A 113550-nucleotide genomic window follows, 5' to 3' on the forward strand; every position below is an offset into this window, starting at 1 on the left:
CGCACGGCCGTCCTGGGCAGGACCGAGGAATCCGCGCCCGCGTCGAAACGGTCGCCGACCCGCACCGCGTACAGACCTGTCACGCCGGTCGCGGTGCGCAGGTTCCGCAGGAGGTTCTCGGTCGGCTGGTCCGCGGGCAGGACCGCCACGAACAGGGCCTTGTCCGCGTCCTCGATCTGCTCGGCGAGCGCGGCCGCGTCCCCGGAGGACAGCTGCGCGGACGCCGCCGGGTCGACGTACACCGGACTCTCGCGGAGCGCCTCGGCGATCCTGGAGACGCTCGTGGCGGCGGAGGCGGGCGCGGGAACCGCCCACAGTACGGTCAGGGCCGCGAGCACAAGTGCCGCGAGCAGCCCTGGGAGGCTTCGGGTCCGCAGGACGGACGTCATACTTCGAAGCTACCCGAAGCCTCCCAAAAGAGCCTCAGCCGGTCGCCCGGTAGGCCTGTGTCAGTTGTGCCACCGCCGCCGCGTACCGCCCGGTGAGCAGCAGGTGGTCCGCTTCGGCGAAGGGCTTCGCCGACGCGGCCGTGATCTTCCTCTGCTGGACGATCAGCCGCGCCTTGGTCACGATCGCGCGGCCCGTCTCCTCGGACCCCGCCTTCTCGGCCACCGCCGCCGCGACGCCGAGCGCCTTCAGTGTCGTCGCGCCGCCCTCCGGCACCTTGGTCAGCGTGGTGAGGCCCCAGCCGTAGGGGAACTGCGGGTCGTACGCCGTGTCGCCGACGTTGATCGGCAGCTGCTCCTGCGACTTCGGCCAGGTGACGGGGAGTTGCCCGGTGAAGGCGCGCTTGCCGTAGATGACGTCAGCGACGCCGTCGCCCTCCGTCCCGGGCAGCCAGGAGGCCACCAGCGCGTCGATCTCGCCCAGCCGGTCGCCGATGAGCTGGGGGCGGCCGGAGACGATCAGCACCGCGCACTTCATGGCCGCGCAGACCTTGTCGACGGCCGCCCGGTCGGCGGGGCTCAGCTCCAGGTCATGACCGTTGCCGACGTCTCCGACGCCCTCGGCGTACGGGGTCTCGCCGACGACGACCACCCCGATGTCGTGGCCGGTCGTGGGGGCGGAGGCGTCCTTGGAGTACGTCAGCCGCGCGGAGTTCTTCCGCATGGCCTCCAGGATCGTCGTACCGGGGGTGATGTCGCCGGACGCGCCCTGCCAGGTGACGGTCCAGCCGCCGCTCTGGTTGCCGATGTCGTCGGCGTTGGAGCCGGCGACGTACACCTTCTCGGACCCCTTCAGCGGCAGCACGCCGTCGGCGTTCTTCAGCAGCACCTGTGACTCGGCGGCCGCCCGGCGGGCGACGGCCCGGTGCTCGGCGGAACCGATCTTCGAGGCGCCGCTGGTGTCGGCGTACGGCTTCTCGAAGAGACCGAGGCGGAACTTCTGCGTGAGGATGCGGGAGACCGCGTCGTCGATGCGCTGCCCGCTGACGCGCCCGGCCCGTGCCTCCTCCATGAGCGTGGTGCGGAACTCCCTGAAGGCGTACGGGACCATGACCATGTCGACGCCGGCGTTGACCGACGTACGGACGTCGGACGCGCGGTCGCCGGGGATCTGGTCGATGCCGTCCCAGTCGCTGATCACGAAGCCGTCGAAGTCCATACGGCCCTTGAGCACGCCGTTGATCATGTCGGCGCGGGCGTGCATCTTGACCGGTCCCTGGCCGTCGCCGAGGACGTCGAGCGAGGAGTACGAGGGCATCACGGTGCCGACCCCGCGGTCGACGGCGGTCTCGTAGGGCGCCAGGTGGACGGCTTCCAGCTGCTGCCGGGTGACCTTGGTGACGCCCTGGTCGATGGTGTAGGTGCCGGTGGTGGAGGAGCCGTACGCGGTGCCGCCGTCGCCGACGAAGTGCTTGGCGGTGGCGAGGACCTTGTCGTTGTCCTTCAAGTCCTTGCCGTTCCGGGCGCCTTGGAGGCCCTGGATGACCGTCTCCAGGGAGTCGACGAGGGCCGGGTCCTCGCCGAAGGACTCGTAGGAGCGGCCCCAGCGTTCGTCGCGGGTGACGCAGAGGCAGGGGGCGAAGTCCCAGGGGACGCCGGTGGCGCGGACCTCGGCGGCGGTGACCGCGCCGGTCCGCTGGGCGAGTTGGGGGTTCCGGGAAGCGCCGAGGCCGATGTTGTGGGGCATGACGGTGGCGCCGACCAGGTTGTTGTGGCCGTGGACGGCGTCGACGCCGTAGACGAGGGGGATCTGGAAGCGGGTCGCCTGGGCCCGGAGTTGGAAGCCGTCGATCATCTTCGCCCAGGCCTCGGGGGTGTTGGGCGTCGGCGTGGAGCCGCCGCCGGACAGGAGCGAGCCGAGGTCGTACGTGGCGACGTCCGCCCCGGTCCCCACGGCTCCGCGCTCGGCCTGGGCCATCTGGCCGGCCTTCTCCGCGAGCGACATACGGGAGAGGAGGTCGGCGACACGCCGCTTCACCGGCAACTCGGCGTCCAGATACGGCAGTCCGTGCGCGTCGACGACGATCTGCGGGGTCTCGGCCGGGGGCTTGGCGCCGGTGACGGTGAGGGCGAGGGGGACGGTCTCCGCGGGCTCAGCCTTCTTGTCCTTCAGCGTCGGTACCCGCACGGTCCGTGTGGCGCCGGAGACGGTGCCTGCCGGGAAGGTGATGGTCCCGCTGACCGGGGTGTAGTCCTTGCCGGGGTCGGCGGTGCCGGTCGCGGCCGTCTCGTAGGCGACGGTGACGGGTTCGTCGATCGGGGCGGAGCCCGTGGTGGCGACGGAGATCTTCACGGTCGCCGTGCCGCCCTCGTCCGTCGGGTGGACGGCGGAGTCGGTGAGGACGGAGGCGCGCAGTGACTGGTCGGCCTTGCCGTACAACTCGACGCCGTCCATGGCGAACCGGCCCTGGATGCCGACGGGGAGGGTGACGGCGTAGCCCCATGTCCCGGTGAGGCCGAGGATGTGGTCGATGCCGCCGACGGGCTGGTAGTCCGTGCGGTAGGCGAAGTCGGTGAAGGGGATCTCGATCTGCTTCCAGCCGCTGAAGTCGTCGGTGAAGGACGTCGTCCACAGCTCGGAGGCCTCGCCGTCGGCGCCGCCGTCCTTGAGCTCGAAGGCGACCTTCTTGCCGTTGTCGCGGCCTTCCCACCAGAAGCGGATGCCCTTGTGGGCGGACCAGTCGTGGGCGGGCTCGGCGAAGGCGAAGTCATGGGTGAAGCCGCCGTAGCCGCTGATGTCGTAGGCGCCGGACAGGACGCGGTCGCCCTCGGGGGCGTCGGCGCGTTCTTCGAGCGCGAGCGCGGGCGGGTCGTCGTTGTCGCTGCCCCAGGTGAAGATGCCCCCGGCGGGCGGGTTCGCGAAGGGCACCTCGCCCTCGAAGCGGTCCACGGGGACCGAGGCGGGATCGTCGGCGGCCTGTGGCTGTGCCTGTGCGGACACCATCGGCAGCAGGGTTGTCAGCAGGGCGGCTGAGGCGAGCAGGGCGGTTCTTCGCATGGAGCTTCCCCTTGGCTCTCGTTAGTCCACTCATGGCTTACCTCACGCCGTGAGTTAACTGGTGGCACCCAGGCCCGTCAAGGCATCACGTCAGCCATTCAGCCCCAACTGGCGGGCTGGTGAGGCACGTTGTGGGACCGCAATGGGAACGGTGCACAACAGTGGTCGCCCGGCTTCCCGTCCCGTGATGTGGTGAAGGCGACGAAGGGTGGGGGCATGGGGCGTGCGGGGGTGGCGGCGCTGGTCGGGGCCGTGGGCGGGGCCTTGCTGCTGAGTGGGTGCGGGGCCTCGCTGCTGCCGCTGGTCGCGGTACGGCTGGACGCCTCGGGGGCACCCCAGGCCTTGCTGCGGCCGTGCGGCGACGACCTGATCCAAGGTCTCCGGCTGACCGGGGCCCCGACCGAGGGGGACTCCGACGAGAACCTCTCCGGCTGGGAGACGTCCGGCAAACGCGCGGGCGAGGACATCGGGTTCCCGCTGTTCGAGCCGCCGGCCGCGTGGCACGCCCGGGTGGCCGGGCAGCAACGGCTGGTGCCGGCGTACACCTACCGACTCGCCTTCGGGAAGGCCGAGTTCAACTACGAGTACACGGGCACCGGCACGTTCCGCGCGGCAGACCTCGCCGCTCTGCGGCCCGGTCAGGTCTGGGCCGATGGCCGGGCCATGAGCCTCGGCGAGTTCGAGGAGCTCGCCGAGGACTCGTGTTGAGCGGCGGTTACTCGGCGGGCTCCACGCCGGCGCGCAGCAGGCCGTAGGTGTAAGCGTCCTCCAGGGCCTGCCAGGACGCCGCGATCACGTTCTCCGCGACTCCCACGGTCGACCACTCCCCCGCCCCGTCGGACGTGGAGATGAGCACGCGGGTCGTGGACTGGGTGCCGTGAACGCCTTCCAGGATGCGGACCTTGTAGTCGACGAGGTCGAGCTTGGCGAGCTGGGGGTAGATCTTCTCCAGGGCGACCCGGAGCGCGCGGTCCAGGGCGTTGACGGGGCCGTTGCCCTCCGCCGTGGCGACGATGCGCTCGCCCTTGGCGAAGAGCTTCACCGTGGCCTCGTTCGCGTGGCTGCCGTCGGGGCGGTCCTCGACGATCGCGCGCCAGGACTCGACCTGGAAGTACTTCAGGGGCTTGCCCTCGACCTCGGCGCGCAGCAGCAGCTCGAACGACGCGTCCGCCGCCTCGTACGTGTAGCCCTTGAGCTCGCGTTCCTTCACGCGCTCCACCACCCGGCCGACCACCTCGCGGTCGCCGCCGAGGTCCACGCCCAGTTCCTTGCCCTTGAGCTCGACCGAGGCGCGGCCCGCCATGTCGGAGACCAGCATGCGCATCGTGTTGCCGACCTGCTCGGGGTCGATGTGCTGGTAGAGGTCCGGGTCGACCTTGATGGCCGAGGCGTGCAGGCCGGCCTTGTGGGCGAAGGCCGAGACGCCCACGTAGGGCTGGTGCGTCGAGGGGGTGAGGTTCACGACCTCGGCGATCGCGTGCGAGATCCTCGTCATCTCGCGCAGCTTGCCCTCTGGCAGCACCTTCTTGCCGTACTTCAGCTCCAGGGCCGCGACCACCGGGAACAGGTTGGCGTTGCCGACGCGCTCGCCGTAGCCGTTGGCCGTGCACTGGACGTGGGTGGCGCCCGCGTCCACCGCGGCCAGGGTGTTGGCGACCGCGCAGCCCGTGTCGTCCTGGGCGTGGATGCCGAGCCGGGCGCCGGTGTCGGCGAGGACCGTGGAGACGACCGCCTGGACCTGGGCGGGGAGCATGCCTCCGTTGGTGTCACAGAGGATGACCACCGAGGCGCCCGCCTCCGAGGCCGCCCGTACGACCGCCTTGGCGTACTCCGGGTTCGCGCGGTAGCCGTCGAAGAAGTGCTCGCAGTCGACGAAGACCCGGCGGCCCTGTGCCGTCAGATACGACACCGTGTCGCGGACCATCTCCAGGTTCTCGTCCAGCGTGGTGCGCAGGGCGAGTTCGACATGGCGGTCGTGGGACTTGGCGACCAGGGTGATCACCGGGGCGCCGGACGCCAGCAGCGCGTTGACCTGCGGGTCCTCCGCCGCCTTGGCGCCGGCCCTGCGCGTCGCGCCGAAGGCGACCAGCTGGGCGTGCTTGAACTCGATCTCCTGCTGGGCGCGGGCGAAGAACTCGGTGTCCCGCGGGTTGGCGCCGGGCCAGCCGCCCTCGATGAAGCCCACGCCGAAGTCGTCCAGGTGCCGCGCGATGGCCAGCTTGTCCGCGACGGTGAGGTTGATGCCCTCCCGCTGGGCGCCGTCGCGCAGGGTGGTGTCGAAGACGTGGAACTGATCGTCGAGCTCGCTGGTTGCGGTCATGGTCTCAAGGCTCCTGAGGATTGGATCTCGGTCTGTACCGGAATGACCGGCTCCACCGTCCCCACATGGTCCCTCGCGCTCTCGCCTCTGGTTACGGGTGGGCCAGAAAAGCGAAAAACCTCTCGCGGGTGCGAGAGGTCTGCGCGCGGGTCGAGGACGACGGTGTCCGCCCGTACCTGGTCGTACGTGGCGGTCACTGCGGACCGGCGCGCCTGCTGCCAATAATCATGGCGAACGAGAGCACGGGGGCAGTCTGGCACAAGACTCCCCCGCGCTCACCGTCCGTCTCAGGATGCGAACCGGGTGCTGGTCACCGCAGGTGGCGGACGAAGCCGTCGGTGACCCCGTTGGTGTCGTCCGGCACCAGTTGCGCGGAACCGGAGGCGAGGCCGACCGCCCTGCCGCCGCGGGTGACGGAGTAGAGGGTGACGTTCTCGTCCTCCACGGTGCCTCCGGTGACCGACTCGGTGACGAGGCGGATCGATCCGGTGCGCAGGTCGCGCAGGTAGATGTTGCCGACGCCGAAGTAGCCCGTCTCCCGGTTCCGCAGGGTCGCCTCGTAGGCCACGTACCGGCCGTCGGGACTGATCTCGGGGCTCTGGGTGCCGAAGGCCGTCTCGGCGTTGTGGGAGATCCTTCGGATCTCGCCGCCGACCAGGTCACGCACGAACACGTCCGTGGTGTCGTTGGTGTCGCCCGGGACCAGGTCCGGGGCGCCGGAGCTGAAGGCGACGAACCGGCCGTTCGCGGTGAGCGAGCCGTCGAGGGCCTGGCTGGTCGGGGTGCCGTCGGGTGTGACGTTCAGCTGCTGCCGGGTGCCCTCGCGGATGTCGTACGCCCACAGGGCCGAGCCCGGCCCCCGGTACTGGAACTGGTTGTAGACCAGGCGGCTGCCGTCCTCGCTGACGTCGTAGAGAACGGACGTCCAGTCCGGACGGGCTCGGTCGCTGACGCGTTTGACGGTTCCGGTGGTGCGGTCGAGGAGGTAGAGCATCCGGTAGCCGTTGGGGTCGTCGGCCTCCATCCGGTTGGGACGGGCGGTGAAGGCGATGTAGCGGGCGTCGGCCGACATGGCGGCGCCGCCCGCGTCGACGGAGCGTCCGTCGACCCCGAAGCTGAGCCGTTCGGTGGTACCGGTGCGGCGGTCGTGCAGATAGACGTCGTCGACCCATTCCTCGGCGGGCGGCGGCGTGTCCCAGTGGTCCAGGTTGCGGGCCTGGGAGGTGAACAGCACGTACCGGCCGTCACGGCTGATGTCGGACACGGAGGACTCCCCGTCGGCCTGGGCTCCGCCGGTACTGACGTTGACCCGCTCGACCGTGCCCTTGCGCAGGTCGCGCACGAAGACGTCGGTGAGGCCGTTGGTGTCGCCGGGCACCAGGTTGGTGGCCTGGGACGAGAAGACGGCGAAGCGTCCGTCGCCGCTGAACTCGGGGCCGTAGGAGTTGCTGTCGCCCTGCTCGCCCGTGGCCGACTCGGTGATCCGGTCGGTGTGGGGTGCGGGGGCGGCGGTTGCGGTGGTGACGGACAGTGCGATGAGGCCGGACAGGAGTCCGGCGGCGACTGCGAGACGTGTGCGGGTGTACAAGATCTGTTCCCCCCTGTTGCGTGCGAAGTGCGGTCAGTGCAGGCGGCGTACGAAGACGTCGCGGTTGTCGTTCGTGTCTCCGGGCACCAGGTCGGTGGCCCAGGAGTCGAAGGCCACGACCCGGCCGTTCCGGCTCACCGCGGTGGCCGGCCAGCCCTGGTAGTCGCTCTCGCCGCCGTCCTGGGCGACGGTCACCCGCTGGGTGACGCCGGTGCGCAGGTCGCGGGAGAAGAGCGGGCCGTGGGCGGTGTCGCCCGCCACGAGGTTCGTCGCGCCGGAGACGAAGGCGACCCGCCGGCCGTCCTCACTGATCATCGGCTCGTACGACCTGGCGTCCAGCTGTTCCCCGGTCGCGCTGACGGAGACCCGTTCGACGGTGCCCTTCTTCATGTCCCGGACGAAGATGTCCTCCATGCCGTTGGTGTCCCCGGGCACGAGGTCGGGAGCGGCGGAGTAGAACACCGCGTACCGGCCGTTGCCGCTGAACGTGGGACGGCTGGTGCGCTGGTCCGCGCGGTCGAAGCGCTCCTTGAGCCCGGTTCGCCGGTCCCAGGTGTAGGCAGCCCCGTGGCGGCCGGGCCTCGCCTGGTTCATGGCGTACGCGACGCGGCTGCCGTCGGCGCTCATGCTGGGGGCGCCCATGATCCAGGAGTGCCCGTCGTCGGTGGGCGGCGGTTCGGTGACGCTGACGAGGCGGGTCGTGCCCTCTTCGCGGTCGCGCACGTAGACGCCCACCCCCATGCGCGTGCTCGTGTCGCCGTGGTCGGTGAGCGAGGAGACGAACGCGATGTACCGCCCGTCCCGGCTGATCACGGGATCGGTGCCGTGGGCCGGTTTCTCGTCGTCGGTGAGACTGACGACCTCGGTCCGGTCCTTCACCCGGTCCCAGAGGAAGACACCCGAGAACCAGTTGCCCTCCTCGGGCGACCCCGTGCCGCCCTGGAAGACGACGTACCGCCCGTCGGCACTGATGTGGGCGCCGTAGGCGAGCGTGTACTCGCCCCCGTCGTCGCGCACGCTGACCCGCTGGACGGTGCCCTTGCGCAGGTCGCGCAGGAACACGTCGGTGGACTGGTTGGTGTCCCCCGGCACCAGGTCGTCGGCGTCCGACTCGAAGACGACGAACCGGCCGTCACCGCTGATCGACGGCGTCCGCGAGTCCCCGGCCACCTGCTCACCGCCGGCGCCCTCACTGACCCGCCGCGTCTCCCCTCGCTCCGGCGCGGCACCGGCCGCCACCGTCACCGTCGACAGCGCGATCGCCCCCGCGAGCAGCGCTACAGACGTCCCCCGTAGGACATGTGACATCGTTTCCCCCGTTGACACTGCTTCCCCCGGCCCTGTGCCGAGGGCTCTCTACGAGGCAAGCGCATCACACGACACACGGCAATCCCCCGAATTGAGTACAACCCGGGCGCCGCCTCACGCGTCCGCGAGAAGGTTCTCGTCCAGGAACTCCCGTACGTGGCCGAGAATCTGCGCTCGGTCCGTGCCTCGCAGACCGATCGCCACGTGGATGGAGAATCCGTCGAGCAGCGCCCGCAGCCGGGCGGCCACGCGGTCCGGGTCGACCGCGCGGAACTCGCCCCTCGACACTCCTTCCGCCAGCAGTGCCACCAGGTCGCGGTGCCAGGCGCCCTCGATGGCGGCCTGCCGGTCGCGGGCGTCGGCGGGGGCGTTCTGCGAGCGGTTCCAGACCTCCAGCCAGAGCGTCCAGTGGGGGTCGCGATGGCCGTCGGGGACATACAGGTCGACGTACGCATCGAGCCGTTCACGCGCGGTGGCCGTACGGGTGAGGAGGCGGCCGCGCTCGGCGCCCAGCCGGCCCTCGCTCCACTCCAGGGTCTGGAGCAGCAGCTCGTCCTTGGAGTGGAAGTAGTACAGGAGGTGGCCGCTGCTCATCCCGACCTCGCGGCCGAGGGCCGCCATGGTGAGCTTCTCCAGGCCGAGTTCGGCGATCATCTCCATGGCGGCGACGAGGACGTCCTCGCGGGGCGGGGCGGGGGTGCGACGGCGGGCGGGGGTCATACGACGGACTCCACGCGGACGGCGTCCGGCAGGAAGTGCGTCTCGTACGGGCCGTAGCACTCGGAGTACCGCGTCGCCACGGCCGTGCCGCACTCCGCGCAGACCTCGTTCGGCCCCTCGCGGCCGGGACGGCCGCAGCACCCGACCTCCTCGACGGCGGGGTTGGCGGACAAGCGCCCACGGGTGTCCTCGGGGTGGACCACCCATGTGTCGCGCGGCCCGGCGGACATCAGGCATCCCGGTCCGTCGGGGTCTCCTATGCACACGTCCCCCGGGTGGGCCGATCCGCACCACTCGGGGTCGGGATGCGGCACGTACGGCGCCCCGCACGGCTCCGGGTCCACCGCGTACGCCCCGCGCGGGAGGGTCGGCGGGGCGTGCCGGGAGCCGTCGGGGTTCTTGAGTCCGTCGTACTCCGGGCGGGGCGGCACTTCCGGCAGGAGCCGCAGCGGCTCGGTCAGGCGGCTTCCGCAGGCGGCACAGGTCAGCACGTTCACCCGTACGTTCTACCTGACCGTCGTCCTCGGCTGCTGCTGGGTGATGCAGTGGATGCCGCCCCCGCCCGCGAAGACGGTCCGCGCGTCCACCGGTGTCACCGTCCGTTCGGGGAAGAGCCGGCGGAAGATGCCGGCCGCGAGTTCGTCGTTCGGGTCGTCGAAGGCGCAGAGCACGACGCCGCCGTTGCAGAGGTAGTGGTTGATGTACGAGTAGTCGACCCACTCCCCGTCCTGGTCCTTGAGGACGGTGGGGGCGGGGATCTCGACGACCTCCAGGCGGCGGCCCCTCGCGTCCGTCTGTCCGCGCAGGATCTCGACGTACTCCCGCGAGCGGGCGTGGTCGGGGTGGTCCGGGTTCCGCTGGCTGTGGACGACCACGGTGCCGGGCCCGGCGAAGGCCGCGACGATGTCGACGTGCCCCTGGGTGCCGTACGTGCCGTAGTCGCCGGCGAGGCCGTGCGGGAGCCAGATCGCCTTGCTGGTGCCGAGTCGGTCGTGGATCTCCGCCTCGACCCGTTCGCGCGTCCAGCCGGGATTGCGCTCGGCGCCGAGCTGGACCGTCTCGGTGAGCAGGACCGTGCCCTCGCCGTCGACGTGGATCGCGCCGCCCTCGTTCACCAGTGCGCTGCTCCGGACCGGGACCCCGGCCAGGTCCGCGACGTGGCGGGCGATCTTGGAGTCGTGCTCCCAGCTCGCCCAGTCCTGTGCCCCCCAGCCGTTGAACACCCAGTCCACGGCGGCCAGTCGACGGCCGTCGCTCACGAACGTGGGCCCGATGTCACGCATCCACGCGTCGTCGAGCTCGCGCTCCACCAGGTCGATGTCCGGTCCGAGCAGCTCGCGCGCGGACTCCCCCTGGCCCGTGCCGTGCACCATCGTCACCGGCTCGAAGCGGCGCACGGCGCGGGCCACCGAGGCCCAGGCGGTCCGGGCCTCGGCGAGTTCCTCGTCGTCGGTGAAGGTCGCGTTGGGTCCGGGCCAGGCCATCCAGGTGCGCTCGTGCGGCTCCCACTCGGCGGGCATGCGGTAGGTCATGAGGTGCTCCAGGGGGCCTAAAGGAAGTACAGGCGGTTGAGGGAGACGGAGTCGGCCGGCTCGGAGCGCAGCGGCTCGCCGTCGAGGGTGACCAGGCCGGTGCGTTTGTCGACATCGACCGCTCCGGTACGGGAGTTGAGGCGCAGGTCGGCCGGTCCGATGCCGCGGGTGCCGCGGACGGCGACCCTGCGGCGGCGGGTCGGCATCGAGTCGTTGCCCTGGTCGAGCGCCGCCCGGGCGACGAAGGCGACGGAGAGATCGGCGGGGGTGGCGCCGTACGCGCCGAACTGCGGCCCCAGCACGAGGGGTTCGCAGGTGTCCGTCGCCGCGTTGGGGTCGCCCACCACGCCGTACGCCGGGAAGCCGGACTTCAGTACCAGCTGCGGTTTCGCGCCGAAGTACTCCGGGCGCCACAGCACGATGTCGGCCAGCTTGCCGACCTCGATGGAGCCGACCTCGTGCGAAAGTCCGTGCGCGATGGCCGGGTTGATCGTCAGCTTGGCCAGGTAGCGCAGGACGCGTTCGTTGTCGTGGTCCTCGTCGGGGGCTCCCGACTCGGCCTTCATCTTCCCTGCCATGGCGAACGTACGGCGGACCGTCTCGCCCGCTCGCCCCATGCCCTGCGCGTCCGAGGAGGTGATGCCGATCGCGCCCAGGTCGTGCAGGACGTCCTCGGCCCCCATGGTCCCGGCGCGGATGCGGTCGCGGGCCAGGGCGGCGTCGCCGGGCAGGTCGGTCTTCAGGCCGTGGACGGAGACGATCATGCCGTAGTGCTCGGCGACCGCGTCCCGGCCGAAGGGCAGGGTGGGGTTGGTGGAGGAGCCGATGACATTGGCGACGCCCGCCATCTTCAGCACGTTCGGGACGTGTCCGCCGCCGCAGCCCTCGATGTGGAAGGCGTGGATGGTGCGCCCCTCCAGGACGCGCAGGGTGTCCTCGACGGACAGGCACTCGTTCAACCCGTCGCTGTGCAGGGCGACTTGGACGTCGTGCTCCTCGGCGACCCGGAGCGCCGTGTCCAGAGCCCGGGTGTGGGCGCCCATGTCCTCGTGCACCTTGAAGCCGGACGCACCGCCTTCGGCGAGGGCCTCGATCAGGGGCGCGTCGTGCGAGGACGAACCCCGGCCCAGGAAACCGATGTTGACCGGCCAGGCGTCGAAGGCGTTGAACGTGTGCCGCAGCGCCCAGGGCGAGTTGACGCCGACGCCCCACACCGGCCCGAACTCCTGGCCGATGATCGTGGTCACGCCGGAGGCCAGCGAGGCCTCCATGATCCGGGGCGACAGCAGATGGACGTGGGTGTCGACGGCCCCGGCGGTGGCGATGAACCCCTCGCCGGACACGATGGACGTGCCGGTGCCGACCACGACGTCGATCCCGTCGAGGGTGTCGGGATTCCCGGCCCGGCCGATGGAGTGGACACGGCCTTCCCGGATGCCGATGGAGACCTTGCGGATCCCCTGCACGGCATCGATCACGACGACGTTGCTGATGACGACGTCACAGGTCTCCCGCACGGCCGCGGCCTTGAGGTGCAGTCCGTCGCGGGCGGTCTTGCCGAAGCCGGCGAGGAACTCGTCGCCGTAGCGCTGGGAGTCGGCCTCGACGCGGATCGTCAGCCCGGAGTCGCCGAGCCGGATGCGGTCGCCGGCGCGGGGGCCGTGGGTGGCGGCGTACTCGTGGGGGGTGAGGCGGCGGGCCTCGGCGGGGTGCCCTCCGGGGCGGCTCATCGGCCGGCCTCCTCGGCGGGCACGCCCAGGTAGCCGCAGGCGGCGGCGCGGCGCAGGGCCTCCTCGCGGGCGCCGGGTGCGTCCAGCGGTCCGTCGACGAGCCCGGCGAAGCCGATGGCGACGCGGGCACCGCCGATCGGCACCAGGCCGACCTCCAGCGACTCCCCCGGCCCGAACCGCACCGAGGAACCGGCGGGGACGGCGAGCCGCGTCCCGTAGGCCTCGGCGCGGTCGAAGTCGAGGCGCGGGTTGACCTCGAAGAAGTGGAAGTGGGAGGTGACGGAGACGGGGACGGTCGCGGTGTTGGTGACCGTCAGCCGTACGACGGCCTCCGGCTCGGCGTGCTCGGGTCCGGGCAGCAGCGCGCCGGGAGCCTCGGGGCCGAGCCCGCCGCCGATCGGGTCGCTCACCACGGCCAGCCGGGACCCGTCGTCGAAGACGGCCTCGACATGCACCTCGGTGACGACGTCCGCGACACCGGGCAGCACGTCGTCAGGACCGAGCACCGCGCGGGCCCGCTCGACGGCCTCGGCGAGCCGTGCCCCGTCGCGGGCGGCCTCGCACACGGTGTCCGCGATGAGCGCGGTGGCCTCCGGCACGTTGAGCCGCAGCCCTCGGGCGCGGCGGGCACGGGCCAGCTCGGCGGCTCCGAAGAGCAGCAGCCGGTCGCGTTCGGTGGGGGTCAGCCGCATGTCGTTCCCTTCTCTTAGAACTTCACTCTAATCAGAGACATCGACGAAGGGAACCCTGCGCTCTTCTCATGGCATGCATCACATTGAGTGTCGTTCTAATTGCGATCACGACATGCGCCCTGAAGAGGCGCGGGGAACTGCGCGACCAGCCACGACGGTGCCGCGGCCGACAGACGGCATACGAAAGGGCCGCCGCGGACACGGAGTCCACGGCGGCCCCGGTGGGGTCCGCGATTAGCCCAGCTTGTGCATCCAGCCGTGCTTGTCCTCGGCCGTGCCGCGCTGGATGTCCAGCAGGGCCTGCCGCAGCTTCAGCGTGACCTCGCCCGGCTCGCCGCCCGACTGCTGCCACTCGGCGTTCGCGCGCTTGACCGTGCCGACCGGGGTGATCACGGCGGCCGTGCCACAGGCGAAGACCTCGGTCAGGGTGCCGTTCTCGGCGTCGCGCTGCCACTGGTCGATGGAGACGCGGCCCTCCTCGGACTCGTAGCCGAGGTCGCGGGCGACCTCCAGCAGGGAGTCGCGGGTCACGCCTTCCAGGATCGAGCCCGTCAGCGTCGGCGTGATGATCTTGTCGCCGTACACGAAGTACAGGTTCATGCCGCCGAGTTCCTCGACCCACTTGTGCTCGACCGCGTCGAGGTAGCAGACCTGGTCGCAGCCCTTGGCGGCCGCCTCGGCCTGGGCGAGGAGGGAGGCCGCGTAGTTGCCGCCCGTCTTCGCGTCGCCCATGCCGCCGGGGACGGCGCGGACGCGGTCCTCGGAGAGCCAGATGGAGACCGGCTTGACGCCGCCGGGGAAGTAGGCGCCGGCCGGGGAGGCGATGACCAGGAAGAGGTACTCGTTGGCGGGCTTGACGCCCAGGCCGACCTCGGTGGCGATCATGAAGGGGCGGAGGTAGAGGGACTCCTCGCCGCCGTGCGCCGGGACCCAGGCCCGGTCCTGCTGGACGAGGGCGTCGCAGGCCTCGATGAACGTCTCGACCGGCAGCTCGGGCATGCCGAGGCGGTGTGCGGAACGCTGGAAGCGCTCGGCGTTCTTCTCGGGGCGGAAGGTGGCGACGGTCCCGTCGGGCTGGCGGTACGCCTTGAGGCCCTCGAAGATCTCCTGCGCGTAGTGCAGGACCATCGTCGCCGGGTCGAGCTGGAGCGGGGCGTACGGCACGAGCTGGCCGTCGTGCCAGCCGCGGCCCTCGGTCCACTTGATGACGACCATGTGGTCGGTGAAGTGGCGGCCGAAGCCGGGGTTCGCCAGGATCGCGGCGCGCTCGGCGTCGGAAAGTGGCGAGGCTGAGGGCTTGAGCTCGATCGTGGGCGTCGTCATGAGTGGTTGTCCTTCACCGGTTGTGTAGTGATGGGCCGCGCTCCACGCCCCTTTACTGTCAGTTGCCAGTGCTAGGACGTCCGAGCATTCCCTCATTCCGCGGCTCCGCGTTCGATTATCGCGCTGCGGAGGCCGGGGACGAAAACGGCGTGAATGCGACCCAGGGGATGATGGTGGCACCCGGCGGGGACATAAGGAAAGCCGCCGGGTGCAGATGCGACCCGGCGGCTTCGTGTGGTTCTGGAGCCTGGCGGGTCAGCCGGCTACTCGTACGGCGAGCGCGTCGCCGATCTCCGACGTGCTGCGCGCGGGCTTGCCGGTGCGCTCAGCGAGGTCGACGGAGACCGCCTCGTCGATCCGGGCGGCCTCGGCCTCGTAGCCGAGGTGACGCAGGAGCAGCGCGACGGACAGGACCGTGGCGGTGGGGTCGGCCTTGCCCTGGCCGGCGATGTCGGGGGCCGAGCCGTGGACGGGCTCGAACATCGACGGGAACTCGCCGCTGGGGTTGATGTTGCCGCTCGCCGCGACGCCGATGCCGCCGGAGACGGCCGCGGCGAGGTCGGTGATGATGTCGCCGAAGAGGTTGTCGGTGACGATCACGTCGAACCGGGCCGGGTCGGTGACCAGGTAGATCGTGGCCGCGTCGACGTGGATGTAGTCGGTGGTGACCTCGGGGAACTCCTCGGCCACCTGGTTGAAGACGTTCGTCCACAGGTGGCCCGCGAAGGAGAGCACGTTGTTCTTGTGGACCAGCGTGAGCTTCTTGCGGGGACGGGCCTGGGCACGGGCGAAGGCGTCGCGGACGACACGCTCGACACCGAAGGCCGTGTTCACGGAGACCTCGGTGGCGACCTCGTGCGGGGTGCCCTTGCGGATGGTGCCGCCGTTGCCGGTGTACGGGCCCTCGGTGCCCTCGCGGACCACGACGAAGTCGATGGCCGGCTCGCCCTTCAGCGGTGTCTCCACACCCGGCAGCAGCTTCGACGGCCGCAGGTTGACGTGGTGGTCGAAGAGGAAGCGGAGCTTGAGCAGGAAGCCGCGCTCCAGGACGCCGGAGGGGACGCTGGGGTCGCCGATGGCACCGAGGAGGATCGCGTCGTGCTGCTTCAGCGCGTCCACGTCGGCGTCGGTGAGGGTCTCACCGGTGGCGTGGTAGCGCTTGGCGCCGAAGTCGTACTCCTTGGTCTCCAGCTTCACATCCTGCGGAAGGACGGCGGAGAGGACCTTCAGACCTTCGGCCACGACCTCCTGGCCGATGCCGTCACCGGGAATCACTGCGAGATTGATGCTGCGAGACATGTCCGCACCCTACTCCGCGTCCCATGGGATGACACGACACGTCCGCCATACGGACAGCCGCGCACACCTGGGCGTCAGCCCTTCGACTGGCGTTCACCCGTACGTATGGCGGGTGTTGGGCTGCGCTGGGAACTTCACCGGCATGGACCTTCCCGACGTCGGCATCCCGCCGCAGCTCGCGCGCCGGATGAGCATGGCCGAGCAGTACGAGTATCTGCGCACGAAGCTGACCCGGCGCCGCACCCTGGTGACGGCCGGCGCGGTGGCGGGCGGCCTGCTGACCGGCGGCTGCGCGGGAGACTCGCCCTCGCCCTCTTCCCGTACGACCGCTTCCCCGTCCCCCTCCGCCAAGGTGCACGGCTCGGTCGTCGCCCCCTTCGGCCGTCACCTCGCCTTCGGGGCCGACCCGAAGACGCAGATGCGGATCTCCTGGCAGGTCCCGCTCGCGGTGCGGAAGCCGTTCGTCCGGATCGGCACACGCCCCGACGATCTGAGCCGCCGGATCGGGGCCGAGGTCCGCGATCTGCGCACCCCGGGCGTCCCGGGCGTCCGCGCGCCCCTCGACCAGTACTACCTGCACGCCGCCCTGGACGGCCTGCGCCCCGGCACCACCTACTACTACGGCGTCGGCCACGACGGACTCGACCCGGCCGCGGCCGCACACCGCTCCACCATCGCGTCCTTCCGCACAGCCCCGGCGAGCCCGGAGACGTTCGTCTTCACGGCCTTCGGCGACCAGGGAGTCAGCAAGGCGGCGGCCGCCAACGACCACATCCTGCTGCGTCAGAACCCCGCGTTCCATCTCCACGCGGGCGACATCTGCTACGCGAACGTCAACGGCCGGGGCGAGACCTCGGACGGCTACGACCCCGCGTACTGGGACCTGTTCCTCAAGCAGAACGAGGAGGTCACACGGTCGGTGCCGTGGATGGTGACGACCGGCAACCACGACATGGAGGCCTGGTACTCCCCCGACGGCTACGGCGGCCAGCTCGCCCGCTGGTCCCTACCGGACAGCGGCTTCGACCCGCGCGCGGCGCCGGGCGTGTACGCGTTCACGTACGGCAACGTCGGCTTCGTGGCGCTGGACGCCAACGACGTGTCGTACGAGATCCCCGCCAACCTCGGCTACACGGGCGGCAAGCAGACGGCGTGGCTGGACGAGAAGCTGGGCGAGCTGCGGGGATCCGTGGACTTCGTCGTCGTCTTCTTCCACCACTGCGCCTACTCGACCTCCTCGCACGCCTCCGACGGCGGGGTGCGCGAGGAGTGGCTGCCGCTGTTCGCGAAGCACCAGGTGGACCTGGTGATCAACGGGCACAACCACGTCTACGAGCGCACCGACGCCATCAAGGGCGACGCGGTCGGCAGGCGGGTGCCGATCGGCGCGTCGACCGACCCGACGCGGGACGGGACCGTGTACGTGACCGCGGGCGGTGGCGGCAAGGACCTGTACGGCTTCCCGGCGGGCGTGAAGGAGAGCTACGAGGGGCACGTGCGCGACCGCGAGTCCGTGGACACCTTCCGGTGGACGAAGTCACGGGCCGCCGACAAGGAGACCGTGGAGTGGTCGCGGGTGCGCTACCGGGGGTTCTCGTTCCTCCAGGTGGAGGCGGAGAGCGGTACGGCGCCGAGGCTCAAGGTGTCGGCGCTGGCACAGAACGGCGACCGGATCGACCATTTCGAGGTGCGGCGCGGGACGTGATCCCGCGCCGCATCCCGACGGGTGCGGCTCCCGGTACTGGGGGTGTGCGGCCTCAGTGGCCGGTCGAGCCGCCGTTGTCACGGCGGTCGAGGGCGCGCTGGAGGGCGGCCGCGGCGTTCTTGCGGTCGGACTCGTTCGTACGGACGGTGTGACGGACTCGACGGCGGGCGGTCGTCTCGGCCATGAGAAATCGACTCCTTCGAATTCATGGAGTACGGAAGGACGTTACGAGACGCCGGAAGAGGCGGGGAGCGGTGGCCACAGGGGTTGCCTGCATGGGGCCCGGCTCACGACCGCCATTCGCTTGATCGAGCGAGACGTTCGGCTTCTACAAAGCTAAGGGAGGAGGCTCGGTCTGTCTCCACAATTACTCGGACTTCCTACTATCTGAGACAGTGCAGTGGGTCACACGGCGCTGACCTGCGGTTTCGCATGGCTGCGCAGCTCGCGGACCAGGGCTCGCACGACGGCAGTGGTGGCGAGTTCGGGTGTGGTGACGTATCCGATCCGACGGGTGGGCCGGTCCGGTCCGAGATCGGTGATCTCCAGGCCGTGGGGTGCCCTGGTGAGGGAGAGCGCGGGCATGATCGCCATGCCGAGACCGCTGCCCACCATGGAGAGCACCGCCCCGTCGTCCTCGGCGCGGACGGTCGCGGTGGGGATCCAGTCCTGGGCCGCCCACCAGGTGCGGGTGTAGGAGGAGCAGTTCTCCCGCCAGTCGACGAGCGGCAGGGAGCGCGGGGCGGGGTGGCCGGCCGGATGGACGAGCGCGTACGGCTCCTCCAGCAGTACGTCCCCGACCAGGTGCGGCGGGATCGGGGAACTGGTGCCGAAGGTGGCGATACCGAGGTCGGCCCGCCCCTCGGCGACCTCTCCGGCCGTGCCGGGCCCGATCTCCCGTACGACGGTGACGGTCGGCTCGATCGCGGGGTGCCGTGCGGTGAGGCGTTCCAGGACGGGAGGCAGGAGGTGGAGGGCGGCGCTGCGGAAGGCGGCGATCCGCAGGGGCCCGGCGACGTCGTGGGGCTCCGCGGCCCGCGTCTCCCGGACGAGCAGGTCCAGCATCCGCAGGACACGACGGCCGTGGGCGACGGCCCGTGCGCCGGCCGCCGTGGGCCGGGCCCCGTACCGTCCGCGGTCGAACAGTACGACGCCCAGCTTGCGCTCGATGCCGCGCACCGCGTGCGAGACGGCGGACTGACTCGTGCCGAGCCGGACGGCGGCGGCCGAGAAGCCGCCCTCCTCGGCGACCGCGACGAGGGTACGGAGTTCCTGCGGCGCGAGATCGACGGTGCTGCTCATGGCGCGTCCCCCACCTGCTGCTATGAGCGAAAGCTCATGGATGTGTCCGTTCCATGAGCGCAACCCTCTGCTGCGGTTCGGCATTCCTCCGTACGGTCCCGTCCATGACCGACACAGCGATCACCGTGCACCAGACCGCCCGCCCGAAGGGCTTCCCCACCGCCGACGACTTCGCCTTCGTGGAGTCCTCCCTGCCCTCCCCCGCCCCCGGCACCGCGCTGGTGGAGAACCTCTACTGGTCGGTCGACCCCTACCACCGCGAAATGATGGACGGCGACTTCGAGTTGAACGCGCCACTGGAAGGCCGCGCGCTGGGCCGGGTCGTGGCCTCGCGGGACCCGGGGCTGCCCGAGGGCGAGATCGTCTTCCACCGGCAGGGCTGGCGCACCCACTCCCTGGTGACCCCGGGGGAGGTCAGACGCCTGCCGTTGCACCAAGGGGTCCCGCTGTCCGCGTACTTGAGCGTGCTGGGGGGCACGGGCCTGACGGCGTACGTCGGTCTCACCCGGATCGCGCGGCTGCGCGAGGGCGACGACGTGTTCGTCTCCGCGGCGGCGGGCGGGGTCGGAACGGCGACGGGCCGCTTCGCGCGGCTGCTGGGCGCGGGCCGGCTGGTGGGCAGCGCGGGCTCACCGGAGAAGGTCCGCCATCTGACCGAACAGGTCGGCTACGACACGGCGTTCGACTACCACCAGGGCCCGGTCCCGGACCTCCTGGCGAAATCCGCTCCCACCGGCATCGACGTCTTCGTCGACAACGTCGGCGGCGACCACCTGGGCGCGGCGATCGGCGCCCTGCGCGACCACGGCCGCGTGGTCCGCATCGGCACGGTGAGCCAGTACAACACCCCGGACGCGCCCCCGGTCGTCTTCAACCACGCCGACGTGGTGGAGAAGCGCCTGCGCATCGAGGGCTTCCTGGTCAGCGACTACCGCAACCTCCAGGACGAGCTGTACGACTTCGCCGTCCCGCACCTCCTCAGCGGCGCGCTCACGCTGGACGAGACGGTGGTGGAGGGCTTCGAACGGATCGTGGAGGCGTTCTTGTCGATGCTGAGGGGCGGGAACGTGGGGAAGATCTTGGTGTGCGCGAGGATGTGACCCGGCATGTGAGGGCGAGGCCCGTGCAGGTCAGGAGACCGGCGCTGAGGGACGCGCCGTCAGGGACACCGACCTCAAGTACACCGCCGGTGACCGCTCCAGCCGAAGGCCGGCTCCATCGACGTCCGCCAACGCCCGCTCCACCTCGCCCTGTTCATGCCCGAAGAGGTCGATGTCCTGCCAGACGACCGGGAAGGCCGGCGCGTCCGGCTGAGCGAGGTTGATCCAGTCGAGTCGCCGCCTTTCGTCCGCGGCCCCGCAGACCAGCAGCTCGACCCCTTCGTAAGCGGCCCCGAAGCTCCACCCCGCCCCGCAGACCCACGCCTCCCGTACATCGGCAAGCGTGGCCACCATCCACTGGGCCTCCCGCTCCCCCATCCCGAATCGCAGCACCCCTGCCCCTCGGGGCAGGACAAGCCCTTCCCCAGGGCGGAGTTCGAAGTGGAGCGGCATGGTGCCGAAGGGTAGTCGTCGCGTCACGAAGGTCGGCACCGCCCGTGCACGACATCAAAGCAGCGCCCAGATAACCCCTCAAACTCACTTGACCAGTTAGGCGCCTCGTGCTGAGCTTGCCTAACCATCAAATAGTCAGTCAGGGGTTAGAACATGATGACCGCCCACCGCACCACCACCGTCCGCGGCCTCGACGTCCACTACCGCGAGGCCGGGCCCGCCGACGCCCCCGTTCTCCTGCTGCTGCACGGCTTCCCGAGCAGCTCGCACATGTTCCGTGACCTCATCCCGCTTCTCGCCGACCGCTACCGCCTCATCGCCCCGGACCACATCGGGTTCGGGCGCTCGTCGGCTCCGGGAGCCTCCGACTTCGCGTACACGTTCGCCGAACTCGCCGAGATCACCGCCGAGTTCACCGAGCAGTTGGGGCTGACGGAGTACGCCCTCTACATCCAGGACTACGGCGCCCCGATCGGACTGCGGCTCGCCCTCGCGCATCCCGAGCGGGTGACGGCGATCGTCACGCAGAACGGCAACGCCTACGAGGAGGGGCTGGGGAAGGAGGCCTGGGCTCCCGTGCTCGCGCTCATCGCCGAGCGGACGCCGGAGACCGAGGCTCCGGTGCGGGAGATCTCCTCGCCGGACGGCATCAAGTGGCAGTACCTGCACGGGGTTCCGGAGGACCTGCAACACCTCGTCAGCCCGGACGCGTACGAGCACGACGCGGCCTTCATCGCCCGCCCCGGCCAGTCGGAGATCCAGCTCGACCTGATCTCCGACTACGGCTCCAACTTCGCCCTCTACCCCGCCTTCCACGACTACTTCCGCACCAGCCAGGTCCCGCTGCTGGCCGTCTGGGGCGCCCACGACGAGATCTTCGTTCCGGCCGGCGCCCTCGCCTACCAGCGCGACCTCCCGAAGGCCGAGATCCACCTCCTGCCCACGGGCCACTTCGCCCTGGAGACGCACGCACCCCAGATCGGCGCGCTGATACGGGACTTCTTCAGCCGGACCCGCTGAGCGCCGCCCCCACCGCCTCCCGGAAGCCGTCCGGATCCTCCACCCACGGCGAGTGCCCGGCACCGGGGAGCACCACCCGCCGCACCCGGGGCAGCGCCCGCTCCAGCGAGTCGACCGCCCAGCGCGGCCGGACGTCCCGCTCACCGTCGACGATCAGCACGGGCACGTCCAGCCCCTGGCAGGCGGCGTACAGCCCGGGGCTCCCCCAGGTCTGTTTCGTCTCCGCGCCCAGCGCCCTGTTGCACTCGAAGTTGATCTCGAACCAGGGGTCCGCCAGCCGACCGGCGTGCTCCAGCGCCCGCTCCCGGTCCTCGAAGTCGGCCGACCACTGCAGCACCGCCCGCTCACGGTCGCCGTCCGTCAACTCCTGCCACCGGGCGAACCGTTCGGGCACCTCACCCAGCCTCGCGCGGAAGTTCTCCTCGAAGGGCCCGCGCCAGGTGGACACCGGGTCGATGCCCGTGCCGCTCACGTACACGAGGCCCCCCACCCGCTCCGGGTGCGCCAGCGCATAGCTCAGCGCCAGCTGGGCGCCCCAGGAGTGGCCGAGCAGCACGGGCCGGTCGAGCGCGAAGTGCTGTCGTACGGCGTCCAGATCCGCCACGAACCGGTCGGTCGTCCACGGCCCCGCGGCCCGCTCGGAGCGCCCGCACCCGCGCTGGTCCCAGCGGACGACGGTCGCCCGGTCCTCCAGCATGGCGGCCACGTCCTCGAACATGTCCCACAGTCCGGGGCCGCCGTGACACAGCACCAGGGCCTCGCCGCCGTGCCCCTGCCGCGAGGCCCACAGCCGTACACCGTCGTCAGTCGTCACCGTCATGACCACGAGTCTGTGCCACGAGTCCACCCGCAGACGGCCAAGGGCCGGGCAACAGCCCGGCCCTTCAAGCTCTCCGACCTACCGTCAGCCCATGTGCGGGTACGCGTAGTCCGTCGGCGGGACCAGTGTCTCCTTGATGGCGCGGGTCAGGGTCCAGCGCATCAGGTTCTGCGGGGCGCCGGCCTTGTCGTTGGTGCCGGAGGCGCGGCCGCCGCCGAAGGGCTGCTGGCCGACGACGGCGCCGGTGGACTTGTCGTTGATGTAGAAGTTGCCGGCCGCGTAGCGCAGCTTGTCCATCGTGTACGCCGCCGCCGCGCGGTCGGCCGAGATGACCGAGCCGGTGAGCGCGTAGTCGGACACCGACTCCATCTGGGTCAGCATCTCGTCGTACTTGTCGTCCTCGTAGACGTGCACGGCGAGGAAGGGGCCGAAGTACTCGGTGGTGAAGACCTCGTTCGCCGGGTCCGAGCACTCGACGACGGTCGGGCGGACGAAGTAGCCGACCGAGTCGTCGTACGAACCGCCCGCGACGACCGTGCAGGCGGGGTCGGACTTCGCGCGGTCGATGGCGGCCTTGTTCTTGGCGAAGGCGCGCTCGTCGATGACGGCGCCGATGAAGTTGGAGAGATCGGTGACATCGCCCATGGTGAGGTAGTCGACCTCGGCCGCGAACTCCTCCTTGAAGCCGCTGTTCCAGATCGACGCCGGGATGTAGGCCCGGGAGGTCGCGCTGCACTTCTGGCCCTGGTACTCGAAGGCACCGCGGGTCAGTGCGGTCTTGAGGATCGCCCTGTCGGCGCTCGGGTGGGCGACGACGAAGTCCTTGCCGCCGGTCTCGCCGACCAGCCGCGGGTAGGTGCGGTACTTCTCGATGTTGGCGCCGACCGTCTTCCACAGGTGCTGGAAGGTCTTGGTGGAACCGGTGAAGTGGATGCCCGCGAGGTCGCGGTGGGCCAGGGCGACCTTGGAGACCTCGATGCCGTCGCCGGTGACGAGGTTGATGACGCCCTTGGGCAGCCCGGCCTCCTCCAGGAGCTGCATGAGCAGCACGGCGGCGTGGGTCTGCGTCGGGGACGGCTTCCAGACGACGACGTTGCCCATCAGCGCGGGCGCGGTCGGCAGATTGCCCGCGATCGCCGTGAAGTTGAAGGGCGTGATCGCGTAGACGAAGCCCTCAAGGGGGCGGTGGTCGAGGCGGTTCCAGACCCCCGGGGAGTTCGCCGGAGGCTGCTCAGCGAGCAGGTCGCGGGCGTACTTGACGTTGAAGCGCCAGAAGTCGACGAGCTCGCAGGGGGTGTCGATCTCGGCCTGCTGGGCGGTCTTCGACTGACCGAGCATGGTGGAGGCGGCGAGGGTCTCGCGCCAGGGGCCGGCGAGGAGTTCGGCGGCGCGCAGGATGATCGCGGCGCGGTCGTCGAAGGCCATCGCACGCCAGGCGGGCGCGGCGGCGAGGGCCGCGTCGATCGCGTCCTGCGCGTCCTGCTGGGTGGCGTTGCGGTACGTGCCCAGTACGGCCTTGTGGTTGTGCGGCTGCACGACCTGGAAGGCGTCGCCGCCGCCGAGCCGCTTCTCGCCGCCGATGGTCATCGGCAGGTCGATCGGGTTCTCGGCCAGCTCCTTCAGCTTGACCTCGAGACGGGCGCGCTCGGGCGAGCCGGGGGCGTAGCCGTGCACCGGCTCGTTGACGGGGGTGGGGACCTGGGTCACGGCGTCCATGGGTTACCTCTTCGAAGTGACTCTCGGGCTTCAGCACGGGGAGCCGAAGCTGTTGCGTATGGTGAGCAGCGGTCAGGGCTTGACCGTCACGGACTCGCTGCGGCGAGCTTGTGAGAAGCCCCTTCGGGGGCGGAGTCACGAGATCCGTAACTCATTCACGGCTCATCCCGGCACATCACCCCTTGCTGACCATCGACCGGACGAAGAAGCGCAGGTTGGCGGGCTTCTCCGCGAGGCGGCGCATGAAGTAGCCGTACCAGTCGGTGCCGTAGGCCGTGTAGACGCGCATGCGGTGGCCCTCGGCGGCGAGGCGCAGATGTTCGTCGCCGCGGATGCCGTACAGCATCTGGAACTCGTACTCGTCGGGCTTGCGGCCGGCCTGGTGGGCCAGTTCCTGTGCGATGGCGATCAGGCGCGGGTCGTGGGACCCGATCATCGGGTACCCCTCGCCCTCCATCAGGACCTTGAGGACGCGGACGTACGCCTTGTCGATCTCGTGCTTCTGCTGGTACGCGACCTCGGCGGGCTCCTTGTAGGCGCCCTTCACGAGCCGCACCCGGCTGCCGCTCGCGGCGAGGCGGCGGGCGTCGGCCTCGGTGCGGAAGAGGTAGGCCTGGATGACGCAGCCGGTCTGCGGGAAGTCCTTCCGCAACTCCTCGTGGATGGCGAACATCGAGTCGAGGGTGGTGTGGTCCTCGGCGTCCAGCGTCACGGTCGTACCGATGGCGGCGGCGGCCTCGACGACCGGTCGGACATTGGCGAGGGCCAGCTCGTGGCCGCCCGGCAGCGCCTGTCCGAACATCGACAGCTTCACGGACATCTCGGCGCGGGTGCCGAGGTCCAGCTCCTTGAGCCGGTCGACGAGCCGGAGGTACGCGTCCCGGGCGGCTTCGGCCTGCTCGGGGGTGGTGATGTCCTCGCCGACGACGTCCATCGTCAGCTCCAGGCCCCGGTCCGTGAGCTCTCTGATGATCGGCACGATCTCGTCGACCGTCTCGCCGGGGATGAAGCGGTCGACGACCTGCTTGGTCACCGGCGCCGCCGAGACCAGGCGTCGCATCCGGTCGCTGCGCGACGCGGCAAGAATCACGGGACCCAGCACGGGGCACCTCCACAAACCAGCAGATAGAACCACCGTGAAACCTAAGGATCCCTCCGATCGTCGGCCATCGACAGCTGTCACGCATCCGTGCCGCAGATCTCAGACAGATGTATGAAAGGGCGGGACTGTGCGGGAGAATGCCCGAGTGACAGCCGATGCCGCGTCGTCCAGCCGAGCCGGTGACTACCAGGAGCTGGTCGACGAGATCTCCGAGCTGCTCGGGGTGCCCGCGACCCTGGAGAGCCGCGACTTCGAGCTGATCGCCTTCGGGGCGTACGACAGTGAGGGCGACCTCGATCCGTCGGCGCTGGACCCGGTGCGCGCCCGCTCGATCCTGACCCGCCGCTCGACGGCCGCGGTCCGGACCTGGTTCGAGGGCTTCGGCATCACGCGCGCGACCGGGCCTGTCCGTATCCCGCCGACGCCCGAGGCGGGGGTGTACCGCGGACGGATCTGTCTGCCCGTGCGCCATCGGGGTGTCGTCCTGGGATACGTCTGGCTGCTGGAGTCCGACCCCGGGCCCACGGAGGCCCAGCTGACCGCCGCCATGGAGGTGACGGTGCGGATCGGCGCGCTGCTCGCGGACGAGGCGCAGCACGGGGCGGACCTCAGCCGGGAGCTGCGGGCGGTGCTGACCGCCGAGCGGGGCTGGCAGGCGGAGATGGCGGTGGCGGCGCTGCGTACGGCGCTAGGGCCGCGCGGCGACGGGCCGCACGCGGTGGTGTGTGTCGCGCCGTGGCCGTCCGCCGACCCGGAGGACGCGCCGTCCGCGCGGACGGTGCCGCACACGACGGCCCTGTGCACGGTTCCGTGGGGCGCGACCGGGCAGAGTCTCGCGGTCCTCGTCCGGCTGCGGTCGCCCGAGGTGCGGACGCCGGCGCTCGCGGCGGCGCAGCGCCTGCTGGGGGAAGGTGCCCGGGTGGCCGGCGTGGGTGAGCCCCGTACCGGTCTCGGCGACCTGGCGACGTCCTGGCAGGAGGCCTCGGCGGCGGCCCGCGCGGCCCTCGCTGAGCCTGCGCTCGGCCCGGTCGCGGAGTGGTCGCGGATCGGCCCGTACCGGCTGCTGACCTCGCTCCCGGCGGAGACGGCCCACGACCCCGCCGTACGGCCCCTGCTCTCCCCCGCCCACCGCGAACTCGCGCGCACCGCCGAGATCTACCTCGACCGCGCGGGCCAGGCGGGCCGCACGGCCGCCGAGCTGGGCATCCACCGTCAGACCCTGTACTACCGCCTGTCCCGGGTGGAACAGCTGACAGGCCTGGACCTGGACGACGGCGAGGACCGGCTGCTGCTGCACATGGCACTGAAGGGCGCGCGCCTCTAGAGCCCTTTCGACCGCCCCCCTGCCCGAATCCGGGCAGAAAGAGGGGGAAGCCGACGACTTCCCCCTCTACAGTGCCCGCATGATCACTGCCTCCGCACTGGGCTCCTTCGCACTGATCGTGGGCCTGCTGACCCTCACTCCGGGCATCGACACCGCCCTCATACTCCGTACCGCCGTCACGGGGCGCAGCACGCGCGCGTGGGGCGTGGTCCTCGGCATCCAGACCGGCACCCTCGTCTGGGGTGTGCTCGGCGCGCTCGGCGTCACCGCCGTCCTGACCGCGTCCCACCTCGCCTACACGGCCCTGCGCTGGGCGGGCGCCGCGTACCTGGTCTGGATGGGCGCCCGCATGGTGTGGGCGACGCTGCGGCGGCGGGGCGGGGACGCCGGGCCCGCGGAGGAGGCGGACAGCGGGGGCGGATTCTGGAGCGGCTGGCGCAAGGGCGCCCTGACGAACCTGCTCAACCCGAAGGTGGGCGCCTTCTACATGGCGGTCCTGCCGCAGTTCGTCCCGGAGGGCGGCGCGGCGGCACACCTGCTGGCCGGCGCCCTGCTGGCGGGCGTGCACATCGCACTCGGGGTGATCTGGTCGGGCGTCCTGATCCTCTTCGCCCGCACCCTGCGCGACACGCTCCGCCGCCCGTCCGCCCGCCGCGTCCTGGACCGTGTCACGGGCACGGTCATCGCCGCCTTCGGGGCACGCCTCGCTTTCGGGGAGTGACCCCGTGCCGCTGCTGCTGATCGATCTCGACAACACCCTGGTCGACCGAGACGCCGCGTTCCGCGAGGCCGCGTCGGGATTCCTGGCCGAGCACGCGCTGCCCGGGACCGAGCTCGACTGGCTGACGACCCTCGACGCCAGCGGCTACACACCCCGCGAGGACGTGGCCCGGGCCATGGTCGAGCGCTACGCCCTTCCCGAGGCCCCGGTCCGGCGGCTCCTGGACGACGGCGTCGCCGAACATGTCACCCTGACCGACGCCACCCGCCGCGCTCTCGTCGGGGCCCGCGCGCACGGTTGGACGTGCGTGATCGTCACCAACGGCCGTGTGGCCCAGCAGGAGAGGAAGATCCGCGGCACCGGCCTGGACCGGCTGGTCCACGCATGGGTGGTCTCCGAGGCGGTCGGCCACAAGAAGCCGGCGCCGGAGATCTTCCAGGCGGCGGCGGACGCGGCCGGAGCCCCGCTGCACGGCGCCTGGGTGATCGGCGACTCGCCGCACGCCGACATCCGGGGCGCGATCGGCATCGACGCGCGCAGTGTGTGGGTGTCGGGAGGCCGGTTGTGGGGCGAGGCGGGGTACCGGCCCACCCGTGTCGCACCGGACGCCGCCACCGCGATCCGAGTCGGCGTCCACGAGGGGCCGTGACTCAGCCGCCGTCGAGAAGATCCGCCACCGCCGCCACTCCCTCCGCGATCGCGCGTTCCGTCACATTGCCGAATCCCAGGACGAGCTGAGGCGGCTCCGCGGACTCCGACGTGCGGCACGCGCTCATGCCGTACAGGCCGACGCCGCGGGTGCGAGCCCTGCCGACGAGGGTGTGTTCGTGGGCCGTCGCGGGCAGATGGGCCACGGCGTGGAATCCCGCCGCCAGTCCGGACAGCCGTACCGCGGGGGCGTGCGCGGCCAGGGCGTCGACCAGGACGGTACGGCGGGTGGCGTAGGTCGTGCGCATGCGGCGCAGATGGCGGTCGTAGCGGCCGGACTCGATCAGGCGGGCGAGGGCGAGTTGGTCGAGGGTGGGTGAGCCACGGTCGGTGACGCGTTTGAGGTCGGTGACCGGGTCGAGCAGGGCCGGCGGGCACAGCAGCCAGCCCAGCCGCAGTGCGGGGGCCAGTGACTTGCTGACCGTGCCGACGGAGATCACCCGATCGGCCGCCAAACCCTGGAGCGCACCGACCGGTTCGCGGTCGTAGCGGAACTCGGCGTCGTAGTCGTCCTCGATGACGTACGCGTCCTGGCGCACGGCCCAGTCGATCAGGGCATGGCGGCGGTCGGGAGCCAGCACGACTCCCGTCGGCCACTGATGGGCCGGGGTGACGATCACGGCCCTGGTGCCGGTGGCCGCCAACTTCCGTACGTCCACACCCTCTTCGTCGACCGGGACCGGTACGGCCGTCAGCCCCGCCGTCTCGGCGGCCGCCCGCGCGGTGGCCGGGCCGCCCGGGTCCTCGTACGCCACGACCCGCACCCCCCGGCGGGCGAGGGCGCCCAGGGCGAGGCTCAGCCCCTGCGCGTAGCCCGAGCAGACCACGGTCCGGGCGGGGTCGCCGGCTGCGCCGCGCACCCGGCGCAGATATCCGGCGACGACCTCGCGCAGGGCCGAACTCCCGCGCGGATCGCCGTAGTCGAGGTCGGTGGTGGGCATGTGCCGGGCCGCTTCCCTGGTGGCCCACAGCCAGTCGGCGAGCGGGAAGGAGGTCAGGTCCGGCACTCCGTGGCGGAAGTCGGCGATCAGCCGGGGGCGGGGGCCGGGCGGGGGCGCCGGGGCCGGTTCCGTCGGCTGGGCGCAGGCCGCCACGCGGGTGGCCGAGCCGACGCGGGTCACGAGGTAGCCCTCGGCCTGGAGTTGGGCGTAGCAGTCCTGGACGAGGCCACGGGACAGACCGAGCTCGCGCGCGAGTTCCCGGGAGGACGGGAGGCGTTCGCCGGCCTGGAGCCGCCCGGTGCGGATGGCGTCCCGCAGCTGTCCCTCCACCTGCGCGGACAGCCGCTGCGTGCTGTCCCGGTCGACGGTCAGAAGCAGCTCTGGTGACAGACCGGCCCACTGCACTGGCATGGAATTGGAGCTTAGCGGAGGGCCGGTGCGAACCTACCGTCGACGGTATGACGACTTCGGCCAAGCACCCCGCGCGGACGACCGGTTCGCGTCCGCCCCTGCTCACCCGGCCCCTGCTGCTCCGCTTCGTGAGCCTGGTCGGGGCGACCGTCAGCTTCTTCCTGCTGCTGTCGGTCGTACCCGCCTACGCGGCCGGGTCGGGCGGCGGGGGTGCGGCGGGTCTCGCCACCGGTGCCCTGATGCTCTCCACGGTCCTCGGTGAACTGGTCACTCCCCGGCTGGTCGCACGTTTCGGATACCGGGTGGTCCTGATCGCCGGTCTGTTCCTGCTCGGCGCCCCTGCCCTGGCGCTGACCGCCTCCCGGGACATCGTGTGGATCGTGGCCGTGTGTCTGGTGCGCGGGCTGGGCTTCGCGCTCACCATCGTCGCGGGCGGCGCCCTGACCGCGACGCTGATCCCGGCCGAGCGCCGGGGCGAGGGGCTCGCCGTGGTGGGCGTGGTGTCCGGTGTGCCGTCGCTGGTCGCGCTGCCGCTCGGGCTGTGGCTGGCGGAGCACGCGGGATACGGGACCGTCGCGGCCGTCGGCGGCGGTGCCGCACTCGCCGCGATCGTCTCGGTGTTCGGCCTGCCGGACCGTGGCGCGAGCGCCGAGCGGCCGGTCGGTGTGGTCCGCGGGCTGCGCACGGGCGCCCTGCTGCGTCCCGTCCTCGTCTTCGGCGCCACCGCGACGGCCGCCGGAATCCTGGTCACCTTCCTGCCGTTGGCGGCCGGTTCGGCGTCCTCCTCAGTGATCGCGGCGGCCCTGTTCGCCCAGCCCGCGGCCGCGACCGTCACCCGCTGGCTGGCGGGCCGGCACGGGCGACCGGCACGGCAGCGCCGGTCTCGTCCTGCCCGGCCTGCTCCTGTCGGCGGCGGGCGTGCTGCTCACCGCCGCGACCGGCGCTCCGGTCGCCGTCGTCGCGGGATCGGCGCTGTTCGGGGCCGGCTTCGGCATCGCCCAGAACGCCACCCTGACCCTGATGTACGCCCGGGTGTCCGCCTCTTCGTACGGCACGGTCAGCGCACTGTGGAATCTCGCCTACGACGGTGGCATGGGCGTCGGTGCGGCGGGCTTCGGTGTCCTCGCGGGGGTGACCGGCTATCCGTGGGCGTTCGCGGCGACGGCCGCACTGATGCTGATCGCGCTGGTCCCGGCGCTGCGCGATCTCCGTCACACTGATTACTGAAAATGATTGTCATCGTGTTAGCGTCGGCGCACTCACCCTTGACCACCCCTTTACCCGGAGGGTTCCGTGCGCCTGCCCGCCCGTCACCTGTTCTCGGCCGCCGTGGCCTCCACCCTGCTCACCGGCTGTTTCTCCGGTTCCTCCGCCGAGGGTGAGGGCGACGGCGGCGGTCACGGTGACGGCAAGCGTGTCCGGGTCGCGATGATGCAGCCCCCGCGCTCGGCCCTCTCCCCGCTCTCCGACGACGCGTTCAAGCTGTCCCGCTGGTCGACGGCGGAGACCCTCGTGAAGCTCGACGCCGACGGGGACGCCGAGCCCGCGCTCGCCACCGAGTGGCAGCAGTCCGGCAGGACCTGGACGTTCGAGATACGCGACGGCGTCACCTTCCACGACGGCACGAAGCTCGACGCCGAGGCCGTCGTACGCTCGCTCACCACCGCCGCCACCGCCTCCCCCAAGCCCCGCATCCTGGACGGCGTCGAACTGACCGTGAAGGCGAAGGACCCGGACACCGTCACCGTCACCACCGCCGACGAGGACCCCCTGGTCCCGCAGCGGCTCAGCTCGCCCCAGCTGTCGATCCTCGCCGCGAAGGCCTACACCGGGAAGACGGTGAACCCCGTCGGCGCCGGCACCGGCCCCTTCGAGCTCACCGAGGTCGACGGCACCTCCTCCGCCGCCCTCGACCGATACGACGCCTACTGGGGCGGCAAGGCCAAGTCCCCCGGTATCGACGTGAAGTTCGTGCCCGACGGCACCGCCCGGGCCGCCGCCCTGCGCAGCGGTGAGGCCGACATCGTCGAGGCGGTCCCCGTCTCCCAGGCCGCGCTCCTCGACGAGGACCTGATCACCGAGGTCCCGATGCCGCGCACCAACACCCTCTACCTCAACACCGGGAAGGGCGTCTTCAAGGACGCCGCCCTGCGTGCCGCCGCCCGCGAGGCGATCGACGCCGAGTCGATCGTGAAGGGCGTGTACGAGGGACGGGCGGACGTCGCCGAGGGGCTGCTCGGGCCGGCGCTGCCGTGGGCCGCCGAACTGCGGTCGGACGTCCGGCGCACCGCCGCCGCCGAGCCGAACGGCCGGACCGTCACCATCGGCACCTTCACCGACCGCGCCGAACTCCCCGAGGTCGCCGCCAGCCTGCAACAGCAGCTCGAGAAGGCCGGGTTCAAAGTGAAGCTCGATGTCCGCGAGTACGCCAACATCGAGTCCGACGCCCTCGCCGGCGAGTTCGACGCCTTCATCCTCTCCCGCGCGACCGTCCTCGACTCCGGCGACCCGGCCGCCTACCTCTACAGCGACTTCGCCTCCGACGGCTCCTTCAACATCTCCCAGCTCGCCGACGCCCAGGTGGACGCCGCTCTGAAGAAGGCCGGCGGGACCGGGGCCGGTGAGGCCCGGCGCAAGGCCGTCATCGCGGCCGAGGCCGCCGTGCTCGGCACCGACGCGGCCGTCCCGATGCTGCACGAGCGCGTGATCCAGGGCGACGCCGCAGATGTCGTGGACGCCGCGCACGACCCGCGCGAGCGTGAGCTGGTCACGACCGACACGTACGTCAAGTGAGGCTCGCCTCAAGGCGGTTGCTCACCGCGGCCGGGGTGACCCGGGTCCTGAGCCTGTTCGGGATCGTGACCGCCGTCGGGCTGCTCCCCTGGCTCTCCGGCAGGGACCCGGCGCTCACCGTCCTGCGCGCCCGTTCCGCCGAGCAGGAGCCGACGAGGGAGGCTCTGGACGCCGTACGACAGGATCTCGGCCTCGACGCGGGTCCCCTTTCCCTGCTGGGGAGTTGGGCGTCCGATCTGCTGCACGGGGACCTCGGGACCTCGTGGGTGTCGGGTACCGACGTGCTGCCGTCCGTCGTGTCCGGGCTCCAGGTGTCGCTGGCGCTGATGGGCGCGGCCTTCGCCGTCGCGGTGCTGCTCGCGGGTGCGCTGGTCGCGCCCGTGCTGGTACGGGGGCGCAGGTCGGCCGGGGCCTTCGCGGCGATGCTGGCCGCCGTGCCCGAATTCCTGCTGGCCACCGTCGCGTTGCTGGTCTGCGGGGTGTGGCTGGGATGGCTGCCCACCTCCGGCTGGCAGGGTCCGGCGTACATGGTCCTGCCCGCCCTCGCCCTCGGCGTCCCCGCGGGCGGGCTGCTCGGACGGCTGGTCGCGGACGCGCTGCCCGCCGTGCTCGACGAACGGTGGGTGGAGCTGTGGCGCGGGGCCGGGGTCGGCGGGGCCCGGGTCTCCGCGGCCGCCCTCCGACGCGTACTGCCGCCGCTCGTCCCGCAGTTCGGGATGGCCGCCGTCGGGCTCACCGGGGGCGCGGTCGCCGTGGAGACGGTGTTCGCGGTGCCGGGGATCGGGCGCATGGCGCTGGGGGCCGCCAAGTCGCAGGACCTGCCGCTTCTCCAGGGTGCGGTGCTCGCCCTGCTGCTGCTCGGTCTGGCCGTGGGGGCGCTGTCCGCGCTCACCCGGCGCCGGCTGCTGGGTCCGGCCCTGCGGGACGCCTCGCTCACCCTGCCGCCGGCCCGGCCGGTCCGTACCCACCCGGCGATCCCGTCGGCCCTGTTCGCCGTCCTCGCCGTGGCGATCGGCTGGGGTCTGCTGCGCGACCCGTACGCGATCGACACGACGAACCGGCTGGCCTCTCCCACCGGGTCGCATCCGCTCGGCACCGACGGTCTCGGCCGTGACGTCCTGGCCCGGCTCGGGCACGGCGCCGCCTCCACCGTCGGCACGGCCGCCGCCGTCTGTCTGCTGAGCCTGCTGGTCGCGCTGGCGCTCGGTTTCCTGCCCGGTGTCGCGGCGGGCGCGGCGGACATCGCCAACGCCCTGCCCCCGGTGATCGTCGGCATCCTGGTCGCCGCGGCGGCCGGACCCGGCACGGGCGGTGCGGCCCTCGCGGTCGCCCTGATCTCATGGCCGCCGCTGGCCGCGCACGCGGCGGCGCTGGTGCAGGAGGTCCGGGCGTCCTCCTTCCTGATGGCCCAACGCGCCATCGGCGCACCGCCCTTGTGGATCCTGACCCGGCACGTCCTGCCGTCGGTGGCCGCGCCCGTCGCCCGGCACGCGCTGCTGCGGCTGCCCGGCATCGCGCTCGCCCTGGCCTCACTGGGCTTCCTGGGCCTGGGCGCCCAGCCGCCCGCCCCGGAGTGGGGCCTGCTGCTCGACGAGTCCCGCGCCTATGTCGAACGCGCCCCCTGGGCCGCCCTCGCCCCGGCGGTGGCGCTGGCCCTGCTGGCGGGGCTGGCGGTGTCGGGGGCGTCGTACGCGCAGGGCCGGAACGGCACGAAAGGCCGGCAAGCCGTGAAGGAGATCCCCGTTGGAGTCTGAGGCACTGCTGTCGGTGCGCGATCTGCGGATCGCCTTCGACGGCGTCGAGGTCGTGCGCGGACTGTCCTTCGACATCCGTCCGCGTGAAGTGCTGGCGGTCGTCGGCGAGTCGGGCGCGGGCAAGTCCCTGACCGCCCGGGCGCTGCTGGGCATGCTGCCGAAGGACGCGACGGCGACCGGGACCGTCCGGCCCGACCTCTCGGCCGAGCGCGGCAGCCGCATCGCCCTGGTCCCCCAGGACGCCCTGTCCGCCCTCTCCCCCGTGCACCCGGTGGGCGACCAACTCGCCGCCGCCGTACGGTCGGTGGCCCGCGTCTCCCGCAAGGAGGCCCGGGCGCGCGCGGTCGCGGCACTCGACCGGGTGGGCATCCCGGACGCCGCTCGGCGGGCACGGTCGTATCCGCACGAGTTCTCCGGCGGTATGCGCCAGCGTGCGGTCGTCGCGATGGCCACGATCAACGAACCCGACATCCTGGTCGCCGACGAACCCACCACCGCCCTCGACGAGGAACGCCGCGAGCAGGTGCTCCGGGTCCTCGCCGAGCAGCGGGAGGCGGTCGGCGCCGCTCTCGTCCTGGTCACGCACGACCTGGACGTCGTACGGCGGCACGCGGACCGCGCGCTGGTCATGTACGCCGGCCGGCTGACCGAACTCGGCCCGGCACAGGAGGTACTGGCCCGTCCCCGGGCCCCGTACACAGCGGGCCTGCTGGCGTCCCTCCCGCAGAACGCCCGGGGGCGCCGCCTGCCCGCCCTCCCCGGCACACCCCCGGCCCCGGGGGCGCTTTTGCCAGGCTGCGCCTTCGCCCCGCGCTGTCCGCTCGCCACCGACACCTGCCGCCGCGAGGAACCTGAACCGCGGCGTGTGGAGGGGCGGTTGGTCTCCTGCCACCACTGGGAGAAAGTGTGAGCACACCCCTTCTCGACGTCCGCGCCCTCGTCGTCCGCCACGGTGCCGTGACCGCGGTGGACCGTATCGGCTTCTCCCTGGAGGCCGGTGAGACCCTCGCCCTGAACGGCCCCTCCGGCTGCGGAAAGTCCTCCACCGCGCTGGCGGTGCTTCAGCTGCGCCGCCCGGAATCCGGCGAAGTGCGCTTCGAGGGCCGGGAGTTGACGACCCTGACGGAACGCGAACTCCGCCCCCTGCGCCCGCGTATGCAGCCCGTCTTCCAGGACCCCTACGGCTCCCTCAGCCCCCGCCACCGCATCCGGGACGCGGTGGCGGAACCGCTGAAGGTGCAGGGCCGCTGGAACGCCGCGTCCGGTCCTGCCCGGGTGGCCGGACTCCTCGACCGGGTCGGCCTCGACCCGTCGTACGGCGACCGGTATCCGCACGAACTCTCCGGCGGCCAGTGCCAACGCGCCGGGATCGCCCGGGCGTTGGCCTCCGAGCCGCGCCTGCTGGTACTGGACGAGCCGGTGTCGGCGCTGGACCCGTCGGTGCGGGCCGGGGTGCTGAACCTGCTGGCAGACCTCCAGGACGAGCTGGGGCTCGGCTATCTGTTCATCTGCCACGACCGGGCGGTCGTCCGGCATTTCGCGGACCGGGTGATCGAGATGCGGGACGGTCGGGTCAGCTCCGGCTGAAGCCCTCGGTCACGCGCCGCAGCCCCTCGGTGAGCTGGTCCGCGTCGGTCGCCGTGTCCGGGTTGAAGACCCACTGGACCATGAGGCCCTGGAGCAGGGTCTGGTAGAAGCGGCCCTCGGTGTCGACGGTCTCCTTGTCCTGCTCCTCCTCCGGGATGTCGTTGAACAGGGGCAGGAGGCCCGAGCGACCCTGCTCCTCCGCCTCGACGAGCATCTGGCGGATCTCCGCCAGCCGCTCTCCCTGGACGACTACCTCGAAGCTCAGCATCCAGATCGCCCGCGCCTCTCCCACGGCGCTGGTGATGCTCGTCCACACCTGCCGGAACCGCTCCAGCGACCCGGTCGGCGTCGCCGGCGCGCCCTCCCCCTCGCCGCCCGGCTCGAAGCGGTGCCCCGTGGCCTCGATCAGGGCGACGTACGCCTGCACCAGCAGCGCGTCCTTGGAGCCGTAGTGGTAGCCGATGGACGCCAGATTCGTCCCCGACTCCTTGACGATGTCCCGCGCCGTCGTGCGCAGGAAGCCCTTCACCAGCAGGCAGCGCTTGGCGCCTTCGAGCAGGTCCTCACGGTGTCCCATGCGCCCACTCTATCTAGACAGGCGATTTATACAAGCGTCATAGACAAGCGTTTAAGACGCCCGTATAGTCGCCGCCATGACGAACCCGACGAGCACGTCCGCCGGCCCCCTCGCCGGACGCCGTGAATGGACCGCCCTCACCGTCCTGATGCTTCCGCTGCTCCTGGTCTCGATGGACGTCTCCGTCCTCTACTTCGCGATCCCGTCGATCAGCGCGGACCTGGAGCCGAGCGGCACCCAGCAGTTGTGGATCTTCGACATCTACGCGTTCGTGCTGGCCGGCCTGCTGATGACGATGGGCTCGCTCGGCGACCGCATCGGCCACCGCAGGCTCCTGGTGATCGGCGCCGCCGCCTTCGGCGCCGCCTCGCTGGTGGCGGCGTACGCGAACAGCGCCGAGACCCTGATCGCGGCCCGCGCGGTCCTCGGCATCGGCGGCGCGACCCTGATGCCCTCGACGATGGCCCTGCTGCGCACGATGTTCACCGACCCCGGCCAGCGCGCGAAGGCGATCGGCCTGTGGTCCGGCGTGATGACGGCCGGGATCGCGCTCGGCTCGGTGATGAGCGGGGTACTGGTCGAGCACTTCTGGTGGGGCTCGGTCTTCCTGGTCAACCTGCCCGCGATGGCCCTGCTGCTGCTCCTCGGCCCACTGCTGCTCCCCGAGTCGAGGAACCCCTCCCCCGGCCGCTTCGACTGGCTGAGCGTCCCCCTGTCGATGGCCGCCGTGCTCCCCGTGATCTACGGCCTCAAGGAGATCCCCTCGGAGGGCTGGAACGTCCTCTACGTCCTCTCGATCACCGTCGGTCTGCTCTTCGCCGCCCTCTTCGTCCACCGCCAGCGCACCACGGCCTCAGCGATGATCGACCCGGCCCTGTTCCGCAACCGCGGCTTCGCGCCCTCCGTCGCCCTGAACCTCGTCTCGGCGTTCGGAATCCTGGGATCGGCCTACTTCACCACGCAGTACCTGCAGTCGGTGCTCGGCAAGAGCGCGCTGGAGTCGGCCCTGTGGGCGCTGCTGCCGTCGGTGCCGATCGGAGCCGCTGCGCCGATCGCGACCGCCCTGGTCCAGAAGGGCGTCAACCGCGCCTACGTCGTCACCGCGGGCTTCGCGATCTCCGCGTGCGGCTTCGCGCTGCTGGCACTGGCCGGTACGGACTCGATGTGGCTGGTGCTGGTCTCCTGCGCCGTCCTCGCGGTCGGCGGCGTCACCGTGATGTCCCAGATCATGGACCTCGCCATGGGCACCGCACCGGTCGAACGGGCCGGCACCGCGTCCTCCCTGATGGAGACCGGCGCGGAGTTCGGCGGCGCGCTGGGAATGGCGGTCCTCGGCTCCATCGGTACGGCCGTCTACCGCCACGACATCCCGTCCTCGGCGCCCGACGTGGCCCACGAGACGCTGGGCGGGGCGCTGGCGGTCGCCGATCAGGTGCCGGGGCTGGCGACCGTGGCCCGCGAGGCGTTCACCCACGGGATGCAGGGGGCGGCGATCGCGGGGGCGGTGCTGCTGGCGGGCGCGGCGGTGCTGGCGGCGGTGACGCTGCGGGGTGTCGAGGTGCGGGAGCCGGTGAAGGAGCCGGAGCCGGACAAGGTTCCCGCGTAGGACGGAAAAGGCCGGGCGGGCCGAGGAAACCCTCGGCCCGCCCGGCCTTTCGCGTGGTACGTCAGACCAGGTTCACCGCACGGGCCGACGTCGCGCCGATCTCCACCTCGAGCTCGGCCAGGACCGCCGGGGGCACCGTGTCGTCCACCGTCAGGACGGCGAGCGCCTCGCCGCCGGCCACCGAACGGGACACCTGCATACCGGCGATGTTGATGCCGGCCTCGCCGAAGACGCGGCCCACGGTGCCGACGACGCCCGGGCGGTCCTCGTACTTGAGGACGACCATGTGATCGGCGAGGGCCAGGTCGACGTCGTACTCGCCCACCGCGACGATCTTCTGGAGGTGCTTCGGACCGGCCAGCGTGCCGGAGACCGCGACCTCCTCGCCGTTGCTCAGCGTGCCGCGCACGGTGACGACGTTGCGGTGGTCGGCCGACTCCGAGCTGGTCGTCAGGCGCACCTCGACACCGCGCTCCTGCGCGAACAGCGGGGCGTTGACGTACGACACGGTCTCGTCGACGACGTCCTCGAAGACACCCTTGAGGGCGCTGAGCTCCAGCACCTTCACGTCGTGCTGGGTGATCTCGCCGTAGACCTCGACGTCGAGGCGGACCGCGACCTCACCGGCGAGCGCGGTGAAGATCCGGCCGAGGCGCTCGGCGAGCGGCAGACCCGGCTTGACGTCCTCGGCGATGACACCGCCCTGGACGTTGACCGCGTCCGGGACCAGCTCACCGGCGAGCGCGAGGCGCACGGAGCGGGCGACGGCGATGCCGGCCTTCTCCTGGGCCTCGTCGGTGGAGGCGCCGAGGTGCGGGGTGCAGACGACCTCGTCGAGCTCGAAGAGCGGGGAGTCCGTGCAGGGCTCCTTCGCGTACACGTCGAGGCCGGCGCCGGCGACGCGGCCCTCCTTCAGCGCCGAGAACAGCGCCGTCTCGTCGACGATCCCGCCGCGCGCGGCGTTGACGATGCGCACGCTCGGCTTGACCTTGTGCAGGGCCTCGTCGCCGATGAGACCGAGGGTCTCGGGGGTCTTCGGCAGGTGCACGGTGATGAAGTCGGAGACCTCGAGCAGCTCGTCGAGGGAGAGGACCTTCACGCCCATCTGCGCGGCCCGGGCGGGCTGCACGTAGGGGTCGTAGGCCACGACCTTCATGCCGAAGGCCGACATGCGCTGGGCGACGAGCGCGCCGATGCGGCCGAGGCCGACGACACCGAGGGTCTTCTCGGCCAGCTCGACGCCGGTGTACTTGCTGCGCTTCCACTCGCCGTTCTTCAGCGCGGTGTTGGCCTGCGGGATGTGGCGCGCGGTGGCCAGCAGCAGACCGCAGGCCAGCTCGGCGGCGGTGACGATGTTGGAGGTGGGGGCGTTGACGACCATCACGCCGGCCTTGGTGGCGGCGGAGACGTCGACATTGTCCAGGCCGACGCCGGCTCGTGCGACGACCTTCAGCTTCTTCGCGGCGGCGATCGCCTCGGCGTCCACCTTGGTGGCGGAGCGGATCAGGATCGCGTCCACGTCGGCGATGGCGGGCAGCAGCTCGGCCCGGTCGGCGCCGTTGCACTGCCGGATCTCGAAGTCCGGGCCAAGCGCGTCGACGGTCGCGGGCGACAGCTCTTCAGCGATGAGTACGACAGGTTTCGAGCTCACGTGAGTCCTCACAAGTCCAATGCGGACGGCCGTCCCGACGGCCGCATGCGGTGGAGGTGGCTAGCCGCGTGGAAGACGCACGACGCTGTGGGCCTGACGCGAATGTTGTGCGCCAGTGTAGTGGCGCGGCGGAGGTCGTCTTGCGCCTCTGCGGAAGGATCACCCGTCCGTGCTCCGACGGGTTGGACAACGGGGCCGGACAATGGCGTTCCGGCCCCGTCGGCCGAGGCTTACGCCTCCTCGTCGACCCAGCTCATCAGCTTGCGCAGCTGCTTGCCGGTGGTCTCCAGCAGGTGCTCGGAGTCCTGCTGCTTGTACTCGTTGTACTTCTTCAGACCGCCGTGGTACTCGGCCATCCACTCACGCGCGAAGGTGCCGTCCTGGATCTCGGCGAGGACCTTCTTCATCTCGGCCTTGGTGGCGTCCGTGATGATGCGGGGACCGGTGACGTAGTCGCCCCACTCGGCGGTCTCGGAGACGGACCAGCGCATCTTCTCCAGGCCGCCCTCGTACATGAGGTCGACGATCAGCTTCAGCTCGTGCAGGCATTCGAAGTACGCGATCTCGGGCTGGTAGCCCGCCTCGGTCAGCGTCTCGAAACCGGCCTTCACCAGCGCGGCCGTACCACCGCAGAGAACGGCCTGCTCACCGAAGAGGTCGGTCTCGGTCTCCTCGGTGAAGGTCGTCTTGATGACGCCCGCGCGGGTGCCGCCGATGCCCTTGGCGTACGACAGGGCCAGCGCGAAGGCGTTGCCCGTGGCGTCCTGCTCGACGGCCGCGATGCAGGGAACGCCGCGACCCTCCTCGTACTGGCGGCGGACGAGGTGGCCCGGGCCCTTCGGGGCGACCATGCAGACGTCGATGCCGGCCGGGGGCTTGATGAAGTCGAAGCGGATGTTCAGACCGTGGCCGAAGAACAGCGCGTCGCCGTCGTTGAGGTTGTCCTTGATGGACTCCTCGTAGACCTGGGCCTGGATCGGGTCCGGCACCAGGATCATGATGACGTCGGCCTCGGCGGCGGCCTCCGACGGCGTCACCACGCGCAGGCCCTGCTCCTCGGCCTTGGCCTTGGACTTCGAGCCCTCGTGCAGACCCACCCGGACGTCGACACCCGAGTCACGCAGCGACAGCGCGTGGGCGTGGCCCTGGCTGCCGTAACCGATGACCGCGACCTTGCGGCCCTGGATGATGGACAGGTCGGCGTCGGCGTCGTAGAACAGCTCGGCCACTTTGGGTTCTCTCCTTGAGTGCAGGTGTTGCGTCCCACCGTATGACGGCGGGGTGACGTGAAGTTTCGGGGTCTCGCCATACGGGCGGCCGACGACCGCGACCGCCCGTGTCAATCGTCAGGCAGATCGGTCGAGGGCGCGCAGTGAGCGGTCGGTGATCGAACGGGCGCCGCGGCCGATGGCGATCGTGCCGGACTGGACGAGCTCCTTGATGCCGAACGGCTCCAGCATCTTGAGCATGGCCTCCAGCTTGTCGCTGCCGCCGGTGGCCTCGATGGTGACGGCCTCCGGGGAGACGTCGACGGTCTTGGCGCGGAACAGCTGGACGATCTCGACGATCTGCGAGCGCGTCTCGTTGTCGGCGCGCACCTTCACCAGAACGAGTTCACGCTGAACGGCATTCGCCGGCTCGAGCTCGACGATCTTGAGCACCTCGACGAGCTTGTTGAGCTGCTTGGTGACCTGCTCGAGGGGCAGCGCCTCGACGCTCACCACGATCGTGATGCGGGAGATGTCGGCGTGCTCGGTGACGCCGACGGCGAGCGAGTCGATGTTGAAGCCGCGGCGGGAGAAGAGCGCGGCGATCCGGGCGAGGATGCCCGGCTTGTTCTCCACCAGGACGGAGAGCGTGTGCTTGGACATGATCTTTTACGTCTCTCTCGCTCAGTCGTCTTCGTTGTCGCCGAAGTCGGGGCGGACGTCCCGGGCGGCCAGGATCTCGTCGTTGGAGGTGCCGGCGGCGACCATCGGCCACACCATCGCGTCCTCGTGGACGATGAAGTCGACGACGACCGGGCGGTCGTTGATGGAGTTCGCCTCTTCGATGACCTTGTCGAGGTCGTCCGGGGACTCGCAGCGGATCGCGTAGCAGCCCATGGCCTCCGACAGCTTCACGAAGTCGGGGACGCGGGTGCCCCTGGCCTCCGGGTTGACGTCGTCGGGGCCGGAGTGCAGCACGGTGTTGGAGTACCGCTGGTTGTAGAAGAGGGTCTGCCACTGGCGGACCATCCCGAGGGCGCCGTTGTTGATGATGGCGACCTTGATCGGGATGTTGTTCAGGGCGCAGGTGGTGAGCTCCTGATTGGTCATCTGGAAGCAGCCGTCACCGTCGATCGCCCAGACCGCCTGGTCCGGGGCTCCGGCCTTGGCGCCCATCGCGGCCGGGACCGCGTAGCCCATCGTTCCGGCGCCGCCGGAGTTCAGCCAGGTCGCGGGCTTCTCGTACTGGATGTAGTGCGCGGCCCACATCTGGTGCTGGCCGACGCCCGCGGCGAAGATCGTGCCCTCCGGCGCGAGTTGGCCGATGCGCTCGATGACCTGCTGCGGGGACAGCGTGCCGTTGGTGGGCTGGTCGTAGCCGAGCGGGTAGGTGTCGCGCCAGCGGTTGAGGTCCTTCCACCAGGCGGTGTAGTCACCCTGGTGGCCCTCGCTGTGCTCCTTCTGGACGGCCTGGACCAGGTCGGCGATGACCTCGCGGGCATCCCCGACGATCGGCACGTCCGCGGCGCGGTTCTTGCCGATCTCGGCCGGGTCGATGTCGGCGTGGACGATCTTGGCGTACGGGGCGAAGCTGTCCAGCTTGCCCGTGACGCGGTCGTCGAAGCGGGCTCCGAGGGCGACGATCAGGTCGGCCTTCTGCAGCGCGGTGACGGCGGTGACCGCACCGTGCATGCCCGGCATTCCCACGTGCAGCGGGTGGCTGTCGGGGAATGCGCCGAGCGCCATCAGTGTGGTGGTGACGGGCGCTCCGGTGAGCTCGGCGAGAACCTTGAGCTCCGCGGTGGCGTGTGCCTTGATGACACCGCCGCCGACGTAGAGGACGGGCCGCCTGGCGTTGGTGATGAGCTTCGCGGCCTCGCGGATCTGCTTGGCGTGCGGCTTGGTGACGGGCCGGTAGCCGGGCAGGTCCATGGTGGGCGGCCAGGAGAAGGTGGTCCGCGCCTGGAGGGCGTCCTTGGCGATGTCGACCAGGACCGGGCCGGGGCGGCCGGTGGAGGCGATGTGGAACGCCTGCGCGATCACCCGCGGGATGTCCTCGGCCTTGGTGACGAGGAAGTTGTGCTTGGTGATCGGCATCGTGATGCCGACGATGTCCGCCTCCTGGAAGGCGTCCGTGCCGATCGCCTTGGACGCGACCTGCCCGGTGATCGCCACGAGCGGCACCGAGTCCATGTGTGCGTCCGCGATCGGGGTCACCAGGTTGGTGGCACCGGGTCCGGAGGTCGCCATGCAGACGCCGACCTTGCCGGTGGCCTGCGCGTAGCCGGTGGCCGCGTGGCCGGCGCCCTGCTCGTGGCGGACCAGGACGTGGCGCACCCGCCGGGAATCCATCAGCGGGTCGTACGCGGGCAGGATCGCACCGCCGGGAATGCCGAATACCGTCTCGGCGCCGACCTCCTCGAGAGAGCGGATGAGGGACTGCGCGCCCGTGACGTGCTCGGGGGCGGACTGCTGTCCTCCGGATCGGGGCCGCGGCTGCGGATGGGCCCCGGTGGCCTGCTCGGTCATCGTCATTCTCTTCTCGATGCTGAGGGTTTTTGCGAGGTTCGTACGGTGTGATGCTTTTTACGCCTGGTGTCTGTGCAACAAAAAACCCCTCGTGCCAAGAGGCAAGCGAGGGGAGCGCGCCGGGTGTGGTCGCTGGGAGTTCCGGGTCGATCCGGACGTCACCAGCTCAGCCGACGCGCTGTCCAAGTACGAGAATTCGGGTGCGCATGGCACAGACCCTCCCCCCGGCGCACACCCAGTGTCAAGCGGGTGGGACGGGAGTCTCATTATGTGAGCGAAGGGCACTTCCGCCTCCGAGAACAGCGGGCACACCACTTGTGTACACCCCCGCACCGCCTCCCGCGAACGCGGGCTCCGCCGGTCCGTGCGGAACCGGATAATGGCCGGAACCGAGCGCCCGGCGCAGCCGGTACTCGTCCAACGGACCGGAAAAAGCCATTCCCTGTCCGTGTGTGCACCCCATCGCGCGCAGCGCCACGACCTGCTCGGGCAGATCCACGCCGTCGGCCACGGACTGCAGCCCGAGATCCCCGGCGATCCTGAGCAACCCACTGGTGATCTTGTGCAGCCGCGCGGACTCCACGACCCCCTCGACCAGACTGCGGTCGAGTTTGAGCACGTCGACGGGGAGTCTGCGCAGTGCCGTGATCGCCGCGTACCCGCTCCCGAAGCCGTCCAGGGCGATCCGGACACCGAGCCTGCGCAGGGCGCCGAGACGGCGTTCCAGCTCGTCGAGGGAGACCCGGGGGTCGGTCTCGGACAGCTCGATCACCAGGGACCCGGACGGCAGCCCGTGCCGGGTCAGCAGAGCCTCGATCGAGCCGAGCGGCAGGGAGCGGTCCAGCAGTCGGCGGGCGTTCATCCGGACGGCCACCGGCATGGTCAGCCCGGTCGCGGCACGCTCGGCGGCCTGCTCGACGGCCTCCTCCAGCATCCAGCGGCCCAGTTCGGCGGTCTTGTCGCTGTCCTCGGCGACTCTGAGGAACTCGGCCGGCGTGAAGAGCACCCCCTGCGAGGAGCGCCAGCGCGCCTGGGCGGCGACCGAGGTGATCCGGCCGTCCTCCAGACAGACCACGGGCTGATGCAGCAGCGCGAACTCGCCGTCGTGCAGCGCGGCACGCAGGCGCGTGGCCAGCTCCGCCTTGCGTACGACGTCCTGCTGCATCTGGGGCGCGTACAGCTCGACGCGTCCCTTTCCGGCCGACTTGGCGCGATACATGGCCAGGTCGGCGTTGCGCAGGATCTCGCCCGCGCCGAGGCCCGGCTCGGAGAACGCGACGCCGATGGAGGCGGCGACGCGGACATCGTTGCCGTCGATGAGGTAGGGCTGCGAGAGCGTGATCCGCAGGCGATCGGCGAGGTCCAGGATGTGCCGCTCGCGAGCGCTGCGGTCACGGGTGCCGTCCCCGACGATCAGGGCCGCGAACTCGTCGCCGCCGAGCCTGGACGCGGTGTCGCCGTGCCGGACCGCGTCCTGGAGTCTGCGGGCGGCCTGGACGAGCAGCTCGTCCCCGGCCTGGTGCCCGATCGTGTCGTTGACGGCCTTGAAGCCGTCGAGGTCGATGAACAGGACGGCGGTGCCGCGGTCGGAGGCGCGGCGGCCGGAGAGCGCGTGCTGGACGCGCTTGGTGAACAGGGCGCGGTTGGGCAGGTCGGTGAGCGGGTCGTGCTCGGCGTTGTGCTGGAGCTGCGCCTGCAGGCGCACTCTTTCGGTCACGTCCCGGCTGTTGAAGATGAGGCCGCCGTGGTGACGGTTGACGGTGGACTCGACATTGAGCCAGCCTCCGTCGCCGGACCGGAAACGGCACTCGATGCGCGTGGTGGGTTCATCGCGAGGGTGGGCGGCGAGGAAGCGGCGCACCTCGTGCACCACGCAGCCCAGATCCTCCGGGTGAATGAGATTGGCCAGCTCGGTGCCCACGAGGTCCTCCGCGGGGCAGCCGTAGACACCGGCGGCGGCCGGGGAGACGTAGCGGAGGATCCCGTTGGGCGCGGCGATCATGATGACGTCGCTGGAGCCCTGCACCAGGGAGCGGAAGTGGTTCTCCTTCTGCGCCAGTTCCTGGGTGAGGGTGATGTTGTCGAGCAGCATGATGCCCTGGCGCACCACGAGGGCGAGCACGACGGTGCCGCCGGTGAGGAGCACCACGCGGTCGACGCTGTGGCCGTCGAGGACGTTGTAGAGGATGCCCAGCGTGCAGACGGCGGCGGCGAGATACGGCGTGAGCGCGGACAGGGAGCCGACGATGGGACCCGCGGCCGGATACCGGCTGTGCTCACCTCCCTGCGGGGGTGCGTGGTGGTGGACGCCGCCGCGCTGTCCCGGCAGATGCTCGTGGACCACGCGCGTGTGCCCCGCGCCGTCCTGCCCTTCGGTGCCCGGCTGCCCCTGGCGGGATGCGGCCCAGGGCGCGTAGGCCAGCAGCAGCGAGCCCGCGAACCAGCCCGCGTCCAGCAACTGGCCGGAGCGGTAGGCGTTCTGGACCAGCGGCGAGGTGAACAGGGCGTCGCACATGACGGTCAGGGCGAGTGCGCCGATGGCGGTGTTCACCGCCGTACGGTTCACCGCCGAGCGCCGGAAGTGCAGCGCGAGCGCCATGCTGACCAGGGCGATGTCCAACAGCGGGTAGGCGAGCGACAGCGCGGTCTGCGACACGCTCGACCCGTCGGACCGCGCCGCCTGGGCGAGGGCCAGGCTCCACGAGAGCGTGAGCAGCGAGCCGCCGATCAGCCAGGCGTCCAGGCCGAGGCAGACCCAACCGGCCTTCGTCACCGGCCGTTTGGCGAGGACCAGCAGGCCCACGATGGCGGGCGGCGCGAAGCACAGGAAGAACCCGTCGGCGTAGCTGGGGGTGGGCACGGGGCGTTGCAGAACGACCTCGTACCACCCCCAGACCAGGTTGCCCAGGGACGCCATGGCCGAGGAGACGGCGAACAGTATCCAGGCGAGTCGAAAGCGGACGCGCCGGTTACGGGCGCAGACGACGCAGGAGACGGCGGCGATGGCCGCCGCGGCGCTCAGCCCGAAGTCGCCCATGATCAGCGCGACTTCCTGGGAGCCCCAGCCGAGCGCGGAACCGACGGCGTATCCCGCGCACACCAGGGCCAGCAGGAGTTGATGGACCATGCTCGTCCGGCTACCGGAGGCCGGCGGCCGGGGCAGCCGCGCCCCCGGCGAAGGCTGTGCCCGCAGCGCTCCGTTGAGGGTGGTCGTGGGAGGCGGCGGCGAACTCACCGGACCCTCCTGGTCCGCGCCGCTCCCGGGTCCCGGGAGTCCGGGGTCGCTGGATGCGCATGCCTCCTGCGGCTGCTGTGCCTGCGCTGGTGATGGCTGTGACGGCAGGGGTGGCTGCCGTGGTGACCGCGTCTGCGCGCGGCCGTGCGCCAGGGTCGTCGTCGGCGGCTTCGCCGCGTCGGATCGTTCGTCCATAGGCCGTGCATCGCCCGTCGCCCCCCTCACAGTCTGCAATGTCCATCCCCAGCGCCGAACTGTCCGTGGCGCAGCCCCTGTCGGGACGATACACCAGTCTCGTCACTCAGGGACATAGTTCCTCTACGCTCCGTGACGACCAGCGGGGATGCGAGCACGGACCGCGTCCGGGGGGTTGCGGAGGGTACCGGAAACGGATTACGCGCTTGTTGCTCCGCGGCTCTCAGCGCTTGTGGGGCCCGTCGTAAGGATCACGTTGCGCAGCGGCTCCCGGTTCACGAAACGCCCCAACTGGTCCACCAGCAGCCGCTTGGCGCGCGGCAGGAAGGCGGATGTCGGTCCGCCCACGTGGGGACTGATGAGCACGCCGGGCGCCTGCCACAACGGGTGCCCCGCGGGCAGCGGTTCGGGGTCGACGACGTCCAGGGCCGCGGTGATCCGGCCGCTCTCCAGTTCGGCGAGCAGGGCCTTGGTGTCGACGACGCCACCGCGCGCGACGTTCACCAGGAGGGCGCCGTCCTTCATCCGGGCCAGGAACCCGGAGTTCACCAGACCTCGCGTGGTGTCGTTGAGCGGCGTGGAGAGGATGACGACGTCCGCCTCCGGCAGCAGGGCGGGCAGTTCCGCGAGTGGGTGCACCGGTCCGCGCTCCGTGGTGCGTGCGGAGCGCGCGACGCGCGCCACCCGCGCGACCTCGAACGGTACGAGCCGGTCCTCGATGGCGGAGCCGATGGAGCCGTAGCCGACGATGAGCACCGACTTGTCGGCGAGCGCCGGGTGGAAGTCGCCCTGCCAGTGCTCCTGTTGCTGGGCGCGGACGAAGCCGGGGATGCCGCGCAGCGAGGCCAGCGTGAGCGTCAGGGCGAGCTCGGCGGTGCTCGCCTCGTGCACACCGCGCGCGTTGCACAGCTCCACGCCGGGCACGATGTCGTCCAGTTGCGCCAGGACGTCGTCGACGCCCGCCGTGAGCGTCTGGACGAGCCGCAGGTTGCGCATCTCCTTCAGCGGGCGGACCTTCACGGGCTGCCGCTTCATGTACGGCACGACGTACACGGCGCAGTCGGCCGGGTCCCCGGGGAACTTCTGCCGCCCGTCCTCACCCCCGTCCCAGAAAAGGTAGTGGGGCCCTTCCGGGAGCCCTGCGATCTCTTCCGGCGGGATGGGGAGCCACACGTCAGCGGTCATGGTCCGAGGCTATGTCAGGTGCGTGGGGTGCAGAGGTTAGGTTGTGGGGTGCCGGAAGAGGGAGGGTCACGAGCAGGTGGAGCGCAGGACGATCGGGGCGGCGGCGCTCGCGGTGGGGGGTGTCGGACTCGGTTGCATGCCGATGAGCTGGGCCTACAGCGGGTCGCGGCAGCGGGGCGAGGAGTCGTTCAGGGCCGTGCACCGGGCGCTGGACCTGGGCTCGACGCTGCTGGACACGGCCGACATGTACGGCCCGTTCACCAATGAGCTGTTGGTGGGGCGGGTGTTGAAGGAGCGGCGCGGTGAGGCCTTCGTGTCGACGAAGGTGGGGCTGCTGGTCGGCGAGCAGCACATCGTGGCCAACGGCCGGCCCGGTTATGTGAAGCGGGCGTGCGACGCGTCGCTGCGGCGGCTGCAGACGGACGTGATCGACCTGTACCAGCTGCACCGCGCCGACCCCGAGGTCCCGGTCGAGGAGACCTGGGGTGCGATGGCGGAGCTGGTCCAGGCCGGGAAGGTACGGTCGCTGGGGCTGTGCGCGGTGGGCGCGCGCGGTGGCCGCCGGTCCGGGGCCCGTCTGCACGACGCGACGATCCGCCAGCTGCAGCGCGTCCAGCAGGTCTTCCCGGTGAGCGCGGTGGAGGCGGAGCTGTCGGTGTGGTCGCCGGAGGCCCTGGAGTCTCTGCTGCCGTGGTGCGAGACCCGCGGGGTCGGCTTCCTGGCGGCGATGCCGCTGGGCAACGGTTTCCTCACCGGCACGCTGACCCCGGGCGAGGGCTTCGAACCGGACGACGTCCGGGCCCGCCACCCCCGCTTCACGGCGGAGATGATGGCCGCCAACCAGCCGATCGTCGTCGGCCTGCGCCGCATCGCCGCCCGCCACGGCGACGCCGTCACACCGGCCCAGGTGGCCTTGGCGTGGGTGCTGTCCCGGGGCCGCCATGTGGTCCCGGTCCCGGGCGCCAAGCAGGAGCGCTGGGTGACGGAGAACGCGGCGGCGGCCGGGCTGCGGCTGTCCGCGCAGGACCTGGCGGAGGTGGCGGCATTGCCCAGGGCGCGGGGATCCTGGGACTGACGGGATCCGGCGGCGGAGCGGCCCGTCGCGGTTCGGGTCCCGGAGATCGGGAACCTGTGAGGCCCGAGCGGTGTAAGAACAGTAGAAGCCACCGCGTCGAAGGGACCGAGATCGTGCAACGACGAGCAGTGTCGGCCGTGTTGGCCGCAACCGCGCTCCTGGTGACGGCCGGATGTTCCTCCGACGACGGCGGTGGCGGGGCATCGGGCGGTGGTACGACACCGAGCAGCAGTACGACGTCGGAGGCCGCCCCCAGCCGGCAGGCCGCCGAGGAGACACCTCCCGCGAAGGGCTCGGTGAAGGTGCTCCGCACGGCCGCCACCGGGCTGGACACCCCTTGGGGCCTGGCCCCGCTGCCCGACGGCGACCTGCTGGTCTCCTCCCGGGACGAGGCGACGATCACCCGCGTCGACGGGGAGACCGGCAAGAAGACCGAGCTGGGCGAGGTGCCGGGGGTCTCCCCCGCCGGTGAGGGCGGGCTCATGGGCCTCGCGCTGTCACCGGACTACGCCTCGGACCACATGGTCTACGCCTACTTCACCTCGGCCTCGGACAACCGCGTCGTCCGCATGCTGTACGAGGAGGGGAAGCCGTCCGGCGAGCAGCTGGGCGCTCCGGACACCGTCTTCAGGGGCATCCCCAAGGGCTATATCCACAACGGCGGCCGGATCGCCTTCGGCCCGGACAAGATGCTGTACGCGGGCACGGGCGAGAGCGGCAACACCGGTCTGTCCCAGGACAAGAAGTCCCTGGGCGGCAAGATCCTGCGGCTGACGCCGGAGGGCGATCCGGCCCCGGGCAACCCGTTCCCCGACTCCCCCGTGTACTCGCTCGGCCACCGCAATGTGCAGGGCCTGGCCTGGGACACCAAGCAGCGTCTGTTCGCCTCGGAGTTCGGCCAGGACACCTGGGACGAGCTGAACGCGATCGAGCCGGGCGGCAACTACGGCTGGCCGGAGACGGAGGGCAAGTCCGACGAGGGCGACTTCCGCGACCCCATAGCCCAGTGGGCCACGGATGACGCCTCCCCCAGCGGTATCGCCTACGCCGAGGGCTCGATATGGATGGCGGGGCTGAAGGGCCAGCGCCTGTGGCGCATCCCGCTGAAGGGCACGGAGGCCTCGGCGGACCCGCAGGCGTTCCTGGAGGGTGAGTACGGCCGGCTGCGCACGGTGGTGTCGGCGGGCGGCGACAAGCTGTGGCTGGTCACCAGCAACACGGACGGGAGGGGCGACCCGAAGGAGGGGGACGACCGGATCTTGCAGGTACAGGTGAGCTGAGCCAGGCCGTCAGTCCTGGGCGGACTCGTCCTCGTCCGACGTCGGCCGCCGTACGACGACCTTGCCGGACGCGAGGTCTATCGGCCCGCGTCCGGGGTCGTTGTCTCCGATGTCCTCCCGTGTCAGTGCCAGCCGGTTCTCTTCGTCCTGGGTGTGTTTTCGACCGGGTGCGAACAGTTCCTCGAAGGCGTTGAACACGGGACCTCCCTGGGCCGACGTCCTTTACAGCGTAAGCCTGACGCCGTTCGTCCGAAGGGTGAGCCTGTGGCCCCGTTCCCGCGGGGCCTCATCCCGCCGTCCGGCCGGTGAGCGGCTCGGCCGGGAACAGCCCCAGCCGGTGTGCCACGGCCGCGGCCTCGCCCCTGCCCGAGACGCCGAGCTTGGCCAGGATGTTCGAGACATGGACGCTGGCCGTCTTCGGGGAGATGAACAGCTCCTCGGCTATCTGACGGTTGCTGCGGCCGGCGGAGACCAGGCGCAGCACGTCGCGTTCCCGGCCGGTGAGGCCGAGGGAATCGGCCGTCGGGGCCTGGGACCGCTTCGGGGCGCGGGCCATGGGGAGGCGGGCGCGCTGGGCGAGCTGGGTGACGGCGTCGGCCAGGGGACGGGCACCGAGGTGGCGGGCGACGGCGTGGGCGAGGCGCAGCAGCTCCGTGGCGCGGTCGCGTCCGTCCTCGCCGCCGGTGGCCAGGAGGGCCTCGGCGAGACGGTGGCGGACGCGCGCGAGGTCGTAGGGGCGGTCCAGGCGCTCGAAGGCGGCGGTCACCTCCGACCAGTCGTCGGGGTCGCTCGCGCCCTCGGCGCGCAGGAGCTCCGCGCGGACCCAGCGTTCGTGGGCCTGCCAGACGGGGACGTTGGTGGCCAGGGGCTTGGCGGCCGTGCGGATGCGTTCGAGGAGTTCGGCGCGGCCGGGGTCGGCGGCGGGCAGACCGAGGGCGTCGGCCTCCATGGCGGCTGCGGTCCGCAGGAGGGGCCAGGCGTAGCGCTGGGTGTCGGGCGGGAAGCCGGTGTCCATGGCGCGTTCGAGTTCGGCGCGGGCGTCCAGGAGGCGGCCCTCGCCGGCGGCGACGCCGATGGCGATGCGGGCGAGGGGGATCTCGTTCTGGGGCGGCCGGTCGTGGTTGCCGAAGTGACTTCGGGAGGCGGCCAGTTGGTGGCGGGACTCGGCCAGGTCTCCGCGGGCGAGGGCGAGTTCGGCGCGCAGGAGGGCGTGGAAGCCGCGGGGCTTGGCGCTCTGCCCGATGCGTCCGGCGTTGACGGAGGCTTCGGCGGCCTCGTCCCAGCGGCCCAGGCTGCAGAGGGATTCGGCGAGGTTGCCCCAGGCCCAGGCCTCGCTGTCCGGGAGGCCGAACCGCCGGGTGTAGGCGAGCCCTTCTTCCAGGATGGGCACGGCGTCGGCGGAGCGTCCGACGGCTTCGAGGGCGTCCGGCAGGTTCACATAGACGCGGGCCGCGACGGCGGAGAGGCCGTGCTCGACGGTCTCGCGCTTGACCTCCAGCATCTCGCCTAGTCCCGTCTCGATGTCACCGGCGTGGACCTTGAGGCTGCCGAGGGTGAGCCGGGCGTTCATCTCGATCTCGTGGACGCCGAGCATGCCTGCGTACTCCACGGCGCGTTCGGCGGCGGAGAAGGCGTCGGGGCCGGGGACGTGCACCATGGACCAGTTGGCGACGCTGGCGAGGACCTCGGCGTGCACCTCGGAGGGCGGCAGGCCGCGTACCAGCTCCTGGGCGGTGGCCAGTTCCTGCCAGCCGTCGCCCCGGGACAGCGCCGAGATCAGCCGGGAGCGCTGTACCCAGAACCAGGCGCTGCGCAGCGGGTCGCCCTCCTCCTCCAGGAGGTGCAGCGCCCGCTTGGTGATCTTCAGGGCGCGTTCCCGTTCCCCGCAGAGCCGGCCGGCCACGGCGGCCTCGGCCATCAGGTCGAGATAGCGCAGCGGGGTGGTGGCCGGGTCGCAGCCGCAGGCGGGGTAGACCTCGGCGTAGTCGACGGGTCGCAAGGCGGCCCGTACGTTCTCGGGGGCGGTGTCCCAGAGCTCCATCGCGCGTTCCAGGAGCCGCAGTTGTTCGGAGTAGGCGTGCCGGCGGCGGGCGGTGACGGAGGCGTCCAGGACGGCGGGCAGGGCCTTGGCCGCGTCGTGGGCGTGGTACCAGTAGCTGGCCAGGCGCATGACGCGGCCGTCGGCCGGCACGAGCGTCGGGTCGGCCTCCAGGGCCTCGGCGTAGCGGCGGTTGAGGCGGGAGCGCTCGCCGGGCAGCAGGTCGTCGCTGACGGCCTCGCGGACCAGGGAGTGGCGGAAGCGGTAGCCGTCGCCGTCGGGTGCGGCGCTGAGGATGTTGGCGTTCACGGCGGCCCGCAGTGCCTCGATGAGGTCGTCCTCGGCGAGCCCGGCGACGGCGGCGAGCAGCCGGTACTCGACGGTGGAGCCGCCCTCGGCGACGACCCGGGCGACCCGCTGGGTGCTCTCGGGCAGTCCCTCGACCCGGACCAGGAGCAGGTCGCGCAGTGAGTCGGTGAGGCCGGCACAGCAGCCCTCGTGGGCGGCGACGGCGAGTTCCTCGACGAAGAAGGCGTTGCCGTCGGAGCGTTCGAAGATGTCGTCGACGGTGGCCGGGTCGGGTTCGGAGGCGAGGATGCCGGCGATCTGGCGGCCGACCTCGGTGCGGTTGAAGCGGCCGAGTTCGAGGCGGCGGACGGTGCGCAGCCGGTCGAGTTCGGCGAGCAGGGGGCGCAGCGGGTGGCGGCGGTGGATGTCGTCGGCGCGGTAGGTGGCGAGGACGACGAGGCGGCCGGTGCGCAGGGTGCGGAAGAGGTAGGCGAGGAGGTGGCGGGTGGAGGCGTCGGCCCAGTGCAGGTCTTCGAGGGCGACGACGACCGTGCGGTCGGCGGCGACGCGCTCCAGCACGCGGGCGGTGAGTTCGAAGAGGCGGGCCATGCTCTGCTCGTCGTGGCGTCCCGAGGGGGCTTCGCCCAGTTCGGGCAGGAGCCGGGCGAGTTCCTCCTCCTGGCCCGCGGCCGCGGCGGCCATCTCGTCCGGCAGTTCGCGGCGCAGAGCGCGCAGGGCGGTGGAGAACGGGGCGAAGGGCAGCCCGTCGGCGCCGATCTCGACGCAGCCGCCGAGCGCGACGACCGTGCCCTGTCCGCCGGCCGCGGTGGCGAACTCCTCGACGAGCCGGGTCTTGCCGACTCCGGCCTCGCCGCCGATCAGCAACGCCTGTGGCTCGCCCGCGGCGGCACGGGCGAGCGCCTCGTTCAAGTGGGTCAGTTCATCGGCGCGACCGACGAACACGGGACTGACGGACCTGGTCTCCACGGGCCCGAGCATCGCACGGGGGTCCGACAGCGCGGCACCGGTTTTCGCGGGGAGCGTGCCCGCCGCCTCCCTCCTGGGGTCCGCCGGCGCCCCGGCGTTCAGGGGGGCGGCCGCCGCCTCGGTCGGCGGGCGGCCGTCCCCCTCCCCCGTGGTCACGCGGTGCGCAGGAAGCGGAGTCGGCGGGAGAGCCCGGTATGCACCTCGCCCTCGGTCTCGTGGCCGGCTGCCTCGCGGCGGGCGGCGCGGCGTCCGCGGACCGCCTCGCGGGCCAGCCGCTCCTGCTGGGCCTGACGGCGCAGGTCGGCGGAACGCAGCTGGGAGAGCTCGTACTCGTACATGGTGTCCCCTTGGGAGAGTCGGTTTCGTGCTTCGCTTTCTGCGATGCCTTTACCTTCGTCTCCAAGGCGGGTCCGCCACATCGGGAGAGTTCCGCATCTTCGGCCACGGTAGGGGCCTTAGACGTGCCTAAGGGGCCTCAGGCGCTGCGTAAGGTGCTTACGCTCGACCTAAGACCCCTTGGTGACCTGCGGTGATTCAGCTCGTGGACGGCAGTCCGAGCAGGACGTCGGTGTACTTGAGGACGGCCAGGAGCAGGCCGATGACACCGAGCGAGACACCCGCCCAGCCGACCGACTTGATCCACGGGGCCTGCGGCTTGCCGGGCGCCCCGAAGGCGGGCCGGGCCAGCACGAAGACGCCCACGATCAGCGCGGCGAGCGCGAAGAAGCCGGCCCACAGGGCGGAGGTCTGCCAGGCGTCGCCGTAGACCTCCTTGACCTGCGTGGCGACGGTCGCGGTCGACGCCGTCTCCAGCTGACCCACGAGGGTCTCGCGGGCGGCGGCGACCGTACCGATCCAGCCACCGGTGAGGGAGACGAGACCGAGCCCGGCGGACACGACGGCGGCCGCACCCTGGCCGACGCCGGACGGGCCCTCCTTCTCGTCCTCGCCGAGGCCCTCGAGGAGCTCGGCCTCGTCGCCGTCCTCGGCGTCGTCGACCTCGGTCACCTCGTCGGCGCCCACGGCGTCGCTCTTCGTGACGTCCACCTTCTCCTCGTCGGTCCTGGCCTCGGGGCCGGTGTCGGCCCCGGTCTCGTCAACAGTCTTGGTTCCCATACCTCGCACCGTACGGACGCAGTCTGAGAGGTTTCTTAATGATCGCTGTGAGCGGCACGCGCGCGTGCCTCACGCCACTCGGGCGCCAGCACCGACCAAACCTCGAGATCGTGCCGCACCCCGCCATAGAGGTGCGCCTGCCGGTGGACGCCGTCGCGGGTCATCCCCAGCCGCCGGGCGACATTGAGGCTGTTGGTGTTGCCGGCGGCAGCGATCCATTCGACGCGGTGGATGCCGCGCTCCTCGATCACCCAGTCGATGAGCACCCGCATCGCCCGGGTGATCAGCCCGCGCCCGGTGGCGGCGGGCTCCAGCCAGCAGCCGACCTCGGCGTTGCCCTGAGCGGCGTCGAAGTTGAGGGTGAGCACTCCGCCGACGAGTTTTCCGTCGAGCCAGATGCCGTGGTAGCCGCCGGTGTCGTCGGCGCGCATCCGGGCGTAGCGCTGGAGCGTCTCGCGCGCGGACTCCACGTCCACCACGTGGGAGCCGAAGGGGATGAACTCCCCGATGAACTCCCTGCCGCGGTCCAGGTTCGCCAGGAACTCCTCCGCGTGCCACGGCTCCAGCGGACGCAGTTCGGCGCCGTCACCCAGCGATATCGCGTACATCGATGTCCCGCTCCTTCTCCAGCTCCGCCACGACGCCGTCCAGCCTCGCATGGGCGGCCCGGCACTCGGGCGGCTCGATGCTGATGCGGGGCATCCGGCGGTCCAGCCAGCCCGGCAGCCACCAGTTGGCGCCGCCCAGCAGATGCATGAGGGCGGGGACGAGCAGGGTGCGCAGGACGAACGCGTCGAGGGCGACGGCGGCGGCGAGGGCGATGCCGAACATGGCGATCACGCGGTCGCCGCTGAGGACGAAGGCGAGGAAGACCGAGATCATGATGACCGCGGCGGAGTTGATCACCCGGCTGGTCTCGGCGAGGCCGACGCGGACGGCCCGCCGGTTGTCACCGGTCTCCAGCCACTCCTCGTACATCCGGCTGACCAGGAAGACCTGGTAGTCCATGGAGAGCCCGAAGAGGACGGACACCATGATCACCGGCAGGAAGGGCTCGATCGGTCCCGCCCGGCCGAGGCCCAGGAACTCGCTCCCCCAGCCCCACTGGAAGATCGCGACGACGATCCCGAAGGCGGCGGCGACCGCGGCGACGTTCATCGCGGCCGCCTTCAGCGGGATGCCGACGGACCTGAAGGCGAGCAGGAGCAGCAGACAGCCCAGGCCGATGACGACGCCGACGAACAGGGGCAGCTTGCCGACGATCACCTCGGCGAAGTCGTCGTACGACGCCGTCACGCCGCCGACCTGGATGTCGAGCGAGGTGCCGGTCTCGGCGCGCGGCAGCACCTCGGTGCGCAGCCGGTCGACGAGGTCGCTGGTCTTCTGGGACTGCGGGGACGACTCGGGGACGATCGTGAAGTACCCGGTGTCCCCGCCCGCGTCGTAGGTCACCGGCGTCGCCGAGGCGACGCCCTCGGTGGTGCGGATGGTGGCGTCGAGGTTGTCGAGGAGGAGCTTGTCCTCGGCGCCGTCGACGTGGGTCACCAGGGTCAGCGGGCCGTTGACGCCGGGGCCGAAGCCGGCGGCGAGCAGGTCGTAGGCCTGGCGGGTGGTGGACGCCTGCGGGTTGTTGCCCTGGTCGGAGGTGCCGAGGTGCAGTCCCAGCGTGGGCAGGGCCAGGACGGTCATGACGGCGAGGGCGACCGCGCCGAGCAGCTTGGGGTGGCGTTCGACGAACGCCGACCAGCGCGCGGCGAGCCCGGTCGGCAGCTCGGGCTGGGGCCCGTGCTGGTCCAGGTGGCGTCGCTCGCGGCGGCTCAGGGCGCGCATGCCGATGAAGGAGAGCAGGGCGGGCAGCAGGGTGACGGAGGCCGCGACGGTGAGGACGACGGTGAGCGAGGCGGCTATCGCGACGCCGTTGAGGAAGCTGAGCCGGAGGATCAGCATGCCCAGCAGGGCGATGCAAACCGTGGCACCCGCGAAGACGACGGCCCGTCCGGTGGTCGCGACGGCGTTGGTGATGGACTCGGCGACGCCCAGTCCGCGTTTCAGTCCGCGCCGGTGCCTGGTCACGATGAACAGGGCGTAGTCGATGCCGACGCCGAGCCCGATCAGCATGCCGAGCATGGGCGCGAAGTCGGCGACGGTCATGGCGTGCCCGAGCAGCACGATCCCGGCGTAGGCCGTGCCGACGCTGACCAGCGCGGTGGCGATGGGCAGCAGTGAGGCGGCGAGCGAGCCGAAGGCGAGGAACAGCACGAGCGCGGCGACGAGCACGCCGACGGCCTCGGCGAGATGTCCGCCCGAGGACTCGGTGAGGGCGATGGCGCTGCCGCCCAGTTCCACCTGGAGCCCGTCACTGCCTGCCTTCTCGGCGGCGTCGACGACGGCCTGCGCCTGGCCCGCGTCGATGTCCTCGGCCCGGTCCTCGAAGGTGACCGTGGCGTACGCGGTTCGACCGTTCTCACTGATCTGGGTGGCGCCCTGCTCGTCGTACGGACTGACGACGGCTGCCACTCCGGGCAGATCGGCGATCTCGTCGAGGGTCCGGGTCATGGTCTGTTCGACGGCGGAGGCACGGACCGTGCCGGACGTGGTGTGCCAGACGACGGTGTCGCTGTCCCCGCCGAGCTGCGGGAAGCCTTCCCGCAGCAGCTGGGTGGCGCGGCCCGACTCGGTGCCGGGGACCTCGTAGTCGTTCGAGTACGCCGAGCCGGTGGCCACGGCGGCCGCGGTCACCCCGCCGAAGGCGAGGAGCCACAGCAGAACGGCGACGAGGCGGCGCTGGACACACCAGCGTGCGAGGGCTGCCACGAAACGTGCTCCCGGGGGGATTTATGGATCTTTGACCGGGAACAGTCGTCGATGAGATGAACAGCCCGCAAAGAACGCATGAGCAATGCGGAGACCACTCTTGCAGCCAGAAATGATCGTTTACCGCATTCGTGCGTTTATTCACAGGAGTGGGAGGCAGATCACAGGACAGTAACGGCCGCTCTGTCACCTCAGTCGAACTGGTCGCCCAGCGCCATCACCATCACGCCGACGATCAGCAGCCACAGCGCCCTGCGGGTGCGTCCCCGGGAGCCCAGCACCGACGCGAGTGCGCAGACCGCGGCCCCGGTGGCGTAGGCCGCCGGGACGAGCGCCGGACCGGATCCCGTGAAGCGGAGCGCCGAGGCCGCCATGCCCGCGAGCGTCAGCACCGCCCCGGTGGCAAGAGCCGTCCAGCGGGCCCGCCGCGCGTCCTCGGCCGGGTCCGCGTACTCCTCCGGTATCTCGGAATCACCGCGTCCGTTCATGGCGGGCGAGCGTAGCGCGTCCCCCTGAGAAACCGGGTGCCGAACGGCCTCGCCCCCTGCTACGGTCCCGCCGTCCGCCGTCTCCGGCTTCCCGCCGCCGACCGAAGCAGGTTGATTTTTTGAAGGTCCGACCGAGCTCCTACGCATCTCTCTTCCCTACGAAGGACTCAAGGAGCCCGTTCACCGATGTCAGACATCACCCCGAGTGCCTCGAGTGAGGACCTCGTCCAGCGGCTGACCCAGAGCCGCTGTCCGCGCAGCAACGGCTACGACGTCCGCTGGGTCATCGAGAACCAGATGGGCCCGAACGCGCTGTGGCTGCTGGAGTGGCTGGCGCCCGCGCTGGGTCTCGACCGGCTGCGCCCCGGCGCCCGCGTCCTCGACCTGGGCTGCGGCCGCGCCATGACCTCCGTGTTCCTCGCCAAGGAGTACGACGTTCAGGTCACCGCCGCCGACCTGTGGGTCAAGGCCGACGAGAACGCCGTACGCGTCGCCGAGGCGGGTGTCGGCGACCGTGTGCTGCCGGTGTACGCCGAGGCGCACGACCTGCCGTTCGGCGAGGGCACGTTCGACGCGATCGTCTCCGTCGACGCGTATCAGTACTTCGGCACGAACGACCTGTATCTGCCCACGCTGGCGCGGCTGTTGAAGCCGGGCGGGCGGATCGGGATCGTCGTACCGGCACTTCGGGAGGAACTGGAGGGCGACGACCCTCCGGCGCATCTGAAGGAGTACTGGGAGAAGGACCCCGGGTTCTGGGCGTTCCACTCCCCCGCCTGGTGGCGGAGGCTGTGGACGCGCAGCGGGGCCGTGACGGTCGAGACTGCCGACTGGCTGGAGGACGGCTGGCGCGACTGGCTGCTGTGGAGCGAGGTGTGCGCCGAGGAGAGCTCCAGCGAGTTCATGGCGGACATGGCGCGCTGGTCGGTCGACCTGATGCACGCCGACGTCGAGCATGTGCTCGGTTTCGCGCGGGTCGTGGGACGCCGTAAGTGACAGCGGGGCCCCGGAGGTCATGCCTCCGGGGCCCTGCCCACGACTGCCTCAGCCCTCGCTGACGCCCAGCTTCTCCAGGATCAGTTCCTTGACGCGGGCCGCGTCGGCCTGACCGCGGGTCGCCTTCATGACCGCGCCGACCAGGGCGCCGGCGGCGGCGACCTTGCCGCCGCGGATCTTGTCGGCGATGCCCGGGTTGCCGGCGATGGCCTCCTCGACGGCGGTGGTCAGCGCACCCTCGTCGGAGACGACCTTCAGACCGCGCTTGTCGACGACCTCGTCCGGGGTGCCTTCGCCCGCGAGGACGCCTTCGATGACCTGGCGGGCCAGCTTGTCGTTGAGGTCACCCTTGGCGACGAGCTCGGTGACCCGGGCGACCTGCGCCGGGGTGATGGCCAGCTCGTCCAGCGACGTGCCCGACTCGTTGGCGCTGCGGGCGAGTTCGCCCATCCACCACTTGCGGGCGGAGGCCGCGTCGGCACCGGCGTCGATCGTGGCGACGATCGGGTCCAGCGCACCGGCGTTGAGGATCGCCTGCATGTCGAGCGCCGAGATGCCCCACTCCGCGACGAGGCGGTTGCGGCGGGCCAGCGGCAGCTCGGGCAGACCGGCGCGGATCTCCTCGACCCACTCGCGCGAGGGGGCCACCGGAACGAGGTCCGGCTCGGGGAAGTACCGGTAGTCCTCAGCCTCTTCCTTCACGCGGCCCGAGGTCGTCGACCCGGTGTCCTCGTGGAAGTGCCGGGTCTCCTGGATGATCGTCGCGCCGCTGTTGAGTACGGCGGCATGCCGCTGGATCTCGAAGCGGGCGGCTCGCTCCACGGAACGCAGCGAGTTGACGTTCTTGGTCTCGCTGCGGGTGCCGAACTTCTCGCGGCCGTGCGGGCGCAGCGACAGGTTCACGTCGCAGCGCATCTGACCCTGCTCCATACGGGCCTCGGAGACACCGAGCGCCTTGATGAGCTCGCGCAGCTCGGCGACGTACGCCTTCGCGACCTCGGGAGCACGCTCGCCGGCGCCCTCGATCGGCTTGGTGACGATCTCGATGAGGGGGATGCCGGCCCGGTTGTAGTCCAGCAGCGAGTGGGACGCGCCGTGGATGCGGCCGGTGGCACCGCCGACGTGCAGCGACTTGCCGGTGTCCTCCTCCATGTGGGCGCGCTCGATCTCCACACGGAAGGTCTCGCCGTCCTCCAGCTGGACGTCGAGGTAGCCGTTGAAGGCGATCGGCTCGTCGTACTGGGAGGTCTGGAAGTTCTTCGGCATGTCCGGATAGAAGTAGTTCTTCCGGGCGAAGCGGCACCACTCGGCGATCTCGCAGTTCAGCGCGAGGCCGATCCTGATCGCCGACTCGACTCCGGTCGCGTTGACGACCGGGAGCGCGCCGGGCAGGCCGAGGCAGACGGGGCAGGTCTGCGTGTTGGCGTCCTGACCGAGTTCGGTCGAACAGCCGCAGAACATCTTGGTCTTGGTGCCGAGTTCGACATGGACCTCGAGGCCCATGACGGGGTCGTACGACGCGAGTGCGTCCTCGTACGACTCCAGGTCGGTCGTGGTGGTCACGGTGAAACTTCCCTCTCAGCCCAGCAGGACGTCGTCGTCGCCCAGCCGCTTCAGCTCGCGGTAGAGGATGGCGAGGCCGGTGACGATGGCGACGGCGGACACGGTGGCGTCGATGAGGACCAGGGTGTCCTTGTCGGCGCGGGCCTTCTTGAGCCGCTTGGCGACGCCGATCGCGCCGAACGCGGTCCCGGCGATGGACAGGTACGTGCCGGACCTGGACTTCTTGAAGCCCTTGGCCTTGGTCAGTGCGCTCACAGCGACGGAGCCTCCTCGAGAAGCGGATGCCCCCACTTTTCCACGAAGGCGGCCTCGACGGCGGCGCCGACCTTGTAAAGACGGTCGTCCTTCAGCGCCGGGGCGATGATCTGCAGACCGACCGGGAGGTTGTCCTCCGGGGCGAGACCGCAGGGCAGCGACATGGCAGCGTTGCCCGCCAGGTTGGTCGGGATGGTGCACAGGTCCGCGAGGTACATCGCCATCGGGTCGTCGGCACGCTCGCCGATCGGGAAGGCGGTGGTGGGCGTCGTCGGCGAGACGATGACGTCGACCTGCTCGAAGGCCTTCTCGAAGTCACGCGTGATGAGCGTGCGGACCTTCTGGGCGCTGCCGTAGTACGCGTCGTAGTAGCCGGAGCTGAGCGCGTAGGTGCCGAGCATGATGCGCCGCTTCACCTCGGGGCCGAAGCCCGCCTCACGGGTGAGGGAGGTGACCTCCTCGGCCGAATGGGTGCCGTCGTCGCCGACCCGCAGGCCGTAGCGCAGGCCGTCGAAGCGGGCGAGGTTGGACGAACACTCGGACGGCGCGATCAGGTAGTACGCCGACAGCGCGCGGTCGAAGGACGGACAGTCCAGCTCGACGATCTCGGCGCCCAGGTCCTTCAGCAGCGCGACGGACTCGTCGAACCGCTGGATGACACCGGCCTGGTAGCCCTCGCCGCGGAACTGCTTGACGACGCCGACGCGCATGCCCTCGACGCTGCCGTTGCGGGCAGCCTCGACGACCGGCGGGACCGGGGCGTCGATGGAGGTGGAGTCGAGCGGGTCGTGCCCGGCGATGACCTCGTGCAGCAGCGCCGCGTCCAGGACCGTACGGGCGCAGGGCCCGCCCTGGTCGAGGGAGGACGAGAACGCGACCATGCCGTAGCGGGACACGGCCCCGTACGTCGGCTTCACGCCGACCGTGCCGGTGACGGAGGCCGGCTGGCGGATGGAGCCGCCGGTGTCGGTGCCGATGGCGAGGGGTGCCTGGAAGGAGGCGAGGGCGGCGGAGGAGCCGCCGCCGGAGCCGCCGGGGATCCTGGTGAGGTCCCAGGGGTTGCCGGTCGGGCCGTAGGCGCTGTTCTCGGTGGAGGACCCCATGGCGAACTCGTCCATGTTGGTCTTGCCGAGAATGACGACGTCCGCGGCCTTGAGCCGCTTGGTGACGGTGGCGTCGTACGGCGGGATCCAGCCCTCGAGGATCTTCGAACCGACGGTCGTCGGGATGCCCTCGGTGGTGAAGATGTCCTTCAGCGCGAGCGGGACGCCGGCCAGCGGGCCGAGCTTCTCGCCCTTGGCGCGCTTCTCGTCGACGGCACGGGCCTGGGCCAGCGCGCCCTCGCGGTCGACGTGCAGGAAGGCGTGCACCTTCTCGTCGACGGCCTCGATACGGGCCAGGTGGGCCTCGGTCACCTCGACCGCGGTGAGCTCGCCGGAGGCGATCTTCGCGGCGGTCTCGGCGGCGGTGAGCTTGATGATGTTGACGTTGTCCGTCATGGCGGTTAGTCCTCCCCCAGGATCTGCGGCACCTTGAAACGCTGCTGCTCCTGGGCCGGGGCGCCGGAGAGCGCCTGCTCGGGGGTGAGCGACGGACGGACCTCGTCCGCCCGCATGACGTTCGTCAGCGGGAGCGGGTGCGAGGTCGGCGGTACGTCTTGGTCGGCGACCTCGCTGACGCGTGCGACCGCGCCGATGATGTCGTCCAGCTGTCCCGCGAAGTGCTCGAGCTCTTCGGGCTTCAGCTCCAGACGCGCCAGCCGTGCGAGGTGGGCGACCTCCTCGCGCGTGATGCCAGGCATGCAGCGATCCTCTGGGTGGGAGTGTGTGGTTTGGGGCCAATCCTATGGGGCGGCGCCCTGTGCCCGTGAAACGGTTTCCTCGCCCCCGGCCGGCGTCGGTGAATTCAGCCCCTCCGGCGTCTGAGGAGCGAGGGTCCAGCGGGCGGCGCCCCCTGGGAGCCGGGTCGAAGGCGCGGCAGCCCCTGGGGATGGGAACGGGTAGGGGCGGTGGGGGCGAAAATCGCCTGGCTACTCGTCGGCGGCAGCCGCCGGCAGGGCCGCCCGCGGGCGCTGCCATCCGCGTGCACCCCGGGCCCGCAGCCAGGCAGTGGCCTCCTCGGCCGGCATCGCCGCCGCGACCAGCCACCCCTGGACGGCGTCGCAGCCCAGGTCCCGCAGCCGCTCCCAGGTCTCGTCGTCCTCGACGCCCTCGGCGACCACGAGGAGGCCCAGCGAGTGAGCCAGGTCCACCGTGCACCGCACGATCTCGGCGTCCTCGGTGTCGATCGCCAGCCGCGCCACGAAGGAGCGGTCGATCTTCAGCTCGCTGACCGGCAGCCGACGCAGATGCACCAGCGACGAATAGCCCGTGCCGAAGTCGTCCAGCGACATCTTCACGCCGTGCCCGGTCAGCCCCGCGAGGGTGTCGGCGGCGCGCTGCGGGTCCTCCAGGAGCACGTGTTCGGTGATCTCCAGCTGGAGCGAGCCCGCGGGGACGCCGTGCCGGGCCAGCCGGGCGGCGACGGAGCCGGCGAAGCCGGGGGTGTGGACGTCGCGCGGGGAGACGTTGACCGCGACGGGCACGTACAGGCCCTGGGCGCGCCACCGGGCCACCTGGGCGAGCGCGGTGTCCAGGACGTACTCCGTGAGGTGCGGCATCAGCCCCGACGACTCCGCGATGGCGATGAACTCGTCCGGCGGCACCTTCCCGCGCTCCGGGTGCACCCACCGGACGAGGGCCTCCAGGCCTGCCACCTGTCCGTCGAAGCGGACCTTGGGCTGGTAGTGCAGCTGGACCTCGTGCGCGTCCAGGGCCCGGCGCAGATCGCCCAGCAGTCCGAGCCGGTCGGGGGTGTTGGAGTCCCGCTTGGACTCGTAGACCTCGACGCCGGTACGGTCCCGCTTCGCCTGGTACATCGCCACGTCCGCCCGGCGCAGCAGCCCCTCGGCGTCCAGGGCGTGGTCGGGGAAGACGGCGACTCCGGCGCTGGCCTCCAGGACGAGGGTGAGCCCGTCGAGGTCGAGCGGGGAACTGAGGGCCGCGACGAGGTTGCGGGCGACCCGGGTCGCGGACGTCGTGGAGTCGGCGACGGGCAGTAAGACGGCGAACTCGTCACCGCCGAGCCGTGCGGCCTCCGCTCCGCGCGGCAGGGCCGCCTGCAGCCGGTCGGCTATCTGCAGGAGCAGCCGGTCGCCGGCCAGGTGGCCCAGGGTGTCGTTGACCGACCGGAAGCGGTCGAGGTCGATGAGCATCAGGGCGGCCCGGGCGCCGATGCGTTCGGCGTCGTCCAGGGCGGTCCAGATCCGTTCGAGGAGCCATTGCCGGTTGGGGAGCCCGGTCAGCGGGTCGCGCAGCTGCTCCTCCGCCCGGGCCCTGGCTATCCACAGGGTGGAGTCGAGGGCGATGAGCGGGATCGAGAAGAGCGGCAGCAGCACCGGTTTGGCGACGGCGACGACGCAGACCAGCGGTGCGATGCCGAGCAGCGCGACCGCGACCAGGCCTTGTCTGACGAGGGCGGTGCGGGCCACGGTGGGCAGTCCGCCGGTGCGCGGGGCGTGCAGGTACCACAGCAGGGTGCGGGTGACCGCGAGGTAGGCGGCCGCCACGAGGACCACCCCGGGGGCGGTGTAGAAGGTCCAGGTGTCGGGGTCCCAGGGGGTCTCGACGGACGGGACGCGTCCGAACGCGGCCAGCACCAGGGCGCCGGCGCCGATGCCGAGGATGTCCACCGCGCCGTGCAGGACGCCCTGTCGCCAGCGGTTCCGCCTGGCTATGCCGACCAGGACGACGACGGTGAGGCTGACCATCCCGGCGGGCACCCAGCCGTACAGCAGCAGCACGGCGAGGGTGAGGGCGGCGCCCGAGCCGGTGCCGCCCCACCAGCGCTCTCGGCCGAGCGCGACGAGGTGGCCGACGATGATGCCGGTCAGCAGGGCCAGGGACCAGCCGACGGTGCCGGACGGGAAGAGGGCGTGGCCTTCGGTGAAGGCCCGGTAGAAGCCGGCGCCGAGCACGAATCCGGCCGCCGCGACGACCCCGGTGGGCAGCGCGGGCCAGGACAGATGCCGCTCGGACCCGGAGCCCGGCAGCGCGGGGGTATGGTCGGCGAGCTGTACGGTGCTACGTCCGGCTGCCGAGGCGGAGTACGGTCCGAGGGCGCGCGCCTCCTCGCCCGGACGGTGTGCGGACCGCGTCGACCGCCGGCTCGCCCGCCAGGCGCCCGTCATCCGGCGCAGCCGTGAGTCCGGGGCGGCGCTCTCGGTCGGTTCCATTCCCGTCCCTCTCACAGCCGGCGGTGCCCACGCCACGCGGCCCGTTGCCCGACAAACCTTCGACGGCGCCGCGTTGGAAAGCCCTTCCCCCTGCTCTGGAGGAGCAAGGGGATGCCCCGACCGCAGCTGGGCACGGCAGGCGCACCTCTCAACAGTAGGCCGCGGAAGGCTTCCACGGGCAACGGTCGTCGACGGTTGCCCGAATGCGCCCCGGCCACCCGTATGCATCTGGTATGCGCCGATCGGGTGGCCTTCAACCGCTGCTCCGTCCTACTCCTCGCCCGCTTCGCGCCTACTCCTCGGTCGGAAGCGCGACTTCGGCGGCCGCCTCGGGGCCCTGTTCCAGCAGGACGTCGAAGCCGTCCTCGTTCAGGACGGGCACCTTGAGCTGCATCGCCTTGTCGTACTTCGAACCTGGATTGTCACCCACAACGACGAAAGACGTCTTCTTCGAAACAGAACCGGTCACTTTCGCACCCCGAGTTTGCAATGCCTCCTTGGCGCCATCACGGGTGAAGCGCTCCAGGGTGCCGGTCACCACGACGGTGAGGCCTTCGAGGGGGCGGGGGCCCTCGTCCTCGCCGGAGCCCTCCTCCTCCATGCGGACGCCGGCGGCCCGCCACTTGCGGAGGATCTCCTGGTGCCACTCCTCGGCGAACCACTCCTTGAGCGACTTCGCGATGATCCCGCCGACGCCGTCGGTGCCGGCCAGCTCCTCTTCCGTCGCCTGCTCGATCCGCTCGATCGAGCGGAACTCACGGGCCAGCGCCTCGGCAGCGACCGGTCCGACGTGACGGATCGACAGGCCGGTGAGGACCCGGGCAAGGGGGCGTTCCTTGGCCGCGGCGATGTTCTCCAGCATCGCGAGGGCGTTCTTGCGGGGGCCGCCCTCCTTGTTGGCGAAGACCGTGGCGGTCTTCTCCTTGCCAGTCTCCGGGTCCCGCTTGGGCAAGCCGGAGTCCTGGTCGAGGACATACGCCGTGATGGGCAGCAACTGCTCGATGGTGAGGTCGAACAGGTCGCCCTCGTCGGTCAGCGGCGGCTCCTTCGGTTCCAGCGGCTTGGTGAGGGCCGCCGCGGCCACGTACCCGAAGTTCTCGATGTCCAGCGACTTCCGCCCCGCGAGGTAGAACAGGCGCTCGCGCAATTGGGCGGGGCAGGTGCGGGCGTTCGGGCAGCGCAGGTCGATGTCTCCCTCCTTCATCGGCCTGAGCGGGGTCTCGCACTCGGGGCACTTCTCCGGCATGACGAAGGGCGTCTCGGTGCCGTCGCGCAGATCCACCACCGGTCCGAGGATCTCCGGGATGACGTCACCGGCCTTGCGGATCACCACGGTGTCACCGATGAGGACGCCCTTGGCCTTGACGACGTCCTGGTTGTGCAGGGTGGCGAACTCGACCTCGGAGCCCGCGACCGTGACGGGCTCGACCTGGGCGTAGGGCGTCACCCGACCGGTTCGGCCGACGCCGACCTTGACGTCGATCAGCTTGGTGTTCACCTCTTCCGGCGCGTACTTGTAGGCGATCGCCCAGCGGGGCGCGCGAGCCGTGGAGCCGAGGCGTCCCTGGAGACGGATCTCGTCGAGCTTGACGACCGCGCCGTCGATCTCGTGCTGCACCGAGTGCCGGTTCTCCCCGAAGTACGCGATGAACTCCCGTACCCCGTCGAGGTCGTCGACGACCCTGTTGTGCTGGGCGGTGGGCAGGCCCCATTCCTTGAGCAGGTCGTAGGCCTGGGAGAGGCGGGTCATGCCGTCGAAGCCCTCCAGGGCGCCGATGCCGTGCACGACCATGTGGAGGGGGCGGGTGGCGGTGACGCGCGGGTCCTTCTGGCGCAGTGAACCGGCCGCCGCGTTGCGCGGGTTGGCGAAGGGCTTGTCACCGGCCTCGTTCAGGCGGGCGTTGAGCTCCTCGAACTTCTCCATCGGGAAGTAGACCTCGCCGCGGATCTCCACGAGGTCGGGGACCTTGTCGCCGGTGAGCCGGTCCGGGATCTCGGCGATGGTCCGGACGTTGGGCGTGATGTCCTCGCCGGTGCGGCCGTCGCCGCGGGTCGCCGCACGGACGAGACGGCCCTGCTCGTACGTCAGGTTGACGGCGAGACCGTCGACCTTCAGCTCGCACAGGAGGTGGTAGTCGGAGGTGCCGACGTCCTTGGCGACGCGCTCGGCCCAGGCCGCCAACTCCTCGTCGCTGAAGGCGTTGTCGAGGGAGAGCATGCGGGAGCGGTGCTCGACGGAGGTGAACTCCGTCTCGTAGGCCCCCGCGACCTTCTGCGTCGGCGAGTCCGGTGTCCGCAGCTCGCTGTACTCCTCCTCCAGCGCCTCGAGCGAGCGCAGGAGCTTGTCGAACTCCGCGTCGCTGACGACCGGAGCGTCCTTCACGTAGTACCGGAAGCGGTGCTCCTCGATCTGCTCAGCGAGCTTCGCGTGCTGCTCCCGCGCCTCGGCGGGCACCGTCGTCTCCGCTTGCTTGTCGCCGGCCACCGTGTTGTCCTCCCGTTACTCTGGGTTGTCCGCGAGGGACCTCGCCGCCTGGGCACAGTGGGCGAGAGCCGCGCGCGCGTAACTCGGGGAGGCCCCCGCGAGCCCGCACGCCGGAGTGACCGTGACCGCCTCCGCGAGAAGCCCCGGATGCAGCCCCAACCTGCGCCACAGCGTCCTGACACCCATGACGCTACCGGCCGGGTCCGACAATGCCGTGTCCGTGCCGGGTACGACACCGGCGAAGAGCCGGGCGCCGTCCTCCACCGCCTCACCGATCGCGTCGTCGTCACGCTCGGTGAGAAGACTGAAGTCGAAGGAGATCGCCGCCGCACCGGCCCGGCGCAGGAGGGCGAACGGGACGTCCGGTGCGCACGAGTGGACCACGACGGGACCTTCCGCGTGAACCCCGACGACACCGCGGAGGGTCGACTCGACGACCTGCCGGTCGACGGCGCGGTGGGTGCGGTAGCCGCTGGCGGTCTTGACGTGCCCGCGGAGCACGGCCATGAGGGAGGGCTCGTCGAGCTGGAGGACGAGCTGGGCGCCGGGGATGCGGCGGCGCACTTCGGCGAGGTGCTCGCGCAGTCCCTCGGCGAGCGAAACGGCCAGATCCCGGCAGGCGCCGGGGTCACCCAGGGCGGACTCGCCGTTCCTCAGCTCCAGCGCGGCGGCGAGGGTCCAGGGACCGACGGCCTGCACCTTGAGCGGGCCCTCGTAGCCCTGGGTGAACTCCTCCAGGGCGTCCAGGTCTTCATTGAGCCAGGACCGGGCGCGCTTGGTGTCCCGGCCCGGCCGGTCCCCGATCCGCCACCCGCTGGGCTCGACGCGCGCGTACACCTCGACGAGCATCCCGGCGGTCCGCCCGATCATGTCCGCGCCGGGCCCGCGCGCGGGGAGCTCGGGCAGGAACGGGAAGTCCTCGAAGGAGCCGGTGGCCGTCCTGGCGGCCTCCCTGGCGTCGCCGCCGGGCAGGGAGCCCACGCCGGTGGCGGGAGCGAAAGCGAAAGCGGTCATCGTCCCGGCCTCACCGTCAGGTCGTTGATCTCCGCGTCCCTGGGCAGGTCGATCGCCGTCAGGATCGTCGTGGCGACCGACTCGGGGTCGATCCATGCCGAGGGGTCGTACTCCTTGCCCTCCTGCTGGTGGACCTTGGCCTGCATGGGGCTCGCCGTGCGGCCGGGGTACACGGAGGTGACGCGGACACCGTTGCCGTGTTCCTCCGCGCGCAGGGAGTCCGCCAGGGCCTTCAGGCCGTGCTTGGAGGCGGCGTACGCCGACCACTCCGCGCTCGCCCGCAGGCCCGCGCCCGAGTTGACGAACACCACGTGCCCCCGCGCGGTGCGGAGTTGGGGCAGGAGGTGGCGGGTCAGCTCGGCGGGGGAGATCAGATTGACGTTCAGCTGGTGGCGCCAGGACTTGGGGGTCAGGTCGCCGACCGGCCCGAGGTCGACCACCCCCGCGATGTGCAGCAGGGAGTCGATCCGGTCGGGGAGCGTCTGGTGGGAGAAGGCCCAGGACAGCTTGTCCGGGTCGGACAGGTCACCGACGAGTGTCCTCGACCCGGGGAACTCCGCCGCCAGCTCCTTCGCACGGCCCGCGTCGCGCGCGTGGAGCACGAGTTCGTCTCCGCGGGCGTGCAGACGGCGGGCCACCGCCGCGCCGATGCCGGAGCCCGCCCCGGTGATCACATGTGTAGCCATGCCGCCATGCTCGCATCACCCGGGGGTCACCCGATGCCCTGGCTCTCCTCCAGGTACGCCAGCGCCCCCACCGGCTCCTCCGCGAAGAACACCAGGTCGGTCAGTGGACGCGGCAGGAAGCCCTCGTCGTCCATGCGCCGGAACTGCTCCTTGAGACCGTCGTAGAAGCCCGCGGTGTTCAGCAGGACCACCGGCTTGTCGGTGTGGCCGTGCTTCTTCAGCTCCAGGATCTCCGTCGCCTCGTCCAGCGTCCCCGTGCCGCCCACCATGATCACCACCGCGTCGGCCTTCTCCAGGAGCAGCTTCTTGCGCTCGGCGAGATCCTTCGCGATCACCATCTCGTCGACCCCGGGACGGACCTTGGCGGACAGGAACTCGACCGAGACACCGACGAGCCGGCCGCCCGTCTCCTGCACCCCGTCCGCGACCACCTTCATCAGCCCGACGTCCGAACCGCCCCACACCAGTGTGTGGCCGCCCTTGCCGAGCAGCTCCGCGAACTCCCGCGCGGGGCGGGTGTAGCGCTCGTCGAGGTCGGCGGCGGAGAGGAAGACGCAGATGTTCATGGGCCCACCGTACGGGCCCGGTCCGACATCAGGGTGACGCGGATCTTCGACTGCCCTTGCGGCAGCCGCTCCCAGTCGTCCATGAAACGGGCCTTCAGGCCGTGGCGTGCGGCGATCGTGGTCAGGGTCCGCGTCCGGTAGGAGAAGTCCTCGTGCGGCACCTGGTGTTCGCGGCCCTCGGTGCGGTTGAAGGTGAAGTCGAAGTGGCCGCCGGGCGCCAGGATGCGCCCCACATGCGCGAGGCACTGCTCGACGACCTGCCGGGGCGAGTGCGAGAAGACGCTGTGCGCGTGGACGACGTCGAAGTGCCCCTCGGGCAGGAAGCCGAAGGTCAGGTCGCCGACGAGCGTCAGGTACGGCAGTTTGGACTGCAGTCCCTCGCGTACGAGGGTGCCCTGGGCGGCGAGCAGGATGGCCGGGGAGATGTCGATGCCGTAGTAGTGGCCGGTGTCCAGGTGGTCGATCAACAGGCGTCCCGCGCGGAGGTTGCCGCAGCCGATCTCGAGCACGTGGTGCTCCGGGCGCAGGCCGTGGGCCAGCAGGTAGTCGAACTGCATCCGGCCGAGCTGTGCCCGGCGTTCGCGCGACGGGTCGTGCCCCACCGCCGCCTCGGGGCTGCGGGCCGTGTCGTCGGCCGTCACCGCGCGGTGGTACGCGATGTGCCCGGGGTACCGCAGGGCGTGACGGACCCGGTGGACGACGTTCTGGCGGTCTCCGGACGGATCTGCGGCTCCCATGAGGACCTCCTCGGGAAGAACTCGAGGCCGGCGCGCGCTGCATCTTCCACATACGGCTACCCCAAGGAGGCCCCACCGTGACCCAAGGGCACCGCATCACCGTCGAGAAAGGCACCGCACACGTCCGCGTCGTCCACGGCGACCAGGTCCTCGCGGAGACCGACCGGCCCCTCGTCCTGCGCGAGACAGGCTCTCCGGTGCGCTACTACATCCCTGCCGAGGACGTACGCCTGGACCTGCTGACCCCGTCGGACACCCGTACCGTCTGCCCCTTCAAGGGGACGGCCTCGTACTGGTCGCTGCCGGACGCGGCGGACCTGGTCTGGGCCTACCCCGATCCGAAGCCGGGCGTGGCCGAGATCAAGGACCACCTCTGCTTCTACGAGGTGGACGTCACCGATTAGTCCGGCGGCCGGTGGCAGTCTTCACCGGCATGGACAAGAAGATTCTTTCCCGCGACGGCACGCCCCTCGCCTACGAAAGCACCGGACAGGGCCCTGCCGTGATCCTCGTGAGCGGGGCGATGTCGACGGGCGGCACGGTGGCTCCACTGGCCGTGCCGCTGTCGGACCGGTTCACGGTCCTCGTGTACGACCGCCGGGGCCGTGGCGAGAGCGGTGACACGGCGCCGTACGCGGTGGAGCGTGAGGTCGAGGACCTCGCCGCGCTGATCGGTGCGGCGGGCGGCGAGGCGTGTCTGCACGGGATCTCGTCGGGCGGGGCGCTGGTGCTCCGGGCGGCGGCGAGCGGGCTGCCGGTGCGCCGGGTCGCCGTGTACGAGACGCCGTTCGCGGACTTCTCCGAGCACGGTGCGAAGCGGCGGGCCGAGTACACCGAGAACCTGACCGCCGCCCTGGCCCAGGGCCGGCGCGGGGACGCGGTCGAGCTCTTCCTCCGGCTCGTCGAGATGCCCGACGAGATGATCCAGGGCGCCCGCCGGTCCCCCATGTGGCCCGGCATGGAGGCCGTCGCACCGAGTCTGGCCTACGACAATGCCGTCCTCGGCGACGGTCTGGTGCCCCGGGACCGGCTGGCCTCGGTCACCGTCCCCGTCCTGGCGGTCGCGGGAGGTGCGAGCCCCGAGTGGCTCCAGGAGGCCACCCGGGCGGTCGCGGAGGCGGTGCCGGAGGGGTCGTACCGGAATCTGGCGGGTCAGACCCACATGGTGGATCCGGACGCCCTGGCTCCGGTGCTGGCCGACTACTTCACGCGGTAGCGCCCGCCCTCGCGCGCGTGGTCGTCGCGATCGTCGCCGAGCCGACCACGCGCGTGTCGTCGTACAGCACGATCGCCTGGCCGGGGGCCACGCCGCGGACGGGCTCGGTGAACGACACCCGCAGCTCGCCGTCCACCAGCTCCGCGGTCACCTGCGTCTCGCCGCCGTGCGCGCGGAGCTGGGCGGTGTAGGTGCCGGGGCCGGTCGGGGCGGTGCCGCACCAGCGGGGCTTGACGGCCGTCAGCGCGTCGACGTCCAGGGCGGCGGCCGGGCCGACCGTCACGGTGTTGTTCACCGGGGAGATGTCCAGGACGTAGCGCGGCTTGCCGTCGGCGGCCGGGGTGCCGATGCGCAGGCCCTTGCGCTGGCCGATGGTGAAGCCGTACGCGCCCTCGTGGGTGCCGATCTTCGCACCCGACTCGTCGACGATGTCGCCCTCCGCCTTGCCGAGGCGGTTCGCCAGGAAGCCCTGGGTGTCGCCGTCGGCGATGAAGCAGATGTCGTGGGAGTCGGGCTTCTTGGCGACCGCGAGGCCGCGGCGCTCGGCCTCCGCGCGGATCTCGTCCTTGGTCGTGACCGTGTCGCCGAGCGGGAAGAGCGCGTGGGCGAGCTGCTTCTCGTCGAGGACGCCGAGGACGTACGACTGGTCCTTCGCCATGTCGGAGGCGCGGTGCAGCTCGCGCGAGCCGTCCTGACGGACGATCACCTGGGCGTAGTGGCCGGTGCAGACCGCGTCGAAGCCCAGCGCGAGCGCCTTGTCGAGCAGGGCGGCGAACTTGATCTTCTCGTTGCAGCGCAGGCACGGGTTCGGGGTGCGCCCCGCCTCGTACTCGGCGACGAAGTCCTCGACCACGTCCTCGCGGAAGCGGTCGGCGAGGTCCCAGACGTAGAACGGGATGCCGATGACGTCCGCGGCGCGGCGGGCGTCGCGGGAGTCCTCGATGGTGCAACAGCCACGCGCGCCCGTGCGGAACGATTGGGGATTCGCCGAGAGGGCGAGGTGGACACCGGTCACGTCGTGGCCGGCTTCCGCGGCACGGGCGGCGGCGACGGCGGAGTCCACGCCGCCGGACATGGCGGCGAGGACGCGGAGGGGGCGCTGCGTGGAGTGAGTCATAACTCTTCAAGGGTACGGGGGCGCGGGAACCGGAGCCCACGAGTATCCGTTGACGATCACATGGGGGCGAGCGAAGCATCCAAGGACGGCGACCGGCGGATCGGGCGCCGCGCCCTGCTGATCGGCGGGGCGGCCGCCGCGGTGGGCACCGGTGTGCTGGCCCGGGACGAGCTGGCGCGTCTGTGGTGGCGCACGCCCGGCGTGGAGAAGCCGCGCAAGGAGGGCGAGGTCGACTACACCGGAGCACGCTGGGTCGCGGCCTCGGACGCCAACTGGCGGCGCGCGGACCGGCCCGACGACTACGGCATAGACATGGTGGTCGTCCATGTCACCCAGGGCAGCTTCGACAGCGCGGTGAAGGCCTTCCAGGACCCGGACCACCAGGCGGCCGCGCACTACATAGTCGGCAAGAACGGCCGGGTCACCCAGATGATCCGCGAGCTGGACGTGGCGTACCACGCGGGCAACCGCGACTACAACGAGCGCAGTGTCGGCATCGAGCACGAGGGTTTCGTGGACCGGCCAGAGGACTTCACGGACGAGATGTACGAGGCCTCGGCCCGGCTGACGGCCCGGATCTGCGCGCGCTACGACATACCCGTGGACCGCGAGCACATCATCGGGCATGTGGAGGTGCCGGGGACGGACCACACCGACCCGGGTGAACACTGGGACTGGGACCGGTACATGAAGCTCGTGCGCGAGGCCTCAGTGAAGGTGTGACACAGGTCACATCTCCGGCTCCCTAGGTCAGCCCCGCCGCCCGGGCACGTTCCACCGCCGGGCCGATCGCCTTGGCGACCGCCTCCACGTCGGCCTCGGTGGAGGTGTGGCCGAGGGAGAAGCGGAGGGTGCCGCGGGCGAGGTCCGGGTCGATGCCGGTGGCGAGGAGGACGTGACTGGGCTGGGCGACGCCGGCGGTGCAGGCGGAGCCGGTGGAGCACTCGATGCCCTGGGCGTCCAGGAGCAGGAGCAGGGAGTCGCCCTCGCACCCGGGGAAAGTGAAGTGGGCGTTGGCCGGAAGCCGGCCCCCCGGGGACGGGTCGCCGCCGAGGATCGCGTCCGGGACCGCCGTACGGACCGCTTCGACCAGGTCGTCGCGCAGGGCGCCGATCTCCCGGGCGAACCACTCGCGCTGCTCGGCGGCGAGCCGGCCCGCGACCGCGAAGGAGGCGACGGCGGGGACGTCGAGGGTGCCGGAGCGGACGTGGCGCTCCTGGCCGCCGCCGTGCAGGACGGGTACGGGGGTGTACTCACGACCGAGGAGAAGCGCTCCGATGCCGTACGGACCGCCGATCTTGTGGCCGGAGACGGTCATCGCGGCCAGCCCTGAAGCGGCGAAGTCGACGGGGACCTGACCGAACGCCTGGACGGCGTCGGCGTGCAGCGGGACGCCGAACTCCTGGGCCACGTCGGCGAGTTCACGGACCGGCAGCACGGTGCCGATCTCGTTGTTGGCCCACATCACGGTGGCGAGGGCGACGTCGTCGGGGTTGCGCTCGACGGCCTCGCGCAGGGCGTCGGGGTGGACGCGGCCGTACGCGTCGACCGGGAGGTACTCGACCGTGGCGCCCTCGTGTTCGCCGAGCCAGTGCACGGCGTCGAGGACGGCGTGGTGCTCGACGGGGCTGGCCAGGACCCGGGTACGGGCCGGGTCGGCGTCGCGGCGGGACCAGTACAGGCCCTTGACCGCGAGGTTGTCGGCTTCGGTGCCGCCGGAGGTGAGGACCACCTCACTGGGGCGGGCGCCCAGTGATTCGGCGAGGGTCTCACGGGCCTCCTCGACGGTGCGCCTCGCGCGGCGGCCGGATGCGTGGAGGGAGGAGGCGTTGCCGGTGACGGCCAGCTGTGCGCTGAGTGCCTCGACTGCCTCGGGAAGCATCGGAGTCGTCGCGGCGTGGTCGAGGTAAGCCATGGTGACCCGATTCTACGGGCCCTGCGGAGAGGACTCGGTGCGAGGGTTGGCGCTAGAAGCTCCAGGACACCGTGCTGTCCATCTGCATGAACGCCACCAGCACCAGGAGGTCGGCGACGCCCAGGCCCAGCCCCAGGAAGGCGCGGCCGCGGCGGGCGGTGCCGCGCCACAGGGCGACCGAGGCCAGGGCGATGGCGATCGGGCCGAGGAAGACGTTCAGGACGAGGAGGCCGACGAGGCCGAGGATGAAGGCGGCCACGGCCATGCCGTCGGCGTCGCGGACCGGGGTGTCGCGGACCGGGGTGCGGTGGGTGGTCGGTGCGGTGAGCTGCATGGTGATCAGTCCCCTGGGATGCGGTGAGGGCGGGTGGGTCGGCGGGTCAGCGGGACGAGGCGTGGCGGCGGGAGTGCCGCTCGCGGAGCGCGAAGATGCCGAGCCAGGCGGCGATCACGGTCGCGGCGACGGCGGTGAAGGTGAACGGCGCGTGGGCGACGGTGCCCAGGACGGCACCGAAGAGCAGAAGTGCGGCGACGAGGAACAGCATGGGATGGATCCCCCTCCGAGATGCTTGCGTGGTGCTTCTCGTTACATGTCGGTGAACAGTTGTAGTAACACTTGTTCACTGACTTCCCAGCTTAGCGCGCCCTACGACTTCTCAATTCCAGAGAACAGTTGTTTACTGATGACATGAGTCACACCCTCGGCATCCGGCAGGCCCAGAAGCAGAAGACCCGGCAGGCGCTCCTCGACGCCGCGTTGGGACTGCTGGAGGAGCAGAGCCTGAGCAGCCTGGGCCTGCGCGAGGTCACGCGTGCCATCGGCGTCGCGCCGACCGCCTTCTACCGGCACTTCCGCTCCACCGCCGACCTCGGCGTCGCCCTCGTCGAGGAGGCGCTGGGCAGCCTGCATCCGCTGATCCGCACGACGGTCACCTCGGCCGACAACGCCGAGGAACGCATAGTCCGCGCCGTAGAGTTGATCGCCCACCACGTGGCCACGCACCCCGCCCACGTCCGCTTCGTCGCCCGTGAGCGGCACGGCGGTGTCCAGCCCGTGCGGGAGGCCATCCGGGGCCAACTGGCCCGGTTCGCCCAAGAGGTGAAGGACGAGCTCGCCAAGGACGTGGAGTCCGAGGGCTGGAGCGACGACGACCTGCTGATGCTGGCGAACCTGTACGTCGACCAGATGCTCATCACCGCCTCGCTGTTCCTGGAGGCACTGGAGGGCTCGGAGCAGGAGCGGGAGCGGGTCCGGCAGGTCGCCACCAGCCAGATGCGGCTCATCAGCATCGGCCGGGACCACTGGCGCGACTGAGCCGCACCGAGCGCAATGCCCGGGGGCGGCACCCCCGTTCACCGGGAGTGCCGCCCCTGTCGTACGACGTGGCAGGTCAGCTCTTCGTGGCCGACGCCGTCGCCTGCTGCGTCGGGGCACCGCTCGGCGCCGCGCCGCCGCCGGGACCACCGCAGCCGCCGCCCTGGTCACCGCCGGGACCGCCGCCCTGACCGCCCCCGCCGGGGCCGCCGCTGGGCATGCCCGAGGGCGCGCCGGACGGCTGGGCCGTGCCGTTGGCGGTGGGTGCGCCCGACGGGGCGCCGCTCGGCATGCCCGACGGGTTGCCACTCGGTGCACCGGACCGACACGACTGCTGCCCGGAGTTGCCGCTGTTCGAGGAGGACGAAGAGTCGCCCGAGCCGCAGGCCACCAGCGCGAGGGGCGAGAGCGCGAGCAGGGCCACTGCGGGGATGAGACGCACACGCTGCATGAGAAACAACTCCAAGAAGGATGAGGGAGTCCTGAGGGCTGGAACTCAATCAACGCGGCTTAGGGCTTCCTTGAGTGATCGCTGTCCCCGGCCTGTGCGCAAGGCAAAGCCCCTCTAAAGAGACCCGTCTGACCTGCGACTTTCTCCTGGCCCGTCGTCTGATCGCTGGTACAGGCCCGTGACAGAAGCGGCCGCCCGGAACAGTTCCTCGCGCACTTCGGGAGGGGAGAGCACCTCGACCCGGTCGGAGAATTGGAGCAGTTGGCGGGTCTCGCCGAGCTCGCCGTACGACATCCGGACCGTCACCCACTCACCCGCACCGCCGTCCTCGCCGTCGTCCGCGGGGAGTTCGGCCAGCCAGGGGCCGTTGAGCCGCAGGAACAGGTCGAGGCGGTCGCGCCGGACCCGCACGACGACGTCGATGCCGCCCGGCTGCTTCTCGACCTCGCGGCGCAACACCTCCCACACGTCGGCGAGTTCGACGCCAGGGCGGCGTTTGACCGGGTCGTCGAGCACGGTCGCCGCCCGCACCCGGTCGGCGCGGTACAGCCGCGGACTCCTCCGCCGGTCGGCGACGAGGTACCAGACGCCGGCCTTGGAGACGAGACCGTACGGGTCGACGGTGTACGTCCTCGGTTCCCGCCGCCCGCTGTGCCGGTAGCGCAGCCGGAGCCGGCGGTCGGCGAAGACCGCGTCCTGGAGCACGTCCAGGTCGACGGCGGCCCGCGGTCCGCCCTTCCAGCGGGTGGCGTCGACGAGGATGCGCCGGGCGGTCGCCTCGGCGGCGGGCCGATGGGGTGCGGGCAGCGCCGCCATCACCTTGCGCAGCGCCGAGCCGAGCGCCGCGTCCAGGCCGAGCGCGGCGTGCGAGCCCTGGGCGGCCAGGATGAACAGGGCACGGGACTCGTCGGCGGTCAGCCCGGTGACGTCCGTACGGAATCCCGCGAGCAGCTCGATGCCACCGTGCCGCCCGCGTTCGGCGTAGACGGGGACGCCCGAGGCGGACAGGGCCTCGATGTCCCGGTAGATGGTGCGTACGGACACTTCCAGGCGTTCCGCGAGTTCGTGCGCGGGGACACGGCCGCGGGTCTGCAGGAGCAGCAGGATCGACAGGAGGCGGTCGGATTTCACCCCACCAGGATCCCTCCCGCGGGGAAGGCACCCGCCAGGAGCAGCCTGGACCGGCGGCGGATCAGCCGAGCCTGACGCGGGCGAGCTGGCGGGACTGGGCGACCAGGCGGTCCGTGCTGTCCCAGACCTCGGCGTCCTCCTCCAGGAAGCCGCCGGCGAGGTTGCGGGTGGTGATCGAGACGCGGAGGGGGCCAGGCGCGGGGCGGCAGCGGACGTGGACCGTCAGCTCGACCGTCGGGACCCAGCCCTTGAGGCCGATCTCGAAGGCGGTGGGCGGCAGCGCGTCCACCGCGAGGAGCAGCGAGAAGGGGTCGGCGTCGCGACCGTCGGCCAGGCCGAACCAGGCCCGCATCTCGCCCTTGCCGGACGGCGCGCCGAGGGCCCAGCCCAGGGTCGACGGGTCCAGCTTGAGCATCAGCCGTTCGGTGAGGGCGGAGCTGCCGTCGACCGGGGCCGGACCACCCGACGGTAGTCGGATATCAGGTGCAGTCTCGGGACCGAAGCACTGGTCCATGGGCGGGAACGCGGGCGGCTTCGCCGTCGTACGGACGTCGTCGGGCAGGGAGCCCAGGTCGCCGTAGGAGGCGAGGACGCGGATGCGTTCGATCTCGTTGCCCTGCTCGTCGTACTGGAAGAGCGAGGCCTGGCCGGTGGAGAGGGTGCGGCCGGTGCGGACGATGTCCGTGCGGACGACCGCGGGGCCGGGCTGGGAGGCGGTCAGGTAGTGCGCGGAGATCGTGAACGGGTCGGCGTGCGGCAGGGCGTCCGCGAGGGCTCGGCCGAGGACGGCCAGAAGGTAGCCGCCGTTGACGGCGCTGATGATCGTCCAGCCGGCGGAGAGGTCGATGTCGTAGACGCCGGGCTCGCGGAGGGTGAGCGCGGTGTCGCGGTCGAACTCGCTGTCGCCGATCGTGGCCTGCGTGGCGGTAGCTGCTTCTGGCATGGCTGAACGGTACAACAACCAATTACTAAGCGGTAGCTTTGCATGCGGTCAAGCGAGGGTGAGAGCGGGGCAATTTCCTGGTAAGTGTCCGCACTCGTCCGTAAACCCGGCGCCCCGCCGCCCCCTCTGTAGGGGCATGAGCCTCACCGGGACCACGTTCCTCTCCACACTGATCGTGCTGTCCGTCGTCGCCGTCCTCCTTCCGCTCCTCCTGTGGTCCCGGCTGCGCGGACCCCGCGCCCTGCGCGCCGCGGGCCGTCTGCTGATGGTCGTGTTCGCCCAGGGGACCGCCGTCGCCCTCGTCTTCGTCCTGGTCAACAACCAGAACAACCTGTACGACGACTGGGCCGACCTGCTCGGCACCGGCGACCACGTCCAACAGGCCGCGGACCTCGGCGCCGACGGCACCGGCGGTATCGCGCTGAAACGGCTCCCGAGAGTCCGGCAGCACTTCACCGACGCCTCCGGACCCGGGATGCGGGGAGTCCGGGAGACCCAGCTCACGGGCCGGGTGTCGGGTGTGAACGCCGAGGTCTACGTCTGGCTGCCACCGCAGTACGGCCGGCCCGCCTACCGGCACCACAGGTTCCCCGTCGTCGAACTGCTGTCGGGCTACCCGGGCTCGGCGAAGGCCTGGTTCGGATCGCTGCACGCGGCGGACCAGCTGCGGCCGCTGATGCGTGACGGCCGGGTGGCGCCGTTCATCATGGTCGCCCCGCGTATGAACCTGCTCGCGGGGGTGGACACCGGGTGCGCCAACATCACGGGCACCGTGAACGCCGACACCTGGCTCAGCGTCGACGTGCCGAAGATGGTCACGGACAACTTCCGCGCCCAGGCCGGTCCGGCGGGCTGGGCGGTGGCCGGATACTCGGCGGGCGGGCACTGCGCGACGAAGCTCGCCGTCGCACACCCCGACCGCTACCGGGCCGCGGTGAGCATGTCCGGCTACAACGACCCGATCGGCGAACCCAACTCACTGGCCGCCGAGACACCCGCACTGCGCCGCGCCAACAACCCCTACGTGCTGCTGCGCGACGCCCGCACCCCGCCCGCGGTCGCGCTCTACCAGTCCGGTCAGCCCGGCGACGGCTACGAGGCGGCCACCGGCCTCGCACAGATCGCGAAGGCGCCGACGACCGTGCACGCCGTCTACGTCCCGAAGAGTGCGGGCGGCCACAACATGGCGCTGTGGCGGCCCCAGGTGGTCCCGGCGTTCCGCTGGCTGACCGAGGAGATGGGACTGCTGCACGGCCGGGCGGGAACTACTCCTCGCGCACGGTCGAGCGCCGGTTCCAGGCCCGCGGAGCTCGCCAGTGGAACCGCATCGCCAGCAGCCGCAGCACGAAGGCCGTGAGGGCCGCGAGCCCGCTGGTGAACGAGGTGAGGGCGTCGTAGCGGATGCACAGGGCGACCAGGGTGGCGCCGACGATCGCCGGGACCGCGTACAGGTCGCGGTCCCAGCGCAGCAGCGAGGGCACCTCGTTGGCGAGCACGTCCCTGAGGACACCGCCGCCGACGGCGGTGGCGAGGCCGAGGGTCACCGACTGGGTGAGGCCGAGCCCGTACTCGTACGCCTTGGTCGTCCCGGCGACGCAGAACAGTCCGAGGCCGGCCGCGTCGAAGACGTTCACACCGACCTGGATGCGCTCCACGTGGGGGTGCAGGAAGAACACCAGCAGGGCGGCGAGCAGCGGGGTGACGAAGTACCCCAGGTCCGTGAAGGCCGCGGGCGGTACCGCGCCGATGATCAGGTCCCGGAACAGTCCACCGCCCAGCGCCGTGACCTCGGCGAGGACGGCGATGCCGAAGACGTCGAAGTTCTTGCGGACGGCCAGCAGCGCGCCGGAGATCGCGAAGACGAAGATGCCGATCAGATCGAGCGTGTGCTGGACGGAGGGGCTGAACAGGTTCTGGAACACCCTCATATTCTCACCCAGCAGTGAGCCCCCGCCTTACAAATGAAGGCGGGGGCTCGCTGACAGGGCTTACTTCTCCTTGGAAGGAGCTTCCGGCTCTTCGGAAGGAGCTTCCGGCTCTTCCGGCTCCTCGGCGGTGAGCTCGGCGACCTCCGCCGCCACCGCCGCCGACGTCTCCGCCGACTCCGCGAGCACCTCGTCCGCGACCAGCTCGGCCGCCTCCTTGGCGACCGTCAGCAGGACGGTGTCCTGCGGGGCCTGGTCCTCGAAGTTCTCCGGGTGGTGGCAGGCGACCTGCTGGCCGGGCTTGAGCTCGACGAGCTTCGGCTCGGTCGTCTTGCAGATCTCCGTCGCCTTCCAGCACCGGGTGTGGAAACGGCAGCCGCTGGGCGGGGAGATCGGCGAGGGCACGTCGCCCTTGAGCAGGATGCGCTCGCTCTTGGCGTTCTTGCGCCGCGGGTCCGGGATCGGCACCGCCGACATGAGCGCCTTGGTGTACGGGTGCATCGGCGCCCTGTAGAGCGACTCGCGGTCCGCCAGCTCGACGATCTTGCCGAGGTACATCACCGCGATCCGGTCCGAGACGTGCCGGACGACCGAGAGGTCGTGCGCGATGATCACGTACGTCAGTCCGAGCTCCTGCTGGAGGTCGTCCAGCAGGTTCACGACCTGGGCCTGGATCGACACGTCCAGCGCGGAGACCGGCTCGTCGGCCACCACGAGCTTCGGGTTGAGCGCGAGCGCGCGGGCGATGCCGATGCGCTGACGCTGACCGCCGGAGAACTCGTGCGGGTAGCGGTTGTAGTGCTCGGGGTTGAGACCGACCACCGACAGCAGCCGCTGGACCTCCGCCTTGATGCCGCCCTCGGGCGTGACGCCCTGGAGCTTGAAGGGGGCGCCGACGATCGTGCCGATGGTGTGGCGCGGGTTCAGCGACGAGTACGGGTCCTGGAAGATCATCTGCACATCGCGGCGCAGCGGACGCATCCCGCTCACCCCGAGGTGGGTGATGTCCTTGCCCTCGAACTCGACCGTGCCGGCGGTCGGTTCGAGCAGCCGGGTGATCAGCCGGCCCATCGTCGACTTGCCGCAGCCCGACTCGCCCACGACACCGAGGGTCTCGCCGGACTTGACCTCGAAGTCGATGCCGTCGACCGCGCGCACCGCGCCGACCTGCCGCTGGAGCAGGCCCTTCTTGATCGGGAAGTGTTTCTGGAGCCCGGTCACCTTCAGCAGGGTCTCGCCAGGGGCGGCGTCGCCCTTGGTGATCACCGTGCCTTCGCTCTGCGCAGGGATGCTCACTTTGTCCTCGCTCACAGCTTCGGCGCAATCTCTTCGATCCAGATACGCTCCCGCTGCTCCTGCGACATGTGGCAGGCGGCCCAGTGCTGGCTGCCCACCTCCGACAGCTCGGGGCGGACCGTGCGGGTGACGTCGTCCTTCGGGATGTCCGCGTACGGGCAGCGCGGGTTGAAGGCGCAGCCGGACGGGATGTTGATCAGCGAGGGCGGGGAGCCCTTCACCGGGATCAGGCGCTCCTGCTGGTCACGGTCCAGGCGCGGCATCGAGCCGAGCAGACCCCAGGTGTAGGGGTGGCGGGGCTCGTAGAACACCTTCTCCGCCGGACCGCGCTCGACGCACCGGCCGCCGTACATCACCAGGATGTCGTCGGCGAGCTCGGCGACGACGCCCAGGTCGTGGGTGATGATGATGACCGCGGAGCCGAACTCCTTCTGCAGATCCCGGATCAGGTCGAGGATCTGCGCCTGGACGGTCACGTCCAGGGCGGTCGTCGGCTCGTCCGCGATGAGCAGTTCGGGGTTGTTGACCAGCGACATCGCGATCATCGCGCGCTGGCGCATACCGCCGGAGAACTCGTGCGGGTAGCTGTCCACCCGCTTGTCCGGCTGCGGGATGCCGACACGGTCGAGCATCTCCACGGCACGGCGCTTGGCGGTCTTCTTGTCGACCTTGTGGTGGATGCGGTACGCCTCCACGATCTGCTGGCCGATCGTGTAGTACGGGTGCAGCGCGGACAGCGGGTCCTGGAAGATCATCGCCATGTCACGGCCGCGCAGCTTGCGCACGTGGTCGGGGTCGGCGGTGAGCAGCTCGGTGCCGTCCAGCCAGATCTCGCCGGAGATCTGCGCCTTGCGCTTGCCGTACTGGCCGGCGGTGTGCAGGCCCATGATGCCGAGCGAGGTCACCGACTTGCCGGAGCCGGACTCGCCCACGATGCCGAGGGTCTTGCCCTTCTCCAGCTGGAAGGTGAGCCCGTCGACGGACTTGACCAGACCGTCGTCGGTCGGGAAGTGCACCTTCAGGTCGCGCACTTCCAGGAACGCGGTCGGCGCGGGCGAAGCGGGGGTGGGCTCGCCCACGGCCGCTCCGCTCTTGCTGAGTTCGGTCATGCGAGCCTCACTCGGGGGTCGATCACGGCGTACAGGACGTCCACCACGAGGTTGGCGATCAGCACGGCTACGGAGGTGATCAGGGTGACGCCCAGGATGATGGGCAGGTCCTGGTTCTTGATGCCGTTCAGCACCGCCTGGCCGAGGCCGGGGAGGCTGAACGTGGTCTCGGTCAGGATCGCGCCGCCGATGAGGGCGCCGAGGTCCATACCGAGCATGGTGAGGATGGGCGTCATCGTGGAGCGCATGGCGTGCTTGCCGATGACGACCTGTTCCTTGAGGCCCTTGGCGCGCGCGGTTCTGATGTAGTCCTCGCCGAGGATCTCCAGCATGGTGGCGCGGGTGATCCGGGCGTACATCGCGGCGTAGAGGAAGGCCAGGGTGATCCAGGGCAGGATCATGCCGCCGAACCAGCCGGTGACGCTGTCCTCGAGGGGTACGTACTCGCCGTCGATCCAGCCCAAACCGTAGGAGAAGATCGCAAGGCTCAGCAGACCGGTGAAGTAGATCGGGAGCGAGACACCCGACAGGGCCACGACCATCGCACCGCGGTCCCACAGGCTGCCCCGCTTGAGCGCGGAGAGCACACCCGCCGAGACGCCGAGGATCAGCCACAGCAGTGCGGCACCGAGCGCGAGCCCCAGGGTCACCGGGAAGCGGTCGGTCAGCACCGGCCAGACGGCCTGCTCGCTGCGGAAGGAGTAGCCGAAGCACGGCGCGGAGCAGTGAATGACGTCGCCGCCGCCCGCATAGGTGCGGCCCGCGAAGATGCCCTTGAAGAACTCCCAGACCTGAGCGTAGATCGGGTCGCCCAGTCCCAGCTTCTGCCGCACGCCCTCGACAGCGGCGGGGTCGGCCTGCTTGCCCACGAAGCTCAGGGCGACGTCGACACCCGCCCACTTGGGGACGAGGAAGAAGATGCCGAAGACCACCATGATGATGACCACGAGCATCACTGCGGCGGCAAACAGCCGCCTGATGAGGTAAGCGAGCACAGCTCTCGGCCCGCCGCGGACCGCGGGCCACCTACGGTCTCCCCCACTGCCTTATGGGCGTGGGAGGGGCCCCCAGGTGACCCGCGATCACACGTCGCCGGCCTTCACCTGCCTTTCGTGCCGTTCGGCGGGTGTGCCGGGATTACTTCGAGGACTTCAGACCGAGGTTGACGAAGTCGTACATGCCGCTGTAGTTGTCCGACGTGTAGACGTTGGCCAGGCGGTCACCGCGCCAGTTCACGAACTTCTCGAAGACGAACGGCAGGTAGTAGCCACCGTCCATCACCGCGTGGTTGATGTCCTTGGCGAGCTGCAGCTTCTCCGCGTCACCCTGCGTCTTGACGTAGGTGTCGAAGAGTCCGTTGATCTTCTTGTCGTCGATCATCGCGAAGTTGTTGTTACCGCTCTCGAGGATGTACTTGCCATCCCACAGCGGCAGACCGAAGCCCTGGACGGACGGGAAGTCCGCGCCCCAGCCCATGATGATGATGCCGAAGCCCTTCTTCTTCACGTTCGAGGGGCTGCCGATGATGCCGGAGGTCTGCGAGCCGTCGTACTGCTCGATGTCGACGGAGATGCCGACCTTCTTCAGCGAGGCCTGGAGGGACTCGGCGGTGGCCACCTCGACCGGCTTGTTGTTACGCACCGCGATGGTGGTCTTGAAGCCGTTCGGCTGACCGCAGGCCTTCAGCTCTTCCTTGGCCTTGGCGACGTTGCCGTTCTTGTTGGCACCGGCGAGCTCGTACGGGTCGTAGGACTGGCCCTCGGAACCCGGGACGGTCGGCGGGAGCATGTTGGTGCCGATGTCACCACCGGCGACCGGGCCACCGCGCGCGGTCTGCAGCGAGACGTGGTCGGCACCGTAGATCACGGCCTTGCGGCAGTGCTCGTTGTCGAACGGCTTCACCGTCTGCGGGAAGACCGCGTAGCGGATGTAGCCGGAGACCGGGTTGTCCAGGTTGGCCTTGTGCTCCTGGAGGGCGGTGGTGCGGCCCTGCGGGGACAGACCGGTCTGGTTGATGTCCAGGTCGTAGTCACCGGCGAGCAGACGGGAGTCCAGCTCGTTGGCGTTCGAGAAGAACTTGACCGAGATCTTGTCCGGGTACGCCTTGCGGATCGGGTCCGAGGCCTGGTCCCACTTGTCGTTGCGGACCAGGACCAGGTCCTTGCCCGGGCTGTACGACTGGAACTTGTACGGGCCGGAGGAGAACGGCTTCAGGCCGTACTTGGACTTGGTGTCCTTGTCCTGGCGGACCGGGGAGGCCGAGACCAGGGCGAGGATCTCCTGGAAGTCGGCGTTGGCCTCGGGCAGCTTGAAGACGATGGTCTTGTCGTCCGGCGTCTCTATCGCCTTCAGACCGAGCTTGTCCGCGGAGGTGTCCTTGTACGGGCCCTTGTACTCGCCCTTGGGGTCGAGGACGTCCTTCAGGTACACCGGACCGCCGGACAGCACGTCCTGCGCCCAGACGCGCTCGATGCCGTACTTGACGTCCTTGGACGTGATCGGCTTGCCGTCCTCCCACGTGATGCCGTCACGCAGGGTGTACGTGTAGGTCTTGCCGTCGTCGGAGACCTTGGCCAGACCGGTGGCGAGGTCCGGCGTGAGCTCGGTGCCCTTCTCGCCCGGCGCTGCGGCACCCGTCACGAGCTGACGGCTGTAGTAGCGCGCGAAGTTCCACATGAAGCCGTAGTAGCCACGCGTGGTGTCCCACGAGTCGGCGTCCTGGGCACCGGCGAACTTCAGCTCGCCGCCCTTCTTGGCCAGCGAGGCCTGGGCGACCTTGTTGTTCGCGGCGTTGAAGCCGGCCGCGCCCTTGGAGCTGTTGTTGCCGTCGCCGTCATCACCGCCGCCGCCGCACGCCGCCGTGGTCAGCAGCGCGGCGACCGCGGCGACAGCGGCAAACGCCTGCTTCCGCCGCCCTGAGGTGCGTTGGGTAGTCACGATCTCGGATCCTCCGGATTTGATGAGAGAGACCCCGTGTTGGTGCCACGGGACGCTTTGTGTACGGCAGTTCAGCGGGAACCCTTCGGGTCCAGCGCGTCCCGCACGCCGTCGCCGAAGAGGTTGAAGGCCAGAACGGTGATGAAGATCGCTACACCCGGGACCACCATGTACGTGGGGTCCGACTTGTAGTAGTCGATCGCGTTCGAGAGCATCTGCCCCCAGGAGGCCGTGGGCGGCTTGACGCCCACGCCCAGGAAGCTGAGCGCCGCCTCGGTGAGGATGTTGGTGGGGATCATCATCGTCGTGTAGACGATGATCGGCGCGACCAGGTTGGGCAGCAGTTCCTTGAACAGGATGTAGAACCGCCCGGCGCCGAGCGAACGGGCCGCCTCGACGTATTCGCGCTCGCGCAGCGAGAGCGTCTGGCCGCGCACCACGCGTCCGATGTAGGGCCAGCCGAAGAAGCCGATGACCAGGATCATCACGAACAGGCGCACGTCGGTGCCGGTCAGTCCCAGCATCTCGTTCGGCATGACGGAGACCAGCGCGATGATGAAGAGCAGCTGCGGGAAGGCCAGCAGCCCGTCCATGACCCGGCTGATGGCCGAGTCGACCCAGCCTCCGAAGAACCCGGCCAGGATGCCCAGGATCGTGCCGATGACGACGGCGACGATCGCGGACAGGAAGCCGACGAGCAGGGAGATACGGGCGCCGTAGAGGACCCGGGCGAAGATGTCCCGGCCGTTGACCGGCTCGACGCCCAGCCAGTGGTCGCCGCTGACGCCGCCGAAGGACCCCTTGGGGGTGCCGAACAGCGGGTCGATCAGGTCTTTGTCGTTGTACGTGTTCGGGTCCTGCCCGTACAGGTTGGTGATCACCGGCGCGAGCAGTGCGACGACGATGAGGAAGAGCACGACAATGCCGCCCGCGAGCGCCAGTTTGTCCCGCTTCAGGCGCTCCCAGGCGATCCGTCCCAGGGAACGCCCCTGTACGGCCTTGGCGTCGGCGCTGATAACCGCCGCTTCTTCGGCCGCGCTCGGGGCCGCTTCCGCGGTCGGCTCGTGCAATGGTGCCGTCATCTGGCAGGGGCCCCTCTCAACCGGCGGTAGCCGGCCTTCACTTGCCGCTGTGGCGGCGTGATCAGTCCGTCGTACACAGGGGCGAACCCACCCCTGCTGCGGGAGTCTTCAACGCTTTGGCGATCTGTTGCCAGACTTGGCGATGAAAGGATGCATAAACGTGATGCGGCTAGGAGGGTTCCGTTATCCGGACGCCGGGTAACGGCGGCCGGACGGGGACCAGTTGGGACAATGAGGGCCTCATAGGGGCTATCTGCCCTCATCTACGCGCGCAGATACACTCCCGTAACAGTAGAGCCTGTGACCGTCTGGATCAGTAGCCGCCGGGCGCCGGAGGGTAGCCGTACCCCGCCGCCGGGGCCTGGGCCGGAGCCGCCGCGTGCGCCTCGCGGTCGTAGAAGGGGCGGGCGCTCGCGCGCATCCACATCGCGACCGGGTCGTACTCGTCGGACATGGCGACGGTCGACACCGGCAGCCCGTCCGGGACCGCGCCGATGGACTGCTGCATCATCGCCCGCACCGAGTCCACGGCGGGCGGACTGGTGTCGTACACATCCAGCCCGATGGCGAGGTACGGCGCCCCGAGCGCGGGCTGCACCCAGGCGCGGCGCAGCGAGCGGACGGCCGGGGTGCGGTGGGCGTTCTGCGCGATCAGGCCGTAGAACTGGGGAATCTCGATCCCGGGCTCCGACAGCCGCAGCGGGCCGGCGGGCTGGCGCTCCAGACCGGTGGCGATCCGGCGCAGGTCGAGCCAGGGGATGCCGACGCCGCCGCCGGGGGCGTGCGGGTTGAGCCAGAGGCCGAAGTGGTCGGGGTAGAGGGTGCGGGCGACGTCGACCCCGTCGACGACCTCGTAGGAGCGGTTCCACCCGCTGGCGCTCAGTTCCTGGGCGGAGGTGACGCACGGGGCGTATCCGTACCCGCCCACCTCCATGTTTCCGTACTGGGCGTCCGGCGAGCCCGACTGGCCGTGCCAGAGGAGCATCCAGATCTGGCCGGAGGAGGGGGTGGCGAGGGCGCGGAGGAGTGCCTCGTAGGCGTCGTATCGCCCCGGCGTCACCTGGCGCAGCATGTGCTCGACCTGGCCGGTCGCGGCGGTGCCGCTCGCGCTCACCTTCTACCGCCCCTTCGGGAAAGTTGGGTGTGTCTGCCGACAGCTTAAGCGGTGAGAGCTCGGGGCTTGCGGTGGTCTGTCGGCTGCGAGTGTGTGGGGGTTGATCGCGCCCACGCGGCGGAGCCGCAAATCGACACAGCCCCGCGCCCCTGGGTCGGTGCCCCTGGCGGCGTTTACAAGTCCCCTTGGTAGAACGGGCGTACTTTTTCTCGCATCCAGTGGCCCACCGGATCATCCGCTACGTCCAACAGGACCAGGTTCACCGGCCACTGCACCGGGGTCCGGGTCAGGGCGCGGCCCAGGGCGTCCATGGGGAGGGTACGCAGGTCGCCCTCCCATTGGGAGAGTTCGACTCCCACGAACATCACGGGGTCGGCCGTCTCGATCGAGGCCAGGCAGCGGCGGGCCGTGCGGACCACGCCGGTCGCGGCGAACTCGGCGGAGGCGGTGGCGAGGAAGTCGACCGGGTCCTCCTGCCAGTCGGGCTCGTAGAGCTTGACGCGGCCGCCGGTGTTGGGGCCGTCCAGCGGGGTGCGGCCGACGCGGCAGAGCTCGGCGACGGCGGGCGGCGGGAGCGGGACGCCGACCACACCGTCCGGGTTCACGGCGATCCCGATGTGCGGGGGCAGACCGCGCGCGAACTCGACCGCGGGCGCGATGGTGTACGCCATGTGTCCGCCCGCGACGTGCCGGAACTGCTCCTCGGAGCTGAAGACCGGGACGTACGCCTGGCCCTCGATCTCCATGCTGGGCAGGTCGAGTGGACCGCTGTGCGGGCCGCCGCCGTTCGGCAGCGGGACCCAGACGAAGCTGCGGCCCAGGACCTCGATGATCCGGCCGCCGGCCGCCGGCATGCCGAGGGAGGCCGAGAGCACCTCCTCCAGCTCGTTGCCGGGCCATCCGCCGCCGTGCGGATGGGGGTGTGCCTGTGCCGGGAATGCCATCTGTCCGTCCGCCTGCCGAGTGCTGCCGCTTGTGGCCTGTCTGTGGCTGAAAAGGCTAGCGGGTGTGGAGGCGGCTGAGGTCAGCCCGTGAAACCGATCCGGCGCAGGGTGTCCGCCGCGTCCCGGTCGAGGAGCACCGCCGAGCCGACGCCCTGCGGCAGGTCGCCCTTGGCCACGGAGCGGATCAGCCGGTCGGCCGCCGTGCGGTGCCGCAGGAAGGCGTACTTCGAGACGCCGCGGCCGCGCTCGCGCTGGCCGGCCAGGGCGGTGTCCGGGGTGACGTCGAGCAGCAGCAGATGCAGGGTGCCACCACGGCGGCGGGCCTCGCGGGCCAGCCAGCCGCGCACCCAGGACTGGGTGCCGCAGTCGTGCACGACGACACCCTTGCCGGAGCGCAGGGCGCGGAACAGACCGAGGTAGTGGGCGGCGCGGACGAGGGGGCGGTAGATCGCGTACGGCAGGAAGCGCGGCGCCCGGTCGTCCCAGCGGTCGCGGGTGTCCTGGGAGTCGATGCGGACGCCCTTGACCGCCCGCCGCATCAGGGTGGACTTGCCGCTGCCGGGCAGGCCGGTGATCACGACCAGGTCGTCCGGGGCGAAGAGCAGGGCGTGCGGGCTGTGGCCGGCGCGGTCGCGCAGGTCGCGGACGACCGGTTGCGCCGCGCACGTCTCCCGGGCCGGAGCGGCCGGCTGTGCGGGCAGCGCGACGGCCGACGTGGTGGCGTACGCAGTGGGCCTGTTCACCGTGATCGTCCTCCCCTGGGGCGGGTCACGAGTTCCCTTCCCCGTCGAGTGTAAAGAGAAGGTAATCCGCGGCGCCTCTTGTTTCCGTCCGTTTCTCGCAACAGGCCTGCTACAGCGTGCGGCGAGTGACGGTTGGGTCTGTGCGACCCCTGTGGGAGCCACCCCTGCCCCGCCGGACGGATGCGTGCAATGATGTCCGCGCCAACTGCATACCGGCCGTTTGAATCCGCGCGGGAGAGTTCCGGGCCGTACGTCCTCGTACGAGTGCCCGGGCGCCGAAGGAGCAAGTCCCTCCCTTGAATCTCTCAGGCCCCGTTACCGCGCGGGCGAGGCACATCTGAAAAGCGAGCCGCCCTCCGGCGACTCCACCCAAGGTGCAAGTCATGTCCCCTGCGGTCATGGCGAACCTCTCAGGTTCCGATGACAGATGGGGAGGAACGACCTCGCCTGTCATGCCTTGGGAGACAACCGTCCGATGAGCAATGAACCCCGCCTTACCGCGCTCGATGCCCTGCATCGGTCGCTCGGCGCGACGATGACCGACTTCGCCGGCTGGGACATGCCCCTGCGCTACGGCTCCGAGCGCGACGAGCACAACGCCGTACGCACGAAGGCCGGGCTCTTCGACCTCTCGCACATGGGCGAGATCACGGTGAGCGGACCGCAGGCGGCCGCCCTCCTGAACTACGCCCTGGTCGGCAACATCGCCTCCGTCGGTGTGGGCCGCGCCCGCTACACCATGATCTGCCGTGAGGACGGCGGCATCCTCGACGACCTCATCGTCTACCGGCTCGAAGAGACCGAGTACATGGTGGTCGCGAACGCCTCCAACGCCCAGGTCGTCCTGGACGCGCTCGTGGAGCGTGCGGCCGGCTTCGACGCCGAGGTGCGGGACGACCGGGACGCGTACGCGCTGCTCGCCGTCCAGGGACCGCAGTCGCCGGGGATCCTCGCCTCGCTCACCGACGCCGACCTCGACGGACTGAAGTACTACGCCGGGCTGCCCGGCACGGTCGCCGGCGTCCCGGCACTGATCGCCCGCACCGGTTACACGGGCGAGGACGGCTTCGAGCTGTTCGTGAAGCCCGAGCACGCGGTCGAGCTGTGGCAGGCCCTGACCAAGGCGGGCGAGGGCGTCGGCCTGGTCCCCTGCGGTCTGTCCTGCCGGGACACGCTGCGCCTGGAGGCGGGCATGCCACTGTACGGGCATGAGCTCTCCACGGAGCTGACCCCCTTCGACGCGGGCCTCGGTCGGGTCGTGAAGTTCGAGAAGGAGGGCGACTTCGTGGGCCGCGCGGCCCTGCGGGAGGCCGCCGAGCACGCCAACCACGAGCCGCCGCGCGTCCTCGTCGGCCTGATCGCCGAGGGCCGCCGGGTCCCCCGTGCCGGGTACGCCGTGGTCGCCGACGGCCAGGTGATCGGCGAGGTCACCTCCGGCGCCCCCTCGCCCACGCTGGGCAAGCCGATCGCGATGGCGTACGTCGACGCGGCCCACTCGGCGCCGGGGACCCCGGGCGTCGGCGTGGACATCCGGGGCACCCACGAGCCGTACCGCGTCGTGGCGCTGCCGTTCTACAAGCGCCAGAATTGAAGTTCTCTCCCGTCTGAAAGCCGGGAGACTCTCCCCTGGATCGCTCCGGGGAGTTTGACAGGTCGTGCCTGTCCGACGACGACCCTCCCGGCCGCCGGAGCAAGTACAGGACTCGCTCGGGTCGTTGGGGACTTGACTGTTGCCCCCGACAATGCGCTGAGCGCATCAGACGACGGGCGCGTTCTGTAGCGAGAACGTAACCCTGCGCACATAACCTGCGCCAACCAGCAGTTCCAGCGGTCCCCCATCCACCAGCACTCCCCCGCGTACAGGAGAATTCAGGCCATGAGCAACCCCCAGCAGCTGCGCTACAGCAAGGAGCACGAGTGGCTGTCGGGCGCCGAGGACGGCGTCTCGACGGTCGGTATCACGGAGCACGCGGCCAACGCCCTCGGCGATGTCGTCTTCGTGCAGCTCCCGGAGGTCGGTGACACGGTGACCGCGGGCGAGACCTGCGGCGAGCTGGAGTCGACCAAGTCGGTCTCCGACCTGTACTCCCCGGTCTCCGGTGAGGTCACCGCGGTCAACGAGGACGTCGTCAACGACCCGTCGCTGGTGAACTCCGCCCCCTTCGAAGGCGGCTGGCTGTTCAAGGTACGTATCGCGGACGAGCCGGCCGACCTGCTCTCCGCCGACGAGTACACCGCCTTTTCCGCCGGCTGAGGAGTCGTAGAACCTGATGTCCGTTCTGAACACGTCCCTGCATGAGCTCGACCCGGAGATCGCCGCGGCGGTCGATGCCGAGCTGGACCGTCAGCAGTCCACCCTGGAGATGATCGCCTCCGAGAACTTCGCGCCGGTCGCGGTGATGGAGGCCCAGGGCTCGGTCCTGACCAACAAGTACGCCGAGGGCTACCCCGGCCGCCGCTACTACGGCGGCTGCGAACACGTGGATGTCGCCGAGCAGATCGCCATCGACCGGGTCAAGGCCCTGTTCGGCGCCGAGTACGCCAACGTCCAGCCGCACTCGGGTGCCTCCGCCAACCAGGCCGCACTGTTCGCGCTCGCCCAGCCCGGCGACACCATCCTGGGCCTGGACCTGGCCCACGGCGGCCACCTCACCCACGGCATGCGGCTGAACTTCTCCGGCAAGCAGTTCAACGTGGTCGCCTACCACGTGGACGACGCCGGGCTGGTCGACATGGCCGAGGTCGAACGCCTCGCCAAGGAACACCGCCCCAAGGTCATCATCGCCGGCTGGTCCGCCTACCCGCGCCAGCTGGACTTCGCCGAGTTCCGCCGGATCGCCGACGAGGTCGAGGCCTTCCTGTGGGTGGACATGGCACACTTCGCGGGCCTGGTCGCGGCGGGTCTGCACCCCAACCCGGTCGAGTACGCCGATGTCGTCACCTCCACCACGCACAAGACCCTGGGCGGGCCGCGCGGCGGGATCATCCTCGCCAGGCAGGCGTTCGCGAAGAAGCTCAACTCGTCCGTCTTCCCCGGCTTCCAGGGCGGTCCACTGGAGCATGTGATCGCGGCCAAGGCGGTCTCCTTCAAGGTCGCCGCCTCCGAGGAGTTCAAGGAGCGCCAGGCGCGTACGGTGGAGGGAGCGCGGATCCTCGCTGAGCGGCTGACGGCCCCGGACGCCCGCGCGGCCGGCGTCAACGTGCTGTCCGGCGGCACCGACGTCCACCTGATCCTGGTCGACCTGCGTGAGTCCGAGCTGGACGGGCAGCAGGCCGAGGACCGTCTCCACGAGGTCGGCATCACCGTCAACCGCAACGCCGTCCCCAACGACCCGCGTCCCCCGATGGTCACCTCGGGCCTGCGGATCGGCACCCCGGCCCTGGCCACCCGCGGCTTCACCGCCGACGACTTCACCGAGGTCGCGGACGTGATCGCCTCCGCACTGAAGCCGTCCTACGACGTCGACGACCTCAAGGCCCGGGTCAAGACGCTCGCCGACAAGCACCCGCTGTACCCCGGCCTGAACAAGTAGTTCCCTGGTGGGGGCACCCGATGACGTGTGCCCCCACCCTTTCGCAAGGAGTTCCCGTGGCCATCTCGGTCTTCGACCTGTTCTCGATCGGCATCGGCCCGTCGAGCTCGCACACGGTCGGCCCGATGCGTGCGGCCCGTATGTTCGCCCGCCGTCTGCGCAACGAGGGCCTGCTGCCCGACGTCGCCTCGGTCCGCTCGGAGCTCTACGGCTCCCTGGGCGCGACCGGCCATGGCCACGGCACCCCCAAGGCGGTGCTGCTGGGACTCGAGGGAGCCTCTCCGCGCACGGTCGACGTGGAGGGGGCGGACGAGCGGGTGTCGGCGATCAGGGACACGGGGGTCCTGAAGCTCCTCGGTGAGCGCGAGATCCCGTTCTCCTTCGACGACGACCTCGTCCTGCACCGGCGCAAGGCACTGCCGTACCACGCGAACGGCATGACGCTGTGGGCGTACGACGCGGCGGGTGCGGAGCTGTTGTCCAAGACCTACTACTCGGTCGGCGGCGGTTTCGTCGTCGACGAGGACGCGGTGGGCGAGGACCGGATCAAGCTGGACGACACCGTCCTGAAGTACTCCTTCCGCACGGGCGACGAACTGCTGCGCGTGACCCGGGAGACGGGTCTGTCGATCTCCGCGCTGATGCTGGAGAACGAGCGCGCCTGGCGCACCGAGGACGAGATCCGCGCCGGCCTGCTGGAGATCTGGCGGGTGATGCAGGCCTGCGTCTCGCGGGGCATGTCGCGGGAGGGCATCCTGCCGGGCGGGCTGCGGGTCAAGCGCCGCGCCGCCGTCACCGCACGCCAACTGCGGGCGGAGGGCGATCCGTTGGCGCACGCGATGGAGTGGATCACGCTCTACGCGATGGCGGTGAACGAGGAGAACGCGGCGGGCGGACGGGTCGTCACGGCCCCGACGAACGGCGCCGCCGGCATCATCCCGGCCGTCCTCCACTACTACATCAACTTCGTGCCGGGCGCCGACGAGGACGGGGTCGTGCGGTTCCTGCTGGCCGCGGGCGCGATCGGCATGCTCTTCAAGGAGAACGCCTCCATCTCCGGCGCCGAGGTCGGCTGCCAGGGCGAGGTCGGCTCCGCCTGCTCGATGGCCGCGGGCGCGCTCGCGGAGGTCCTCGGCGGCTCCCCGGAACAGGTCGAGAACGCCGCCGAGATCGGCATGGAACACAACCTCGGGCTGACCTGCGACCCCGTCGGCGGCCTCGTCCAGATCCCCTGCATCGAACGCAACGGCATGGCCGCGGTCAAGGCGGTCACCGCCGCGCGGATGGCGATGCGCGGGGACGGGTCGCACAAGGTGTCCCTGGACAAGGTCATCAAGACCATGAAGGAGACCGGGGCGGACATGTCGGTGAAGTACAAGGAGACCGCGCGGGGCGGGCTTGCCGTGAACATCATCGAGTGCTGAACTCCAGCAGAGCCTGACACCTGTGGTGCCTAAGGTATGGGGTACTCCAACTCCTGTCCCCCTACGGCATTTCGAGGAGTCCCCCATGCTGCGCGGCATCGACGTCAGCTCGTACCAGTCCTCCTCCTACGACACTGACGGCCTCTCCTTCGTCTTCATCAAGGCGACGGAGGGCCGCACGTACACCAACCCCAAACTGGCGGCCCAGACGAAGACGGCCCGCGACGCCGGCCTGGTCGTCGGGTACTACCACTTCCTCTGGCCGGGCAACCTCACCGCCCAGGCGGAGCACTTCGTCAGCAAGGCCCCGGAGCGGGCCGGCGAGATCCTCGCGGTGGACTGGGAGACGACCGGGGACGGGACGCATGCGACCAACGCGGAGAAGGACCGGTTCATCCGGAAGGTGAAGGAGCTGCGGCCGAACAACAGGGTCGTCCTCTATGCCAACCGCAACTACTGGTTGGACATCGACAAGACGTCCTATGCCGGTGACGCCCTCTGGATCGCCGACTACGTGACCGCGGGCAAGCCCCGTATCAAGGCGAAGTGGCTCTTCCACCAGTACACCGACGATCCGGTGGACAAGAACGTCGCGGACTTCGCGAGCAAGGCCGCCCTGCGGGCGTGGGCGGAGAACGCCTGAGCCCATTTATGCTGCTCGGCTTATGCTGCTCGGCATGGGTGGGACAGTCGCTGCGGTCAGCAGCAATGGGACGTACTCGTTCACCAAGCCGAACCGGGACAGCGTCACGCTGCTCGCCGGGCTCGGGGTGGAGGGGGATGTGCATGCCGGAGAGACGGTGAAGCATCGGTTCCGGATGAAGAAGGATGCTTCGCAGCCGAATCTGCGGCAGGTGCACCTCATCCACGAGGAGTTGTTCGAGGAGGTGAGGGAGGCCGGGTTCGAGGTGGGTGCCGGGGAGCTCGGGGAGAACGTCACCACCCGGGGGATCGATCTGCTCGGGCTGCCGGTCGGGACTCGGCTGCATCTCGGGGCGCAGGCCGTCGTCGAGGTGACCGGGCTGCGGAATCCCTGTGCGCAGATCGACACCTTCCGGAAGGGGCTCATGAAGCAGGTCGTCGGGCGGGACGACGACGGCAAGGTGCGGTTCAAGTCCGGGATCATGAGCGTCGTTCTCGAAGGCGGCGTCGTGCGGCCCGGGGATGCCATCAAGGTCGTGCTTCCCGACGGGCCGCACATGCCGCTGGAGATCGTCTGACGCCGGCCCGGATCTAGCCGCGGAAGTCCGCCGGGCGCTCCGGGCTCGCCTCCGCCAGCGCCTTCGTGACCGCCTCGACGCCCTCCCGCAGTCCGTACACCGGTGTGTCCGGCTGCTGACGCCAGGAGTCGTCGAGGCCGCCCGCGTCGACCGTGTCGAAGCCGAGTTCGTCGATCAGGGCGCGGACCTTCGCCTTGGCCGCCGCGTCGTCGCCCGCGACCGGGAGTGCCTGCCGGTCGGGGGTGCCGGCCGGACGGTGGCGGTCGAGGATGTCCTGGGCGTAGGTACCGTTGAAGGCCTTGATGACGGGATGGCCGAGGTGCTGTTCCGTCCAGCGGCTCTCCGTGAGGCCCTCGTCCTCGATCGCGGCGATCCGGCCGTCGCGCTGGCGGGGGTAGTAGTTGCCGGTGTCGATGACGACGACCCCGTCCGCCGCCTCGGCGAAGAGGCCCGAGGGCAGGTCGGGGATCGCCTTCAGCGGGATCGTGACGACGACCACCTCCGCGCCGCGCGCCGCCTCCTCCACCGGGACGGGCGTCGCACCCGTCTCCTTCGCCAGCTCGGTGAGCGTGTGCGGGCCGCGGGAGTTCGCGACGGACACCTCGTGTCCGAGAGCGGTGAGCCTGCGGGTGAGGTTGCCGCCGATCTGTCCCGCGCCGATGATGCCGATCTTCATGGAAGCCCTCTCAAGGTCGATGCATGTGCATGCGTCTGAGCAGGGCAACCGGGGAGGGCCGGAGGGTATTCCTCGGAGCCTCAGATCCGTACGACGATCTTGCCCGTGTGCCGGTTCGACTCCATCAGCCGGTGGGCGTCCCGGATACGGTCCAGCCCGTCGAAGACCTCGGCCACCACCGGCCGGAACCCCCCGTCCGCCAGCCCCGCGTTCAGGAACGCCGTGGAGCGGCGGCGGCCCCCCGGTGTCGCGGTGAGGGTCATGTTGGCGTACGTGTGGATCTTGAAACCTCCCCCGTCTGATGGGCGGGGGATTCCTGGCTCAGGCCGCCTCCTGGAGCAGCGCTCCAGGAGGTCTTACGCCCTCGGCGCCAGCCGGGTTGAGACCAGCCCGGACGAGCATCACGCGGGCGGAGTTCTTGTCCCGTGGGGACACGGCTCCGCACGCGGTGCAGGTGTAGGTACGTTCCAACAGCGGCAGTGCGTGCTTGGTTCTCGCTCCGCACTGCGCGCAGTCCATGGTGGTGTGCGCAGGATGCACCAGGCGGACGTCCCGCCCGTGTTTGCGGCCCATCTCCAGCAGGGCCGTCTTGGTGGCGCCGATCGCGGCATCCGCCGCCTTGCGGGCCATGGTCGTCTTCGCGAGGAACTTCGGGCGGAAGTCCTCCACCGCGATCGCGTCATGGTCCCGGACGACTCGCTTGGCCCACTTGCGGCCGGTGTCCTGCCGCTGCCGGGCGATCTTCGCGTAGGTCTTCGCCCGCCACTTCTTCGCCTCGCGGTAGCCCTTCGAGCCGGACCGGCCCTTCTCGGGCTTCCTGCGGGCCATCATCCGGTCGTACCGCGACAGCTTCGCCCGGGCCTTCTTCCCGTGCTGGGCATGCGGGAGGTCGTGCACGTCGGAGGTGGTGGTCGCGGTCTCCTTGACGCCCCAGTCGATGCCGATCACCGCACCGGTGGCGGGCAGCGGCTGGACTTCGGCGGGGGCGACGAAGGAGGCGCACCAGTGACCGAGACAGTCCTGGTAGATCCGTACCGAGGACGGGTTGGCGGGCAGGTCCCGCGACCACACCACACCCAGCACGATCCCGCCCGCCAGGTGCAGGCGCCCGTCCTTGAGCCGGAAGCCGCGTCGGGTGTAGTTCAGGCTCGGGAGGGCCTCGCGCTTCTTCTTGTATCTCGGCATCCCGGCCCGCCGCCGCTGCGGCAGGCGTTGCTTGATGTCCTTGTGCGCCTTCGCACGGGATGTGACCTCCTTGGCCACCGTCTCGGCGTCACCCCCGGAGACGATCACCTCCGCCGCCCCCGCGTCCAGCAGCCCTTGCCGCTTGGCCTCCGTGCGAGTCGTCGCCAGCGGAATCGCGCCGATGCGCCGCGCGACCTGGATCGCCGCCATGCCGACCCCGCGGTGGCGGCGCTCCAGGCCATCCACGCCGCCCCGGACCGCCCCTGGACGGTGGAGGAACTCGGCGCCCACGGTGGCCTGTCCCGCGCGGCCTTCTCCCGACGGTTCACGGCGCTCGTGGGACGCCCGCCGCTGACGTATCTGACGTGGTGGCGCATGACAACCGCCGGCCGGCTGCTCCGCGAGGACGACCTGCCCCTGCGCCTGGTCGCCCAACGCACCGGCTACACCTCGGAGTTCGCCTTCGCCAAGGCCTTCAAGAGGGAGTACGGGGTGGCGCCGGGGCAGTACCGGAGGAAGGTGTCCTGACCCCGTCCTGGCCTGCGAAGGGGTCCTCCAACTCCTCGCGCACCACCTCGGCCGCCGCCTCCGCGTCCCCGTCCGCGACGGCCCGGACCAGCGCCTCGTGCGCCTCGTCCGCCGTGTTGGGGTCGTGCGTGCGCAGGCCGGTCAGGGACAGGAGGTCGATGAGGCCCTGTCGCAGGACCGGTGTGAACTCCGCGAACAGGTCGTCGAGCACGGGGTTGTGCGCGGCCGCCACCACGGCCGCGTGGAAGGCGATGTCCGCGTCGACGAACGCCGCGTCATCCGCGCCCGAAGCCACCCGGCGCCCCTCCAGCGCCGCCTCCATCGCCGCCACGTCCTCGGGCGTGCGCCGCCGCGCGGCGAGACGGGCCGCTTGGACCTCGACCGCCATGCGGACCTCGTAGACGTCGGTGACGGCAGCGCGCCGCAGCCGGGTGGGCCAGTCCCGCGTCGGCTCGGTCGCGAGGACGAAGACACCGGCGCCCTGGCGGGGCTGCACCAGACCCGCGCCGGCCAGCGCGCGGAGCGCCTCGCGGACCGTCGAGCGGCCCACGCCGAGTTTCCTGGCGAGCGTGGTCTCGCCGGGCAGTTTGCTGCCGACCGCCCAGTGACCGGCGGCGATCTGCTCGCGCAGACGCTCGGCGGCCTGTTCCACCAAGGGGCTCGGGCGGAGGGGACCCAGCGGCATCGACCGTTCACCACCTTGTCTGAGGAGTTTTCCGTACTCGAGCCATTCTCACTTGTCTGAGGAGCTGAGGAGTGGTTAGCCTAGCCCGTATGACGTTCCGCGGTCTTCTTCTCGGCTGCCGCGGCGGGGCCTGACGCGACCGGCACCCCGCCGCGGGTCGCCGTGCTGCCGGTCACCGTCCGACCGAGCCGACGAAGGCAGCAGCAGACGATGACCCTCACCTGGAATCCGCAACGGCCCAGCGCCATGCCGTTCCACCGCTACCGCCCCTACGACCAGCGCGTCGACGTCCCCGTCACCGACCGCGGCTGGCCCTCCGCCCGTATCGAGTGCGCCCCGCTCTGGGTCCCCGTCGACCTGCGCGACGGCAACCAGGCGCTGGCCGAGCCGATGGACACGCCGCGCAAGCGCCGCTTCTTCGACCTGCTGGTCTCCCTGGGCTTCAAGGAGATCGAGGTCGGCTATCCGTCCGCGAGCCGTACCGACTTCGACTTCGTACGGCATCTGGTGGCCGACGGCGCCGTACCGGACGACGTCACCCCCGTCGTCTTCACCCCGGCCCGGCGCGAGCTGATCGACCGGACCTTCGACTCGATCGAAGGGCTGCCCCGTGCCGTCGTCCACCTGTACATCGCGACCTCGCCGGTGTGGCGGGACGTCGTCCTGGGCCGGGACCGGGACGAGGTGTGGCGGACGGTGAAGGACGCGGCCGAGCACATGGTCCGGCGGGCGGCGCCCGGAGTCCGCTTCCAGTTCTCGCCCGAGACCTTCAACCTCACCGAGCCCGACTTCGTCCTGGAGCTGTGCGACCGGCTGACCGAGCTGTGGGACGCGAGCCCGGACCGTCCGGTCACGCACAACCTCCCGGCGACGGTGGAGATCGCGACCCCGAACGTCTACGCCGACCAGATCGAGTACTTCCACCGCCATCTGTCCCGCCGCGACTCGGTGATCCTCTCCGTCCACCCCCACAACGACCGGGGCACCGGCGTCGCCTGCGCCGAACTCTCCGTGCTGGCCGGGGCGCAGCGGGTCGAGGGCTGTCTGTTCGGCAACGGGGAGCGGACGGGCAACGTCGACCTGGTCACCCTGGCGCTGAACCTGTACGCCCAGGGTGTCGACCCGATGATCGACTTCAGTGACATCGACGCGGTGAAGGAGACGGTCGAGCACTGCAACCGGCTGCCGGTGCATCCCCGCCATCCCTACGCCGGGGACCTCGTCCACACCGCCTTCTCGGGTACGCACCAGGACGCCATCAGCAAGGGCTTCGCCCGCCGGGCCGAGCACCCGGACGGGCCCTGGGACGTCCCGTACCTGCCGATCGACCCGGCCGACATCGGCCGTTCCTACGAGGCGGTGATCCGCGTGAACTCCCAGTCGGGCAAGGGCGGAATGGCGTACCTGCTCAAGGCCCACCACGACATCGACCTGCCGCCCCGCATGCGGCCCGAGTTCTCGCGGGTCGTCCAGGAGGCCACGGACGACAGCGGGCGGGAGATGACGCCGAAGGAGCTGTACGACCTGTTCCGTTCCACGTACGTCGTGACGGACGGGGAGGTCGCGCTGGAGGCCTGGTCGGTCCACCGGGACGAGTCCGGCGCGCACCGTTTCGTCTGCACCCTGCGCACGGGGGACCGTACGGGCGACTACGAGGGCACCGGCGCCGGTCCGGTGACCGCGTTCGTCGACGCGCTGGCCGGCGCCGGATTCACCGTCCACGTCCGGGACTTCGCCGAGGACGGCACGGCGGCCTACGCCGAGTGCGAGACGGACGACGTCCCGGCCTGGGGCGCCGGCGAGGGCCGGGGCGCCTCCGTCCAGGCGGTGCTGTCGGCGGTGAACCGGGCGCTGCGGTGAGGGAGGTACTGCGCGCCGAGGGGGTGGATGTCGTAGGGGACGGACGGCTGATCTCCGGAACCGGTGGACAGCTAGCAATAGCTAGGCGATGCTAGTCGAATCGCCAGTGCCCAACGAGCAGCCGGGAGCCTCCATGCAGACCCAGGACACCAAGCAACTGAACGTCCGCCTCCCCGCCGAGCTGGTCGACAAGGCCAAGGCCATAGCGCACGAGCGCGGCATGATGCTCTCCGGCTACATCCGCACCCTCATCGAGCGGGACCTCGAGGGGAAGGAGACACCGGACGAGACAGTGCCACCGCACGTCCTGGCCGCTGCCAAGGCCTTCGCCGAGGCTCTGGAGGCAGGGCGCAGCTGATGGAACTCACCGTCGACCTGCGCTGGGCCCTCGTCATCGCGGACCAGCTCACCGACCCGCCCGAAGTCCTGGACATCCCCGCGCTGGAGGCGGCCGTCGCCCGGCACGCGAGCAAGAACCAGGCCGACGCCGACAACGACTGGCGAGCGGCCACCCTCGCGGCGACCGTGGCACAGTTACGCCCTTTCGCCTGCCGCAACGACGAAGTGGGCGCCCTCTACGCGTACGCATTCATGGCGCACGCCGACGAGCCGCTCGCCGTGGAAGCCTCGCACCTCGTCGGGATGCTGACGCGGGTCTCGGCCGCCGAGATCGGCATCGACATGCCGGCGACCTTCCTCCGCAACGCGCGCACGGCATGACGAAGGGGGGCGCCCGAAGCCGGGCGCCCCCCTTCCGTTCGCGTCACTTGCTCAGGTATGCCCAGAACTCGTCGAACGACAGCACCTTGTCGCCGTTCAGGTCGCGAGTCTTGATGATCACCTCGGCGACCGACTCGGTGACGTTCCAGTCGCCTGCCTGGGCGAGGGCGGTCTTGAACTCGGCCGCGGTGATGAAGCCGTCACCGTCCGTGTCGATCCGTTCGAAATGCTTGCGTGCCTCGTCGATGTCCGCCACCGAGCCGCCCCTTTTTCGTCGTTCCTTGCCGTCTTGCTGACGGAGGCCAGATTATCCGGCGCTCCGAGCACGCAGAGCGGCGACCACCCACGCGAACTCCTCCTCGTACGACGGCTGGGGTTCGAGCCCGTTCACGACGGCCGACAGCTCGCGGTACCGGGCGAGCCGCAGGTTCGTTCCCGCCTCGAGACGCTTGAGCACCTCGGCCCGGTCGGCGTCGCCGAGGAGACCGGCCAGCAGCTCGTCCGCCTCCGGTGCCTCGGGGGCGATCCCGCGCCCCAGCGCCTCCCCTGCCAGCTGGACGAGCCGGCTCATGAACCACAGGGACGTCCCGGCGGGGACATCGGGCCCCCGGTCCGCCGCGTTGAACTCGACCGCCCTGCGCATCAGCGCCCGGAACTCCGGGTCCTGGATGAGTTCGGCCAGCTCCACCCACGCGTCCACCTGCTCGGGGCTGGGATCGTCCGGCAGGTTGGCGGCGCCGGCGAACCGCAGCCGGGTGCGGATGTCGGGATCCGCCGTGTCGAGCCCCTCGAAGATCTCCGCCATGAAGTCCTCGATGATCCTGCGCCGCTCTGCGGCGGACAGCCGTGCCAGCTTGTTCATCAGTGTCATCTCCTCCGCGGTCGACCCGCGTCGCGCAACGGTCGACAGCACCGCCCGGGTCACTTTGAGCGAGCGGATCCGCGCGTCCAGCGCCACCACGTGCGCCGCCGCGACCTCCGCCACCGTCCGCTCCCCCGCCAGCACCCTGCGCACGTCCACCAGGCCGAGGCCCAGCTCGCGCAGCGTGCGGATCAGTTCGAGGCGGGCGGCGGACTCCGCGTCGTAGAGGCGGTAGCCGCCGTCCGAGCGGGTCACCGGCTCGAGCACGCCCTCGTCGGACCAGTAACGGATGGTCCGTACGGTGAGGCCGGTGGCCCTCGCCAGCTCGCCGATGGTGAAAAGCCCGGTGCCGTCGTCGATCATGTCTGCGAGTCTGGGCCTTCCAGTGGGTGGAGACTCAAGGAGCGGGTGCGGTGGAGACTCTTCGGGACATTCTCGACGCGGCCGCCCGCGGTGTCTTTCCGCCGCCCAACGGCCGTACGACCGTCGTGCCGCAGGCCTCCGCCCGGGACGCGGGCGTGCTCGCCTTCACCGCGCACTCCGTCGTCTTCACGGACGAGGACCCGCGGTGGGTGTACGACACACTGGCGGCCCTGGAGTGCGATCCGCTGGCCGCGACGATGAACCCGGCTTTCCTGGCGGCCTTCATGGCGCGGACGGGGCGTACGGCCGAGACCATCGACGCGATGTTCGTCGGCTCGCCCCTGCCCGGCGAGCCTCCGCTCGCGCTGGCGGAGATCACGGACGCCGGTCATCCGCGTATCGCGTACGCCCGCGGGCGCCGCGACGACGTACGGGCCTGGACGACCGACGGCGGGGTGCTGGTGGCGGGGCGCGGGATCGGTGGCCGGCTGGAGGTCTCGCTGGAGGTGGACGAGGACGTACGGCACCGGGGGCTGGGGCGACTGCTCCTGACCGCCGCCCGGCAGCTCGTCGAGGAGCCGCTGTGGGCCCAGGTGGCCCCCGGGAACGCCCGCAGCACACGGGCGTTCCAGGCGGCGGGTTACCGTCCCGTCGGCGCGGAGGCGCTGCTGCTCAGTGCCAGGCCTCGAAGTGCGGGTTGCTCTGACAGCCGCTCATGATCTCGGGGCCGCCGCCGTCGCTGCGGTAGAGCGTGCGGCGCAGATCTTGTCATCGGCGGTTGTGCAGTCGGCCCAAGGGGCGCGGGGAACTGCGCGACCAGCCACAGCGGACCTGCAGACTCCCCTGGGCTCAGCCGGCGCGGCGCTCACGCGGCCCGCCGCCGCAGCTGGTTGTGATCACGGGGAACACCATTCCGGTTCTGCGACGGCGGGTTGTGGATCATCACTGGTAGTGGGGCGTGTCAACCGACCCGGTGTCAGCGGAAGATGCCGGTGTGGCCGAGCGAGTACCGTCCCGGCTGCGGGTACACCGCGAGCCCGTGCGGGCCGCTGCCCACCGGGATCCGGGCCAGCTGCTCGCCGGTGCGGGTGTCGATGGCGTACACCTCGGCGTCGTAACGCCCCGACAGCCACAGCACCTTGCCGTCCGCCGAGACACCGCCCATGTCGGGGCTGGCGCCGTCGGACAGTTGCCACTTCCTGGTGACCTTGTTCTGCGCGAAGTCCCAGACGGAGATGGTGCCTTCGCCGCGGTTGGAGACGTACATCTCGCGGGAGTCGCGGCTGACGTACAGCCCGTGGGTGCCCTTGCCCGTGGGCAGCAGCTTCGGCTTGCCGAACGTGTCGCCGTCGAGGACCCACATGCCGTCGGCCATCATGTCGGCGACGTAGAACCGCTTTCCGTCGGGCGAGATCTTCACGTCCTGCGGCATGGCCCCCTTGAAGGGGAGTTTCTGCTGCCCGACGACCTTCATCTTCTCGGTGTCGACCTTGAGCAGTTCGCCGCTGAACTCGCAGGAGACGATGAAGTACCTGCCGTCGAGGGAGAAGTCGGCGTGGTTGACGCCGTAGCAGCTGACCGGTTCGGTCTTGACCCGCTTCATGGTGTGCGGGTCACGGAAGACGAGTTCGCGGTCGAGGGAGGCCATCACGACGGCGTACTTGCCGTTGGGTGTGAAGTAGAGGTTGTAGGGGTCGTGCACCTCGACCGGCTTGCCCGCTTTCCCGGTCTTCGGGTCGATGGGGGTGAGCGTGTGGCCGCGGTTGTTGTTCACCCAGAGGGTCTTCATGTCCCAGGAGGGGACGACGTGTTGGGGCTGACGGCCGACGCGGACGGTCTCGATGATCCGGTACGTCTTCGGGTCGATGACGGAGACCGTGTCGGACTCGGTGTTGGGGACGTAGACCCGGGACGGGAAGTCCTTGACCACCGGGGAGAGCTTGCCCGGGCGGTCGGCGGCGTACACGTCCTTCGGGTCGAGGACGGGCGGCATGCCGGGCAGCCCCTGCACGGGCTTCTTCTTCGGCGGGGCGGGGACGGCGGCCTTGGTGGTGCGCTGTCGTTCTTCGGAGGGGGCGTTGTCCCGGGCGTCGGTGCCACAGGCGGCGAGGGCGGCGAGTACGGCGCCCGTGACAAGGGTGTGCTGGAGGAGGTGGGTGCGGTGCATCAGCTGAACAGCTCCGTGGTGGTCACGGCGGCCAGGCCGCGGCGGTCGAGTTCTTCCAGTACGGCGGGGAGGGCGGCGACCGTGTCGACGTACCCGAAGTGCAGGCTCACCACGGATCCGTTGCGGATCTCGCCGAGGACCTTGCGGGTGACGGCGGGGGCGCCGGGTGAGGTGAAGTCGAGGGAGTCGACGTCGTACGACAGGACGTGCGGGTAGCCGGCGTCACGGGCCAGCCGCTCGACGAGCGGTGTGGCACGCGCGGCGCGCGAGGGACGGAACCAGCTGCCGATCGAGCCGGTGAGCCGCCTCAGCCGCTCGGCACAGCCGTCGATCTCGGCTCGGGCGTCGGCCTCGGACATGTCGTTGACGCCGAGGTGGTGGAGGGTGTGGTTGCCGAGGTCGTGGCCGCCGTCGAGGATGCGGCGGGCGATCCCGGGGTGCTCGTCGAGCCAGGTGCCGACGGCGAGGACGGTGATGCGGGCCCCGGCCCGTTCCGCCTCGCGGAGCAGGGCGTGGGCGGTGGCGGGGTCGCCGTTGCCGTGGAAGGTGAGGGCTACGCGGGAGTGGGTGCGGGGGCCGTGGGTGAGTTGGGCGGGGAGGCCGGGGAGACGGCGAGGGCCTGGGGCGGGCGTGGGTTCGGCTGGTGGGCTGGAGTGGACGGGATGGGCGACAGCGCCACTCGTAGCGCACCCGGCGGTGAAGACGAGCCCCGCGCTGACGCGCAGCACGGTACGGCGATCAGTCGTAGTCATCCGCCCCATTTAAGGGGCTTACCTGGCGATACCGGCCGATTCACCCACCCAGGGGCGCGGGGAGCCGCACGATTAACCCCCACACAGCCGCAGCCGGACAACTACCGGTCAGCCACCCGCATCTCGAACCACGTGGTCTTCCCGCGAGGCAGGAGATCCACGCCCCACCGGTCGGACAGCTTGTCCACGAGGAAAAGCCCCCGCCCGCTGATGTCCATCTCCTGCACCGGCATCAGACAGGGCAACCCGCGGGAGGGATCACGCACCTCGACCCGGATCCACCCACGGCGACGCCGCATCCGGAGTCCGAAAACCCGGCCTCCCGTATGACGCACCGCGTTGCCCACGAGCTCGGAGACGAGCAGAACCGCGTCCTCGGTCATCTTCGGGGTGAGCCCCCAGTGACGCAGGACCACGACTTGGGTCAACCGGCGGGCCGCGGCGGCGGACTCGGGGCGCGAGGGGAGCGGAACCTCCGCCTCCGTCGGGTTACCGAACAACTCCAGCACCTTGAGCGCGTGTTCGTCCTCGACCGTGGGCGACCAGCGCGCCGCGGTCGCACGGCCGTGTCCCCGCGGCTGTTCGATACCCTCCAGCCCCGCCATGCCACCATCATGGCCGCACCCGCCGCCCTGCGGGGCCGTCTCTACGGAATACGCCCCCTGGAATCCATCATTCCGCTGGTTCCGATCGGCATATGCCAAAGGTATTTCGTGGCTTGAAGTAACCCCTTTGACCTGCGGCGGAGGCTCGACTGACGGCAATCGACGATTCCCTCGACAAGGCAGGCTTAAGGTTGCCTTAAGGCTCCCATAAACCGCCCCATCGAGGGACCCGGATCAGACGTCCCGTCAACAGCAAGTGGTTCAGGCGAGTTTCCTCAAGAGATTCCTCACAGGAATTTCGCCTTGCCAGGGCCTTCCTCGACGAAGCTGCGCATCCCGGTCTCGCGGTCGGCGGTGGCGAACAGGCCCGCGAACCAGTTCCGTTCGACGGCCAGTCCGGTGTCGATGTCGGTCTCCAGTCCGGTGTCGATGGACTCCTTCGCGGCGCGCAGCGCGATCGCCGGACCCTGCGCGAGCCGCGCCGCCCAGGCGTGCGCCTCGGTGTACACGTCGGCGGCCGGGACGACCCGGTCCACCAGGCCCAGCTTCTCGGCCTCGTCGGCCCTGACCATCCGGCCGGTGAAGATGAGGTCCTTCGCCTTGGACGGGCCGATGAGCCGGGCGAGACGCTGGGTGCCGCCGGCGCCCGGGATCAGACCGAGGAGGATCTCGGGCTGACCCAGCTTGGCGTTGTCGGCGGCGATACGGAAGTCCGCGCACAGCGCCAGTTCGCAGCCGCCGCCCAGGGCGTAACCGGTGACGGCCGCGACGACCGGCTTGGGAATGCGGGCCACCGCCGTGAAGGAGTCCTGGAGCGCGCGGGCGCGCAGGACCATCGCCGTGTGGTCCATGGCCTGCATCTCCTTGATGTCCGCGCCCGCCGCGAACACCTTCTCCCCGCCGTAGATCACCACGGCACGCACGTCCTCGCGGCGCGTGGCCTCCTCGGCGAGCTCCTTGAGCCGGTCCTGGACGGCGATGTCCAGCGCGTTCATGGGCGGGCGGTCGAGTCGGATCGTGCCGACGCCGTCGGCCACTTCGAGAGTCACGGTCATGAGGGAAGGTTAACGGCCACTAACGACAGGCGCCCCGGTGCGATGTCTCACACCGGGGCCCCTCGTCGTCGTAGGAGTTACGCCTTCCACTTCTCCCAGGAGAGGTTCCAGCCGTTGAGGCCGTTGGCCGGGTCGACCGTCGGGTCGGTGGAGTTCTTCACCGTCACCACGTCACCGGGCATCGAGTTGTTGAAGAACCACGCGGCCGGCACCGAGCTGTCGTAGCCGCCGCGGACATCGCGCAGACCGATGCAGCCGTGGCTGGCGTTGTAGTTGCCGAAGGCGCCGCCGCCCCAGTAGTTGCCGTGCACGAAGGTGCCGGAGTCGGTCAACCGCATGGCGTGCGGGACGTCCTTGATGTCGTACTCGCCGTCGTAGCCGACGGTGTCGCCGTTCATCCGGGTCACCGTGAACTTCTCACTGATGACCATCTGACCGTTCCAGGTGGCGTAGCCGGGCTTGCCGGTCGTGACCGGGATGGTCTTGAAGAGCTTGCCGTCCCGCATGACCTTCATCGTGTGCTTCTTGGCGTCCACGATGGAGACCTGGCTGCGGCCGACGGTGAAGGACACGGTCTTGGACTGCTTGCCGTAGACGCCGTCGCGACCCTCGACGCCGTCCAGGTTCAGCTCGACGGTGACCTTGGTGCCGGACTTCCAGTATTCCTCGGGGCGGAAGTCCAGCCGGTCGTTGCCGAACCAGTGGCCCGCGACGTCGACGGCCGGCTCGGTCTTGATGGTGATGGCCTTCTCGACGTCCTCGGGCTTGGTGATGCCCCGGGTGAAGCGGATGGAGAAGGGCATTCCGACGCCGACCTTGGAGCCGTCCTCGGGCGTGAAGGTGCCGATGAAGGTGTTCTTCGGCGTCAGCGTGGTGAAGCTGGAGTCCTCGGCGGCCTCACGGCCCTCGGAGTCCTTCGCGACCGCGTGCACCGAGTACTTGGTGGCGGCCGCCAGATGGCTGGACGGCGTCCAGGAGGCGCCGTCGGCGGATATCGCGCCGTCGATCTTCTCACCCTTGGAGTCCTTGACCTCGACCGTGGTCAGCTTGCCCTTGTCGGCGCCGATCTTCAGAGCCCCGCTGGTCTCGACGGACTTGGCCCCGTCCTTGGGGGCGATGGAGACCACCGCCACGGACTGCTTGCTCTGCCCGGTGTCCGCGTCCTTGCCCTTGCCGGAGCCGGGCTTGGCGTCCGAGTCCCCGCCGCCTCCCCCGCACGCGGTGACGGCGGTCAGCACGACCCCCAGCAACAGCGCGGCCATCCGCTTACGGCCACGCCCGCGTGCGTCAACCGACGCCCCCGATATCGGTCGCACGTTCAAGATCTTTTCTCCCCTCGCCGGGCCCGGTCCCAGGCCCGCAACCCCTGCGCGTCCCGCGCGTCCGGCGATATTAACCGCAAGATCAGGCCCGTCGGCGGGGTGCGATTGTCACCGTTCGGTCCCAACTGCTCCCGCTCGACCGGGGCCCGACCCCGCCCCCCACCTGGCTACTTCACCGCGCTGCCCGCCTTCCACTCCTTCCAGCCCATATTCCACCCTCCGAGGCCGTTGTCAGGAGCGACCTTTTTGTCATTGCTGTGGACGACCTCCACGACGTCCCCGATGAGGCTGCGGTCGAAGAACCAGCCCGCCGGGGTGCCCGAACCGCCCCCCTTCACGTCCCTCAGCCCCACACAGCCGTGGCTGACATTGACCTTGCCGGGGGCGTTCGGCGCCCAGTAGTTGCCGTGCAGGAAGGTGCCGGAGTCGGTCAGGCGCATGGCGTGCGGGACGTCCGGGATGTCGTACTCGCCGCCGAAGCCGACCGTGCGGCTGTTCATCCGGGTGACCTCGAGCATCTCGGAGACGACCATTTTGCCGTTGTACGTCGTCGTCCTGGGGGCGCCCGCCGTGATCGGCACGGTGGCGAGCAGCTCGCCCTCACGCCGCACCTGCATGGTGTGCTTCGCCGCGTCGACCAGGGAGACCTGGCTGCGCCCGACGGTGAAGGAGAACGTCTTGTACTGCAACCCGTAGACGCCGGGCGCCGCTTCGACGTCCCGCAGCCGCAGCCCGACGGTGACCTGGGTGCCGGGCTTCCAGTAGCGCTCGGGACGGAAGTCGAGGCGGCCCTTGCCGAACCAGTGCGGGCGGATCTCGACGGGCGGCTCGGACGTGACGTGGACGGCGCGTTCGACGGCGGTCCGGTTCTCGATCTCCCGGTTGAACTCCAGGGAGACGATCATTCCGGTGCCGACCGTGGAGCGGTTCTCCGGGCTGACGTATCCGATGAAGCGCTCGTCGGGGACGTACGTGGTGAAGGTGGTGTGCCGGGCGGAGCGGCGCCCGTGCCCGTCCAGGGCCACCACGTCGACGGTGTACTCGGCGGCGAGCGCGAGCCTCTCCTCGTCGGGTTCCCAGCGCAGGCCGTCGTCGGAGATGTGCCCGGACACCGGGGTCTCCTGCGCGTCCTGCGCCTTGACGACCTCGACCGACTCCAGCCGCCCGCTGGGTACGCGGACGAGGAATCTGGTGTCCTGCCGGACGCCTTTGCTGTTGTCGTCGGGCAGGACGCGGATGACGTCCTCGGGTGCGGGGGGCTTGCCCAGCCCGCCGAGATCGATCCCTCCCGTGGATCCGGAAGTGCAGCCGGCCAGCAGTCCGGCCCATGTCAGTACGGCGGCCAGTGCGGCCCCTGCGCGCCGAGCGCGCCCTTGTACGTGCCTCACATCGCACCCAACGACGCGGCCCGCCCTGGGGAAACGTGAGTGCGACGCCCTCCGCTGATACGCCGTCATGGATCCTCGGCCCGGTGGGGGCTGATCGCGCCGTTCCTCGCGCCCCTCAGAGGCGCGGGTCGGTTGGCCAACCGTTGGGCAGAACAGTGGGGAGGACGACGCTCTTGGGGAGCCGCGGCCGGGATGCCGTGCGCTCTCCTTCCAGGTCGTCCCCCGAGCCGTGGGAGGACGAAGGGTGTCCAGCGCAGCCGAGCAGGAGGCGGTGGCCGAGGAAGTAGGTCCGGCCGTCGTGAACGGTGCGCGGCGCACGCCGTCCGCACCGGGGGTACCCGTGTGGCCGGGCGCACCCATGCCCCTGGGATCCCGGTTCCGGGTGGGTCCCGACGGGGTCGCGGGCACCAACTTCGCGCTGTGGGCGGGCGGCGCCGAAGGAGTCGAGCTGTGCCTCTTCGACGAGCGGGGCAAGGAGACACGGGCCCGGCTGACCGAGCTGACGCACGAGATCTGGCACGGCTTCGTGCCGGGCGTGATGCCCGGGCAGCGGTACGGCTATCGGGTGCACGGCCGCTGGGACCCGTGGACCGGCGGCCGCTGGAACCCGGCGAAGCTGCTTCTCGACCCGTACGCCCGCGCGGTGGACGGCGACTTCGGTCTGCCGCCCGAGGTCTACGGGCATGTCCGCGACTGGCCGCAGCAGCAGGTCGCCGACACCGTGCGCGACGAGCGGGACTCGGCGCCGTTCGTCCCCAAGGGTGTCGTCGTCCACGATGACGACGAGTGGGAGGACGACCGCCGTCCGAAGACACCGTGGGCGGACTCCGTCATCTACGAGCTGCACGTACGGGGCTTCACCAAACTGCACCCGGGGATACCCGAGGAACTGCGCGGCACCTACGCCGGGTTGGCGCACCCGGCGGCCATAGAACACCTGGTGAAGCTGGGCGTCACGGCCGTGGAGCTGCTCCCCGTGCACCAGTTCGCCCACGAGGACCACCTGCTGCGGCGAGGCCTCAAGAACTACTGGGGCTACAACTCCATCGGCTACTTCGCCCCGCACGCCACCTACGCCGCGTCCGGTACGACCGGCCAGCAGGTCGGCGAGTTCAAGCGCATGGTGCGCGCCCTGCACGCGGCCGGGATCGAGGTCATCCTCGACGTGGTCTACAACCACACCGCGGAGGCGGGCGAGCTGGGCCCGACGCTGTCGCTGAAGGGCATCGACAACCGGGGCTACTACAGGCTCCAGTCGGACGCCCGGAGGTACGCCGACTACACGGGCTGCGGCAACACCCTGCACGTGGTGCAGCCGCATGTCCTGCGTCTCATCACCGACTCCCTGCGCTACTGGGTGACGGAGATGGGCGTCGACGGCTTCCGCTTCGACCTCGCCGCCGCGCTGGCCCGGTCCATGCACGACGTCGACATGCTGTCCCCGTTCCTGGCGGTGATCGCCCAGGACCCGGTGCTGCGGCGGGTGAAGCTGATCGCCGAACCGTGGGACGTGGGGTCGGGCGGCTACCAGGTCGGCGCCTTCCCTCCGCTGTGGACGGAGTGGAACGACCGGTACCGCAACGCCGTGCGGGACTTCTGGCGGGGCGCGCTGCCGGACGTGCGGGATCTCGGCTACCGCCTGTCGGGGTCCAGCGATCTCTACGCCTGGGGCGGCCGACGCCCGTACGCCTCGGTCAACTTCGTGACCGCACACGACGGTTTCACGCTGCGGGACATGGTCTCGTACGAACGGAAGCACAACGAGGCCAACGGCGAGGGCAACCGGGACGGTTCGGACGACAACCGGTCGTGGAACTGCGGGGCGGAGGGCGAGACCGACGACGAGCGGATACGGGGGCTCAGGCGCCGTCAGCTGCGGAACCTGCTGACGACGCTGCTGCTGTCGACGGGGGTGCCGATGCTGGTCGCGGGCGACGAGCTGGGACGGACCCAGCGCGGCAACAACAACGCGTACTGCCAGGACAACGAGATCAGCTGGCTGGACTGGGAGCTGCTGGAACAGCCGGGCTGGAAGGCCCTGTTCGACCTGACGTCGAGGCTCATCGCACTCCGGCACCGGCACCCGGTCCTGCGCCGCCGGGCCTTCTTCTCCGGACGGGCGCACTCCGCGGACGGGCTGCGGGACCTGGCCTGGTTCACGGCACGGGGCACGGAGATGACGGAACGGGACTGGTACGCGCCGGCGCCCACCCTCGGCATGTATCTCTCCGGCCGCGACATCCCCGGACGCGACGAGCGGGGCGCCCCGATCGTCGACGACAGCTTCCTCGCCGTACTGCACGCCGGGGACCGCCCGGCGAGCTTCGTCCTGCCGGCCCCGCCGTGGGCGGAACGGTACGAGGTGGTGATCGACACGGCCCGGGAGACCCAGGCGGAGGAGCCGGGGGTGGTGCATCGGGCGGGGGCGGCGATCACGGTGCCGGCTCGGGCGGTGCTGCTGCTGAAGGTGGCGGGGTAGACCCTGTGCGCGACGCGCCCCCGCTTCACCGCTCCGGTCGGCCTTCTCCGCCCAGCCGATCTCGGCTGAGACCGGTTGGCTCAGGCAACGTTTCAGGTCCATGAACTCCCCGCCGGAATTCTGGCCAGGAGGCGGGGTCGGTTGATCCACTGAAGGACATGCCCGAGATATCCCGCCGTGCCTTCGGTGGTCTCGTCGGCGGCGGCGCCGTGACCGCCGTCGCCGGTACGGCCGCCACCGCCGAGGCCGCTGAGAACGCCGCCCCCACCGAGCGCCCCTTCCGGGCCCGCCGCGCCGCCTCCTCCGGCAGGCGCCCCAACATCCTGGTCATCCTCGGTGACGACCTCGGCTGGGCCGACCTGTCCTCCTACGGCGCCCCGCACATCAGGACGCCGCACCTGGACCGGCTGGCCCGGCAGGGTGTGCGGTTCACCGACGCGTACTCGGGGTCGGCCACCTGCTCGCCGACCCGGTTCAGCCTCTACACGGGGCGCTATCCGGGACGTACCCCGGGCGGGCTCGCCGAGCCGATCGGGTACCGGACGCAGGGGCTGGACCCGAACCACCCCACGCTCGCCTCCCTGCTGAAGAAGGCCGGTTACGCCACCGCCCTCATCGGCAAGTGGCACTGCGGCTGGCTGCCGGACTTCAGCCCCACCAAGTCCGGCTGGGACGAGTTCTTCGGCAACCACGGCGGCGTGCTGGAGTACTTCTCCAAGCTCGGCCAGCTCGGCGAGTACGACCTGTACGAGGGCGACGCCACCTACAAGGACCTGCGCTACTACACCGAGGTCCTGACCGAGCGGGCCGTCGAGTACGTCGGCCGGGACCACCACGACAGGCCCTGGCTGCTGAACCTCAACTTCACCACCCCGCACTGGCCGTGGCTCGCGGAGGGCGACGAGGAGACGGGCGCCGGGATCGAGGCGAAGATCCGCGCCGCGAAGACGCAGGCCGAGGTCGTCGCCGCACTCAACCACTACGACGGCGGCTCGGTCGAGAAGTACAAGGAGATGGTGGAGAGCCTGGACGCCGCCGTCGGCGAGGTGCTCGCCGCGCTGCGCCGCTCCGGGCAGGAGGAGAACACCCTCGTCCTCTTCGCCAGCGACAACGGCGGTGAGCGCTACTCCTACAACTGGCCGCTCAGCGGCGAGAAGTTCGTGCTGCTCGAAGGCGGTATCCGCGTCCCGACGATCGTGCGCTGGCCCGCCCGCGTCGACGGCCACCA

Annotated in this window: 104 protein-coding genes, 2 pseudogenes and 2 riboswitches (2 of these 108 cut by a window edge); of the genes and pseudogenes, 35 read left to right on the plus strand and 71 right to left on the minus strand. The window is 70.7% G+C overall.

Annotated elements, in window-relative coordinates; all coding sequences use genetic code 11:
* Positions 1-389: the 5' portion of a hypothetical protein gene (locus QF037_RS15055; protein ID WP_307025477.1), read on the minus strand. 946 nt of this gene lie to the left of the window's left edge; only the first 389 of its 1335 coding nucleotides appear in the window; it begins with the start codon at positions 387-389; its stop codon lies off the left edge, out of view.
* Positions 390-423: 34 nt separating this feature from the next.
* Positions 424-3444 (minus strand): glycoside hydrolase family 3 protein, encoded by a 3021-nt coding sequence (locus QF037_RS15060; RefSeq protein ID WP_307025479.1) that lies wholly within the window; start codon positions 3442-3444, stop codon positions 424-426.
* 216 nt (positions 3445-3660) lie between these two features.
* Here QF037_RS15060 and QF037_RS15065 point away from each other — a divergent pair, with 216 nt between their 5' ends.
* A complete protein-coding gene (locus QF037_RS15065; RefSeq protein WP_307025480.1) occupies positions 3661-4152 on the plus strand; it encodes a hypothetical protein in 492 nt (163 codons plus the stop codon).
* Positions 4153-4159: 7 nt separating this feature from the next.
* Here the strand turns inward: QF037_RS15065 and cimA are convergent, their stop codons facing one another.
* The 10 genes from cimA to QF037_RS15115 form a co-directional block, all read right to left on the minus strand.
* Positions 4160-5764 carry a citramalate synthase gene (cimA, locus tag QF037_RS15070; protein ID WP_307025482.1) on the minus strand — a complete coding sequence of 535 codons (1605 nt, stop codon included), beginning with the start codon at positions 5762-5764 and terminating at the stop codon, positions 4160-4162.
* 310 nt (positions 5765-6074) lie between these two features.
* A complete protein-coding gene (locus tag QF037_RS15075; RefSeq protein ID WP_307025484.1) occupies positions 6075-7352 on the minus strand; it encodes a TolB family protein in 1278 nt (425 codons plus the stop codon).
* A 33-nt stretch (positions 7353-7385) separates the two neighbouring features.
* Complete coding sequence (locus QF037_RS15080) at positions 7386-8660, minus strand: TolB family protein (RefSeq protein WP_307025486.1); 1275 nt, start codon at positions 8658-8660, stop codon at positions 7386-7388.
* Positions 8661-8774: 114 nt separating this feature from the next.
* Complete coding sequence (locus QF037_RS15085) at positions 8775-9380, minus strand: TetR/AcrR family transcriptional regulator (protein ID WP_307025488.1); 606 nt, start codon at positions 9378-9380, stop codon at positions 8775-8777.
* Positions 9377-9877, minus strand: coding sequence for a hypothetical protein (locus tag QF037_RS15090; protein ID WP_307025490.1), 501 nt, complete (start codon positions 9875-9877; stop codon positions 9377-9379). Before QF037_RS15090 ends, QF037_RS15085 begins: the two co-directional genes overlap by 4 nt.
* Before the next feature lie 9 nt (positions 9878-9886).
* Complete coding sequence (locus tag QF037_RS15095; protein WP_307025491.1) at positions 9887-10912, minus strand: agmatine deiminase family protein; 1026 nt, start codon at positions 10910-10912, stop codon at positions 9887-9889.
* Between the two features lie 17 nt (positions 10913-10929).
* Complete coding sequence (locus tag QF037_RS15100) at positions 10930-12642, minus strand: urease subunit alpha (protein ID WP_307025493.1); 1713 nt, start codon at positions 12640-12642, stop codon at positions 10930-10932.
* Positions 12639-13334, minus strand: coding sequence for an urease subunit gamma (gene ureA / locus QF037_RS15105; RefSeq protein WP_307025495.1), 696 nt, complete (start codon positions 13332-13334; stop codon positions 12639-12641). Before ureA ends, QF037_RS15100 begins: the two co-directional genes overlap by 4 nt.
* A 234-nt stretch (positions 13335-13568) precedes the next feature.
* Positions 13569-14657, minus strand: a complete 1089-nt coding sequence (locus QF037_RS15110) for a branched-chain amino acid aminotransferase (protein ID WP_307025497.1) — start codon at positions 14655-14657, stop codon at positions 13569-13571.
* 255 nt (positions 14658-14912) lie between these two features.
* A complete protein-coding gene (locus QF037_RS15115; RefSeq protein ID WP_307025499.1) occupies positions 14913-15956 on the minus strand; it encodes a 3-isopropylmalate dehydrogenase in 1044 nt (347 codons plus the stop codon).
* A gap of 142 nt (positions 15957-16098) precedes the next feature.
* Here QF037_RS15115 and QF037_RS15120 point away from each other — a divergent pair, with 142 nt between their 5' ends.
* Positions 16099-17661 carry a purple acid phosphatase family protein gene (locus tag QF037_RS15120; protein ID WP_307025500.1) on the plus strand — a complete coding sequence of 521 codons (1563 nt, stop codon included), beginning with the start codon at positions 16099-16101 and terminating at the stop codon, positions 17659-17661.
* 52 nt (positions 17662-17713) lie between these two features.
* Here QF037_RS15120 and QF037_RS15125 read toward each other — a convergent pair whose 3' ends face one another.
* Both QF037_RS15125 and QF037_RS15130 read right to left on the minus strand, forming a co-directional pair.
* The gene (locus QF037_RS15125) at positions 17714-17845 is read right to left on the minus strand and encodes a hypothetical protein (RefSeq protein WP_266887662.1); all 132 of its coding nucleotides are present in this window, start codon (positions 17843-17845) and stop codon (positions 17714-17716) included.
* A 221-nt stretch (positions 17846-18066) separates the two neighbouring features.
* The gene (locus QF037_RS15130; RefSeq protein WP_307025502.1) at positions 18067-18963 is read right to left on the minus strand and encodes a LysR family transcriptional regulator; all 897 of its coding nucleotides are present in this window, start codon (positions 18961-18963) and stop codon (positions 18067-18069) included.
* A gap of 104 nt (positions 18964-19067) precedes the next feature.
* On the opposite strand from QF037_RS15130, the gene QF037_RS15135 reads away from it, so the two are divergent.
* Positions 19068-20063: an NADP-dependent oxidoreductase gene (locus tag QF037_RS15135; protein ID WP_307025503.1), complete on the plus strand. Its 996-nt coding sequence runs from the start codon at positions 19068-19070 to the stop codon at positions 20061-20063.
* Between the two features lie 30 nt (positions 20064-20093).
* Here QF037_RS15135 and QF037_RS15140 read toward each other — a convergent pair whose 3' ends face one another.
* Positions 20094-20456 carry a hypothetical protein gene (locus QF037_RS15140; RefSeq protein WP_307025505.1) on the minus strand — a complete coding sequence of 121 codons (363 nt, stop codon included), beginning with the start codon at positions 20454-20456 and terminating at the stop codon, positions 20094-20096.
* Between the two features lie 213 nt (positions 20457-20669).
* On the opposite strand from QF037_RS15140, the gene QF037_RS15145 reads away from it, so the two are divergent.
* Positions 20670-21536: an alpha/beta fold hydrolase gene (locus tag QF037_RS15145; protein WP_373463724.1), complete on the plus strand. Its 867-nt coding sequence runs from the start codon at positions 20670-20672 to the stop codon at positions 21534-21536.
* On the opposite strand, the gene QF037_RS15150 is transcribed toward QF037_RS15145, so the two are convergent.
* The 3 genes from QF037_RS15150 to QF037_RS15160 form a co-directional block, all read right to left on the minus strand.
* On the minus strand, positions 21520-22356 hold the full coding sequence (locus QF037_RS15150; protein ID WP_307025506.1) for an alpha/beta fold hydrolase: 837 nt from the start codon (positions 22354-22356) through the stop codon (positions 21520-21522). The two genes, QF037_RS15145 and QF037_RS15150, sit on opposite strands and share 17 nt — an antisense overlap.
* 84 nt (positions 22357-22440) lie before the next feature.
* Entirely contained in the window at positions 22441-24072 is a 1632-nt protein-coding gene (gene pruA, locus QF037_RS15155; RefSeq protein WP_307025508.1) for an L-glutamate gamma-semialdehyde dehydrogenase, read from the minus strand.
* Between the two features lie 175 nt (positions 24073-24247).
* Complete coding sequence (locus QF037_RS15160; RefSeq protein WP_307025509.1) at positions 24248-25174, minus strand: proline dehydrogenase family protein; 927 nt, start codon at positions 25172-25174, stop codon at positions 24248-24250.
* 127 nt (positions 25175-25301) lie between these two features.
* Between QF037_RS15160 and QF037_RS15165 the strand changes: the two genes are divergently transcribed.
* From QF037_RS15165 to QF037_RS15175, 3 genes are all read left to right on the plus strand, one after another.
* On the plus strand, positions 25302-26498 hold the full coding sequence (locus QF037_RS15165; protein WP_307025511.1) for a PucR family transcriptional regulator: 1197 nt from the start codon (positions 25302-25304) through the stop codon (positions 26496-26498).
* A 79-nt stretch (positions 26499-26577) separates the two neighbouring features.
* Positions 26578-27219, plus strand: a complete 642-nt coding sequence (locus QF037_RS15170) for a LysE family translocator (protein ID WP_307025512.1) — start codon at positions 26578-26580, stop codon at positions 27217-27219.
* A gap of 4 nt (positions 27220-27223) precedes the next feature.
* Entirely contained in the window at positions 27224-27868 is a 645-nt protein-coding gene (locus QF037_RS15175; protein WP_307025514.1) for an HAD family hydrolase, read from the plus strand.
* Between the two features lies 1 nt (position 27869).
* Here the strand turns inward: QF037_RS15175 and pdxR are convergent, their stop codons facing one another.
* Complete coding sequence (pdxR, locus tag QF037_RS15180; protein ID WP_307025516.1) at positions 27870-29279, minus strand: MocR-like pyridoxine biosynthesis transcription factor PdxR; 1410 nt, start codon at positions 29277-29279, stop codon at positions 27870-27872.
* Positions 29280-29326: 47 nt separating this feature from the next.
* On the opposite strand from pdxR, the pseudogene QF037_RS50990 reads away from it, so the two are divergent.
* The 6 genes and pseudogenes from QF037_RS50990 to QF037_RS15205 all read left to right on the plus strand — a co-directional run.
* Positions 29327-30079 (plus strand): annotated as a pseudogene (locus QF037_RS50990) (MFS transporter); the annotation flags it as partial.
* A gap of 118 nt (positions 30080-30197) precedes the next feature.
* Positions 30198-30506, plus strand: coding sequence for a hypothetical protein (locus tag QF037_RS50995; RefSeq protein ID WP_373463958.1), 309 nt, complete (start codon positions 30198-30200; stop codon positions 30504-30506).
* A gap of 66 nt (positions 30507-30572) precedes the next feature.
* Complete coding sequence (locus tag QF037_RS15190; RefSeq protein ID WP_307025520.1) at positions 30573-32072, plus strand: ABC transporter substrate-binding protein; 1500 nt, start codon at positions 30573-30575, stop codon at positions 32070-32072.
* Positions 32069-33826 carry an ABC transporter permease subunit gene (locus tag QF037_RS15195; protein ID WP_307025521.1) on the plus strand — a complete coding sequence of 586 codons (1758 nt, stop codon included), beginning with the start codon at positions 32069-32071 and terminating at the stop codon, positions 33824-33826. Before QF037_RS15190 ends, QF037_RS15195 begins: the two co-directional genes overlap by 4 nt.
* Positions 33816-34736 carry an ABC transporter ATP-binding protein gene (locus QF037_RS15200; protein ID WP_307025523.1) on the plus strand — a complete coding sequence of 307 codons (921 nt, stop codon included), beginning with the start codon at positions 33816-33818 and terminating at the stop codon, positions 34734-34736. The genes QF037_RS15195 and QF037_RS15200 overlap by 11 nt, the downstream gene beginning before the upstream one ends.
* A complete protein-coding gene (locus QF037_RS15205; RefSeq protein ID WP_307025525.1) occupies positions 34733-35413 on the plus strand; it encodes an ATP-binding cassette domain-containing protein in 681 nt (226 codons plus the stop codon). Before QF037_RS15200 ends, QF037_RS15205 begins: the two co-directional genes overlap by 4 nt.
* On the opposite strand, the gene QF037_RS15210 is transcribed toward QF037_RS15205, so the two are convergent.
* Positions 35400-35990: a TetR/AcrR family transcriptional regulator gene (locus QF037_RS15210; RefSeq protein ID WP_307025527.1), complete on the minus strand. Its 591-nt coding sequence runs from the start codon at positions 35988-35990 to the stop codon at positions 35400-35402. The two genes, QF037_RS15205 and QF037_RS15210, sit on opposite strands and share 14 nt — an antisense overlap.
* Positions 35991-36066: 76 nt before the next feature.
* Between QF037_RS15210 and QF037_RS15215 the strand changes: the two genes are divergently transcribed.
* Positions 36067-37596 carry an MFS transporter gene (locus QF037_RS15215; RefSeq protein ID WP_307025529.1) on the plus strand — a complete coding sequence of 510 codons (1530 nt, stop codon included), beginning with the start codon at positions 36067-36069 and terminating at the stop codon, positions 37594-37596.
* Positions 37597-37657: 61 nt separating this feature from the next.
* Here QF037_RS15215 and serA read toward each other — a convergent pair whose 3' ends face one another.
* From serA to QF037_RS15245, 6 genes are all read right to left on the minus strand, one after another.
* Positions 37658-39247, minus strand: a complete 1590-nt coding sequence (gene serA, locus QF037_RS15220; RefSeq protein WP_307025530.1) for a phosphoglycerate dehydrogenase — start codon at positions 39245-39247, stop codon at positions 37658-37660.
* A 230-nt stretch (positions 39248-39477) separates the two neighbouring features.
* Entirely contained in the window at positions 39478-40476 is a 999-nt protein-coding gene (gene ilvC / locus QF037_RS15225; protein ID WP_046261684.1) for a ketol-acid reductoisomerase, read from the minus strand.
* Between the two features lie 117 nt (positions 40477-40593).
* Complete coding sequence (ilvN, locus tag QF037_RS15230) at positions 40594-41118, minus strand: acetolactate synthase small subunit (RefSeq protein ID WP_046261683.1); 525 nt, start codon at positions 41116-41118, stop codon at positions 40594-40596.
* A 21-nt stretch (positions 41119-41139) separates the two neighbouring features.
* Positions 41140-42990, minus strand: coding sequence for an acetolactate synthase large subunit (locus tag QF037_RS15235; RefSeq protein WP_307025532.1), 1851 nt, complete (start codon positions 42988-42990; stop codon positions 41140-41142).
* A 235-nt stretch (positions 42991-43225) separates the two neighbouring features.
* The gene (locus QF037_RS15240; protein ID WP_307025534.1) at positions 43226-46219 is read right to left on the minus strand and encodes a putative bifunctional diguanylate cyclase/phosphodiesterase; all 2994 of its coding nucleotides are present in this window, start codon (positions 46217-46219) and stop codon (positions 43226-43228) included.
* Positions 46220-46612: 393 nt separating this feature from the next.
* On the minus strand, positions 46613-47599 hold the full coding sequence (locus QF037_RS15245) for a 2-hydroxyacid dehydrogenase (RefSeq protein ID WP_307025536.1): 987 nt from the start codon (positions 47597-47599) through the stop codon (positions 46613-46615).
* 76 nt (positions 47600-47675) lie between these two features.
* Between QF037_RS15245 and QF037_RS15250 the strand changes: the two genes are divergently transcribed.
* Both QF037_RS15250 and QF037_RS15255 read left to right on the plus strand, forming a co-directional pair.
* The gene (locus tag QF037_RS15250; protein ID WP_307025538.1) at positions 47676-48674 is read left to right on the plus strand and encodes an aldo/keto reductase; all 999 of its coding nucleotides are present in this window, start codon (positions 47676-47678) and stop codon (positions 48672-48674) included.
* Positions 48675-48787: 113 nt separating this feature from the next.
* Positions 48788-49954 carry a PQQ-dependent sugar dehydrogenase gene (locus QF037_RS15255; RefSeq protein ID WP_307025539.1) on the plus strand — a complete coding sequence of 389 codons (1167 nt, stop codon included), beginning with the start codon at positions 48788-48790 and terminating at the stop codon, positions 49952-49954.
* Between the two features lie 9 nt (positions 49955-49963).
* Here QF037_RS15255 and QF037_RS15260 read toward each other — a convergent pair whose 3' ends face one another.
* The 7 genes from QF037_RS15260 to QF037_RS15290 all read right to left on the minus strand — a co-directional run bounded on the left by QF037_RS15260 (position 49964) and on the right by QF037_RS15290 (position 57685).
* Entirely contained in the window at positions 49964-50152 is a 189-nt protein-coding gene (locus QF037_RS15260; protein ID WP_307025541.1) for a DUF6191 domain-containing protein, read from the minus strand.
* Between the two features lie 88 nt (positions 50153-50240).
* On the minus strand, positions 50241-53279 hold the full coding sequence (locus QF037_RS15265) for a helix-turn-helix transcriptional regulator (protein ID WP_307037172.1): 3039 nt from the start codon (positions 53277-53279) through the stop codon (positions 50241-50243).
* 140 nt (positions 53280-53419) lie between these two features.
* Entirely contained in the window at positions 53420-53605 is a 186-nt protein-coding gene (locus tag QF037_RS15270) for a hypothetical protein (RefSeq protein ID WP_307025542.1), read from the minus strand.
* 196 nt (positions 53606-53801) lie between these two features.
* Complete coding sequence (locus QF037_RS15275) at positions 53802-54383, minus strand: hypothetical protein (RefSeq protein WP_307025543.1); 582 nt, start codon at positions 54381-54383, stop codon at positions 53802-53804.
* A 35-nt stretch (positions 54384-54418) separates the two neighbouring features.
* Entirely contained in the window at positions 54419-54991 is a 573-nt protein-coding gene (locus QF037_RS15280; RefSeq protein ID WP_307025545.1) for a GNAT family N-acetyltransferase, read from the minus strand.
* Positions 54969-57197 carry an MMPL family transporter gene (locus QF037_RS15285; RefSeq protein ID WP_307025547.1) on the minus strand — a complete coding sequence of 743 codons (2229 nt, stop codon included), beginning with the start codon at positions 57195-57197 and terminating at the stop codon, positions 54969-54971. The genes QF037_RS15280 and QF037_RS15285 overlap by 23 nt, the downstream gene beginning before the upstream one ends.
* Before the next feature lie 191 nt (positions 57198-57388).
* Positions 57389-57685, minus strand: coding sequence for a hypothetical protein (locus tag QF037_RS15290; RefSeq protein WP_307025548.1), 297 nt, complete (start codon positions 57683-57685; stop codon positions 57389-57391).
* A 186-nt stretch (positions 57686-57871) separates the two neighbouring features.
* On the opposite strand from QF037_RS15290, the gene QF037_RS15295 reads away from it, so the two are divergent.
* Positions 57872-58681 (plus strand): methyltransferase domain-containing protein, encoded by an 810-nt coding sequence (locus QF037_RS15295; protein ID WP_307025550.1) that lies wholly within the window; start codon positions 57872-57874, stop codon positions 58679-58681.
* A gap of 48 nt (positions 58682-58729) precedes the next feature.
* Here the strand turns inward: QF037_RS15295 and gatB are convergent, their stop codons facing one another.
* The 10 genes from gatB to QF037_RS15345 form a co-directional block, all read right to left on the minus strand.
* Positions 58730-60244 carry an Asp-tRNA(Asn)/Glu-tRNA(Gln) amidotransferase subunit GatB gene (gene gatB, locus QF037_RS15300; protein ID WP_307025552.1) on the minus strand — a complete coding sequence of 505 codons (1515 nt, stop codon included), beginning with the start codon at positions 60242-60244 and terminating at the stop codon, positions 58730-58732.
* 15 nt (positions 60245-60259) lie between these two features.
* Complete coding sequence (locus tag QF037_RS15305) at positions 60260-60499, minus strand: hypothetical protein (RefSeq protein ID WP_307025555.1); 240 nt, start codon at positions 60497-60499, stop codon at positions 60260-60262.
* Positions 60496-61998 carry an Asp-tRNA(Asn)/Glu-tRNA(Gln) amidotransferase subunit GatA gene (gene gatA / locus QF037_RS15310; RefSeq protein WP_307025557.1) on the minus strand — a complete coding sequence of 501 codons (1503 nt, stop codon included), beginning with the start codon at positions 61996-61998 and terminating at the stop codon, positions 60496-60498. Before gatA ends, QF037_RS15305 begins: the two co-directional genes overlap by 4 nt.
* A 5-nt stretch (positions 61999-62003) precedes the next feature.
* The gene (gatC, locus tag QF037_RS15315; RefSeq protein WP_007384860.1) at positions 62004-62300 is read right to left on the minus strand and encodes an Asp-tRNA(Asn)/Glu-tRNA(Gln) amidotransferase subunit GatC; all 297 of its coding nucleotides are present in this window, start codon (positions 62298-62300) and stop codon (positions 62004-62006) included.
* A gap of 228 nt (positions 62301-62528) precedes the next feature.
* On the minus strand, positions 62529-64772 hold the full coding sequence (locus QF037_RS15320) for a putative bifunctional diguanylate cyclase/phosphodiesterase (protein ID WP_307025558.1): 2244 nt from the start codon (positions 64770-64772) through the stop codon (positions 62529-62531).
* A gap of 292 nt (positions 64773-65064) precedes the next feature.
* Positions 65065-67257, minus strand: coding sequence for an NAD-dependent DNA ligase LigA (gene ligA / locus QF037_RS15325; RefSeq protein WP_307025560.1), 2193 nt, complete (start codon positions 67255-67257; stop codon positions 65065-65067).
* Positions 67258-67272: 15 nt separating this feature from the next.
* Entirely contained in the window at positions 67273-68271 is a 999-nt protein-coding gene (locus tag QF037_RS15330) for a methionine synthase (protein WP_307025562.1), read from the minus strand.
* A complete protein-coding gene (locus tag QF037_RS15335) occupies positions 68268-68957 on the minus strand; it encodes an SDR family oxidoreductase (RefSeq protein ID WP_307025564.1) in 690 nt (229 codons plus the stop codon). Before QF037_RS15335 ends, QF037_RS15330 begins: the two co-directional genes overlap by 4 nt.
* A gap of 26 nt (positions 68958-68983) precedes the next feature.
* Complete coding sequence (locus QF037_RS15340) at positions 68984-69523, minus strand: LOG family protein (protein ID WP_307025565.1); 540 nt, start codon at positions 69521-69523, stop codon at positions 68984-68986.
* The gene (locus QF037_RS15345; protein ID WP_307025568.1) at positions 69520-70260 is read right to left on the minus strand and encodes a class I SAM-dependent methyltransferase; all 741 of its coding nucleotides are present in this window, start codon (positions 70258-70260) and stop codon (positions 69520-69522) included. Before QF037_RS15345 ends, QF037_RS15340 begins: the two co-directional genes overlap by 4 nt.
* A gap of 77 nt (positions 70261-70337) precedes the next feature.
* On the opposite strand from QF037_RS15345, the gene QF037_RS15350 reads away from it, so the two are divergent.
* Both QF037_RS15350 and QF037_RS15355 read left to right on the plus strand, forming a co-directional pair.
* Entirely contained in the window at positions 70338-70664 is a 327-nt protein-coding gene (locus QF037_RS15350) for a DUF427 domain-containing protein (protein WP_307025569.1), read from the plus strand.
* Positions 70665-70693: 29 nt separating this feature from the next.
* Positions 70694-71476, plus strand: coding sequence for an alpha/beta fold hydrolase (locus QF037_RS15355; RefSeq protein WP_307037174.1), 783 nt, complete (start codon positions 70694-70696; stop codon positions 71474-71476).
* On the opposite strand, the gene mnmA is transcribed toward QF037_RS15355, so the two are convergent.
* Positions 71466-72593: a tRNA 2-thiouridine(34) synthase MnmA gene (mnmA, locus tag QF037_RS15360; RefSeq protein ID WP_307025571.1), complete on the minus strand. Its 1128-nt coding sequence runs from the start codon at positions 72591-72593 to the stop codon at positions 71466-71468. The genes QF037_RS15355 and mnmA overlap by 11 nt on opposite strands.
* A gap of 60 nt (positions 72594-72653) precedes the next feature.
* Here mnmA and QF037_RS15365 point away from each other — a divergent pair, with 60 nt between their 5' ends.
* Entirely contained in the window at positions 72654-73316 is a 663-nt protein-coding gene (locus QF037_RS15365) for an N-acetylmuramoyl-L-alanine amidase (RefSeq protein WP_307025574.1), read from the plus strand.
* A 22-nt stretch (positions 73317-73338) separates the two neighbouring features.
* On the opposite strand, the gene QF037_RS15370 is transcribed toward QF037_RS15365, so the two are convergent.
* The 3 genes from QF037_RS15370 to QF037_RS15380 are packed head-to-tail and all read right to left on the minus strand — an operon-like array spanning position 73339 to position 75053.
* Positions 73339-74508 (minus strand): cysteine desulfurase family protein, encoded by a 1170-nt coding sequence (locus QF037_RS15370; RefSeq protein ID WP_307025575.1) that lies wholly within the window; start codon positions 74506-74508, stop codon positions 73339-73341.
* Between the two features lie 52 nt (positions 74509-74560).
* Positions 74561-74842 carry a DUF4190 domain-containing protein gene (locus tag QF037_RS15375; RefSeq protein ID WP_307025577.1) on the minus strand — a complete coding sequence of 94 codons (282 nt, stop codon included), beginning with the start codon at positions 74840-74842 and terminating at the stop codon, positions 74561-74563.
* Between the two features lie 46 nt (positions 74843-74888).
* A complete protein-coding gene (locus QF037_RS15380; RefSeq protein WP_307025579.1) occupies positions 74889-75053 on the minus strand; it encodes a hypothetical protein in 165 nt (54 codons plus the stop codon).
* A 143-nt stretch (positions 75054-75196) separates the two neighbouring features.
* Between QF037_RS15380 and QF037_RS15385 the strand changes: the two genes are divergently transcribed.
* Positions 75197-75823, plus strand: a complete 627-nt coding sequence (locus QF037_RS15385; RefSeq protein WP_307025580.1) for a TetR family transcriptional regulator — start codon at positions 75197-75199, stop codon at positions 75821-75823.
* Between the two features lie 76 nt (positions 75824-75899).
* On the opposite strand, the gene QF037_RS15390 is transcribed toward QF037_RS15385, so the two are convergent.
* From QF037_RS15390 to QF037_RS15400, 3 genes are all read right to left on the minus strand, one after another.
* Entirely contained in the window at positions 75900-76274 is a 375-nt protein-coding gene (locus tag QF037_RS15390; protein WP_307025582.1) for a hypothetical protein, read from the minus strand.
* A 114-nt stretch (positions 76275-76388) separates the two neighbouring features.
* On the minus strand, positions 76389-77405 hold the full coding sequence (locus tag QF037_RS15395; RefSeq protein WP_307025584.1) for a helix-turn-helix transcriptional regulator: 1017 nt from the start codon (positions 77403-77405) through the stop codon (positions 76389-76391).
* Between the two features lie 61 nt (positions 77406-77466).
* Positions 77467-78348 (minus strand): thioesterase family protein, encoded by an 882-nt coding sequence (locus QF037_RS15400; RefSeq protein WP_307025587.1) that lies wholly within the window; start codon positions 78346-78348, stop codon positions 77467-77469.
* Between the two features lie 136 nt (positions 78349-78484).
* Between QF037_RS15400 and QF037_RS15405 the strand changes: the two genes are divergently transcribed.
* A complete protein-coding gene (locus QF037_RS15405) occupies positions 78485-79705 on the plus strand; it encodes an alpha/beta hydrolase (protein WP_307025589.1) in 1221 nt (406 codons plus the stop codon).
* Here QF037_RS15405 and QF037_RS15410 read toward each other — a convergent pair.
* The 9 genes from QF037_RS15410 to QF037_RS15450 form a co-directional block, all read right to left on the minus strand.
* On the minus strand, positions 79614-80270 hold the full coding sequence (locus tag QF037_RS15410) for a trimeric intracellular cation channel family protein (protein WP_307025591.1): 657 nt from the start codon (positions 80268-80270) through the stop codon (positions 79614-79616). The genes QF037_RS15405 and QF037_RS15410 overlap by 92 nt on opposite strands.
* A gap of 66 nt (positions 80271-80336) precedes the next feature.
* Positions 80337-81569: an ABC transporter ATP-binding protein gene (locus QF037_RS15415; RefSeq protein WP_307025593.1), complete on the minus strand. Its 1233-nt coding sequence runs from the start codon at positions 81567-81569 to the stop codon at positions 80337-80339.
* Positions 81570-81580: 11 nt separating this feature from the next.
* Positions 81581-82678, minus strand: a complete 1098-nt coding sequence (locus QF037_RS15420) for an ABC transporter ATP-binding protein (RefSeq protein WP_307025594.1) — start codon at positions 82676-82678, stop codon at positions 81581-81583.
* Positions 82675-83673, minus strand: a complete 999-nt coding sequence (locus tag QF037_RS15425; protein ID WP_307025596.1) for an ABC transporter permease — start codon at positions 83671-83673, stop codon at positions 82675-82677. Before QF037_RS15425 ends, QF037_RS15420 begins: the two co-directional genes overlap by 4 nt.
* Positions 83674-83815: 142 nt before the next feature.
* The gene (locus QF037_RS15430) at positions 83816-85615 is read right to left on the minus strand and encodes an ABC transporter substrate-binding protein (protein WP_307025597.1); all 1800 of its coding nucleotides are present in this window, start codon (positions 85613-85615) and stop codon (positions 83816-83818) included.
* Positions 85616-85686: 71 nt separating this feature from the next.
* Positions 85687-86697 (minus strand): ABC transporter permease, encoded by a 1011-nt coding sequence (locus QF037_RS15435; RefSeq protein WP_307025598.1) that lies wholly within the window; start codon positions 86695-86697, stop codon positions 85687-85689.
* Positions 86698-87010: 313 nt separating this feature from the next.
* Positions 87011-87811 (minus strand): enhanced serine sensitivity protein SseB C-terminal domain-containing protein, encoded by an 801-nt coding sequence (locus QF037_RS15440; protein WP_266821720.1) that lies wholly within the window; start codon positions 87809-87811, stop codon positions 87011-87013.
* Between the two features lie 173 nt (positions 87812-87984).
* Positions 87985-88755, minus strand: coding sequence for an enhanced serine sensitivity protein SseB (locus tag QF037_RS15445; protein ID WP_307025601.1), 771 nt, complete (start codon positions 88753-88755; stop codon positions 87985-87987).
* Between the two features lie 80 nt (positions 88756-88835).
* Positions 88836-89504, minus strand: a complete 669-nt coding sequence (locus QF037_RS15450) for an AAA family ATPase (protein ID WP_307037176.1) — start codon at positions 89502-89504, stop codon at positions 88836-88838.
* Positions 89505-89719: 215 nt separating this feature from the next.
* Positions 89720-89829: riboswitch (glycine riboswitch) on the plus strand.
* A riboswitch (glycine riboswitch) is annotated at positions 89830-89935 on the plus strand.
* A 38-nt stretch (positions 89936-89973) separates the two neighbouring features.
* On the opposite strand from QF037_RS15450, the gene gcvT reads away from it, so the two are divergent.
* The 6 genes from gcvT to QF037_RS15480 all read left to right on the plus strand — a co-directional run bounded on the left by gcvT (position 89974) and on the right by QF037_RS15480 (position 95675).
* Positions 89974-91089: a glycine cleavage system aminomethyltransferase GcvT gene (gcvT, locus tag QF037_RS15455; RefSeq protein ID WP_307025602.1), complete on the plus strand. Its 1116-nt coding sequence runs from the start codon at positions 89974-89976 to the stop codon at positions 91087-91089.
* 285 nt (positions 91090-91374) lie between these two features.
* A complete protein-coding gene (gene gcvH, locus QF037_RS15460) occupies positions 91375-91752 on the plus strand; it encodes a glycine cleavage system protein GcvH (RefSeq protein WP_046261643.1) in 378 nt (125 codons plus the stop codon).
* A gap of 16 nt (positions 91753-91768) precedes the next feature.
* The gene (glyA, locus tag QF037_RS15465; protein WP_307025603.1) at positions 91769-93031 is read left to right on the plus strand and encodes a serine hydroxymethyltransferase; all 1263 of its coding nucleotides are present in this window, start codon (positions 91769-91771) and stop codon (positions 93029-93031) included.
* A gap of 56 nt (positions 93032-93087) precedes the next feature.
* A complete protein-coding gene (locus QF037_RS15470; protein ID WP_307025605.1) occupies positions 93088-94455 on the plus strand; it encodes an L-serine ammonia-lyase in 1368 nt (455 codons plus the stop codon).
* An 85-nt stretch (positions 94456-94540) separates the two neighbouring features.
* A complete protein-coding gene (locus tag QF037_RS15475; RefSeq protein WP_307025606.1) occupies positions 94541-95098 on the plus strand; it encodes a glycoside hydrolase family 25 protein in 558 nt (185 codons plus the stop codon).
* Positions 95099-95132: 34 nt separating this feature from the next.
* On the plus strand, positions 95133-95675 hold the full coding sequence (locus QF037_RS15480) for an MOSC domain-containing protein (RefSeq protein WP_307025608.1): 543 nt from the start codon (positions 95133-95135) through the stop codon (positions 95673-95675).
* 13 nt (positions 95676-95688) lie between these two features.
* Here the strand turns inward: QF037_RS15480 and QF037_RS15485 are convergent, their stop codons facing one another.
* Genes QF037_RS15485 through QF037_RS15495 form a run of 3 tightly spaced genes read right to left on the minus strand, consistent with a single transcriptional unit; the run spans position 95689 to position 97746 of the window.
* On the minus strand, positions 95689-96372 hold the full coding sequence (locus QF037_RS15485) for an NADPH-dependent F420 reductase (RefSeq protein ID WP_373463959.1): 684 nt from the start codon (positions 96370-96372) through the stop codon (positions 95689-95691).
* A 59-nt stretch (positions 96373-96431) separates the two neighbouring features.
* Entirely contained in the window at positions 96432-96614 is a 183-nt protein-coding gene (locus QF037_RS15490) for a zinc-binding dehydrogenase (protein WP_307025612.1), read from the minus strand.
* Positions 96615-96672: 58 nt separating this feature from the next.
* Complete coding sequence (locus tag QF037_RS15495; RefSeq protein ID WP_307025614.1) at positions 96673-97746, minus strand: RNA-guided endonuclease InsQ/TnpB family protein; 1074 nt, start codon at positions 97744-97746, stop codon at positions 96673-96675.
* On the opposite strand from QF037_RS15495, the pseudogene QF037_RS15500 reads away from it, so the two are divergent.
* Positions 97747-98064: pseudogene (locus QF037_RS15500) on the plus strand (helix-turn-helix transcriptional regulator); the annotation flags it as partial. It abuts the gene before it with no gap.
* Here QF037_RS15500 and QF037_RS15505 read toward each other — a convergent pair.
* A complete protein-coding gene (locus QF037_RS15505) occupies positions 98012-98749 on the minus strand; it encodes a FadR/GntR family transcriptional regulator (RefSeq protein ID WP_307025616.1) in 738 nt (245 codons plus the stop codon). The pseudogene QF037_RS15500 and the gene QF037_RS15505 sit on opposite strands and share 53 nt — an antisense overlap.
* A 210-nt stretch (positions 98750-98959) precedes the next feature.
* Here QF037_RS15505 and QF037_RS15510 point away from each other — a divergent pair, with 210 nt between their 5' ends.
* The 3 genes from QF037_RS15510 to QF037_RS15520 all read left to right on the plus strand — a co-directional run bounded on the left by QF037_RS15510 (position 98960) and on the right by QF037_RS15520 (position 101329).
* Positions 98960-100609 carry a 2-isopropylmalate synthase gene (locus QF037_RS15510; protein ID WP_307025617.1) on the plus strand — a complete coding sequence of 550 codons (1650 nt, stop codon included), beginning with the start codon at positions 98960-98962 and terminating at the stop codon, positions 100607-100609.
* Positions 100610-100742: 133 nt separating this feature from the next.
* Positions 100743-100967, plus strand: coding sequence for a hypothetical protein (locus QF037_RS15515; protein WP_307025619.1), 225 nt, complete (start codon positions 100743-100745; stop codon positions 100965-100967).
* On the plus strand, positions 100967-101329 hold the full coding sequence (locus QF037_RS15520; RefSeq protein ID WP_307025622.1) for a hypothetical protein: 363 nt from the start codon (positions 100967-100969) through the stop codon (positions 101327-101329). Before QF037_RS15515 ends, QF037_RS15520 begins: the two co-directional genes overlap by 1 nt.
* A 43-nt stretch (positions 101330-101372) precedes the next feature.
* On the opposite strand, the gene QF037_RS15525 is transcribed toward QF037_RS15520, so the two are convergent.
* Together QF037_RS15525 and QF037_RS15530 are read right to left on the minus strand one after the other, a co-directional pair.
* Positions 101373-101585 carry an EF-hand domain-containing protein gene (locus QF037_RS15525; RefSeq protein ID WP_307025624.1) on the minus strand — a complete coding sequence of 71 codons (213 nt, stop codon included), beginning with the start codon at positions 101583-101585 and terminating at the stop codon, positions 101373-101375.
* Positions 101586-101636: 51 nt separating this feature from the next.
* The gene (locus QF037_RS15530) at positions 101637-102554 is read right to left on the minus strand and encodes a helix-turn-helix domain-containing protein (protein WP_307025626.1); all 918 of its coding nucleotides are present in this window, start codon (positions 102552-102554) and stop codon (positions 101637-101639) included.
* Positions 102555-102604: 50 nt separating this feature from the next.
* On the opposite strand from QF037_RS15530, the gene QF037_RS15535 reads away from it, so the two are divergent.
* Positions 102605-103273: a GNAT family N-acetyltransferase gene (locus QF037_RS15535; RefSeq protein WP_307025628.1), complete on the plus strand. Its 669-nt coding sequence runs from the start codon at positions 102605-102607 to the stop codon at positions 103271-103273.
* Between the two features lie 257 nt (positions 103274-103530).
* Here QF037_RS15535 and QF037_RS15540 read toward each other — a convergent pair whose 3' ends face one another.
* From QF037_RS15540 to QF037_RS15565, 6 genes are all read right to left on the minus strand, one after another.
* A complete protein-coding gene (locus tag QF037_RS15540; RefSeq protein ID WP_307025630.1) occupies positions 103531-104721 on the minus strand; it encodes a YncE family protein in 1191 nt (396 codons plus the stop codon).
* Entirely contained in the window at positions 104721-105482 is a 762-nt protein-coding gene (locus tag QF037_RS15545; RefSeq protein WP_307025631.1) for a polysaccharide deacetylase family protein, read from the minus strand. Before QF037_RS15545 ends, QF037_RS15540 begins: the two co-directional genes overlap by 1 nt.
* 92 nt (positions 105483-105574) lie before the next feature.
* Positions 105575-106078: an ATP-binding protein gene (locus QF037_RS15550; RefSeq protein WP_307025633.1), complete on the minus strand. Its 504-nt coding sequence runs from the start codon at positions 106076-106078 to the stop codon at positions 105575-105577.
* Between the two features lie 287 nt (positions 106079-106365).
* The gene (locus tag QF037_RS15555) at positions 106366-107133 is read right to left on the minus strand and encodes an enoyl-CoA hydratase/isomerase family protein (RefSeq protein WP_307025635.1); all 768 of its coding nucleotides are present in this window, start codon (positions 107131-107133) and stop codon (positions 106366-106368) included.
* A gap of 77 nt (positions 107134-107210) precedes the next feature.
* Positions 107211-108395, minus strand: coding sequence for a L,D-transpeptidase (locus tag QF037_RS15560; protein WP_307025637.1), 1185 nt, complete (start codon positions 108393-108395; stop codon positions 107211-107213).
* A 227-nt stretch (positions 108396-108622) separates the two neighbouring features.
* The gene (locus QF037_RS15565; RefSeq protein ID WP_307025639.1) at positions 108623-109843 is read right to left on the minus strand and encodes a L,D-transpeptidase; all 1221 of its coding nucleotides are present in this window, start codon (positions 109841-109843) and stop codon (positions 108623-108625) included.
* A 244-nt stretch (positions 109844-110087) separates the two neighbouring features.
* Here QF037_RS15565 and glgX point away from each other — a divergent pair, with 244 nt between their 5' ends.
* Together glgX and QF037_RS15575 are read left to right on the plus strand one after the other, a co-directional pair.
* Positions 110088-112322 (plus strand): glycogen debranching protein GlgX, encoded by a 2235-nt coding sequence (gene glgX, locus QF037_RS15570; RefSeq protein ID WP_307025641.1) that lies wholly within the window; start codon positions 110088-110090, stop codon positions 112320-112322.
* 158 nt (positions 112323-112480) lie between these two features.
* Positions 112481-113550: the 5' portion of a sulfatase family protein gene (locus QF037_RS15575; RefSeq protein ID WP_307025643.1), read on the plus strand. Its footprint extends 352 nt past the window's final position; 1070 of the gene's 1422 nt are visible here — the first part of the coding sequence; its start codon is at positions 112481-112483; its stop codon lies off the right edge, out of view.

The organism is Streptomyces canus, assembly GCF_030815415.1.
GTDB lineage: Bacteria > Actinomycetota > Actinomycetes > Streptomycetales > Streptomycetaceae > Streptomyces > Streptomyces canus_F.

Coding starts and splice junctions, on each gene's coding strand:
- gatC (WP_007384860.1), bottom strand. CDS start 62,300: ATGCCTGGCATCACGCGCGAGGAGGTCGCCCACCTCGCACGGCTGGCG.
- QF037_RS15435 (WP_307025598.1), bottom strand. CDS start 86,697: ATGACGGCACCATTGCACGAGCCGACCGCGGAAGCGGCCCCGAGCGCG.
- QF037_RS15420 (WP_307025594.1), bottom strand. CDS start 82,678: ATGACCGAACTCAGCAAGAGCGGAGCGGCCGTGGGCGAGCCCACCCCC.
- QF037_RS15505 (WP_307025616.1), bottom strand. CDS start 98,749: ATGCCGCTGGGTCCCCTCCGCCCGAGCCCCTTGGTGGAACAGGCCGCC.
- QF037_RS15530 (WP_307025626.1), bottom strand. CDS start 102,554: ATGATCGACGACGGCACCGGGCTTTTCACCATCGGCGAGCTGGCGAGG.
- gcvT (WP_307025602.1), top strand. CDS start 89,974: ATGAGCAATGAACCCCGCCTTACCGCGCTCGATGCCCTGCATCGGTCG.
- QF037_RS15210 (WP_307025527.1), bottom strand. CDS start 35,990: ATGGGACACCGTGAGGACCTGCTCGAAGGCGCCAAGCGCTGCCTGCTG.
- QF037_RS15235 (WP_307025532.1), bottom strand. CDS start 42,990: ATGACGATGACCGAGCAGGCCACCGGGGCCCATCCGCAGCCGCGGCCC.
- QF037_RS15215 (WP_307025529.1), top strand. CDS start 36,067: ATGACGAACCCGACGAGCACGTCCGCCGGCCCCCTCGCCGGACGCCGT.
- QF037_RS15550 (WP_307025633.1), bottom strand. CDS start 106,078: ATGGCGGGGCTGGAGGGTATCGAACAGCCGCGGGGACACGGCCGTGCG.
- pdxR (WP_307025516.1), bottom strand. CDS start 29,279: ATGCCAGTGCAGTGGGCCGGTCTGTCACCAGAGCTGCTTCTGACCGTC.
- QF037_RS15510 (WP_307025617.1), top strand. CDS start 98,960: ATGACCCTCACCTGGAATCCGCAACGGCCCAGCGCCATGCCGTTCCAC.
- mnmA (WP_307025571.1), bottom strand. CDS start 72,593: ATGACTCACTCCACGCAGCGCCCCCTCCGCGTCCTCGCCGCCATGTCC.
- QF037_RS15475 (WP_307025606.1), top strand. CDS start 94,541: ATGCTGCGCGGCATCGACGTCAGCTCGTACCAGTCCTCCTCCTACGAC.
- QF037_RS15130 (WP_307025502.1), bottom strand. CDS start 18,963: ATGAGCAGCACCGTCGATCTCGCGCCGCAGGAACTCCGTACCCTCGTC.
- QF037_RS15365 (WP_307025574.1), top strand. CDS start 72,654: ATGGGGGCGAGCGAAGCATCCAAGGACGGCGACCGGCGGATCGGGCGC.
- QF037_RS15385 (WP_307025580.1), top strand. CDS start 75,197: ATGAGTCACACCCTCGGCATCCGGCAGGCCCAGAAGCAGAAGACCCGG.
- QF037_RS15115 (WP_307025499.1), bottom strand. CDS start 15,956: ATGTCTCGCAGCATCAATCTCGCAGTGATTCCCGGTGACGGCATCGGC.
- QF037_RS15265 (WP_307037172.1), bottom strand. CDS start 53,279: ATGCTCGGGCCCGTGGAGACCAGGTCCGTCAGTCCCGTGTTCGTCGGT.
- QF037_RS15340 (WP_307025565.1), bottom strand. CDS start 69,523: ATGAACATCTGCGTCTTCCTCTCCGCCGCCGACCTCGACGAGCGCTAC.
- QF037_RS15085 (WP_307025488.1), bottom strand. CDS start 9,380: ATGACCCCCGCCCGCCGTCGCACCCCCGCCCCGCCCCGCGAGGACGTC.
- QF037_RS15405 (WP_307025589.1), top strand. CDS start 78,485: ATGAGCCTCACCGGGACCACGTTCCTCTCCACACTGATCGTGCTGTCC.
- QF037_RS15290 (WP_307025548.1), bottom strand. CDS start 57,685: ATGAACGGACGCGGTGATTCCGAGATACCGGAGGAGTACGCGGACCCG.
- cimA (WP_307025482.1), bottom strand. CDS start 5,764: ATGACCGCAACCAGCGAGCTCGACGATCAGTTCCACGTCTTCGACACC.
- QF037_RS15095 (WP_307025491.1), bottom strand. CDS start 10,912: ATGACCTACCGCATGCCCGCCGAGTGGGAGCCGCACGAGCGCACCTGG.
- QF037_RS15490 (WP_307025612.1), bottom strand. CDS start 96,614: ATGACCCTCACCGCGACACCGGGGGGCCGCCGCCGCTCCACGGCGTTC.
- QF037_RS15330 (WP_307025562.1), bottom strand. CDS start 68,271: ATGACCGCTTTCGCTTTCGCTCCCGCCACCGGCGTGGGCTCCCTGCCC.
- QF037_RS15120 (WP_307025500.1), top strand. CDS start 16,099: ATGGACCTTCCCGACGTCGGCATCCCGCCGCAGCTCGCGCGCCGGATG.
- ilvN (WP_046261683.1), bottom strand. CDS start 41,118: ATGTCCAAGCACACGCTCTCCGTCCTGGTGGAGAACAAGCCGGGCATC.
- QF037_RS15295 (WP_307025550.1), top strand. CDS start 57,872: ATGTCAGACATCACCCCGAGTGCCTCGAGTGAGGACCTCGTCCAGCGG.
- QF037_RS15355 (WP_307037174.1), top strand. CDS start 70,694: ATGGACAAGAAGATTCTTTCCCGCGACGGCACGCCCCTCGCCTACGAA.
- QF037_RS15370 (WP_307025575.1), bottom strand. CDS start 74,508: ATGGCTTACCTCGACCACGCCGCGACGACTCCGATGCTTCCCGAGGCA.
- QF037_RS15555 (WP_307025635.1), bottom strand. CDS start 107,133: ATGACCGTGACTCTCGAAGTGGCCGACGGCGTCGGCACGATCCGACTC.
- QF037_RS15400 (WP_307025587.1), bottom strand. CDS start 78,348: ATGCCAGAAGCAGCTACCGCCACGCAGGCCACGATCGGCGACAGCGAG.
- pruA (WP_307025508.1), bottom strand. CDS start 24,072: ATGGACGCCGTGACCCAGGTCCCCACCCCCGTCAACGAGCCGGTGCAC.
- QF037_RS15060 (WP_307025479.1), bottom strand. CDS start 3,444: ATGCGAAGAACCGCCCTGCTCGCCTCAGCCGCCCTGCTGACAACCCTG.
- QF037_RS15495 (WP_307025614.1), bottom strand. CDS start 97,746: ATGGCGGCGATCCAGGTCGCGCGGCGCATCGGCGCGATTCCGCTGGCG.
- QF037_RS15345 (WP_307025568.1), bottom strand. CDS start 70,260: ATGGGAGCCGCAGATCCGTCCGGAGACCGCCAGAACGTCGTCCACCGG.
- ureA (WP_307025495.1), bottom strand. CDS start 13,334: ATGCGGCTGACCCCCACCGAACGCGACCGGCTGCTGCTCTTCGGAGCC.
- QF037_RS15110 (WP_307025497.1), bottom strand. CDS start 14,657: ATGACGACGCCCACGATCGAGCTCAAGCCCTCAGCCTCGCCACTTTCC.
- QF037_RS15375 (WP_307025577.1), bottom strand. CDS start 74,842: ATGCAGCTCACCGCACCGACCACCCACCGCACCCCGGTCCGCGACACC.
- QF037_RS15245 (WP_307025536.1), bottom strand. CDS start 47,599: ATGACCGCTGACGTGTGGCTCCCCATCCCGCCGGAAGAGATCGCAGGG.
- QF037_RS15335 (WP_307025564.1), bottom strand. CDS start 68,957: ATGGCTACACATGTGATCACCGGGGCGGGCTCCGGCATCGGCGCGGCG.
- QF037_RS15275 (WP_307025543.1), bottom strand. CDS start 54,383: ATGGGAACCAAGACTGTTGACGAGACCGGGGCCGACACCGGCCCCGAG.
- QF037_RS15135 (WP_307025503.1), top strand. CDS start 19,068: ATGACCGACACAGCGATCACCGTGCACCAGACCGCCCGCCCGAAGGGC.
- QF037_RS15520 (WP_307025622.1), top strand. CDS start 100,967: ATGGAACTCACCGTCGACCTGCGCTGGGCCCTCGTCATCGCGGACCAG.
- QF037_RS15390 (WP_307025582.1), bottom strand. CDS start 76,274: ATGCAGCGTGTGCGTCTCATCCCCGCAGTGGCCCTGCTCGCGCTCTCG.
- QF037_RS15170 (WP_307025512.1), top strand. CDS start 26,578: ATGATCACTGCCTCCGCACTGGGCTCCTTCGCACTGATCGTGGGCCTG.
- gcvH (WP_046261643.1), top strand. CDS start 91,375: ATGAGCAACCCCCAGCAGCTGCGCTACAGCAAGGAGCACGAGTGGCTG.
- QF037_RS15515 (WP_307025619.1), top strand. CDS start 100,743: ATGCAGACCCAGGACACCAAGCAACTGAACGTCCGCCTCCCCGCCGAG.
- QF037_RS15080 (WP_307025486.1), bottom strand. CDS start 8,660: ATGTCACATGTCCTACGGGGGACGTCTGTAGCGCTGCTCGCGGGGGCG.
- gatA (WP_307025557.1), bottom strand. CDS start 61,998: ATGACGGACAACGTCAACATCATCAAGCTCACCGCCGCCGAGACCGCC.
- QF037_RS15380 (WP_307025579.1), bottom strand. CDS start 75,053: ATGCTGTTCCTCGTCGCCGCACTTCTGCTCTTCGGTGCCGTCCTGGGC.
- QF037_RS15100 (WP_307025493.1), bottom strand. CDS start 12,642: ATGAGCCGCCCCGGAGGGCACCCCGCCGAGGCCCGCCGCCTCACCCCC.
- QF037_RS15280 (WP_307025545.1), bottom strand. CDS start 54,991: ATGTACGCGATATCGCTGGGTGACGGCGCCGAACTGCGTCCGCTGGAG.
- QF037_RS15145 (WP_373463724.1), top strand. CDS start 20,670: ATGATGACCGCCCACCGCACCACCACCGTCCGCGGCCTCGACGTCCAC.
- QF037_RS15320 (WP_307025558.1), bottom strand. CDS start 64,772: ATGGAACCGACCGAGAGCGCCGCCCCGGACTCACGGCTGCGCCGGATG.
- QF037_RS15445 (WP_307025601.1), bottom strand. CDS start 88,755: ATGGCATTCCCGGCACAGGCACACCCCCATCCGCACGGCGGCGGATGG.
- QF037_RS15065 (WP_307025480.1), top strand. CDS start 3,661: ATGGGGCGTGCGGGGGTGGCGGCGCTGGTCGGGGCCGTGGGCGGGGCC.
- QF037_RS15540 (WP_307025630.1), bottom strand. CDS start 104,721: ATGCACCGCACCCACCTCCTCCAGCACACCCTTGTCACGGGCGCCGTA.
- QF037_RS15150 (WP_307025506.1), bottom strand. CDS start 22,356: ATGACGGTGACGACTGACGACGGTGTACGGCTGTGGGCCTCGCGGCAG.
- QF037_RS15545 (WP_307025631.1), bottom strand. CDS start 105,482: ATGGGGCGGATGACTACGACTGATCGCCGTACCGTGCTGCGCGTCAGC.
- QF037_RS15480 (WP_307025608.1), top strand. CDS start 95,133: ATGGGTGGGACAGTCGCTGCGGTCAGCAGCAATGGGACGTACTCGTTC.
- glyA (WP_307025603.1), top strand. CDS start 91,769: ATGTCCGTTCTGAACACGTCCCTGCATGAGCTCGACCCGGAGATCGCC.
- QF037_RS15270 (WP_307025542.1), bottom strand. CDS start 53,605: ATGTACGAGTACGAGCTCTCCCAGCTGCGTTCCGCCGACCTGCGCCGT.
- QF037_RS15560 (WP_307025637.1), bottom strand. CDS start 108,395: ATGGCCGCGCTGTTGCTGGGGGTCGTGCTGACCGCCGTCACCGCGTGC.
- QF037_RS15125 (WP_266887662.1), bottom strand. CDS start 17,845: ATGGCCGAGACGACCGCCCGCCGTCGAGTCCGTCACACCGTCCGTACG.